General features: G+C 70.1%; 115 protein-coding genes and 1 tRNA gene (2 of these 116 only partly in view). 46 read left to right on the top strand and 70 right to left on the bottom strand.

The window, feature by feature from the left end; genetic code table 11:
• The 3 genes in view from ACK41C_RS10955 to ACK41C_RS10945 are tightly spaced (each overlapping or abutting the next) and all read left to right on the top strand, a layout consistent with a single transcriptional unit that may run on beyond the window.
• On the top strand, window positions 1-420 hold the 3' portion of the coding sequence (locus ACK41C_RS10955) for a DUF2269 family protein (RefSeq protein ID WP_409653740.1). The gene continues 57 nt to the left of window position 1, outside the view; 420 of the gene's 477 nt are visible here — the last part of the coding sequence; its start codon lies off the left edge, out of view; the stop codon is at window positions 418-420.
• The gene (locus tag ACK41C_RS10950; protein ID WP_409653737.1) at window positions 417-962 is read left to right on the top strand and encodes a hypothetical protein; all 546 of its coding nucleotides are present in this window, start codon (window positions 417-419) and stop codon (window positions 960-962) included. Before ACK41C_RS10955 ends, ACK41C_RS10950 begins: the two co-directional genes overlap by 4 nt.
• Complete coding sequence (locus tag ACK41C_RS10945) at window positions 929-1,234, top strand: hypothetical protein (protein WP_409653734.1); 306 nt, start codon at window positions 929-931, stop codon at window positions 1,232-1,234. The genes ACK41C_RS10950 and ACK41C_RS10945 overlap by 34 nt, the downstream gene beginning before the upstream one ends.
• 14 nt (window positions 1,235-1,248) lie before the next feature.
• On the opposite strand, the gene ACK41C_RS10940 is transcribed toward ACK41C_RS10945, so the two are convergent.
• From ACK41C_RS10940 to cobA, 6 genes are all read right to left on the bottom strand, one after another.
• Entirely contained in the window at window positions 1,249-2,061 is an 813-nt protein-coding gene (locus ACK41C_RS10940) for a ferredoxin--NADP reductase (protein ID WP_409653731.1), read from the bottom strand.
• Between the two features lie 83 nt (window positions 2,062-2,144).
• Window positions 2,145-2,882, bottom strand: a complete 738-nt coding sequence (locus tag ACK41C_RS10935) for a phosphoadenylyl-sulfate reductase (protein WP_409653728.1) — start codon at window positions 2,880-2,882, stop codon at window positions 2,145-2,147.
• A 5-nt stretch (window positions 2,883-2,887) separates the two neighbouring features.
• Window positions 2,888-3,385, bottom strand: coding sequence for a DUF934 domain-containing protein (locus ACK41C_RS10930; RefSeq protein WP_409653725.1), 498 nt, complete (start codon window positions 3,383-3,385; stop codon window positions 2,888-2,890).
• On the bottom strand, window positions 3,369-5,024 hold the full coding sequence (locus ACK41C_RS10925) for a nitrite/sulfite reductase (protein ID WP_409653723.1): 1,656 nt from the start codon (window positions 5,022-5,024) through the stop codon (window positions 3,369-3,371). Before ACK41C_RS10925 ends, ACK41C_RS10930 begins: the two co-directional genes overlap by 17 nt.
• Before the next feature lie 12 nt (window positions 5,025-5,036).
• Window positions 5,037-5,396, bottom strand: a complete 360-nt coding sequence (locus ACK41C_RS10920; RefSeq protein ID WP_409653720.1) for a DUF2849 domain-containing protein — start codon at window positions 5,394-5,396, stop codon at window positions 5,037-5,039.
• Window positions 5,393-6,250 (bottom strand): uroporphyrinogen-III C-methyltransferase, encoded by an 858-nt coding sequence (gene cobA / locus ACK41C_RS10915; protein ID WP_409653717.1) that lies wholly within the window; start codon window positions 6,248-6,250, stop codon window positions 5,393-5,395. Before cobA ends, ACK41C_RS10920 begins: the two co-directional genes overlap by 4 nt.
• Window positions 6,251-6,427: 177 nt before the next feature.
• Between cobA and gcvA the strand changes: the two genes are divergently transcribed.
• A complete protein-coding gene (gene gcvA / locus ACK41C_RS10910) occupies window positions 6,428-7,384 on the top strand; it encodes a transcriptional regulator GcvA (protein WP_409653715.1) in 957 nt (318 codons plus the stop codon).
• 12 nt (window positions 7,385-7,396) lie between these two features.
• Complete coding sequence (locus tag ACK41C_RS10905) at window positions 7,397-7,729, top strand: chorismate mutase (RefSeq protein WP_409653712.1); 333 nt, start codon at window positions 7,397-7,399, stop codon at window positions 7,727-7,729.
• On the opposite strand, the gene ACK41C_RS10900 is transcribed toward ACK41C_RS10905, so the two are convergent.
• Entirely contained in the window at window positions 7,702-8,052 is a 351-nt protein-coding gene (locus ACK41C_RS10900) for an Hpt domain-containing protein (protein WP_409653710.1), read from the bottom strand. The two genes, ACK41C_RS10905 and ACK41C_RS10900, sit on opposite strands and share 28 nt — an antisense overlap.
• A 93-nt stretch (window positions 8,053-8,145) precedes the next feature.
• Between ACK41C_RS10900 and ACK41C_RS10895 the strand changes: the two genes are divergently transcribed.
• Window positions 8,146-8,221: transfer RNA gene (locus ACK41C_RS10895), tRNA-Lys, on the top strand.
• 40 nt (window positions 8,222-8,261) lie between these two features.
• Here ACK41C_RS10895 and ACK41C_RS10890 read toward each other — a convergent pair.
• Complete coding sequence (locus ACK41C_RS10890; protein ID WP_409653707.1) at window positions 8,262-8,678, bottom strand: hypothetical protein; 417 nt, start codon at window positions 8,676-8,678, stop codon at window positions 8,262-8,264.
• Between the two features lie 347 nt (window positions 8,679-9,025).
• Here ACK41C_RS10890 and ACK41C_RS10885 point away from each other — a divergent pair, with 347 nt between their 5' ends.
• A complete protein-coding gene (locus ACK41C_RS10885; protein WP_409653705.1) occupies window positions 9,026-10,531 on the top strand; it encodes a spinster family MFS transporter in 1,506 nt (501 codons plus the stop codon).
• Between the two features lie 7 nt (window positions 10,532-10,538).
• Here ACK41C_RS10885 and ACK41C_RS10880 read toward each other — a convergent pair whose 3' ends face one another.
• Window positions 10,539-10,718, bottom strand: coding sequence for a hypothetical protein (locus ACK41C_RS10880; protein WP_409653702.1), 180 nt, complete (start codon window positions 10,716-10,718; stop codon window positions 10,539-10,541).
• Between the two features lie 283 nt (window positions 10,719-11,001).
• Between ACK41C_RS10880 and greA the strand changes: the two genes are divergently transcribed.
• From greA to ACK41C_RS10850, 6 genes are all read left to right on the top strand, one after another.
• The gene (greA, locus tag ACK41C_RS10875) at window positions 11,002-11,475 is read left to right on the top strand and encodes a transcription elongation factor GreA (protein ID WP_409653700.1); all 474 of its coding nucleotides are present in this window, start codon (window positions 11,002-11,004) and stop codon (window positions 11,473-11,475) included.
• Window positions 11,466-12,479: a mitochondrial fission ELM1 family protein gene (locus tag ACK41C_RS10870; protein WP_409653697.1), complete on the top strand. Its 1,014-nt coding sequence runs from the start codon at window positions 11,466-11,468 to the stop codon at window positions 12,477-12,479. The genes greA and ACK41C_RS10870 overlap by 10 nt, the downstream gene beginning before the upstream one ends.
• 44 nt (window positions 12,480-12,523) lie before the next feature.
• Window positions 12,524-13,582: a UDP-2,4-diacetamido-2,4,6-trideoxy-beta-L-altropyranose hydrolase gene (gene pseG, locus ACK41C_RS10865; protein ID WP_409653695.1), complete on the top strand. Its 1,059-nt coding sequence runs from the start codon at window positions 12,524-12,526 to the stop codon at window positions 13,580-13,582.
• Window positions 13,583-13,660: 78 nt separating this feature from the next.
• Window positions 13,661-14,305 (top strand): class I SAM-dependent methyltransferase, encoded by a 645-nt coding sequence (locus ACK41C_RS10860; protein WP_409653692.1) that lies wholly within the window; start codon window positions 13,661-13,663, stop codon window positions 14,303-14,305.
• On the top strand, window positions 14,302-15,561 hold the full coding sequence (locus tag ACK41C_RS10855; protein ID WP_409653689.1) for an NAD(P)-binding protein: 1,260 nt from the start codon (window positions 14,302-14,304) through the stop codon (window positions 15,559-15,561). The genes ACK41C_RS10860 and ACK41C_RS10855 overlap by 4 nt, the downstream gene beginning before the upstream one ends.
• A gap of 32 nt (window positions 15,562-15,593) precedes the next feature.
• Window positions 15,594-16,277 (top strand): WbqC family protein, encoded by a 684-nt coding sequence (locus tag ACK41C_RS10850; protein WP_409653687.1) that lies wholly within the window; start codon window positions 15,594-15,596, stop codon window positions 16,275-16,277.
• Here ACK41C_RS10850 and ACK41C_RS10845 read toward each other — a convergent pair.
• Window positions 16,274-16,708: a hypothetical protein gene (locus tag ACK41C_RS10845; RefSeq protein ID WP_409653685.1), complete on the bottom strand. Its 435-nt coding sequence runs from the start codon at window positions 16,706-16,708 to the stop codon at window positions 16,274-16,276. The genes ACK41C_RS10850 and ACK41C_RS10845 overlap by 4 nt on opposite strands.
• Before the next feature lie 109 nt (window positions 16,709-16,817).
• On the opposite strand from ACK41C_RS10845, the gene ACK41C_RS10840 reads away from it, so the two are divergent.
• Together ACK41C_RS10840 and ACK41C_RS10835 are read left to right on the top strand one after the other, a co-directional pair.
• Window positions 16,818-17,684, top strand: coding sequence for a 50S ribosomal protein L11 methyltransferase (locus tag ACK41C_RS10840; RefSeq protein WP_409653684.1), 867 nt, complete (start codon window positions 16,818-16,820; stop codon window positions 17,682-17,684).
• Window positions 17,685-17,771: 87 nt separating this feature from the next.
• Window positions 17,772-18,212 carry a hypothetical protein gene (locus ACK41C_RS10835; RefSeq protein WP_409653681.1) on the top strand — a complete coding sequence of 147 codons (441 nt, stop codon included), beginning with the start codon at window positions 17,772-17,774 and terminating at the stop codon, window positions 18,210-18,212.
• On the opposite strand, the gene ACK41C_RS10830 is transcribed toward ACK41C_RS10835, so the two are convergent.
• A complete protein-coding gene (locus ACK41C_RS10830) occupies window positions 18,199-18,789 on the bottom strand; it encodes a GNAT family N-acetyltransferase (protein WP_409653678.1) in 591 nt (196 codons plus the stop codon). The genes ACK41C_RS10835 and ACK41C_RS10830 overlap by 14 nt on opposite strands.
• A 229-nt stretch (window positions 18,790-19,018) precedes the next feature.
• Here ACK41C_RS10830 and ACK41C_RS10825 point away from each other — a divergent pair, with 229 nt between their 5' ends.
• Window positions 19,019-20,176, top strand: coding sequence for an MFS transporter (locus ACK41C_RS10825; protein WP_409653676.1), 1,158 nt, complete (start codon window positions 19,019-19,021; stop codon window positions 20,174-20,176).
• A gap of 17 nt (window positions 20,177-20,193) precedes the next feature.
• Here the strand turns inward: ACK41C_RS10825 and ACK41C_RS10820 are convergent, their stop codons facing one another.
• Window positions 20,194-20,943 carry a sulfotransferase family protein gene (locus ACK41C_RS10820; RefSeq protein WP_409653674.1) on the bottom strand — a complete coding sequence of 250 codons (750 nt, stop codon included), beginning with the start codon at window positions 20,941-20,943 and terminating at the stop codon, window positions 20,194-20,196.
• A gap of 177 nt (window positions 20,944-21,120) precedes the next feature.
• On the opposite strand from ACK41C_RS10820, the gene ACK41C_RS10815 reads away from it, so the two are divergent.
• From ACK41C_RS10815 to coaD, 4 genes are all read left to right on the top strand, one after another.
• Window positions 21,121-22,935 carry an aminopeptidase P family protein gene (locus ACK41C_RS10815; protein ID WP_409653671.1) on the top strand — a complete coding sequence of 605 codons (1,815 nt, stop codon included), beginning with the start codon at window positions 21,121-21,123 and terminating at the stop codon, window positions 22,933-22,935.
• Window positions 22,936-23,046: 111 nt separating this feature from the next.
• Window positions 23,047-24,024, top strand: coding sequence for an MDR/zinc-dependent alcohol dehydrogenase-like family protein (locus ACK41C_RS10810; RefSeq protein ID WP_409653668.1), 978 nt, complete (start codon window positions 23,047-23,049; stop codon window positions 24,022-24,024).
• A complete protein-coding gene (locus ACK41C_RS10805) occupies window positions 24,021-25,052 on the top strand; it encodes a Gfo/Idh/MocA family protein (RefSeq protein WP_409653665.1) in 1,032 nt (343 codons plus the stop codon). The genes ACK41C_RS10810 and ACK41C_RS10805 overlap by 4 nt, the downstream gene beginning before the upstream one ends.
• A 53-nt stretch (window positions 25,053-25,105) precedes the next feature.
• Window positions 25,106-25,633 (top strand): pantetheine-phosphate adenylyltransferase, encoded by a 528-nt coding sequence (coaD, locus tag ACK41C_RS10800; protein ID WP_409653662.1) that lies wholly within the window; start codon window positions 25,106-25,108, stop codon window positions 25,631-25,633.
• A 22-nt stretch (window positions 25,634-25,655) separates the two neighbouring features.
• On the opposite strand, the gene ACK41C_RS10795 is transcribed toward coaD, so the two are convergent.
• From ACK41C_RS10795 to ACK41C_RS10780, 4 genes are all read right to left on the bottom strand, one after another.
• Window positions 25,656-27,416 (bottom strand): pyridoxal phosphate-dependent decarboxylase family protein, encoded by a 1,761-nt coding sequence (locus ACK41C_RS10795; RefSeq protein WP_409653659.1) that lies wholly within the window; start codon window positions 27,414-27,416, stop codon window positions 25,656-25,658.
• Window positions 27,417-27,488: 72 nt separating this feature from the next.
• Window positions 27,489-28,538 (bottom strand): pseudaminic acid synthase, encoded by a 1,050-nt coding sequence (gene pseI / locus ACK41C_RS10790; RefSeq protein ID WP_409653656.1) that lies wholly within the window; start codon window positions 28,536-28,538, stop codon window positions 27,489-27,491.
• Window positions 28,539-28,638: 100 nt separating this feature from the next.
• The gene (locus ACK41C_RS10785) at window positions 28,639-29,412 is read right to left on the bottom strand and encodes a M48 family metallopeptidase (RefSeq protein ID WP_409653653.1); all 774 of its coding nucleotides are present in this window, start codon (window positions 29,410-29,412) and stop codon (window positions 28,639-28,641) included.
• Between the two features lie 96 nt (window positions 29,413-29,508).
• Window positions 29,509-29,862: a VOC family protein gene (locus tag ACK41C_RS10780; protein WP_409653650.1), complete on the bottom strand. Its 354-nt coding sequence runs from the start codon at window positions 29,860-29,862 to the stop codon at window positions 29,509-29,511.
• 113 nt (window positions 29,863-29,975) lie between these two features.
• On the opposite strand from ACK41C_RS10780, the gene trxB reads away from it, so the two are divergent.
• Window positions 29,976-30,983: a thioredoxin-disulfide reductase gene (gene trxB / locus ACK41C_RS10775; protein ID WP_409653647.1), complete on the top strand. Its 1,008-nt coding sequence runs from the start codon at window positions 29,976-29,978 to the stop codon at window positions 30,981-30,983.
• Between the two features lie 92 nt (window positions 30,984-31,075).
• The gene (locus ACK41C_RS10770; RefSeq protein ID WP_409653644.1) at window positions 31,076-32,374 is read left to right on the top strand and encodes a UDP-N-acetylglucosamine 1-carboxyvinyltransferase; all 1,299 of its coding nucleotides are present in this window, start codon (window positions 31,076-31,078) and stop codon (window positions 32,372-32,374) included.
• A gap of 4 nt (window positions 32,375-32,378) precedes the next feature.
• Here the strand turns inward: ACK41C_RS10770 and ACK41C_RS10765 are convergent, their stop codons facing one another.
• Window positions 32,379-33,311: a 2-hydroxyacid dehydrogenase gene (locus ACK41C_RS10765; RefSeq protein WP_409653641.1), complete on the bottom strand. Its 933-nt coding sequence runs from the start codon at window positions 33,309-33,311 to the stop codon at window positions 32,379-32,381.
• A 587-nt stretch (window positions 33,312-33,898) separates the two neighbouring features.
• Between ACK41C_RS10765 and ACK41C_RS10760 the strand changes: the two genes are divergently transcribed.
• The 6 genes from ACK41C_RS10760 (at window position 33,899) to ACK41C_RS10735 (ending at window position 40,353) form a co-directional block, all read left to right on the top strand.
• Window positions 33,899-35,935 (top strand): ATP-binding protein, encoded by a 2,037-nt coding sequence (locus tag ACK41C_RS10760; RefSeq protein WP_409653639.1) that lies wholly within the window; start codon window positions 33,899-33,901, stop codon window positions 35,933-35,935.
• Between the two features lie 71 nt (window positions 35,936-36,006).
• Window positions 36,007-37,014, top strand: a complete 1,008-nt coding sequence (locus tag ACK41C_RS10755) for an ABC transporter substrate-binding protein (RefSeq protein ID WP_409653636.1) — start codon at window positions 36,007-36,009, stop codon at window positions 37,012-37,014.
• 60 nt (window positions 37,015-37,074) lie between these two features.
• On the top strand, window positions 37,075-37,821 hold the full coding sequence (locus ACK41C_RS10750) for an ABC transporter ATP-binding protein (protein WP_409653634.1): 747 nt from the start codon (window positions 37,075-37,077) through the stop codon (window positions 37,819-37,821).
• On the top strand, window positions 37,818-38,585 hold the full coding sequence (locus ACK41C_RS10745) for an ABC transporter permease (RefSeq protein ID WP_409653631.1): 768 nt from the start codon (window positions 37,818-37,820) through the stop codon (window positions 38,583-38,585). The genes ACK41C_RS10750 and ACK41C_RS10745 overlap by 4 nt, the downstream gene beginning before the upstream one ends.
• A gap of 59 nt (window positions 38,586-38,644) precedes the next feature.
• The gene (locus ACK41C_RS10740) at window positions 38,645-39,241 is read left to right on the top strand and encodes a hypothetical protein (RefSeq protein ID WP_409653628.1); all 597 of its coding nucleotides are present in this window, start codon (window positions 38,645-38,647) and stop codon (window positions 39,239-39,241) included.
• Between the two features lie 14 nt (window positions 39,242-39,255).
• Entirely contained in the window at window positions 39,256-40,353 is a 1,098-nt protein-coding gene (locus ACK41C_RS10735; RefSeq protein ID WP_409653626.1) for a DUF2336 domain-containing protein, read from the top strand.
• Between the two features lie 10 nt (window positions 40,354-40,363).
• Here ACK41C_RS10735 and ACK41C_RS10730 read toward each other — a convergent pair whose 3' ends face one another.
• From ACK41C_RS10730 to ACK41C_RS10715, 4 genes are all read right to left on the bottom strand, one after another.
• Complete coding sequence (locus ACK41C_RS10730) at window positions 40,364-41,431, bottom strand: energy transducer TonB (RefSeq protein ID WP_409653623.1); 1,068 nt, start codon at window positions 41,429-41,431, stop codon at window positions 40,364-40,366.
• Window positions 41,418-42,443, bottom strand: coding sequence for a TonB family protein (locus tag ACK41C_RS10725; protein WP_409653620.1), 1,026 nt, complete (start codon window positions 42,441-42,443; stop codon window positions 41,418-41,420). The genes ACK41C_RS10730 and ACK41C_RS10725 overlap by 14 nt, the downstream gene beginning before the upstream one ends.
• Window positions 42,444-42,528: 85 nt before the next feature.
• Window positions 42,529-43,905 (bottom strand): hypothetical protein, encoded by a 1,377-nt coding sequence (locus ACK41C_RS10720; protein WP_409653616.1) that lies wholly within the window; start codon window positions 43,903-43,905, stop codon window positions 42,529-42,531.
• Window positions 43,906-44,090: 185 nt separating this feature from the next.
• Window positions 44,091-45,689, bottom strand: a complete 1,599-nt coding sequence (locus ACK41C_RS10715; RefSeq protein ID WP_409653613.1) for a peptide chain release factor 3 — start codon at window positions 45,687-45,689, stop codon at window positions 44,091-44,093.
• 292 nt (window positions 45,690-45,981) lie between these two features.
• Between ACK41C_RS10715 and ACK41C_RS10710 the strand changes: the two genes are divergently transcribed.
• Genes ACK41C_RS10710 through ACK41C_RS10695 form a run of 4 tightly spaced genes read left to right on the top strand, consistent with a single transcriptional unit; the run spans window position 45,982 to window position 49,551 of the window.
• A complete protein-coding gene (locus ACK41C_RS10710; RefSeq protein ID WP_409653611.1) occupies window positions 45,982-46,530 on the top strand; it encodes an SCP2 sterol-binding domain-containing protein in 549 nt (182 codons plus the stop codon).
• A 4-nt stretch (window positions 46,531-46,534) separates the two neighbouring features.
• Window positions 46,535-47,527 (top strand): peptidase U32 family protein, encoded by a 993-nt coding sequence (locus tag ACK41C_RS10705; protein WP_409653608.1) that lies wholly within the window; start codon window positions 46,535-46,537, stop codon window positions 47,525-47,527.
• Window positions 47,528-47,535: 8 nt separating this feature from the next.
• On the top strand, window positions 47,536-48,423 hold the full coding sequence (locus tag ACK41C_RS10700) for a U32 family peptidase (protein ID WP_409653606.1): 888 nt from the start codon (window positions 47,536-47,538) through the stop codon (window positions 48,421-48,423).
• A 3-nt stretch (window positions 48,424-48,426) separates the two neighbouring features.
• On the top strand, window positions 48,427-49,551 hold the full coding sequence (locus ACK41C_RS10695; protein WP_409653604.1) for an NAD(P)/FAD-dependent oxidoreductase: 1,125 nt from the start codon (window positions 48,427-48,429) through the stop codon (window positions 49,549-49,551).
• On the opposite strand, the gene ACK41C_RS10690 is transcribed toward ACK41C_RS10695, so the two are convergent.
• The 7 genes from ACK41C_RS10690 to ACK41C_RS10660 all read right to left on the bottom strand — a co-directional run bounded on the left by ACK41C_RS10690 (window position 49,548) and on the right by ACK41C_RS10660 (window position 57,805).
• Entirely contained in the window at window positions 49,548-50,771 is a 1,224-nt protein-coding gene (locus ACK41C_RS10690; RefSeq protein WP_409653601.1) for an acyl-CoA dehydrogenase family protein, read from the bottom strand. The genes ACK41C_RS10695 and ACK41C_RS10690 overlap by 4 nt on opposite strands.
• A gap of 6 nt (window positions 50,772-50,777) precedes the next feature.
• Window positions 50,778-51,068, bottom strand: a complete 291-nt coding sequence (locus tag ACK41C_RS10685) for a putative quinol monooxygenase (protein ID WP_409653598.1) — start codon at window positions 51,066-51,068, stop codon at window positions 50,778-50,780.
• A gap of 73 nt (window positions 51,069-51,141) precedes the next feature.
• A complete protein-coding gene (gene metH, locus ACK41C_RS10680) occupies window positions 51,142-53,793 on the bottom strand; it encodes a methionine synthase (protein WP_409653596.1) in 2,652 nt (883 codons plus the stop codon).
• Window positions 53,790-54,785 (bottom strand): ATP-grasp domain-containing protein, encoded by a 996-nt coding sequence (locus ACK41C_RS10675; RefSeq protein WP_409653592.1) that lies wholly within the window; start codon window positions 54,783-54,785, stop codon window positions 53,790-53,792. The genes metH and ACK41C_RS10675 overlap by 4 nt, the downstream gene beginning before the upstream one ends.
• Entirely contained in the window at window positions 54,785-55,846 is a 1,062-nt protein-coding gene (locus ACK41C_RS10670) for a homocysteine S-methyltransferase family protein (protein ID WP_409653589.1), read from the bottom strand. The genes ACK41C_RS10675 and ACK41C_RS10670 overlap by 1 nt, the downstream gene beginning before the upstream one ends.
• A gap of 64 nt (window positions 55,847-55,910) precedes the next feature.
• A complete protein-coding gene (metF, locus tag ACK41C_RS10665; protein WP_409653587.1) occupies window positions 55,911-56,834 on the bottom strand; it encodes a methylenetetrahydrofolate reductase [NAD(P)H] in 924 nt (307 codons plus the stop codon).
• Window positions 56,831-57,805, bottom strand: a complete 975-nt coding sequence (locus ACK41C_RS10660) for an ArsR/SmtB family transcription factor (protein WP_409653585.1) — start codon at window positions 57,803-57,805, stop codon at window positions 56,831-56,833. Before ACK41C_RS10660 ends, metF begins: the two co-directional genes overlap by 4 nt.
• 144 nt (window positions 57,806-57,949) lie before the next feature.
• Between ACK41C_RS10660 and ACK41C_RS10655 the strand changes: the two genes are divergently transcribed.
• Window positions 57,950-59,539 (top strand): amidase, encoded by a 1,590-nt coding sequence (locus ACK41C_RS10655; protein ID WP_409653583.1) that lies wholly within the window; start codon window positions 57,950-57,952, stop codon window positions 59,537-59,539.
• A gap of 4 nt (window positions 59,540-59,543) precedes the next feature.
• Here the strand turns inward: ACK41C_RS10655 and ACK41C_RS10650 are convergent, their stop codons facing one another.
• Both ACK41C_RS10650 and ACK41C_RS10645 read right to left on the bottom strand, forming a co-directional pair.
• On the bottom strand, window positions 59,544-59,963 hold the full coding sequence (locus tag ACK41C_RS10650) for a VOC family protein (RefSeq protein ID WP_409653580.1): 420 nt from the start codon (window positions 59,961-59,963) through the stop codon (window positions 59,544-59,546).
• 50 nt (window positions 59,964-60,013) lie between these two features.
• On the bottom strand, window positions 60,014-61,690 hold the full coding sequence (locus ACK41C_RS10645; RefSeq protein ID WP_409653577.1) for a DEAD/DEAH box helicase: 1,677 nt from the start codon (window positions 61,688-61,690) through the stop codon (window positions 60,014-60,016).
• Between the two features lie 183 nt (window positions 61,691-61,873).
• On the opposite strand from ACK41C_RS10645, the gene ACK41C_RS10640 reads away from it, so the two are divergent.
• Window positions 61,874-62,398, top strand: a complete 525-nt coding sequence (locus ACK41C_RS10640; protein WP_409653574.1) for an FxDxF family PEP-CTERM protein — start codon at window positions 61,874-61,876, stop codon at window positions 62,396-62,398.
• 160 nt (window positions 62,399-62,558) lie between these two features.
• Window positions 62,559-62,978 carry a YciI family protein gene (locus ACK41C_RS10635; protein ID WP_409653571.1) on the top strand — a complete coding sequence of 140 codons (420 nt, stop codon included), beginning with the start codon at window positions 62,559-62,561 and terminating at the stop codon, window positions 62,976-62,978.
• 4 nt (window positions 62,979-62,982) lie between these two features.
• Here ACK41C_RS10635 and ACK41C_RS10630 read toward each other — a convergent pair whose 3' ends face one another.
• Together ACK41C_RS10630 and ACK41C_RS10625 are read right to left on the bottom strand one after the other, a co-directional pair.
• Window positions 62,983-64,005 carry a DJ-1/PfpI family protein gene (locus tag ACK41C_RS10630; RefSeq protein ID WP_409653568.1) on the bottom strand — a complete coding sequence of 341 codons (1,023 nt, stop codon included), beginning with the start codon at window positions 64,003-64,005 and terminating at the stop codon, window positions 62,983-62,985.
• Window positions 64,006-64,123: 118 nt separating this feature from the next.
• Window positions 64,124-64,873, bottom strand: coding sequence for a carbon-nitrogen hydrolase family protein (locus ACK41C_RS10625; protein ID WP_409653566.1), 750 nt, complete (start codon window positions 64,871-64,873; stop codon window positions 64,124-64,126).
• A gap of 91 nt (window positions 64,874-64,964) precedes the next feature.
• Here ACK41C_RS10625 and ACK41C_RS10620 point away from each other — a divergent pair, with 91 nt between their 5' ends.
• Window positions 64,965-65,495, top strand: coding sequence for a VOC family protein (locus ACK41C_RS10620; protein WP_409653563.1), 531 nt, complete (start codon window positions 64,965-64,967; stop codon window positions 65,493-65,495).
• A gap of 77 nt (window positions 65,496-65,572) precedes the next feature.
• Here ACK41C_RS10620 and ACK41C_RS10615 read toward each other — a convergent pair whose 3' ends face one another.
• Together ACK41C_RS10615 and ACK41C_RS10610 are read right to left on the bottom strand one after the other, a co-directional pair.
• Entirely contained in the window at window positions 65,573-66,034 is a 462-nt protein-coding gene (locus ACK41C_RS10615; protein ID WP_409653560.1) for an N-acetyltransferase family protein, read from the bottom strand.
• 83 nt (window positions 66,035-66,117) lie between these two features.
• Window positions 66,118-66,711, bottom strand: coding sequence for a TetR/AcrR family transcriptional regulator (locus ACK41C_RS10610; RefSeq protein WP_409653557.1), 594 nt, complete (start codon window positions 66,709-66,711; stop codon window positions 66,118-66,120).
• A 101-nt stretch (window positions 66,712-66,812) separates the two neighbouring features.
• On the opposite strand from ACK41C_RS10610, the gene ACK41C_RS10605 reads away from it, so the two are divergent.
• On the top strand, window positions 66,813-67,571 hold the full coding sequence (locus ACK41C_RS10605; RefSeq protein WP_409653555.1) for an MBL fold metallo-hydrolase: 759 nt from the start codon (window positions 66,813-66,815) through the stop codon (window positions 67,569-67,571).
• A gap of 23 nt (window positions 67,572-67,594) precedes the next feature.
• On the top strand, window positions 67,595-68,023 hold the full coding sequence (locus tag ACK41C_RS10600; RefSeq protein ID WP_409653552.1) for an ester cyclase: 429 nt from the start codon (window positions 67,595-67,597) through the stop codon (window positions 68,021-68,023).
• 15 nt (window positions 68,024-68,038) lie between these two features.
• Here the strand turns inward: ACK41C_RS10600 and ACK41C_RS10595 are convergent, their stop codons facing one another.
• Window positions 68,039-68,485, bottom strand: coding sequence for a cupin domain-containing protein (locus ACK41C_RS10595; RefSeq protein ID WP_409653549.1), 447 nt, complete (start codon window positions 68,483-68,485; stop codon window positions 68,039-68,041).
• Between the two features lie 220 nt (window positions 68,486-68,705).
• Here ACK41C_RS10595 and ACK41C_RS10590 point away from each other — a divergent pair, with 220 nt between their 5' ends.
• Window positions 68,706-69,539 (top strand): flagellin, encoded by an 834-nt coding sequence (locus ACK41C_RS10590; RefSeq protein WP_409653547.1) that lies wholly within the window; start codon window positions 68,706-68,708, stop codon window positions 69,537-69,539.
• A gap of 22 nt (window positions 69,540-69,561) precedes the next feature.
• Here the strand turns inward: ACK41C_RS10590 and ACK41C_RS10585 are convergent, their stop codons facing one another.
• The 3 genes from ACK41C_RS10585 to ACK41C_RS10575 form a co-directional block, all read right to left on the bottom strand.
• Window positions 69,562-71,019 carry a serine hydrolase domain-containing protein gene (locus tag ACK41C_RS10585; protein ID WP_409653545.1) on the bottom strand — a complete coding sequence of 486 codons (1,458 nt, stop codon included), beginning with the start codon at window positions 71,017-71,019 and terminating at the stop codon, window positions 69,562-69,564.
• Between the two features lie 119 nt (window positions 71,020-71,138).
• Window positions 71,139-71,600: a chemotaxis protein CheW gene (locus ACK41C_RS10580; RefSeq protein ID WP_409653542.1), complete on the bottom strand. Its 462-nt coding sequence runs from the start codon at window positions 71,598-71,600 to the stop codon at window positions 71,139-71,141.
• A gap of 2 nt (window positions 71,601-71,602) precedes the next feature.
• Window positions 71,603-73,090 carry a methyl-accepting chemotaxis protein gene (locus tag ACK41C_RS10575; protein ID WP_409653539.1) on the bottom strand — a complete coding sequence of 496 codons (1,488 nt, stop codon included), beginning with the start codon at window positions 73,088-73,090 and terminating at the stop codon, window positions 71,603-71,605.
• A gap of 341 nt (window positions 73,091-73,431) precedes the next feature.
• Here ACK41C_RS10575 and ACK41C_RS10570 point away from each other — a divergent pair, with 341 nt between their 5' ends.
• The 4 genes from ACK41C_RS10570 (at window position 73,432) to ACK41C_RS10555 (ending at window position 76,085) form a co-directional block, all read left to right on the top strand.
• Complete coding sequence (locus ACK41C_RS10570) at window positions 73,432-74,292, top strand: hypothetical protein (RefSeq protein WP_409653536.1); 861 nt, start codon at window positions 73,432-73,434, stop codon at window positions 74,290-74,292.
• Between the two features lie 65 nt (window positions 74,293-74,357).
• Window positions 74,358-75,032 (top strand): nitroreductase, encoded by a 675-nt coding sequence (locus ACK41C_RS10565; protein ID WP_409653534.1) that lies wholly within the window; start codon window positions 74,358-74,360, stop codon window positions 75,030-75,032.
• 64 nt (window positions 75,033-75,096) lie between these two features.
• Window positions 75,097-75,669, top strand: coding sequence for a TetR/AcrR family transcriptional regulator (locus tag ACK41C_RS10560; RefSeq protein ID WP_409653531.1), 573 nt, complete (start codon window positions 75,097-75,099; stop codon window positions 75,667-75,669).
• A 29-nt stretch (window positions 75,670-75,698) separates the two neighbouring features.
• Window positions 75,699-76,085: a VOC family protein gene (locus ACK41C_RS10555; protein WP_409653529.1), complete on the top strand. Its 387-nt coding sequence runs from the start codon at window positions 75,699-75,701 to the stop codon at window positions 76,083-76,085.
• 19 nt (window positions 76,086-76,104) lie between these two features.
• Here the strand turns inward: ACK41C_RS10555 and ACK41C_RS10550 are convergent, their stop codons facing one another.
• Window positions 76,105-76,650, bottom strand: a complete 546-nt coding sequence (locus ACK41C_RS10550; protein WP_409653526.1) for a cytochrome b — start codon at window positions 76,648-76,650, stop codon at window positions 76,105-76,107.
• A gap of 332 nt (window positions 76,651-76,982) precedes the next feature.
• Between ACK41C_RS10550 and arr the strand changes: the two genes are divergently transcribed.
• On the top strand, window positions 76,983-77,399 hold the full coding sequence (gene arr / locus ACK41C_RS10545) for an NAD(+)--rifampin ADP-ribosyltransferase (RefSeq protein WP_409653523.1): 417 nt from the start codon (window positions 76,983-76,985) through the stop codon (window positions 77,397-77,399).
• Between the two features lie 10 nt (window positions 77,400-77,409).
• Here the strand turns inward: arr and ACK41C_RS10540 are convergent, their stop codons facing one another.
• The gene (locus ACK41C_RS10540; protein WP_409653520.1) at window positions 77,410-77,922 is read right to left on the bottom strand and encodes a 6-pyruvoyl trahydropterin synthase family protein; all 513 of its coding nucleotides are present in this window, start codon (window positions 77,920-77,922) and stop codon (window positions 77,410-77,412) included.
• Between the two features lie 674 nt (window positions 77,923-78,596).
• A complete protein-coding gene (locus ACK41C_RS10535; RefSeq protein WP_409653517.1) occupies window positions 78,597-79,403 on the bottom strand; it encodes a DNA adenine methylase in 807 nt (268 codons plus the stop codon).
• A 236-nt stretch (window positions 79,404-79,639) separates the two neighbouring features.
• Here ACK41C_RS10535 and ACK41C_RS10530 point away from each other — a divergent pair, with 236 nt between their 5' ends.
• A complete protein-coding gene (locus ACK41C_RS10530; protein WP_409653515.1) occupies window positions 79,640-80,230 on the top strand; it encodes a PEPxxWA-CTERM sorting domain-containing protein in 591 nt (196 codons plus the stop codon).
• Here ACK41C_RS10530 and ACK41C_RS10525 read toward each other — a convergent pair.
• The 21 genes from ACK41C_RS10525 to ACK41C_RS10425 form a co-directional block, all read right to left on the bottom strand.
• The gene (locus tag ACK41C_RS10525; protein ID WP_409653513.1) at window positions 80,209-83,268 is read right to left on the bottom strand and encodes a hypothetical protein; all 3,060 of its coding nucleotides are present in this window, start codon (window positions 83,266-83,268) and stop codon (window positions 80,209-80,211) included. The two genes, ACK41C_RS10530 and ACK41C_RS10525, sit on opposite strands and share 22 nt — an antisense overlap.
• Window position 83,269: 1 nt before the next feature.
• Window positions 83,270-83,512 carry a hypothetical protein gene (locus ACK41C_RS10520; RefSeq protein WP_409653510.1) on the bottom strand — a complete coding sequence of 81 codons (243 nt, stop codon included), beginning with the start codon at window positions 83,510-83,512 and terminating at the stop codon, window positions 83,270-83,272.
• A gap of 1 nt (window position 83,513) precedes the next feature.
• Window positions 83,514-84,422 carry a hypothetical protein gene (locus tag ACK41C_RS10515; RefSeq protein WP_409653508.1) on the bottom strand — a complete coding sequence of 303 codons (909 nt, stop codon included), beginning with the start codon at window positions 84,420-84,422 and terminating at the stop codon, window positions 83,514-83,516.
• 5 nt (window positions 84,423-84,427) lie between these two features.
• Window positions 84,428-85,042 carry a DUF4376 domain-containing protein gene (locus tag ACK41C_RS10510; RefSeq protein ID WP_409653505.1) on the bottom strand — a complete coding sequence of 205 codons (615 nt, stop codon included), beginning with the start codon at window positions 85,040-85,042 and terminating at the stop codon, window positions 84,428-84,430.
• Window positions 85,042-85,644 carry a hypothetical protein gene (locus ACK41C_RS10505; RefSeq protein ID WP_409653503.1) on the bottom strand — a complete coding sequence of 201 codons (603 nt, stop codon included), beginning with the start codon at window positions 85,642-85,644 and terminating at the stop codon, window positions 85,042-85,044. The genes ACK41C_RS10510 and ACK41C_RS10505 overlap by 1 nt, the downstream gene beginning before the upstream one ends.
• Entirely contained in the window at window positions 85,644-86,300 is a 657-nt protein-coding gene (locus ACK41C_RS10500) for a hypothetical protein (protein WP_409653500.1), read from the bottom strand. The genes ACK41C_RS10505 and ACK41C_RS10500 overlap by 1 nt, the downstream gene beginning before the upstream one ends.
• On the bottom strand, window positions 86,297-87,169 hold the full coding sequence (locus tag ACK41C_RS10495; RefSeq protein ID WP_409653497.1) for a hypothetical protein: 873 nt from the start codon (window positions 87,167-87,169) through the stop codon (window positions 86,297-86,299). The genes ACK41C_RS10500 and ACK41C_RS10495 overlap by 4 nt, the downstream gene beginning before the upstream one ends.
• Window positions 87,170-87,171: 2 nt before the next feature.
• Window positions 87,172-88,716: a hypothetical protein gene (locus ACK41C_RS10490; RefSeq protein ID WP_409653495.1), complete on the bottom strand. Its 1,545-nt coding sequence runs from the start codon at window positions 88,714-88,716 to the stop codon at window positions 87,172-87,174.
• Window positions 88,713-93,521 carry a tape measure protein gene (locus tag ACK41C_RS10485; protein WP_409653492.1) on the bottom strand — a complete coding sequence of 1,603 codons (4,809 nt, stop codon included), beginning with the start codon at window positions 93,519-93,521 and terminating at the stop codon, window positions 88,713-88,715. Before ACK41C_RS10485 ends, ACK41C_RS10490 begins: the two co-directional genes overlap by 4 nt.
• Complete coding sequence (locus ACK41C_RS10480; protein WP_409653989.1) at window positions 93,518-93,844, bottom strand: DUF1799 domain-containing protein; 327 nt, start codon at window positions 93,842-93,844, stop codon at window positions 93,518-93,520. The genes ACK41C_RS10485 and ACK41C_RS10480 overlap by 4 nt, the downstream gene beginning before the upstream one ends.
• An 83-nt stretch (window positions 93,845-93,927) precedes the next feature.
• On the bottom strand, window positions 93,928-94,260 hold the full coding sequence (locus tag ACK41C_RS10475) for a hypothetical protein (protein WP_409653997.1): 333 nt from the start codon (window positions 94,258-94,260) through the stop codon (window positions 93,928-93,930).
• 92 nt (window positions 94,261-94,352) lie between these two features.
• Window positions 94,353-95,291 (bottom strand): hypothetical protein, encoded by a 939-nt coding sequence (locus ACK41C_RS10470; protein ID WP_409653489.1) that lies wholly within the window; start codon window positions 95,289-95,291, stop codon window positions 94,353-94,355.
• Between the two features lie 3 nt (window positions 95,292-95,294).
• The gene (locus tag ACK41C_RS10465; RefSeq protein ID WP_409653486.1) at window positions 95,295-95,516 is read right to left on the bottom strand and encodes a hypothetical protein; all 222 of its coding nucleotides are present in this window, start codon (window positions 95,514-95,516) and stop codon (window positions 95,295-95,297) included.
• Window positions 95,513-95,950: a hypothetical protein gene (locus ACK41C_RS10460; protein ID WP_409653483.1), complete on the bottom strand. Its 438-nt coding sequence runs from the start codon at window positions 95,948-95,950 to the stop codon at window positions 95,513-95,515. Before ACK41C_RS10460 ends, ACK41C_RS10465 begins: the two co-directional genes overlap by 4 nt.
• Window positions 95,950-96,468, bottom strand: a complete 519-nt coding sequence (locus ACK41C_RS10455) for a phage virion morphogenesis protein (RefSeq protein ID WP_409653480.1) — start codon at window positions 96,466-96,468, stop codon at window positions 95,950-95,952. The genes ACK41C_RS10460 and ACK41C_RS10455 overlap by 1 nt, the downstream gene beginning before the upstream one ends.
• On the bottom strand, window positions 96,465-96,899 hold the full coding sequence (locus ACK41C_RS10450) for a phage protein Gp36 family protein (RefSeq protein WP_409653477.1): 435 nt from the start codon (window positions 96,897-96,899) through the stop codon (window positions 96,465-96,467). The genes ACK41C_RS10455 and ACK41C_RS10450 overlap by 4 nt, the downstream gene beginning before the upstream one ends.
• 3 nt (window positions 96,900-96,902) lie before the next feature.
• Entirely contained in the window at window positions 96,903-97,103 is a 201-nt protein-coding gene (locus ACK41C_RS10445) for a hypothetical protein (RefSeq protein ID WP_409653474.1), read from the bottom strand.
• Complete coding sequence (locus ACK41C_RS10440; protein ID WP_409653471.1) at window positions 97,100-97,738, bottom strand: hypothetical protein; 639 nt, start codon at window positions 97,736-97,738, stop codon at window positions 97,100-97,102. The genes ACK41C_RS10445 and ACK41C_RS10440 overlap by 4 nt, the downstream gene beginning before the upstream one ends.
• 9 nt (window positions 97,739-97,747) lie before the next feature.
• Complete coding sequence (locus ACK41C_RS10435) at window positions 97,748-98,677, bottom strand: hypothetical protein (protein WP_409653468.1); 930 nt, start codon at window positions 98,675-98,677, stop codon at window positions 97,748-97,750.
• Between the two features lie 42 nt (window positions 98,678-98,719).
• Window positions 98,720-99,100, bottom strand: coding sequence for a capsid cement protein (locus tag ACK41C_RS10430; protein ID WP_409653465.1), 381 nt, complete (start codon window positions 99,098-99,100; stop codon window positions 98,720-98,722).
• 21 nt (window positions 99,101-99,121) lie between these two features.
• Window positions 99,122-100,237 (bottom strand): hypothetical protein, encoded by a 1,116-nt coding sequence (locus ACK41C_RS10425; RefSeq protein ID WP_409653462.1) that lies wholly within the window; start codon window positions 100,235-100,237, stop codon window positions 99,122-99,124.
• 128 nt (window positions 100,238-100,365) lie between these two features.
• On the opposite strand from ACK41C_RS10425, the gene ACK41C_RS10420 reads away from it, so the two are divergent.
• Window positions 100,366-100,554, top strand: coding sequence for a hypothetical protein (locus ACK41C_RS10420; protein WP_409653460.1), 189 nt, complete (start codon window positions 100,366-100,368; stop codon window positions 100,552-100,554).
• A 220-nt stretch (window positions 100,555-100,774) separates the two neighbouring features.
• On the opposite strand, the gene ACK41C_RS10415 is transcribed toward ACK41C_RS10420, so the two are convergent.
• The 8 genes in view from ACK41C_RS10415 to ACK41C_RS10380 are tightly spaced (at most 4 nt apart) and all read right to left on the bottom strand, a layout consistent with a single transcriptional unit that may run on beyond the window.
• Window positions 100,775-102,091 (bottom strand): phage minor head protein, encoded by a 1,317-nt coding sequence (locus tag ACK41C_RS10415; RefSeq protein WP_409653458.1) that lies wholly within the window; start codon window positions 102,089-102,091, stop codon window positions 100,775-100,777.
• Between the two features lie 4 nt (window positions 102,092-102,095).
• On the bottom strand, window positions 102,096-103,640 hold the full coding sequence (locus ACK41C_RS10410) for a DUF935 domain-containing protein (protein ID WP_409653455.1): 1,545 nt from the start codon (window positions 103,638-103,640) through the stop codon (window positions 102,096-102,098).
• A gap of 2 nt (window positions 103,641-103,642) precedes the next feature.
• Complete coding sequence (locus ACK41C_RS10405; RefSeq protein ID WP_409653453.1) at window positions 103,643-105,259, bottom strand: hypothetical protein; 1,617 nt, start codon at window positions 105,257-105,259, stop codon at window positions 103,643-103,645.
• On the bottom strand, window positions 105,256-105,822 hold the full coding sequence (locus ACK41C_RS10400) for a phage protein Gp27 family protein (RefSeq protein WP_409653450.1): 567 nt from the start codon (window positions 105,820-105,822) through the stop codon (window positions 105,256-105,258). The genes ACK41C_RS10405 and ACK41C_RS10400 overlap by 4 nt, the downstream gene beginning before the upstream one ends.
• Before the next feature lie 4 nt (window positions 105,823-105,826).
• Entirely contained in the window at window positions 105,827-106,126 is a 300-nt protein-coding gene (locus tag ACK41C_RS10395; protein WP_409653447.1) for a hypothetical protein, read from the bottom strand.
• Window positions 106,123-106,497, bottom strand: coding sequence for a hypothetical protein (locus ACK41C_RS10390; RefSeq protein WP_409653444.1), 375 nt, complete (start codon window positions 106,495-106,497; stop codon window positions 106,123-106,125). Before ACK41C_RS10390 ends, ACK41C_RS10395 begins: the two co-directional genes overlap by 4 nt.
• Window positions 106,494-106,733 carry a TraR/DksA C4-type zinc finger protein gene (locus tag ACK41C_RS10385; protein ID WP_409653441.1) on the bottom strand — a complete coding sequence of 80 codons (240 nt, stop codon included), beginning with the start codon at window positions 106,731-106,733 and terminating at the stop codon, window positions 106,494-106,496. Before ACK41C_RS10385 ends, ACK41C_RS10390 begins: the two co-directional genes overlap by 4 nt.
• On the bottom strand, window positions 106,730-106,986 hold the 3' portion of the coding sequence (locus ACK41C_RS10380; protein WP_409653438.1) for a DUF1353 domain-containing protein. The gene runs 229 nt beyond the window's last position; the window shows 257 of its 486 coding nt (coding positions 230-486); its start codon lies beyond the right edge, outside the window; it ends in the stop codon at window positions 106,730-106,732. The genes ACK41C_RS10385 and ACK41C_RS10380 overlap by 4 nt, the downstream gene beginning before the upstream one ends.

Raw genomic sequence — 106,986 nt, 5'->3', positions numbered from 1 at the left:
GGCACGGGGGCGGGCATCGCCTTCTTCATGCTGATGGCCCACCGCACGGGCGAGACGGCGACGATCGCGGCCACCGCCCGCATCGTGGTGATCGCCGATGTCCTGTTCACCGCCACGGCCGTCGTCGCCCAACCGATCACGGGCGTGCTGCTCGCCCGCACCGTCGGTTACTCGCTGACCGAGGGCTGGATCCTGGCCTCCGTCGCCCTTTATCTCCTGACGGGCGCCTTCTGGCTTCCCGTGGTCTGGATCCAAACGAAGCTGCGCGACCTCGCCCACGCCGCGGCGATGGAAGGCGCGCCCCTGCCCGCGCGCTATCATCGCCTGTTCGCCGTCTGGTTCTGGTTCGGCTTCCCTGCCTTCGCCGCTGTCCTCGCCATATTCTGGCTGATGATCGTCCGACCGGAGATCGCCCTATGACCCATTCCGCATCCAGCCGACTGCTGCTCGGCGCCATCGCCGGGTTCGTCGCCACCTCGGCCATGACCGCGGCCATGCGGCGCCTGCACGAGCGCCTGCCAGCCTCGGAACGCTATCCGCTGCCGCCGCGCGAGGTGGTGGTTGGGTCGGGCCTCAAGCGCTCAGACGTCGCCGTGCCCGTGGCCGATGCGACGCTGGCCGCTCACTTCGGGTTCGGCGCGGCCATGGGCGCCCTGCTGTCGGTCCTGCGACCGCGCTTCAGTCCGCTGGAAGGCGCTGCCGCCGGGCTCACGATCTGGGCGGGCAGCTATTTCATAGCCTTCCCGGCGACCGGCGTCTTGCCTTCGGCGACCCGTCACCCGCTGCGGCGCAACGCGTTGATGGCGGCGGCCCACCTGGTCTGGGGCGCCGTAGCGGCCCTCACCCTTCGCGAACTGACGCTCAGCCGGGACGTTCTCTTCTCCGCCGGGCCGATGAAGGATCGGCGCAGAACCGAAAGACCCAGCCCATGGCCGAGACCGATCGCAACGCTGCTCAGCTGAAGGACGACATCGACCGCGGTCGCACCGGCGACAAGGTCGGCGGTTTCGACCCGGCCGCCGCGCCGTTGGGTACGGACGACGAGGCGGGCGGGGCGGCGCCGGATATCCATTCACACCAGATCAGGCCGGGAGCGTCGTCCGCCCGGGCCAACGCCGCTCAGCCGGAACTGGCGCCCGACGCCCGCGGCGCGCCGAAGCCCGTGATGACGCCGCTCGTCATCGGCGTGGGGGCGGCGGTGGTGCTAGGAGGCCTGCTGCTGATCGCGCTCTGACGCCCGCGCGGGCGTCAGGTCTCGACGAAAGCGCGTTCGAGGACGTAGTCGCCGGGGCTGGCGAGAGAGCCCTCCACATAGCCGCGGCTTTCGAGCAGGGTCTTCAGGTCCGCCAGCACCGAGGGGCCGCCGCAGAGCATCAGCCGGTCCACCGCCGGATCGATGGGCGGCAGGCCCAGGTCCTCGAAGATCTTGCCCGATGCGATCAGGTCGGTGATGCGGCCCTGGGTCTTGAACGGCTCGCGCGTGACGGTGGGGTAGTAGATCAGCTTGTCGCCGATCACCTCGCTCAGGATCTCATCCTGGGCCAGCTCCTGCTCGAAGAGCTCCCGATAGTTCAGGTCGGCCACGTTGCGCACGGTGTGGGTGACGATCACCTGCTCGAAGCGCTCATAGACCTCCGGGTCGCGGGCCAGGGACAGCCAGGGGGCGAGCCCCGTGCCGGTGCCGAGCATGTAGAGCCGCTTGCCGGGCTTCAGCCCGTCCAGCACCAGGGTGCCCGTCGGCTTGCGCCCGATCAGCACCTGATCGCCCACCTGGATCCTCTGCAGGCGCGAGGTCAGCGGGCCGTCCTGGACCTTGATGGAGTAGAACTCCAGCTCGTCATGCCAGGCCGGCGAGGCGATGGAATAGGCGCGCACCAGCGGCTTGCCGTCCACCTCCAGGCCCACCATCACGAACTGGCCGCTGGTGAAGCGGAAGCTCGGATCGCGTGTCGTGCGGAACGAGAACAGCTCGTCGGTCCAATGCTGAACCCAGGTGACGGTCTCGTAGAAGAAGGCGCCGGCCTTCTTGGCCGGTGCGGCCACGGTGATCGCTTCGGTCATGATGCGTCTTTAGCTGATATGGGCGTCCGGTGTCGCCGCGTCATTCCGTATGGCGCAGCAGCGGTTCGTTTCCCTGTCGAATGTCAAATATCCCCGCCGACGCTGGGGACGGCGCCGGGGGCGCGGGCGACATGGATGCCGCACTCGGTCTTGTCCTGGCCCGCCCAGCGGCCGGCGCGAACGTCCTCGCCTTCCTCCACCGGCTTCGTGCAGGGCCAGCAGCCGATGGACGGAAAGCCCTGGGCCACCAGCGGATGGGCCGGCAGGTCGTGCTCGGCCATGTAGGCGTCGAGGTCGGCCTTGCCCCAGTTGGCCATCGGATTGAACTTCACATGGCGTTCGGCGTGCTCCACCACCGGCAGGCTCAGCCGGTCGCCGCCATGGAAGCGCTTGCGGCCGGTGATCCAGGCGTCGAACTCGGAAAGGGCGCGATCCAGCGGCAGCACCTTGCGCACGTGGCAGCAGGCGTCGGTGTCGGTCTGCCAGAGCTTGGCCTGGGGATCGGCCACCGCCAGGTCGTTATAGGCCGGCCGAAGGTCGCGGACGTCGGTCAGGCCGAGCTGCGCCGCCAGGTTCTTCCGGTAGTCGAGGGTCTGGCCAAACAGCATGCCGGTGTCGAGGAACAGCACCGGGATGTCCGGCTTGATCTGGGCGGCCAGGTGCAGAAGCACCGCCGACTCCGCGCCGAACGAGGAAACGAGGGCGAGCTTGTCGCCGAAAGCCTCGACGGCGCATTCCAGGACCGTGCGCGGATGGGCGTGGCGGAGCTCGGCGTCCAGGCGTGCGGCGAGCGAGGGGCGTTCGATCTGGTCGAAGGCCATGGCGCTTACTCCCGTTCCTCGAAGGCCGGCCGGCGCGCATCGGCGGCGCGCTGGTAGACATGGCGGTGACGGCCGGCGGCGGCGGCCCACTGCTCCGGCGTCGACCCGTCGGCGGGCTCGAAGGCGTCGAAGCCGACCCGGACCATGAAGGGCGCCTGCATCCGCAGCACGTCGCCCACGGCGCGGATCTCGCCCTTGAACCCATAGCGTTCGCGCAGCAGGCGCGCGGCGGTGTAGCCGCGGCCGTCGCTGAACTTCGGGAAGGCGACGGCCACCACGGAGAGGCGCGGCAGGTCGTAGGCCAGCGCCTCGACCTCCTCGTCCGGCTCCAACCGCACCCCGACCGAACGCCCCTCGGAGAGCAGGCGCTCGCCGTCGGTCTGGAAGCGGTTGAGCGAGATGATCAGGTCGCCGCGCACCAGGTCCTCGTCGTCGCCGACGTGGGTGAACGGATCCTCGGCCAGGACGAACCGGCCTTCGGAGAGCTTAATGCGCGTCGGCATAGACGGCCTCCTTGAACGGAGCGGCGCCGGTGCGGCGGAAGGTGTCGAGGAAGCGCTCCCCGCCCTGGCGTTCCCGCAGATAGACGTCCACCAGGGTGTCGATGGCGCCGGCCACGCGGTTGGCCGGCAGGGCGGGGCCGAGGATCGAACCCACCGCCGCATCCTCCGCGCCGGAGCCGCCCAGGGTGAGCTGGTAGAACTCCTCGCCCTTCTTATCGACGCCCAGGATGCCGATGTGGCCGACGTGGTGATGGCCGCAGGCGTTGATGCAGCCGGAGATCTTGATCTTCAGCTCGCCGATCTCCTCGGCGCGGTCCTGGTCCTCGAACTTGCGGGCGATGTCCTGGGCGATGGGGATCGCCCGGGCGTTGGCGAGCGCGCAGTAGTCCAGACCGGGGCAGGCGATGATGTCTGAGATCAGGTTGACGTTCGGGGTCGCCAGCCCTGCCGCCTTCAGCCCGGCATAGACCGCCGGCAGGTCGTCCAGCTTCACGTGCGGCAGGACGAGGTTCTGTTCGTGGGTGACGCGGATGTCGTCCTGGCCGTAGCGCTCGGCAAGGTCGGCCACCGCCTCCATCTGCTCGGAGGTGGCGTCGCCCGGGGTCTCGCCGATGGCCTTCAGGGAGATCTCGACGATCGAATAGCCGGCGCGCTTGTGCTCGCGCAGATTGTTGCGCGCCCAGCGGGCGAAGGCCGGATCGGCGGCCTTGGCCTCCTCGAAGATCTCCGAGCGGTTGACCAGGGTGTCGAAGGCCTTGGGCGCGAAGGCGCCGCGGATGCGGGCGATCTCGGTGTCGGGCACGTCGGCCGCGGTCCCGATCTTCTCCCACTCAGCCTCGACCTGGCGGGCGAACTCCTCGGCGCCGAGCGCGGCCACCAGGATCTTGATCCGCGCCTTGAACTTGTTGTCCCGCCGGCCGTGGCGGTTATAGACCCGCAGGATCGCCTCCAGGTACGAGAACAGCCGGTTGGCCGGCAGGAACTCGCGGATGGTCGGGCCCACATAGGGCGTCCGGCCAAGGCCGCCGCCGACGATCACCTCGAAGCCCAGCTGCCCGTCGCGGGCGCGGCGCATCATCAGGCCGATGTCGTGCACCTTGGCGGCCGTCCGGTCCTTGGCCGAGGCGGTGATGGCGATCTTGAACTTGCGCGGCAGGAACGAGAATTCCGGGTGCAGGCTGGACCACTGGCGGATCGCCTCGGACCACACCCGCGGATCGTCCACCTCCTCGGCGGTCGCGCCGGCGTAGGGATCGGCCGTGGTGTTGCGGATGCAGTTCCCGCTGGTCTGGATGGCGTGCATGTCCACGCTGGCCAGCTCGTCCAGGATCGCCGGCGCGTCGGCCAGCTTGATCCAGTGGAACTGTAGGTTGGTGCGCGTGGTGAAGTGGCCGTAGCCCTTGTCGTACTTGCGGCCGATCTCCGCCAGCTTGCGCATCTGGCGCGAGTCGAGCGAGCCGTAGGGAATGGCGATCCGCAGCATGTAGGCGTGCAGCTGCAGATAAAGCCCGTTCATCAGCCGCAGCGGCTTGAACTGGTCCTCGGTGATCTCGCCGGCCAGGCGCCGGGTCACCTGTTCGCGGAACTCGGCCGAACGGTCGGCGAGAAACGCCTTGTCGAGGGTGTCGTACCTGTACATCGCCCTCTTCCCTTACTTGCGCTTGATCAGATTGACGCGGCCGCTGGAGCGCGCCGCGCCGGAGGCGTGCTGCAGCGCCTCGATGTCGGCGCCGCCGGCGGCCTGCTTGCCGTGGTGCAGGTGGTTGGTCGGCCCCAGCGCCCGCAGCCGCTCGCGATAGCTGACCGGCGCCCAGAGACCGTCGCTTTCGGCCAGGTCGATCAGATAGGGGTCGACCACCACCGTCTGCTGGCTCTTGGCGTGGGCCTCGGCGGCCTCGCCGGTCGCTTGATCGACGAAGAACTCGGCCTCGGCGAAGCGTTCGACCCAGGCGCCCTGCTTCCAGAAGACGGCCTCGCCGTCCGCCAATCGGTTCGCCGTCAGAGCTTTCATCGCCGCTCGCCCCGGCGCAAGCCGGGTTCCTTGCTGGAGGTTGATCCGATTTCGGCGCTCACGCCCTGGCCGGTCGGCACGGCCAGCGCCATCGCTTCGCCCACCATCAGCAGGGCCGGACCCTTGAGCGCCGCGGCGGCCTCGGCAAGGCCGGAAAGGGTCGTGAGGATCCGGCGCTCGTCGGCGCGGCTGGCGTTCTCCACGATCAGGGCCGGCGTCGCGGCGGCGCGGCCGGCCTCCATCAGCCGCGCGGCGATCCCCGCCGCGGTGGAGAGGCCCATATAGATGACGACCGTCTGGTTGGGCCTGGCCAGGCTCGCCCAGTCCAGGCCCGGCTCGGCGCCGGCGGCCGCGTGGCCGGTGACGAAGGTGACCGCCTGGGCTGCGCCACGGTGCGTCAACGGCGCGCCCGCATTGGCGCCGGCCGCCAGCGCCGCCGTGACGCCCGGGACCACGATGCATTCGACGCCGGCCTCACGGCAGGCTTCCAGCTCCTCGCCGCCGCGGCCGAAGACGAAGGGGTCGCCGCCCTTCAGACGCACCACGTTCAGGCCTTCGCGCGCGAAAGCGACCAGCATCCGGTCGATCTCGCCCTGCGCGTAGGAATGGCGCGACTTGCGCTTGGCCACGGAGATCCGCCGCGCGCCGGCGGGCGCCAGGGCCAGGATCTCCTCGGACACCAGGCCGTCGTGCACCACCACCTCGGCGCCTTGCAGGGCCTTCAGAGCCTTGAGCGTCAGGAGGTCGGGGTCGCCGGGGCCCGCGCCCACCAGCCAGACCTTGCCCGGCGTCCGCGCCGGCCGGCCGCCCAGCGCCACCAGATGGTCCTTCGGTTTTCCGGGACGATGGGGCATGGGCTTTAGGTTCTCTAAACGCTAAACTTCAAAATCGGAGCGGGACGGGCTTTCGCCCGCCCCGCGGTTCATCCGCCGACGAAAAGGGCCGATACATCTGCGGACGCTTGCAAATTGGTCGGCCGGGCCCCAATTCGCAACCCAAGGACTTCTGCCGGGGGTGTCAGGAAAACTAGCATGGAGCGAACCGCCGAGCGCCGCAGGCTGCCGCCGCTGAACGCCCTGCGCGCCTTCGAGGCCGCCGCGCGGCACCTGAACTTCTCCCGCGCGGCCGACGAGCTGTCGGTGACGCCGGGCGCGGTCAGCCAGCAGATCCAGAACCTGGAGGACTATGTCGGCGCGGCCCTCTTCAAGCGCACGCCCAAGGGCCTGTTGCTGACCGACGCGGCCCAGACGGCGCTGCCGGCCCTGCGCGAGGCCTTCGACCGCCTGGCCGAGGCCGCCTCCATGCTGACGGCCGCCGTGGACGGCCGGCGCCTGACGCTGACCGCCGCCCCCTCCTTCGCCGCCAAGTGGCTGGTGCCCCGCCTGGGGCGGTTCGAGCAGGCCCATCCGCAGGTGGACGTCTGGCTCTCCGCCGGCCTGGAGCTGGTGGACCTGACCGCCGGCGAGGTGGACGTGGCCATCCGCTACGGCGCCGGGCGCTATCCGGGTCTGGAGGTCCGGCGCCTGATCGGCGAGACGGTGATCCCGGTGCTGAGCCCTGAGCTCCACGCGACCACCCCGCTCGACGACCCGGCGGACCTCGCCAACCACATCCTGCTGCACGACGGCTCGCCGGAGCCGGACGATTCATGCCCCGACTGGACCATGTGGCTGGCCGCCCGCGGCCTGCGCAACATCGACGGGGCGCGCGGCCCGCGGTTCAACCAGTCGAGCCTGGTGATCGAGGCCGCCGTCAACGGGCGCGGCGTGGCGCTGGCCAAGCGCACCCTGGCCCAGGCCGACCTGGAGGCCGGCCGGCTGATCGCGCCCCTGCAGATCGCGACCGCCGTCGACTTCGCCTATTACGTGGTCCACCCCAAGGCCAAGGGCCGCCTGCCGCAGGTCAAGGCCTTCATCAACTGGATCGCCGCCGAGGCGGAGGCGCACGAAGCGGCGCTGCTGGCCCTGGACAACGGCGCCGGGATTTAGTCCTAGAGGCGCATGAACCTCATCGTCGACGATCGGCCCCTCCCCGCCGACTGCGAGACCATGGCCGACGTCCGCAAGGGCGTGGACGCCCTGGACCGCGCCCTGGTCCAGCTGCTGGCCGAACGCCAGCGCTATATGGACGCCGCCGCCCGCATCAAGCAGGACCGCGCCACCGTGCTCGACCGCGCCCGCATCGAGGACGTGGTAGCCAAGGTGAAGGCTTCGGCCGTCCAGGCCGGCCTCTCCGAAGCCATAGCCGAGCCGGTCTGGCGCACCCTGATCGACCGCTGCATCGCCTATGAGTTCGGCGTCTGGGATCAGCTGCGCGGCGTGCGCAGCGACTGAAGCGCCCGCTCGTGCACATAGGCGGCGATGTCCGACAGCGCCGCGTCCAGCGCATCGCGCACGCCGTCGAGGGTGGGGTCGCCGCCGCCCTCGGCCCGCTCGCAGGCCTCGCCCAGCGAAAAGGCCCCGATGCCGCGGGCCGCGCCCTTGATGGTGTGGGCCGCATCGCGCCAGCCGTCGCGCCCCGGGTCCAGCAGGCCCGACCACAGCACCGCCTGTTCGCGGAACAGGCCCAGCACCTCGTCGATCACCTGGGCGTCGCCGGCGGCGAAGCGCTCCAGATAGGCAAAGTCGACCGCCCCCGTCAGATCCCGCCTCGCCACGAAAATATCGCCCCCTCGCCTATTGCCTTCGACGCCGCTTTGAGTATGTTCCGCGCCCTCGCCGCCAGACGCGCAAGCGCCCGGAGCCGGGACGGGTGTATAGCTCAGTTGGTAGAGCAGCTGACTCTTAATCAGCGGGTCCAAGGTTCGAATCCTTGTACACCCACCACGCTTTCCGAAAAGATGATCAGTAGGCGGAGCGGGCGCGGCTAACGCACGACGCCGTCCGAGTTCAACCGCTTTGGGCTCGCCCGGGGCGCAGCGACTGCCGCCCACACAAGTTCGCAGACCCAGGCCTTCTTGCCGCAGCCCCTGCATGGCTTGGTCAGCTTGCCGGCGATCTCGGTGTGGAGGGTGTCGCCATCTCCTGTTCCGGCGCTGCGCAATTTGGCAAGCACCGCCTGAACCGGCGCTTGCGTCGTCCTGCGGCAACCGGTGCAGCGAAACCTGAACGCCACACTGTCAGCCCACAGGATGCTCCTCAGGGGAATTCCGGAAGCCTCCCGCTCGTCGGTGAACACCATGGAGCAGGCTCGCGGGTGGTGGCAGGCCATCATCCTCTTGATAGCCGTCATGGGCACCCCACCCAATCCGTTCTTCACCAAGCCCTCAAGATCCAGGCTCATGCGCCGCCGGCACTCTCGCGTATGGCATAGACCACGAACGCCCTGCTGACGCGCGAAGTAGCCAGCGACACTGGAGTCGGGTTCGACGAGGCCGTGCATGAGCCGCCATCCAGGGGGCAAGGCGGCAGGAGCAGGACGCTGGACCATGTGGCTGGAACATAACGGGAACAATCATCATCTTGCGACTCCGCCCCGGTTGCAGGACGTAGAGTTGCAGCAAGCCGGTTTCAGACCTTGGCGCCCCAAGAAATTCAAGGACGACTAACCCCTTCCCCTCCGCCCCGCCGGCCCCTAACCTCGCCGCAACAACGACAAGACCGCCGCTCCAGGGGGAGGAACCCACCGTCATGGCCGCGACAGACGGCGCCGCTGCGCCGGGGGCTCGCACGCCCCTCTATTCGGAGAGCTACAAGCAGACGGTGCTGTGGCTGCTGGTGCTGGCCTACACCTTCAACTTCATCGACCGCACGATCATCTCCACTATCGGCCAGGCGATCAAAGTCGACCTGAAGCTGACCGATACGGAGCTGGGCCTGCTGGGCGGCCTGGCCTTCGCCCTGCTCTACACCACGCTCGGCATTCCCATCGCCCGGCTGGCGGAGCGGAAGAACCGGGTCAACATCATCTCCATCGCCATCGTGGTCTGGTCGGGCTTCACCGCGCTCTGCGGCCTGGCGCAGAACTTCCTGCAGCTGCTGCTGTTCCGGGTGGGCGTGGGCGTGGGCGAGGCGGGGCTGTCGCCGCCGGCCCACAGCCTGATCAGCGACTATTACGAGCCCAAGAGGCGGGCCAGCGCGCTCTCCATCTATTCCTTCGGCATCCCGCTCGGCACCATGTTCGGCGCCGTGGCCGGCGGCTGGATCGCCCAGAACATCGACTGGCGGGCGGCCTTCGTGCTGGTCGGCCTGCCGGGCATCATCGTCGCCATCCTGCTGAAGATATTCGTCAAGGAGCCGCCGCGCGGCTATTCCGACCGGCTGGCGGCCGAGACCGGGGGCCTGGCCGACGCCGCGGTGCTGGAGGGCGACGAGACCGCGCCGGCCGTGCACGATCCCCTGGCGGGCAAGCCGCCCTCCATCGCCGCGGTGGCCAAGCGGATCTTCGGGCGCTGGGGCTTCTTCCACATGGTGGCGGGCATCACGCTGGCCTCCTTCGCCGCCTATGGCACGGGCCAGTACCAGGCGCCCTACTTCATCCGCATGTTCGGGCTGGACCTGGCGACGGTCGGCCTGATCTTCGGCGTGGTGGGCGGCATTGCGGCGGGCGCCGGCACCCTGCTGGGCGGCTTCCTCACCGACTTCGCGGCCAAGCGCTCGGGCCGCTGGTACGCGCTGGTGCCGGCGATCGGCCTCCTGGTGGCCGCCCCGCTCTACATCCTCGTCTATACGCGCGAGAACTGGCAGCTGGCCGCGGGCCTGCTGCTGCTGCCCGGCATCTTCCACTACACCTATCTCGGCCCGACCTTCGGGGTGATCCAGAACGCGGTCTCCCTGCGCATGCGGGCCACGGCCACGGCGCTCCTGTTCTTCGTACTCAACCTGATCGCGCTGGGCTTCGGCCCGCCCTTCTGCGGCTGGTGCATCGACATGCTGAGCCAGGCGAAGTTCGCCGCGACGGGCCTGGGGAACTTCTTCGAGCTCTGCCCTGGCGGCATCGGCTTGGAAGGCGCCGGCGCCGCAGTGGACGCGGCCTGCAAGGCGGCCATGGCCGCGGGCACCCGCGAAGGCATCGTGCTGAACCTCCTGATCTACGCCTGGGCCGGCCTGCACTACCTGCTGGCCGCCATCACCCTGCCCAAGGACATGGCCGACGCCATCGCCCAGACCCAGGCGGAGGCGGCTGCGGGCGCCTAAAGCTCCTTTACGGCCCGCCAGCCACGGCGCCGACCACGGCCATGGTCAGCTCGTCCAGGTCCACCCGACCCTGGATGGTGACGCCGTCCTCGTCGTCGGGCTCGAAGCTCAGGGCCCGTTCGCCGAGTTCCGACTGCCGGCGAAGCTCCGCCAGGATCGCTTCGCGGACTTGTTCCTCCAGGTCCATTGCGGCTCCTCCCAGAGCGCGTTCCGCAAAAGTGGAATCCGGTTTTGCGATCAGAACGCGCTCAAAGTTTTTGAATTGAGAGCACGATGCGGTCAGACGGTTCCGTCTGACCGCATCGTGCTCTTGGGCGTGGAACACTGACGGCGCGAATTGGTTCGCTTGGAGGGCTTCGGCCGGCGCCCCTTGAGTTCCGGCCGGCTCGCTTCTATCCTCTACGCCCCCGGACGCCTGCGCCCGCGGCCGGTAAAGAACTCCTCAAGGGCGCCACGAGTCCTCACCTGCTATGGAAAAAGTCCCGATGACCGCCGAGGGCTATCAAGCCCTCGACGAAGAACTGAAGCGTTTGAAGACCGTGGAGCGGCCCGCCGTGATCGCCGCTATCGCGGAGGCGCGTTCGCACGGCGACCTCTCCGAAAACGCCGAGTACCACGCGGCCAAGGAACGCCAGGGCTGGATCGAAGGCCAGATCGCCGACATCGAAGACAAAATGGCCCGCGCCCAGGTGATCGACGTATCCAAGCTTTCGGGCTCGCAGGTGAAGTTCGGCGCCACCGTCTCCGTGGTCGACGAGGACACCGAGGAGGAGGCCCGCTACCAGATCGTCGGCGAGCACGAGGCCGACGTGAAGTCGGGCAAGATCTCCATCCAGTCGCCCCTGGCCCGCGCCATGATCGGCAAGGAGATCGGCGACGTCGTGGAGGTGAATACCCCCGGCGGCGGCAAGGCCTACGAAATCCTCAAGGTCGAGTGGGTCTGAGGACCCTGAAGCCACGCGGCCGACCGCTCGTCGTCTGGGCGGTGTCGGACGGCCGCGCCGGCATCGAGGCCCAGGCGCTGGGCCTGGCCGAGGCGGTCGCCCGCCGGCGCCCGGCCGAGGTCGTGGTCAAGCGCGTCGCCTGGAAGGGCCGCACCGGTCGCCTGCCCTGGTGGCTGAACCTCGCGCCTCGCCGCAGCCTGGCCCCCGAGAGCGGGATCGAACCGCCCTGGCCCGATCTGTGGATCGCCGCCGGCCGCGCCACCCTGCCGCTTTCCATGCGCATGCGCCGCTGGTCGAAGGGCCAGACCTTCGTGGTCCAGGCCCAGGATCCGCGCACGCCCGTGGGCTTCTACGACCTGGTCGTGCCGCCCAAGCACGACCGCCTGGCCGGCGACAACGTCTTTCCCATCGTCGGCTCGCCTGGCCGCGTGACGCGCGAGCGGCTCGAGCAGGACTTCGCCCGCTTCCGAGCGGCCATCGACCCCCTGCCCCGCCCGCGGGTTGCGGTGGTGATCGGCGGCAAGTCCAAGGCTCACGACCTCTCCTCCGAGCGCGCCGCGGCCATGGCCCGCGAGATCGAGGTTCCCGTGGTGCAGGAAGGCGGCTCGATCCTCGTCTCCTTCACCCGCCGCACGCCCGAACCCGCCCGGGCGCTGATGACCGCGCGTCTGCGCCACCTGCCGGGCCTGATCTGGGATGGTGAGGGCGAGAACCCCTATTTCGCCTTCCTGGCGGCCGCCGACTACATCCTGGTGACCGAGGACTCCACCAACCTCGCCACTGACGCAGCCTCTACCGGCAAGCCGGTCTTCGTCATGAAGATGGACGGCGAGTCCATGAAGCTGCGCCGCTTCCACGAGGATCTGGAAAGCCTGGGCGCGGCCCGCCCGTTCGGCGGCGCCTTCCACAGCTGGGCCTACGAACCCCTGGCCGAGACCGACCGCGCCGCGGAGGAGATCCTGCGCCGCTACGATGAGGTCTACGGCGGGGCGCCTGCGCGCTAGCGCCGCGGTTCCAAAAGCCGCGCTTTCGGCGTCCCATAGGTCAAATGATTCTCCGACCGCGGATTCTGTTCGTCGCAGACGCCGGCCCGGAGGTGGGCGGGGGGCACGTGATGCGGTCCCTGACGCTGGCCCGGGCGCTGGTGGCGCGCGGCGCCGACTGCGTGTTCCTGGCGAGCCCCGCGGTGGCCGCGGTGCTCGACGTCTTCGGGCCCGACATGCCGCGCGAGCCGGCCACGGCGCTCGATCCCGACCACATCGCCGACGCCGCCACTGGCGTGGATTTCGACGCGGTGGTCTTCGACCACTACGGACTTTCGCGCCCCGACCACGAGGAGATCGCCCACGGCCGCCCCACATTGGTGATCGACGACCTGGCCGATCGGCCGCTGGCCGCCGACCTGGTGCTCGACGCCGGCCCCGCCCGATCGGAGGCCGACTACGCGATGTTCGCGCAGGACGCGCGCCTGCTGCTGGGGCCGGCCTACGCCCCCGTCCGGCCGGAGTTCGCCGACCTGCGGGAGGAGGCGCTGGCCCGCCGCGGCGGCTCGGTCAATCGGGTGCTGGTGGCGCTTGGCCTCACAGATGTGGGCGGGATCACCGCCAGGGTGGTGGAACGGCTGCGCCGCCGCGACGGCCATCTGGTGCTGGACGTGGTGCTGGGATCGGCCGCGCCCAGCCTGCCCGCGCTGCGCCGCATCGCCGCCCACGACCCTCGCCTCGTCCTCCACGTCGACACCCAGGAGATGGCGCGCCTCACCCTCCAGGCCGACGCCGGCGTGGGCGCGGCCGGCTCGACCACCTGGGAGCGCTGCACCCTGGCCCTGCCGTCCCTGGTCCTGGTCCTGGCGGAGAACCAGCGTCCCGCCGCCCTTGCGCTCGCCGCCCGTGAGGCGGCTCTGGTGGTGGACGCCCAGGCCGACGACTTCGCCGCCGCCTTCGACCGGGCGGCCGTGCGCCTGCTCTCCGACGCCGCCTGCCGCGCCCGCCTTTCGGCCGCCTGCGCCGAGGTCTGTGACGGCCAGGGCGCTGGCCGCGCCGCCGAGGCGCTGCTGGAGACGCTCGCCCTGCGACAGGCTGGCGCACGCCCCGCCCCTCAACCTTAACGGACTGTTCGCACCCTTGGCCGAACTTCATTCTTCGGATTGGGGGGAGCGGCGATTCCACGCTCCCGATTGGGCGTGATGCGAGAGCTGCGCGAGATTCGCGGTCTGAAGTTCCCCGACGAATTCGTCGTGCGGCACTTCTTCAAGCGCGGGCTTCAGGATCGGGCGGGCCGGGTGCTGGAGCTCGGTTGCGGGACCGGCAACAACCTGGCGCTCTACGCCGCCTACGGCTGGTCGCTCACCGGCGTGGACTACGACGCCGGCGCGCTCTCCAACGCCCGCTGGAATCTTGGCGAGGCGGCCGAGCTGATCCAGGCCGACCTGTCCCAGGGCCTGCCGCCGCTCACAGGCCCCTTTCAGGCGCTGATCGTCCCGAACCTGCTCTGCTACCTGACCCGCGACCAGGCGACCGCCTGCCTGACCGCCTTGCGCGCGCACCTGGCGCCCGGCTGCGAGGTCTTCGTGCGAACCCGGCTGGTGGACGACTACCGCTACGGCCGCGGCCAGCCGATCGAGCCCGACGGCTTCCGCCTCGCCACGCCCGAGACCGGCGAGGCCGGGCTCTTCAACCGCTTCTACACCCAGGCCGGCCTCGTCGAGCTGCTCTCCGGGACCCTGGCGCTTTCCGACCGCTGCGAGCTCGCCGTGCGGTTCGACAATCTGCAGTCGGGCGTCCGCGTGCCCGGCAATTCCGATCTCGTGGTCTGGGGGACGACGCCATGAGCGCCGGCAAGGTGAGGATCGTCGGCGGCGGGCTGACCGGCGTGCTGGCGGCCTTCGAAGCCCACCGCCTGGGCTGCCGCGACATCGAGCTTCATGAGCGCTTCGACCGGCTGGGCGGCGTGGCCCTGCCGCGCGCCGCCCACGGGCTGGAGCTGCGCGAAGGCTGCATCTATTTCGGCCCGCCCGGGGATCCCATGCGGGTGCTGTTCGAAGGCCACGGCCTGGCCTTCGAGGACTTCGAGAACCGCTTCGGCTCGGTCAGCCCCGCCCCCGGCGACGACCTGACCTTCGTGCGCGACTTCGGCGGGCCGGCCCTGCCCACCCGCACGCTCGCCCTGGGCGAGGGGATCGGCGAGACCCTGACCGACCGCCTGCGCGCCTATCCGAAAGAGATCGCCGAGCCGCTGCGCCGCTACTGCCAGTGGCACCTGGGAACCTGGCTCGACGAGGTGCACGAGAGCGCCGCGATTCCCATGGCCATCAACCGCGTCTATCCGCTGGGGCCGCCGGCCGCCGAAATCGCCGCCCTCAAGCGCAGCGACCCGCTGCACGACGAGCTCTACGCCATCCCCCGCGCGCTCTGGGGCCGGCTCAACAATCTCACCGCCAGCCTGCCGCAGGACGGCTTCTCCGCCTTCTTCGAGCGCTGCCGCCGCAAGCTGGAGGGCCTGGGGGTCAAGGTGTTCGACACCGCACTCGTCTCGCCGCGCCAGGCGCTGGCGGCGCGGGAGCCGGGGGAGACCCTGGTCTGGGCCGCAAATCCGATGCCGCTCTTCAAGGCCGTCGGCCTGGAGGCCCCCAAGCTCGTCAAGAAGAGCTTCGCCACCTACGTCTTCAAGGCGCGTTACGGCGGCCATCTGCCGTTCTACGCCCAGAACTTCACCGCCCGCGGCTCGGTCTTCCGCGTCTATCTCTACGAGAGCCGGGGCGAGACCCTTCTGCTGGCCGAGTGCGTCGCCGAATGCGGCGACGCCGAGCTGCGCCGGGAAATCCACCGCCTGATGTCCGGCTTCGCCGGCGCCGGCCTCAGCATCGGCGAACAGGTGGGCCAGAACCTCGCGCCGCGCTGGATCTACCAGTCGGTGGAGGCCATGCGCGGCCTCAAGACCCTGCGCGCCTCTCTGGCGCGGTCCATGGGCGCGGCCTTCGTGCCCGGCGCCTGGGAGCCCTACGCCAAGGCCGAGAAGTTCGCCGAGGTGAACGCCGGCCTCGCCGCGGCCCTGCAGAGCGCGCCGGCCGCCGCCACGGCCGCCTGAAGGTGGGCGAGGCGCGCCGCACTGCGGCGATCATGCAGCCCACCTATCTGCCCTATCTGGGCTATTTCCACCTGATCGCCGCCAGCGACGTTTTCGTCTTCCTCGACGACGTGCAGTTCGCCCGCCGCTCCTGGCAGTCGCGCAACCGCATCCTGGGCGCCGGCGGCGAGGTGATGCTGACCGTCCCGGTCCAGAAGCACGAGCGCGACACGCCGATCTGCGAGATCCTGATCTCCGAGGCCGAACCCTGGCGCGACAAGCACCTGGCCTCGATCCGCCACGCCTACGCCCGGAGACCCTTCTTCGCCGAGGGGTTCACTTTCCTGGAAGAGGCTCTTGCGACCCGGGGCGAGCTCGCCGGCCTCAACCGCGGGATTGTGGAGGCCGCGGCGCGCCGACTTGGTCTCGCAGCCGAGTTCGTCAACGCCTCGGACCTCGCCTGCCCCGGCCATCGCTCCGAGCACCTGCTGGCCATCTGCCGAGCCGTGGGCGCCACCGACTATCTCTCGCCCATGGGGTCGCAGGACTACATGGTGGAAGACGGCGTCTTCACCGCCGCCGGCTTTCCCGTGCGGTTCCAGGGGTTCGTCCAGATCCCCTACCCGCAGGGGCGCGAGCCCTTCACGCCGTACATGGCCTTCGTCGACGCCCTGATGAACCTCGGTTGGGCGGGCCTCCGAGCTCTTCTCGGCGAAATGGCGGAGGCCGAGGCCTAACGCCGGCGCATCATCCGCGCGGCGAGCACCGCCACGCCCGCCGCAGCGGCGAGGGCACCGCCGACGAGCGCCGCCAAGCCGAGTTTGCGGGGGGGCTTGGCCTCGCCCTGCGGCCCGAAAGGCGCCGGCTCGACGACAATCGGCTCAGGCGCCGTCGGCTCCAGGCTGCCGGCGCTCAGGCCCACCGGCGCGCCACCGGCCGCGCGGCGGAAGGCGACGGCGCCGCCGGCGCGGTCGAATTCGCTGACCTCCCAGCCGCTGTCGAGCCAGGCCTTGTGGTGCGGCTTGCCGCCGCCGGTCCACCAGGCGCCCTGCTGGGCGGCCTTGGGCAGGGGAAAGCCCAGGACCTCCTCGATTTCGGCGAAGCTGGGGCGCCATTCGTCGGCGCTTTCCTGCGCCAGGCGTTCGGACAGGGGCCGGTACTTGCTCATGGATGTCTCCCGCGGGGCCACAACGCATGGGCGGGCCTGACGTTTCGAGCCGCGGCCGTCAAGGCTCAAGACCCTCGCATTCCGAGCCTGCGCCATCTAGAGGGGGGCCATGACCGACGACGCCGTCCAGATCATCGCCCGCGGGCCCCGCGCGCAGGCCGAAGCCGCAGCCCAGGCCATCGATTCCGATCCCCTGCTGGAAGAAGCCACCTATTCCATCCTCGAGGAAGACGAGGACCGTGACATCTGGCGCATCGACGCCTTCCCCACCTCCAAGGAAGAGGCCGACGGCCTTGTCGCCGCCCTGGCCCGGTTTCCCGCCCTGCGCACTACGGTGGAGAAATTGGCCGACGCCGACTGGCTGGCCATGGCGCTCTCCGGCCTGCCGCCGGTGCGGGCGGGCCGTTTCTTCGTCTACGGCGCGCACGACAGGGGGCTGGCGCCGCCCAACACCGTCAACCTTCGGATCGAGGCGGGGGCGGCGTTCGGCACCGGCCACCACGGCACGACGGTGGGCTGCCTGCTAGCGTACGACGCGCTGCGCAAGGCCCGCGCCTTCCCGCGGGTGCTGGACGTGGGCGCCGGCACCGGCGTGCTGGCCATCGCCGCGGCGCGCACTGGCTCCGAAGTGGCGCTGGGCACGGACATCGATGCGCCCTCGGTCCGCATCGCCCAGGAGAACGCCGCCCTCAATCGCGCGAAGGCGCGGTTCGTCCACGCCTCGGGCCTTTCCGACCGGCGGGTGCGGCGGGCCGCGCCCTACGACCTGGTCTTCGCCAACATCCTGGCCCCGCCGCTGGTGGCCCTGGCCCAGGACATCAAGGGCGCGCTGCGGCCCGGCGGGTTCGCGATCCTGTCGGGCCTGCTGCGCACCCAGGAGCGGCGGGTGCTCGCGGCCTATCTGTCGCGCGGCTTCCGCCTGCGCCGGCGGCTGCACCGCGACGCTTGGGCGACACTGGTGTTGCAGCGCGCCTGAGGCGGCCAAGCGGAACCGGCGCCGCAACGTCACGTTCACCTTCGGTCCCGGCGGCCACGGGAGAGGGCCGCCCCGAAGGAGAAACCGATGTCCAATCAAGACCCTTATGTCGAACGGACCACCGAGACGCCCGGTACCGTCCGCCGCGAGGAAGTGCGGGCCGGGGGCGGCCGCAGCGGTGGGTCCAACGCCGGCTGGTGGATCGCCGCCCTGGTCGCCGTCGTGGCGCTCGTCGGCCTGTTCTTCGCGTTCGGCGCGAACGGCACGCGCGACACAGACCTGCAGGCCGCCAGAGAAGCCGGTCGGGCCGAAGGCGTGATCGACAGCGCCACGGCCCAGGCCCAGCAGGCCGCCGCCGACGCTACGCGCGCCTCGTCCGACGCCGCCGCCAGCGTTTCGGACGCGGCCCGTTCGGCCGCCGACAGCGCCTCGACCGCGGCCGAACGCTCGGCCGAAGCCGCCCGCGACGCCACGGCCTCGGCCACCGACGCCACCCAGGACGCGGCCAGCGAGGTCAATCCGCGCTAACCGCGCCTGAATTAGCCTGGCGGGCCGCCCATTCCGACGCGAGGATCGCGTAGAGATGGGTGTCCCGCCAGCCGTCGCGGACCTGCTGGTTCCGCCGCAAGGTTCCCTCCCGGCGCATGCCGAGCTTTTCCATGATTGCGTAGGAGCCGGCGTTGCGCACGTCGCAGGTCGCCCAGACCCGGTGCAGGCCGAGTTCTTCGAACGCCACCCTGACGATCGCTTCCGCGGCTTCGTAGCCATAGCCCTTGCGCCAGTAGGCGCTGTGGTAGCTGTAGCCGAAGTCGGCGTTCCCCCGCTCCTGCAGGCTCAGGCGGATCGAACCGATCACCCGCGCCTCCTCCACCAGCTCGACGGCGAGGTTCACATGGCCTCGCGGCCAGGTCTGCTGCTCCTTCAGCCATCGGTCCAGCACCTCGCGCGTCACCTCCAGGGTGTTCGGGCCCCAGTCCATGTAGCGCACCACCTCGGGGTCGATGGCGTAGGCGTGGACGTCGTCGAAATCCGCCTCCCGCAGTTCGCGCAGCAGCAGGCGCTCGGTGCGGACGGGGAACCAGGGTCTTGCCGGCAGGTCGGTCATGTGAGCTCTCCGAAGGTTTGAGGCCGTCGGCAGGGCTCGTTCTCGTCTCCTCGACCCCTGGCCGTTCGGCGGGGTCGTGGATCTTTCGGTGCAGGCGTCAGCCCACGCGAAGACGCACGGCCCCGAAGGGACCGCAGGAATTCGACGGGGTGCGGGCGATAGCCATGCGGGGCTTATGGCGCCGGCGGCCGGGAAGGTCCAGCTTGGCGTGGGCGAGTCGGGGACGGCGATGGACGGAACATCGGCAGGCATCGGGGCGCGGCGGGCGGTTCTGACCCTCGGCGTCAGCCAGACGCTGGGCTACGGCTGCAGCTTCTACCTGCCCGCCATCCTGGCCGATCCCATGGCGCGCGACGTGGGTGCGCCCACCACCTTCGTCTTCTTAGCCTTTTCCGGCGCCCTCCTGCTGCACGCCTTCATCGGGCCGGCCGCCGGACGGATCGCCGACCGGCGCGGCGCGCGCGGATTGCTCGTAGCCTCCAATCTGCTGTTCGCCGGGGGCCTTGCAGGGCTCGCCCTGGCGCAGACGCCGCTGCACCTGATCCTGGCCTGGGCGGTCATGGGGCTGGCCATGGCGATCGGGCTCTACGACATCGCCTTCGCGGGCCTGGTGGGCTGGTTCGGGACGGACGCGCGCAAGTCGATCACCGGCGTCACCCTGATCGCCGGCTTCGCCAGCACCGTGGCCTGGCCGCTGAGCGCCTGGCTAGAAGCGGAGGTCGGCTGGCGCGGGGCCTGCCTGGCCTGGGCCGGGGCCAACCTGCTGATCGGGCTGCCGCTGCACCTCAGCCTGCCGCGCAGGGGCCAGGCCGCCGCCGCGCCCGCCCCGCCGAAGGGCCGCGCCGCCCTTTCCCGCGAGGTGGTGCTGATGGCGGCGGCCTTCGCGGTCATGTCGCTGATCGGCTCGACCATGGGCGCCCACCTGCCCGCCCTGCTGGTCGCGGTGGGCGCAACAACCGCGGCGGCTGTGGCGGCCGGAATGCTGGTGGGGCCGGCCCAGGTCGCCGCCCGGGTGCTGGAGTTCGTACTGGTCCGGCGGATACATCCCCTGGACTCCGGCCGGCTGTCGGTGGCGCTGTTTCCCCTGGGCGCGGCCCTGCTGCTGGCGCTGGGGCCGTCGGCGGGCGCGGCCTTCGCGATCCTGTACGGGGCGGGCAACGGCCTCTTCACCATCGTGCGGGGGACCTTGCCGCTCGCCCTCTTCGGGCCGGAGGGCTACGGCGCCCGCCTCGGCGCCCTGATGGCCCCCGGACGCGTGGCCGGCGCGCTGGCGCCGCTGGCCTTCGCCATGGTCATGGAGCGCTCGGCCGCCTGGGCGACAGCGGGGCTCGGAGCCCTTGGAGTCATCGCCCTGGCCTGCCTGGTCCTATTGCGGCGGCCGGACTAAACGGGCCTGCTTGCCCCTCAGTGCTGCAGCCGCTTCTCCAGCGTCTGGGCGACATAGTCCGGATCGTAAGGTTCGCCCAGGAACTCGAACAGCGGGCGCAGGCGTTCGGGATCGGCGACGAAGGCGTCGTAATGGACGAGCAGGCAATCCTGCGGATGGCGCGCCACATAGGCCTCGATGGTCCGGTTCCAGTCGGCGATCTGGGCCACCACCTCCTCGCGCGGCTTCTCCTTCCACCAGGAGGAGCCGGCCACCGCCTCGGGATTGCGGGTGTTGAACACGAACCGCGCCGGGGCGAAGAACTGGCGGATGAAGGCGATATAGGTCTCCAGTTCCTCAGGTTCGTGGAAGTAGCGGATCTCCTTGAAGCCGACGGCGCGGGCGTCGGGCGGCGGCATCAGGATCTGGCGCACGAACTGGTCGGCCAGGGTCTCGCCATAGCTCCTGGGATCGATGTCGTAGGCGCCGTACCAGGGCGTATCGGGCGGAGTCGGCTGCTTGCCGAACTCCTCCTTGGCCTTGAGCGCGGCCTGGTAGCTGCGGACCAGGCCCCGCAGGGCGTCGCTGTTCTCGCCGCGGATGTGATAGCCAGGCAGCCCGCCGATCAGCTTCTGCACCAGGGTCGAGCCCGAGCGGCCATAGGTGACGATGAAGACGAACTGCTGGACCGAATCCCAGTTGCGCCGTTCGCCTCCGGCCACCCCCAGCCTTCGCAGCGCCCGCCTGGCCCGGCGCAAGGGATAGGGGAAGATCGCAGGCAGATGCATCGGCGCGGCCTCTGGGCTTGTACAGGGGGCGGGCGCCGCGAGCCGCGACGCAAATGCGACGCTAACATCGCACCAATGTCGGGAAAATGTCGGAAGGCGCCTCGCGGGCGCCATTCCGCCGTCTCGCCCGTTTCAAGACCAGTGGCGCCGCCGCGCGCGGCTCTCTAAGTTCCAGCCATGCGCCAGACCTTCGACGAAAGCACCGATCCCTCCTTCGGGCCCAAGCATGTGCCCCTGATCCGCAAGGCCATGGAGGCCCAAGGCCTCGACGGCTTCCTCGTGCCGCACGAGGACGAGCACCAGAACGAGTACCTGCCCCAGGCCAACGACCGGCTGGGCTGGGCCACCGGCTTCACCGGCTCGGCCGGGGCCGCCGTGATCCTGAAGGACAAGGCCGCCATCTTCGTCGACGGCCGCTACACCCTGCAGGTCCGCGATCAGGTGGACCAGGGCCTGTTCGAGATCCGCGACCTCGTGGAGGGCGGCGTTCCGGCCTACCTGGAGAGCGCCGTCGCCGCTGGCCAGACCATCGGCTACGACCCGCGCCTGCACGCCCCCGACGCGCTGGAGCGCCTGAAGGCCGCGGCCGCCAAGGCCGGGGCGGCGCTGAAGCCGGTGGCGCAGAACCCTCTGGACCTGGCCTGGAGCGGCGAACGCCCGCCGCAGCCGACGGCGCCCGTCGTGCCCCATCCGCTCGAATACGCCGGCGAGGATTCCGGCTCCAAGCGCGCCCGCATCGCCAAGGTTCTGGCGGAGAAGAACGCCGAGGCGACCGTGCTGACCGCGCCGGCCTCCATCGCCTGGCTGTTCAATGTCCGCGGGGGGGACGTGATCCGCTCGCCCCTGCCGCTCGGCCAATCGATCCTGAACCGCGACGGGACGGCCCGCCTGTTCCTCGATCCTGTGAAGGTCTCGCCCGAACTGCGCGCCTGGCTCGGCAACGAGGTGCGGCTGGAGACGCCGGACGACCTGCCCGCCGCCCTGGCCGAGCTGAAGGGCAAGCGCGTGCTGGTCGATCCCGGCCAGTCCTCGGCCTGGTACTTCGACACCCTGGCCGCGGCCGGCGCCGAGGTGGTGCGCGGCGAGGATCCCTGCGCCCTGCCGCGCGCCTGCAAGAACCCCGTCGAGATCGCCGGCGCCCAGGCGGCCCACATCCGCGACGGCGCCGCGGTCGCCCGCTTCCTGCACTGGCTGGCCACCGAAGCCCAGGACCGTACGGTCGACGAGATCGAGGTGGTGACGCGCCTTGAGGGCTTCCGCCAGGAGACCGGGGCGCTGAAGGACCTGTCCTTCGACACCATCGCAGGCGCCGCCTCCAACGGCGCCATCGTCCATTACCGGCCGACCGTGAGGCTCAACAAGCAGACCGAGCGCGGCTCGCTGCTGCTGGTGGACTCCGGCGCCCAGTACCTCGACGGCACCACCGACATCACCCGCACCGTGGCCATCGGCGAGCCGAGCCAGGAGATGCGCGAGCGGTTCACACTGGTGCTGAAGGGGAATCTGGCGCTGGCCGCCGTGCGCTTCCCCGCCGGAACCACCGGCTCGGCGCTGGACGCCCTGGCCCGGGTTCCTCTGTGGGCGGCGGGCCTCGACTACGACCACGGAACCGGGCACGGCGTGGGGTCCTATCTCGGCGTCCACGAAGGCCCGCAACGGATCTCCAAGGTCCCGAACACCGTCGCCCTGCGGCCGGGCATGATCGTCTCCAACGAGCCCGGCTACTACAAGGAAGGCGCCTACGGGATCCGGATCGAGAACCTGCAGTACGTGACCGAGGCCGCCGAGGTCCCCGGCGGCGAGCGGCCGATGCACGGCTTCGAGACCCTGACGCTCGCCCCCATCGACCGGCGGCTGATCGTGGCGGAGATGCTGACGCCGGCCGAACGCGCCCAACTCGACGCCTATCACGCCCGTGTGCTGGCCGAGATCGGGCCGAAGGTCGACGGCGAGGTCCGGGCCTGGCTGACGGCGGCCTGCGCGCCGCTTTGAGCATCGCGCACCCTCGCCCTTCAACAGGAACCCCTCCTGCGCCTCGGCGTTGAGCCTCCCGCAAGCCGGGCCTTAAGGCGCCGGAGACTTCGCCGGACAGGAGGGGATTTCATGGCCGAAGGCGTCGGGCCGCGGATGCGCGCGGCCGTGGTCACAGGGCCCGGCCAGATCCGGATCGACGAAGTTCCCTTGCCCGAGCCTGGGCCCGGCCAGGTGCGGGTGCGGCTGGAGGGTTGCGGGGTCTGCGCCTCCAACCTCACGCCGTGGGCGGGTCCGCCCTGGATGAACTTTCCCACCGAGCCGGGCGGGCTGGGCCATGAAGGCTGGGGCGTGATCGACGCCCTGGGTCCTGGCGTGACGGGGCTTCTGGAGGGCGAGCGAGTGGCGGCCGTCTCCTACCACGCCTATGCCGAATACGACCTGGCGGCCGCCGATGCGGTGATCCGGCTGCCGCCGGCGCTGGCTAAGGCGCCCTTCCCGGGCGAGCCGCTGGGCTGCGCCATGAACATCTTCCGCCGCAGCGGCGTCGAGGCCGGCCAGAACGTGGCGATCATCGGCATCGGGTTCCTCGGCGCGATCCTGACCCGCCTGGCGACCGACGCCGGGGCGCGGGTGATCGCCATCTCGCGCCGCGCCTATTCCCTCGACCTCGCCCGCCAGATGGGGGCTGCCGAAACCCTTCCGCTGGAGGACCACGGGGCGGTGATCGAGCAGGTCAAGGCCCTGACCGGCGGCGCCTTCTGCGAGCGGGTCATCGAGGCCGTCGGCGCGCAGGGGCCGCTGGACCTGGCTGGCGAACTGACCGGAGAGCGCGGCCGCCTGATCATCGCCGGCTATCACCAGGACGGCCCGCGGCAGGTGAACCTCTGGCTCTGGAACTGGCGCGGCATCGACGTGATCAACGCCCACGAGCGGGACCCGCAGGCCTATGTGGATGGCATCGCCGAGGCCGCCGAGATGATCGCCCGGGGGAAGTTCGACCCCTCGCCGCTCTACACCCACACCTATCCGCTGGAGCGGCTGGACGAGGCGCTGAACGCCACTCGGGACCGCCCCGACGGCTTCCTGAAAGCCATCGTCGTCCCATGATCGCCGAAGACACCGCCCCGGCTCCGCGCGCGCTCACCCGCCCGCCGCGCCTGGGTTTCGCCGGCGTCGGCTGGATCGGCCGCCACCGAATGCAGGCCATGCTGGAGACCGGGCTGGTCGAAGCGGCCGCCGTGCTGGACCCCTCGCCGGACATGGCCGCCGAGGCGCTCAAGCTTGCGCCTGGGGCAGCGCGGGCTGACGACTTCGAGGGCCTGCTGGCGATGGATCTGGACGGGGTGGTCATCGCCACCCCAAGCGCCTTGCACGCCGATCAGGCTATCCAGGCGCTTCGCCGCGGCGCGGCGGTGTTCTGCCAGAAGCCGCTCGGCCGCGACGCCGCCGAGGCCGGCGCCGCCGTGGCGGCTGCGCGGACCACCGACCGGCTGCTGTGCGTCGATTTCTCCTACCGCTTCACCGAAGCGATGCGGGCGGTGCGCGGGCGGATCGGGGACGGCGAGCTCGGACGGGTGCATGCCGTCGATCTCGTCTTCCACAACGCCTACGGGCCGGACAAGCCGTGGTTCTACGATCCGGGGCTGTCCGGCGGCGGCTGCCTGATGGATCTGGGCGTCCACCTGGTGGACCTGGCGCTCTGGACCCTGGGTTTCCCGGAGGTGGAAAGGATCGACGCTGACCTCTTCGCCGGCGGACGGCCGCTTACCGCCGGCGCGGTGGAGGACTATGCGGCGGCCACCTTGCGCCTCTCGAGCGGGGCGGTGGTGCGGATCGCCTGCTCCTGGCGGCTGCCGGCGGGCTGCGAGGCGGTCATCTCGGCGGCCTTCTACGGGGAACGCGGCGGCGCCGCCATGCGCAACGTGGGCGGCTCCTTCTACGACTTCACGGCCGAACTCTATCGCGGCTGCGAGACGCAGGTCCTGACCTCGCCGCCCGACGCCTGGGGCGGCCGCGCCGCCGCCGACTGGGCGCAGCGCCTGGCCAGGGGCGCCCGGTTCGATCCCGAAGCCGAACGCTTCGTAGCAGTCTCGCAGGTGCTCGACAGGATCTACGCGACGGCCGGGCGGGCTTGACGGCTCCGCCGGTCCAAGGTCTCGTCCCGCAAGGCGATGCGGACGCGGAATCGATGAAGCCTGCCCAGACGAGGGCCCTCTATGCGGGCTCCTTCGATCCCATCACGCGCGGCCATCTCGACATCGTTCAGAAGGCGCTGACGACCTTCGACATCGTGCACGTGGCGGTGGGGACCCATCCGGACAAGCGTGGGCTGTTCGGCGTCGACGAGCGGCTCCATCTCATCGGCGAGTCGATCATGGACCTCGACCCGGCCGGCTCAAGGATCCGGAGCCTGCCCGAGCAGGTGGAGGTCGGCGCCTTCGCTGGGGAGAGCGTCATCAAATACGCGCGCCGGATCGGCGCCACCCATGTGGTGCGCGGCCTGCGCCAGTTCTCCGACTTCGACGACGAGTTCCGTTACCATGGCGTGTTCGGCCGCCTGGAGCCGTCGATCCCGATGATCCACATCATCTGCCGGGAAACCTTCCTGCACGTCAGCTCGAGCACGGCGCGGGAACTCGCCGGCCTGAAGGAAGACGTCTCCTGGCTGGTCACGCCCAGTGTCGAACAGGCGCTCGCGGAGAAATTCAGCGGCTAGGAGAAAGGGGCGTCGCGCCCCTCTAGGCGCCCGCGACCGCCGGGGTCGCCGCCACCGCCCGGGCCACTTCCGCCGTCAGTTCCGGCAGGAGATCCTGGCGCACCGCAGGATCGCCCCAGAAGGGGTTCATCGTCACGCAGCGGACCAGCACCAGGCGGTCGGCGTCACGCCGTCCGCCGAAGCGGGCGAGATGCGCGTCGATCAGATCTCCGCAGGTTTCCGCGCCGAGCACGGTCCGCGACATGGAGAAGCCGGGCGAGGCGGCGATCTGGGCATGGAGCGCGGCCGTGCGGGCGTTTGCGGCGCTCAAGGCCTCGCCCTCCTCGGCGACCGAGAAGCAGAGAATGTTGGTGTCGGCCGGCGAGAGCAGCCGCACCTGCGGAATCTGCGCCAGCGCCTCGGCGATGGCGCGGCGCCCCCGCAGCGTGGCGCGCAGCACCGCGCCCAGGCCTTCGGGCCCGAAACCCAGGGTCTTGCCGGCAAGCCAGACGGCGGCCGCGCCGGTGGCGGGGCGGGATCCTTCCAGGGTGCGCGTCCAGGGCGCCGCGCCCAGTTCGGCCCGTTCCACATAGGGCGCCGCGAAGGAGGACACCCGGTCGCGCGCCGCATCGCGGACCAGCAGGGCGCCGCAGGCATAGGGCGCATAACCCAGCTTGTGCGGGTCGACTGTCACCGTATCGGCGCGGGCGACGGCGCGCAGCGCCCGCCGCTGGGCCGCGCCAAGCAGCGGTTCGTCGGGCGAAAGCGCGCAGAAGAAGCCGCCATAGGCGGCGTCGACGTGGAACCAGATGTCGATCCCCTGGCGATCACGGAGCTCGGCGAGTTGGTCGGCGACGGCGTCCAGCGGGTCGAGTTCGCCAAGCTCCGTCGTCCCGGCCACGCCCACCACCGCCAGCACCGGCCGTCCGGCCGCGCGCGCCTCATCAATGCGGACCGCCAGGGCCGCTGGCGAAAGCCGCCCTTCGGCGTCGAGGGCGACCGGCCAGAACGCCTCCTCACCCAGGCCGAAGACGTTCGCCGCCTTGATCCAGGAATAATGCTTGTGCCCCGGCGCCAGCAGGACGGGACCGCGCCAGGGGCGGCCTGACGCCCGGCCGAGCCGTTCGGCGATCTCCAGCGGGTTGCCGAGAACCGCGCTGCGAGCGCGCATGTCTGCGTCCTCGATCCCGTAGCGCGCGGCGAGTTCGCGGGCGCGCGCCTCGGTCATGTGGGCGGCGGCGAACGGATCCAACGGAACTCCGTGTTCCTCGGCCAGGGCGAGCCCGAGGGCGAGGCGGTGGTCCAGGCGAAAGCGCGCGCGCCAGACAGCTTCCAGATTGGCTACCGTGCCGCCCGAGGTGAAGTGCCCGACCGCGGCCTGCGGATCGAACCCCACCATCTGGGCCAGCATGGCGATGGCTTCCGCCTCCAGCGGGACGCCGACCTTGGCGGCTTCCTTCGAGGTGATGTTGGGATTGTGCAGCAGGGCCGTGAAATGGCCGAGCAGGGCCGGCAGGGAGGTCTCGGAGACCATATGGCCGAGATAGCGCGGCGAATAGGTGGGCGCCTCGTCGCGCAGGAGGTCGGTGAGTTCGGCCAGACGCGTCTCCAGAGCCTTGCGCCCGGCCTGGAATTGCGCGCTCGCCCTGTCCTCCGGTCCGATGGCCGCGGCGTCGCCGGCGAAGAGTCCCTTTCGCCAGTCGAACAGGTGATCCAGCACGGCCTCGACTTGGCTGCGGAGCCAGACCTCGTTCTCAGACTTTGGACCCAGGAAGTGGGCGCAGAACCCCGCCGTCTCGGACATGGCAACCTCCGTCGGCGGACATGGCAGGCCCCCGGCGGCTACGCCATGACGGAGATCAAGTGGCTTCCGCCGCTACCCCACCATGTCCCAGACCAGCGGCTCGCCTCGGGCGAGATCCCGCACCGCCGGCTTGCCCAGCACGCGCTCCAGCTCCGCCGGCGGCATCCCGTTCCCCGGGCGGATGGAGCGCACATTGGCCCGGGTCAGCGGTTCGCCCGCCTTCACGTCGGCGATCACATAGAGCGAGCGGCGGAACAGCAGGGAGCCGCGCTCCGAGCCGAGCGTGTCGTAATGCGCTCGGCCCAGCGCCTTCCAGCCGTCCTTGCAGTCGCGCACCAGGGCGGCGAATTCCGCAGGCTCCAGCGAGAAGGCCGCGTCCGGCCCCCCATCGGCGCGGGCCAGGGTGAAGTGCTTCTCCACCGCGCAGGCGCCGAGCGCCACCGCCGCCACCGAGGCCGCCGTTCCTGGTGTATGGTCGGACAGGCCCACAGGGACCCCGAACCTGCGCATCATGTCGGGCACGGTGCGGACGTTGGCGTCCTCGAACACCGCCGGATAGCTGGAGACGCAGTGCAGCAGGATCACGCCGTCAGCGCCTGCCTGAAGCGCCGCATCGCGGGCGGCGGCGATCTCGGCTTCGTTGGCCATGCCCGTGGAGATGATCAGCGGCTTGCCCTTGGCCGCGGCGTAGCGGATCAGGGGCAGGTCCACGGCCTCGAACGAGGCGATCTTGTAGGCCGGCGCATCGAGGCCGGCGAGCAGGTCCACCGCCGTCTCGTCGAACGGGCTGGAGAAGATCGTCACGCCCCGCTTCTTCGCCCGCTCGAAGATCGCCGCATGCCACTCGAAGGGTGTGTGGGCCTCCTGGTAGAGCTCATAGAGGCTGCGCCCGTCCCAGAGGCCGCCGTGAATGCGGAACTCCGGCCGGTCCACGTCCATGGTGATGGTGTCGGCCGTATAGGTCTGGATCTTGATGGCGTCGCAGCCGGTGTTGGCGGCGGCGTCGACCATGGCCAACGCCCGATCCAGGCTGCCATTGTGGTTGCCCGAGAGCTCGCAGATCACATAGGGCTCGTGGTCAGGGCCGACCTTCCGGCCGGCGATCTCCACTTCCAGCGACATCGACCAGACTCCAGCGCGCCCCGCCGGCGCGGCGGGAAGGTTAACGCAAGACCGGAGCTTCGGGCGCGGCGATTAAGGATCGGTTCTCCGCGCCTTTAGGTCACAGCATCCCGCGGCTGGCCAGGTACTGTTCAAGGGCCGCGATCCGCGTCGCTTCCGAGGGATGGGTCGAGAGGAACTGCGGCGGACGCCCGCCGGCCTGCGCCCGGGCGGCCATGTTGCGCCAGAGCGCGATGGCCTCGGCCGGCCGGTAGCCGGCGCGCGCCATATAGTCCACGCCCAGGCGGTCGGCCTCCAACTCATGCTGGCGCGAGAAGGGCATCAGCACGCCGAGCTGCGCCCCGACGCCGCCGAGCGACGCCACCTGGCGCCCGAGGTCCGGGTTTGATCCGCCCAGCGCCCCTTGCGCGCCCGCGATGGCGAGCTGTGTGGCGGCGGCGTGCGAATAGCGCTCCGCCGCATGCTGGGCGACGGTATGAGCAATCTCGTGCCCCAGCACCGCCGCCAGCTGGTCGTCGTTCTCCACGATGGCCAGCAGGCCCGTGTTCACGCCGATCTTCCCGCCCGGCAGGACGAAGGCGTTCGCCTGCGGGTTCTCGAACAGCACGTACTCCCATGGCCGGTCGGACAGGCCCGCGGCCTCGACCAGGCGCGAACCCACGCGCCTGACGCGCTCGGCTCCGGCGCGATCTTGCGAGACGCGATTGCTGGCCAGCGTCTGGGCCCAAGCCTGCTGAGCCGACTGGGCGAGCGAAGCATCGTTCACCAGCAGCAGCTGATTGCGGCCGAGTTCCTCGTTGTAGGCGCAGGCTGCAAGCCCGCCGGCCGCGCCTAACGCCAGCGCCGCCGCAGCGGCGCGAAACCTGCCAACCATGGTCCACCTCCAGTTCGACAGCACAACGCCGTTCCGCCGTGCGGGCTCCGCAGGCCGCGCCTGCTACAGTCGAACACGCTCAGGGAGACGTCGGCTCTAACCCGCACCCTTCGGCGGCTGCCAGAGTTCGATGGGGTTGCCCTCGGGGTCGTGGATGCGGGCGAACCGGCCGGTCTCGGGCGTATCCCATTCGGCGCGCGTCTCAGCCGCGATGTCGGCGGCGGCGAGGCTTTCCAAAAGGCCGTCTAGGTCGTCCACCCGAAGATTGAGCATCCAGCGCTTGTCGGCGGCGAAATAGTCGCTCTCCTCGCGGAAAGGAGCAAAGACCGTCGGACCGGCCTCCTGAGCCCACCAGTCGGTCAGGCCGAGGTGCGTCTTGTACCAGGCCGCCAGCGCTCCATTATCGGCGGCGCGGAAGAAGAACCCGCCGATGCCCGTCACCTTCGCCATGCGATGCTCCCGTACCTGCGTTCGGCGAGGCTAGGCTGCGACATGGCGCGCGGCAACGGCGAAGGCGCGTTCCGCCCGTCGCAACGCGGCAGAATCTCACCTAAATAGAGGCGATGTCGCAGAACGCTCCCCGCTCCGTCCGCTGCCTGATCGTGGGCTCCGGCCCCGCCGGCTACACCGCCGCCATCTACGCCGCCCGCGCGCTGCTCAAACCGGTGCTGATCGCCGGAATCCAGCCAGGCGGCCAGCTGACCATCACTACGGACGTGGAGAACTATCCGGGCTTCGCCGACGTGATCCAGGGCCCCTGGCTGATGGAGCAGATGCAGGCCCAGGCCGCTCACGTCGGAACCGAGATCGTCAACGACATCGTGGTCAAGGCCGACCTCTCCCAGCGCCCGTTCCGCCTGGAATGCGACTCCGGCCAGGTCTGGCTGGCCGAGACCCTGATCATCGCCACCGGCGCCCAGGCCAAGTGGCTGGGCCTTGAGAGCGAGCAGACGTTTCAGGGCTTCGGCGTTTCGGCCTGCGCCACCTGCGACGGCTTCTTCTATCGCGGCAAGGAGGTCGTGGTGGTGGGCGGCGGCAACACCGCCGTGGAGGAGGCTCTGTTCCTCACCAACTTCGCCGCCAAGGTCGTCCTGGTCCATCGGCGCGACGAGCTGCGCGCCGAACGCATCCTGCAGGAGCGCCTCTTCGCCCACCCGAAGATCGAGGTGGTCTGGGACAGCGCCATCGACGAGGTGCTGGGGACCTCCGATCCGGTGGGCGTCACCGGGGTGCGGCTGAAGAACGTCAAGACCGGCCAGACGCGCGAGCTTTCCTGCGACGGCGTCTTCGTCGCCATCGGCCATGCACCGGCCTCCGAGCTGTTCAAGGGGCAGCTGGAAATGGACGCCTCGGGCTATCTGAAGGTGAAGCCCGGCACGGCCTCCACCGCTATCAAAGGCGTCTACGCCGCCGGCGACGTCACCGACGACGTCTACCGTCAGGCCGTGACCGCCGCCGGCATGGGCTGCATGGCCGCGCTGGAGGCCGTCCGCCTGCTGGCCGAGGAAGACCACGAAAAGGCGCACAAGCCGATCAGTCACGCGGAAGCCGAGAAGATCGGCGCCTGGTGATCTTTACCGGCCGCTAACCACGCCGCAGACTCCCATTCCTGGAGCGGAGCCCCCGCTCCTCCTGCTCGCAGAAGACGAGGCGCCGCGCCGCCATGACCAACCTGATCGTGCGGGGCGGACGCCCCTTGCGGGGCGAGATCACGCCCTCGGCCAACAAGAACGCCGTCCTGCCGGTGCTCTGCGCCACCCTGCTGACCGACGAGCCGGTGGTCCTGCATCGGGTTCCGGACATCACCGACGTGCGTAAGCTGCTGGATTTCTTCGGCAACCTCGGTTCGCGCGTCGAGATGGACTTCGAGACGGGAACCCTGCGCCTGCATCATGGGGCAGGCCTGGATCCGAAGGCCGCGCACCTGCCGCTCGGCATGCGCTCCTCGATCATGCTGATCCCGCCGCTGCTGCACCGGTTCGGCCGGGCGAGCCTGGAGGAGGACGTGACAGGCTGCACCCTCGGCTCGCGCGAGATCGACCCCCATATCGAGGTGTTCCGCGCCTTCGGGGCCGAGGTGACCAGCGAGCGGGCGGCGACCGTCATCTCGCTCGAGGGCGGGTTCTCGGCGACACGCCATTGGCTGGACTACGCCTCGGTGACCACGACCGAGAACTTCGTACTCTGCGCCGCGGCTGCGAAAGGCGCCTCGCGCCTGACCAACGCCGCCTGCGAGCCGCACGTGCAGGAGTTCTGCGACTTTCTCCGCCGCATGGGCGCGAGGATCGAAGGGGTCGGCGGCTCGCGTCTCGACGTTGAAGGCGTGAGCGGGCTGCGGGGCGTGGAATTCACCTTCGCCGACGACTTCCACGAGGTCGCCACCTTCCTGGCGATGGGCGCCATGACCGGGGGCGAGATCGCCGTGCGCAACGGCTCGGTGGAGCAGTTCCCCCTGCTCGATCGCACCTTCGCGAAGTTCGGCGTCGAGGTGATCCACGAGAACGGCTGGTCGCGCGCCCACATCGACGGCCGGCTGAAGGTGCGCGAGCCCTTCACTTCCAACATCCTGACCAAGGTGGAGGCGGCGCCCTGGCCCTATGTCCCGGCCGATCTCCTGCCGATCTTCATCGCGCTGGGCGTACGCGCCGAGGGCCAAGCCATGTTCTGGAACAAGGTCTATGACGGTGCGCTGGGCTGGCATGCCGAACTCGGCAAGTTCGGGGCGCACGCCCTGCTGTGCGACCCGCACCGGCTGATCGTCTTCGGCGGCAAGCCGCTCACGCCCGCCAAGGTCGAGAGCCCCTACATCATCCGGGTGGCGATCGCCCTTTTCATGATTGCAGCCAGCATCGACGGCGAAAGCACCATCCTCAACGCCGCCCCCATCCAGCGCGCCCATCCAAGGTTCGTGGAGAACCTCAACGCGCTGGGCGCCGACGTCTCCTGGGTCGCGGGCGACTGAGGGCTCAGGGCGCCGGACTGGCCACGGGCTCTCCGGCGAGGAACAGCCGCACGTTCTCGATGGCCTGGGCGACCATCCGGGGAATGGAATCCACCGTACCGCCGGCCGTGTGCGGGGTGAGCACGGTGTTGGGGACGTCGGCCCAGCGGTCCGCGGGCGTCGGCTCCTGCGCGAAGACGTCCAGCGCGGCCCGGCCAAGCCGGCCATCCTTGAGGGCCGCGATCAAGGCCTCCTCGTCCACCACCGAGCCGCGAGCGACATTGACGATCAGGCCCCGCGGTCCCACCGCCTCGATGACGCCTGCATCGATCAGCCCGCGGTTGGAGGCGTCCGCGCGGCAGGCCACCACCAGGATGTCGCTCGCCTGGGCCAGGGCGAGCAGGCTCTCGGCTCGCGGCCAGGCGGCGTCGGGCTTCGCGCGCGGTCCCCACCACGCGACCTCCAGCCCGAAGGCTTCCGCGCGCCGGGCGACGGCCTCGCCGATGGCGCCCAGCCCCACCACGCCCAGTCTGCGCCCGCGAAGGCCGGGTCGCGGTCCCATCCGGTCGTCGTCGCGCCAGCGGCCCTGGCGCACCACCTCATCGCCCAACACGATATTGCGCCAGGAGGCCAGGACCAGCCCCAGCGCGTGGTCGGCCACGTCCTCCGCGTTCAGCCCCCTGGCGTGGGTCACTTCGATCCCCCGGGCCCTGGCGGCCGGAACATCCACTCCGTCATAACCGACGCTGACGCAGGCGATCAGGCCAAGTTTGGGGAGGTTTTCCAGGAAGTCCGTCGGCAGCGGGACCTCGCCCGCATGCACGATGGCCCGCGCGGCCGCGGACGCCTCCGGCGTCATCGCCCACCGTTCGGCCACCGCCCATCCTTGCGCCTCCAAGGCCGGGCGCATGGGCGAGAGCATCGGATGCGACAGCAGGACGATCGGCGCGGCGGTCATGGAATCCTCCTCGGCGCGACCACAGCCGCCCGCCCGGTTTTCCCGGCTTTTCATGAAGGAGGAAGGCGGCTCCCGAGTCGCCCATCGCTTTCCTGTGGATAAGATAACTCGCGGATTTTCCTCGGCAATCGAGCCGCCACCCACAAGTTATCGACAGCTTATCCACCGACTCGAAGCCCTCGAATCACAGGCGGGCAAGTTCGGGCGCTTGCTTCATACGGACTTCGGTGGGAACGTCAAGGGGCCGAGAGGGACCGCGGCGCAGATGCGAAGGGAAACCGGATGCATCGGCAAGGCGGAAGGTTTTCGGAGACCGGAGGCCGGGGCGACCCGGAGACCGGATCTCAACGGGGCCACCGGCGCGACGGAAACCTGCGGGGAAGCCCGTGATCGAAGTCGCATCGACCTTACGGCGCAGATCCCCCAACGGATCTGGATGAGAGGGCGACGCCGCGGGAAACCGCAGCGCCGCCCTCTTGCTATGCGCGCCATGCGCGCGCCCTGCGACAGTATGTCAACCGCCGGTTTAAGGGTTTGGGCGCCACGCCGCGCGATCCTCGCTCCACATGCGCGAGCCCTCCTCCCCCTTGGGTCCCACGCGACTTCAGCTGGTCATCTGGAGCATCGGCTTTGCTCTGGCGGCGATGGCGTGCGTGGCCTTCAGCCTCGGCCTCACCCGGGGTCCGTCCGGCGTGGCCACCGTCTGGATGGCCGGCGGCGTGCTGGCCGCCGCCTTCCTCATACTGCCCTGGCGCTGGAGCGCGGGCGTAGCCGCGACGGTGGTCGCCTACAATTTCGCCCATGGCCTGTGGGTCGGAAATCCATTGGGGCCGGGTCTGGCGTTTCCGCTGCTCAACCTCACCGAAGCGGTCGCCACGGCCTGGCTCGCGCGCCGCGTCTGCGGGCCGCGAGTCCGCCTGGACAGCCTGCCGCAGGTCGGGCGCCTGATTCTCCTGGCGGCCGCCCCGGCGACCTCGGTCTGCGCGGTGCTGGCGGCGAATGTCCTGACCCTGATGGGTCGGAACTTCGACGACGTGATCCTCGCCTGGTTTGCAGCGCACGGCATGGGCATGGCCATCGTTCTGCCTTCGCTTCTGCTCCTGCTGCGGAGCGAGGGCCGTCGCAGCTTCGCCGCCTCGCCGGCGGAACAGGTCGCCCTCTACGGGGCCGCCGTCCTGGCGGGCGGCCTCGTTCTCGCGCCGCTCGACTTCCCAACACAGGCCCTGGTCTTTCCCGCCGTCTGCCTGGCCGCCTTGCGGCTCGGGCCTCGCGGCGCGGCCGCCTCGGCCCTGATCGTGCTGACCCTCGGCTCGGCGGCCCTTGTCGTGATTGGCGGAGCATACGGATCCGCCGGCGCCGAGAACCGCGCCCTGCAGGGGTTGGTGCTCCTCGCCCTCGTCATCGGCCTGGCTGTCGGTCAGGCGGCGGCGGAGCAGAAGCGCCTGGCGCGCAGGCTGCGCAAGCGGCGCCTCCACGCCGCGGTCCTCGCCCGCCGGGCGATCGAGGCCGAGCGCGCCAAAGCAGCCTTCCTCAGCCGCATGAGCCATGAGCTGCGCACCCCGCTCGCCTCCATCGTCGGTTTCGCCGAGGTGCTGCAGCGTCGCCCCGACCTGCCCGACGCCGCACGGCGCCAGGCCGTGCTGATCGACCGGGCGGGGGCGGCGCTGACCGCCGCCATCGGCGATATCCTGGAATACGCCCGCCTCGAGGCCAGCCAGGTCGAGCTCGACCTCCGCCCTGTCGTTCCCCGCGCCGCAGCCCAGGAGACCTTGGCGCTGGTCCAGGAAAGCGCCCGCGCCAAGGGGATCGACCTGCAGCTCGCCCTGATCGGGCCCGTGGAGGCCGCCGTAATGGCCGACGGCCTGCGGGTGCGGCAGGTGCTGCTGAACCTGCTCGCCAACGCCGTGAAGTTCACCGAACGGGGCCACGTGCGCCTGGAAGTCCGTGTCTCTCATGCCGAGACCGCGCGAACCCTGCGCTTCACCGTCGCCGACACCGGCTGCGGCCTGCCGCCGGACAGGGCTGCGCGCCTCTTCAAGCCCTTCGGCGGGCTGGAGGCGGCCACCGACCGGCTGCATGGCGGAACGGGCCTGGGCCTGGCGGTCGCCCGGCGGCTGGCCGAGCACATGGGCGGACGCATCGGCGTGGACTCCGCGCTCGGCGTCGGTTCGGCCTTCTGGTTCGAGACCCCCGCGCCGCTCGCCGGCCCGGCGGCGGCTCGGCCGGCGGTCTTGGGCGGGCGGGTGCTGATCGTGGACGATCATCCGGTCAATCGCGAGGTCGCCGCGACCCTGGTGGGGACCTTGAGCTGCGAGGCCGCCTGCGTCGACAGCGGTCAGGCCGCCGTCGAAGCCATCCGCAGCGGCCGCTTCGATCTGGTTCTGATGGACATCCACATGCCGGGCCTGGACGGTCTGGCCGCCGCGCGCCAGATCCGCGCCCTGGAGGGCGAGGCGGCCGCCATTCCCATCGTCGGGGTCAGCGCAGACACCACGCCGGCCACCGAAGCCGCGGGCCTGCGGGCCGGGATGAACGCCGTGATCGCCAAGCCGCTGGACGTGGCGGTCCTGGAGCGCGCCCTGGCCGCGCTCCTCCCGCCGCTTCCCGATACCCGCGCAGCCTGAACCGCCGCTTCCGTCTTGGAAGTCGCCGCCGGCCCTTCTACGGTCGGCGCCGGTTCACGTTGGGGGATTCCATGAAGGTCCTGCGTCTCGCCGCCCTCGCGCTCGCGGCCCTGGCCTGCGCCTGTTCGCCCGCCGAAAGGCAGGGCCCGGCCAAGGGCGAAGGCGAACTCACCACCATCCGCTTCGCCACCGACTGGCGCGCCCAGGCCGAGCACGGCGGCTTCTACCAGGCGCTGGCCTCCGGCGAGTACGAGCGCCGCGGCCTCGACGTGCGCATCGTCCAGGGCGGACCGGGCGTGAACGTGCCCCAGCTCCTCGCCTCCGGCGCGGTGGAGGCCGGCATGGGCTCCAACAGCTTCATCGTCCTGAACCTCGCCAAGGAAGGGGTGCCGGTGAAGGCCGTGGCGGCGATGATGCAGAAGGACCCCCAGGTCCTGATCGCCCACCCCGGCGTGGGCGTGGAGAAGATCGCCGACCTGAAGGGCAAGCCGATCCTGCTCTCGGACGCCTCCGTCACCGCATTCTGGGTGTGGCTGAAATCCAAGTACGGCTTCACCGACGATCAGGTGCGCAAGTACACCTTCAACTCCGCCCCGTTCCTGGCCGACAAGCGGGTGGCCCAGCAGGGTTATGTGACCAGCGAGCCCTACACCATCGAGAAGGAGGCGGGCGTCGCGCCCAAGGTCTTCCTGCTCGCCGACGAGGGCTATCCCGGCTACGCCACCATGATCCTGGTCCCTGAGCGGCTGATCGCGGAGAAGCCGGAGGCCGTACAGGCCTTCGTGGCGGCCACCGCCCAGGGCTGGCGCGACTATCTGAACGGCGACCCCAGCGCCGCCGACGCCCTGATCCGCAAGGACAATCCCGAGATGACCCAGGACGTGCTGGATCAGGCGCGGGCCAAGCTCAAGTCCTACGCCATCGTCGAAGGCGGCGACGCGCAGACCAGGGGGATCGGCGTCATGACCGACGAACGCTGGGCGGAGTTCTTCGAGGTCGCGGCGAGCCAGGGCGTCTATCCGAAGGATCTCGACTACCGCCGCGCCTACACCCTGCAGTTCGTCGGCGGCGGGAAGTAGGGCGGCGAAGTCTTCCTCCCCCGTTTACGGGGAAGAATAGGCGCGAGACCAGAAACCTGCATGACAGCCGTCGCCCTATCCGCAGTCGAGGTGGACTATCCCAAGCGCGGGCGTGCTCTGGGGCCGTTCGACCTGTCCGTGGGCGAGGGCGAGATCGTGGCCCTGGTGGGTCCATCGGGCTGCGGCAAGTCCACGGCCCTGCGGCTGCTGGCCGGCCTCGAAGCGCCCGCCCGCGGCGAGGCGCGGCGCAGCGTCGGCCGCGGCGAGACCTCTGTGGTCTTCCAGGCGCCGACCCTGGCCCCCTGGCTGGATGCGGCGTCCAATGTCGCCCTGCCGCTGGAGCTCTCCGGGGTTCCGCGCAGGGCCGCACGCGAGCGGGCGATCGAAGCCCTGGCGCGCGTGGGGCTGGCCGGCGCCGAGAAGGCCAGGCCCGCCCAGCTTTCCGGCGGCATGGCCATGCGGGTCTCCCTGGCCCGGGCGCTGGTCACCGAGCCCCGGCTTCTCCTGCTAGACGAACCATTCGCCGCCCTGGACGAGATCACCCGCCGAACCCTGGCGGACGACGTGCTGGCCCTCTGGGCGGCGCTGAAGCCGGCCATCGTCTTCGTCACCCACAATGTGGAGGAGGCCGCCTATATGGCCGGCCGCGTGGCGGTGATCACCCGCGGCCCCGGGCGGCTGGCCGGCGAGGTGCAGGTGGAAGGCGCTCTGCCCCGCCCGCCGCATTTCCGCGCCACGCCGCAGTTCCGGGAAGCGGCCGAGGCGGTCTCCGACCTGCTGGCCCAGGGCATGGAGGCTTCGGCGTGAGCCGCCTCGTCAACCTGCTCGCCCCACTGGCCCTGGTCGCAGCCCTGCTGGGCGGCTGGGAGGCGGCCTGCCGGATCGGCGAGATTCCGCCCTACCTGCTGCCGCCGCCTTCCGCTGTGGCCGGCGCCCTGATTTCCGACGCCCCGGCCCTGCTCGCTTCGGCCTGGAACACCCTATCCATGGCCCTGATGGCTCTGGTCGCCGCCAGCCTGTTCGCCAGCGCGCTCGCCCTCGCCGTCGCGCTCGGGCCGGTGGTGGAGCGGGCGGTGCGGCCCCTGGCCGTGGCGCTGCAGGTGACCCCGGTCGTGGCGGTCGCCCCCCTGGTGGTGATCTGGGCGGGCATCGATAATCCGGAGCGCGCCATCGTCGCCCTGGCCGCCGTCGTGGCCTTCTTCCCGATCTTCTCCGGCGCTGTCACGGGCCTGAAGTCGGCCGATCCGGACCTGGAGCGCCTGTTCGAGCTCTACGGCGCCGCCCGCAGCCAGCGCCTCTGGCGGCTGCGCCTGCCCTCGGCCGTCCCTTACCTGCTCGAAGGCCACCGGGTCGCCGCCGGCCAGGCGGTGATCGGGGCGGTGGTGGCCGAATTCGTGGCCGGGTCCGGCGGCGCCCAGGGCCTGGCCTGGCGGATCCTGGAGGCGGGCAACCGGCTGCAGACCGCGCGAATGTTCGCCGCCCTGGTGGCGCTGGGACTTTTGGGCGCCCTGCTGCACGCCCTGCTCGACCGCCTGGAGCGGGCGGCGCTTTCCTGGTGGCGGGGCCGTTAGGTCTTATTAGGCTTTGCTGTTAGGCGGGGGTTAAGCGGGCGCGGTTAACGCTGCGGGCCATGCGCGCCGTCCTCGCCCTTGCTGCGGCCTTCTCGATGACCGCCCTGCCCGCTGCGGCGGCCGGCGACCGTTACGGCCCCGCGCCGCTCGCCTGGGCCGGCAAGCGCGCGCCCGAGATCGCGGCGCCCGAGGCGTCCACACCCGCCCGCCCTCAGCCGCTCGCCCTGGCTGGGACGTTCACCCGCGGGGCGCCTGAAGCGCCGGAGCCGGCGCGCCTCCCGCCGCCGCCCGGTCGCTATCGCCAACCTCTGCCCGAACCTGCGCCGTTCACGCCGCAGGTACCGCTGCCGCTCCGCACCGCCGCCGCGCCGGCTCCGGCGTCGGCGCCGACCCGAGCGCCCAGCCTCTACGATCCGCCGGCCTCTGCACCTCGGCCCGAAGCCGCAGCGCCGCAGCGCCTGGCCGCTGCGCCCATCTCCGCGCCCGCCGGCGTCGGCGGAGCCCCTCGACTTTATTCCGTCCACCGCGGCTACGGCCTGGAACCGGACGCCATCCCCGAAGGGGGCCGCGGCGGCTATGTGCTGATCGGCCCCTCCGACCTGGAGGCGCGCGCGCCCCAGACCGACGACTCCGACGCCGGCGTCGGCGCCTTCTGAAGAGCGGGAACCGCATGTCGCGCAGCAAGCTCCACGACCTGATCGAAATGGCGCGTGAGCCCTCCAGCGAGCGGCGGCGCGAGCTGCTGCGCGGGGTGACCGACCTGTTCTTCACCAGTGAAGACGCTCGGGGCGCCGGCGAGATGGAGCTGTTCGACGACGTCATGAGCCAGCTGGCGGGCGAGATGGAGGATGCCGTCCGCATCGAGCTGGCCGAGCGCATGGCGCAGGCGGAAGCCCCGCCCCGCAGCCTGCTGCGCGACCTGGCCCGCGATTCCTCCATCGCGGTGGCGCGTCCGGTGCTGGAAGGCTCCAGCGCTCTCACGGACGAGGACCTGCTCTCGGTCGCCCGCACCCGCGGCCAGGACCACTTGCGCGCCATCAGCCAGCGCCCGGTGGTCTCCGAAGCCGTTTCCGAGGCGATCGTCGAGCGTGGCGACCACCATACGGTGGGTCTGCTGCTGCAGAACGAAGGCGCCCAGCTCTCGCGGGAGACCCACGAGCTGGTGGTCGATCGCGCCGCCGAGACGCCCGTCTTTCACGCCGCCCTGGTGAAGCGCAAGGACCTGCCGGTCGACCTGCTGAACGAGATGTATTTCGTGGTCGAGGCCAAGCTGCGCGGCGAAATCCTGGCCCGCAACAACGAGCTCGACCCCGCGGCGCTGGACGCGGCCCTGGCCGCCGGCCGCAAGCAGTTGGCCGCCCGCGACGGGACCCTGCCTTCCGACTACGCCGCCGCCGAGGCCGAGGTGCGCGCCCTACGCCAGCGCGGGGCCATCACCCCGCCGGTCCTGGCCGGTTTCCTGCGCTCGCGTGAGACCACCAAGTTCCTGGTCGCCCTGGCGGAGCTGGCCGACATCGATTTCCACACCGCCCGCCGCATCCTCGAGCGGCGCGAACTGGACGCGCTCTCGATCGTCTGCAAGGCCGCGGGTTTCGAACGCTCGCTCTATCTGACCTTCGCCGTGCTGATCCTCGACCGCGAGGCCAACGCCATGGGTCGCGCCCGCGAATACGGCGAACTCTACGAGGCCCTGCCCATGGAGGCGGCCCAGCGCACGATCCGTTTCTGGCGCATGCGCCGCCGCACCGGCGACGTCGCGGCCGCTTAGGACGGGTCGGCTAAGGAGCCGGAAGCCGGTCCCTTTCGCCGAAGTCGTAGCGGATCGGGATCCTGACCTCGCCGCCGATGGTGGGCAGGCCTTCGTCGCTCCATGCGGCAAGCAGGAAATAGCGAGATAGGGCCAAGGCGGCTTCCCCAAATCCGTACCCCGCAGGGTCTTCGCTCACCGGCCGGCAATCCCCAACATGCCCTCCGATCAGCACGGTGCATGCAAGAACAGTGCGGGCTTGCGAAATGAGCGCCTTGTCGGCTGCTTCCGGAAAGCTCGCCGACAGTTGCTCGCCGGTAGGCAGCCTCAGCCATTGTGGTTTGCCGGCAACTGGGCGGGAGACGGGATCGAGCATTTCCGGCGTAAAGGCGAATTTCAGATCGACCCGCGCGCCCTGGATCGACGTCCCATCGGGCCAATGCGTAGGGCCTTTGAATAAGGGCGTCAGCGACCGCGCCGCAGCCGAAAAGCCCAGCGCCTTGGGATGTTCGGCGATGGTCGTGCAGGCCTTAACTCCGCCGTCCTGGCCGAAGGAGCAGCGGAGCGCGACCTGACCGCCAAGACCCTTTGCGCGAGCCCGCGGAGGATCGACCGCAGCGACATCTTCGTAGGAAGGTCCCGCGCTCCATCGAACACCGGTGGCCACCAGCGCCTTGGGATCTTGCCGCTGCGCCTTGATGCTTCGCCGCGGCGGCGAACCGTTGAAGTTCACTGGAATTCTGACGCCGTCATACACGACGGGCTTACCGTCCTTGAGGGCGGGCTTGAACGTCATTTGCGGGGTCAACGCGATCGCCGCCGCGCCAAAGCCAAGGTTGGCCGGCGACTCCGCCAGGACTTTGCAATCGAAGAGCGCTCCCTGAGCGCTCAGCTTGCAGTGAATCGTGGCCTTCCCTCCCACCCCCTTCTCAATGGCCGCCATCGGCCAAACGATGGCGAGATCGCTCGAACTCGGCCGCTTTAACCAGTCTGGATAGACATCAGGATCCGACACTATCTGGGCGTAAGCGGGTGTGGCGAGGATCGCCGCCGCGACCACAAGGCAAGTCCGCACGAGCCTCAACCTAAGGCGCTCCATCCGCCGGCTCCTCCGTCGGCTGCTCGTAGCGGATGGGGACGTTCACCGAGCCGCCGATGGTGGGTAGCCCCTCGGGGGTCCAGGTGCGCAAGCGGAAGCTCTGGGCCAGGTCCAGGGCCGCCGGCCCGAAACCGAGATCGGCTGGCTGTTCGCCCTGAACCGCGCAGTTGGTCAGGCGCCCGCCGTCGCCGACAATGCAGCCCAGCACCGCCCGCCCCTGTCGCACCCCCACGCTGGCGGCCGCGCGGGGATAGTTGGCGGCCACGGCCTCGCCGCTGGGCAGGGCCGCCCACTGGGGCTTGCCGATGACGCGCCGTTCGGGATCGAGCATGTCGGGCGAGAAGACGAAGACGAGCTGGGTGCTCACGCCGACCGTACGGCGCCCGTTCGGCAGGGTTTCGGGCCCGCGGAAATAGGGCGTCAGGCGGCGGGCCGCCTGGGCCAAGCCTAGGCCCGTAGGCTCCTCCGAAAGAACCGTGCAGCCGCCCAGGGCGCCCGCCCCTTTGAAGTTGCAGCTCAAGGTGACGCGACCGCCGGCGCCCGCCGCGCGGGCCTTCTCCGGATAGGCGGCGACGACTTGGTCGTAGGTCGGGGCCGCGGACCAGTCCACATTGCTCAGGTTCAGCGACCGCAGGTCGATGTCGCGATCGCCCGGCAGGTGCGTGCCCGTGGCCTTGTCAGGCTTGGGGAAGTCGATCGGGATGCGCACCCGGGTCAACACCGGCTGCCCGTTCCTGATCGCCGGCTTCACCTGGAACTGCGGGGTCAGCGCAAGCGCGGCGCGGCCGAATCCCACGTCCGGCGGGGTTTCGCTGTCGATCACGCAGTCGTACAACGCGCCCTGCAGGCTCACCGTGCAGGCGATGATCGCTCGCCCGCCGACACCCCGGCGGAGAGCCTCTTGCGGCCAGACGCTCAGCAGGTCGTTCGCCGTCGGCCTTTTGACCCAGTCGGCCGGTCGATCCGCTTCCTGCGCGCCCGCGCTTCCGGCCACAAGCAAGGCGGCCGACATGACTGCCGCCAGTTTCCCCTTCGACATAAGCCCTCCCTGGAACCCCGCGCCATGCTGGCACGGACGCGCCTGGGTTGTGAAGGCTTCAGATCGCCGGGCGGGGGGCGGCCTCTCCGGTCAGGCGGGCCAAGGCGTCAGCGGCGACAATCGAGAGGGAGCGCAGGCCCTGTTCGGCGAAGACGTCCAGCGCCGCGTTGAGGGCCACGGCTGCGGCCGCCCGCTCGCCCGTATCGCGGCCGGTGATGTCCAGCCGGGCTTCATAGATCCGGGCCAGGTTCACCTGGATCACCGCCCAGGCTGAAGGATCGCGCCGCGCCGGCAGGGCCGACAGCTCGATCTTGAAGGCGGCTTCGGCCGCATCCAGCACCGCCAGGTCGCCGGAAAGCTCGGCAGAACGGGCGAGGCACAGCGCGCGGTTCGAGGCGGCGACGGCGCGCAGGGCAAGCGCCGGCGTCTCCTTCAGCACATGGGCGGCGCGATCGTAGCAGGTGACCGCCTGTTCGTAGGCCCGCTCGCTGGCGCCGGCCTCGCCCAACGCCTGCAGGGCCTGAGCCAGCGACGCCTGAACCCGCGCCCAGTCCAGCGGGCTCTGGTCGCGCGCGAGTTCGCCCAGCACCTTGGCCAGAACGTCCACCGCCTGGGCCACCACCTCGATCTCGCCCGTGGTCTCGCCGAGCAGCGCCAGGGCCTGGCCGCGCAGGGCCTCCGCCCGCGCCCAGGTCAGCGGCTCGAAAGCGCCGTCCAGTCCTCCGGCCGCGCGGGCGGCGATGTCGAGGGCCATGCCCAGGAGATCGCGGTCGCGCAGGCGGGCACCCCAGCCCAGCAGCAGGTCGGCCTGGACCAGGCGCGCCTCCACCGCCAGCAGGCGCGCCGCTCGGCAGCGGCGCGTCAGGGCCTCAAGCCCGGCGATGGGCTGGACGAAACGGGCGGCGGACACGCGGGCGGCTTGGGCGTCGCCACTCGCCATGCGCTCGCGCGCCTCGGCGGCGGCCAGGCCGATCTCAGCCAACGGCAGGGCAAGGCCCCCGCGCGCGGCGGATCGCGCGTCGCGGAAGGCGACCTCGGCGGCGGCGTTCAGGCCGTCCTCGCCGAACAGCTCGGCGCCGAGCATGGCGCAGAAGGCCTGTTCGCAGCGGGCGCGGGCCCAGCCGTCGGGCCGCCGGTCGCGCCCGAAGGCCTCGGCGGCGGCTTCCGCGGTGGCGGCGGCCTTGCGCAGGGCTGCGGCGTCGCCCGAGCGGCGGGCCACCTCACGCCAGACGATGGCGGCCTCGAGCCGCCGCTGGGCCTTGTCGCGGGCGCTGACGCGGCCCGCGGCCACGTCGGCGGCCCTGGCTTCCTGATGCAGCAGGCGAAGGTCGAGCAGCTCCAGCAGGGTTGCGTCCCCGCCGGTCAAGCCGTCTCGCGGCGCGCGCGCCACGTCCTGGCCGAACAGGCGCTTCAGCTCTCGACCGAACTCGAACATCCAACGGCTCCGCTCGCCCGGCGGCGTTCCAACACGGGACGCCCCTGCGGGGTTCGAACGGACCCGAGCAAAGCCGGAGCCGACTTCTTTAACAAGTGGTTAACGAGCCGATTATGGTTAACGAAAGCTGAATAAATCGTGTAGTCCGTTAACGGCGAACCGGCCCGCTTCTTGCTTAACGGCGCCTAGAGCCGCTCCTTGGAGCGCAGGAACGTCACCTTCGGATAGCGTTCGCCCACATAGCCGATCTCCCACGCAGTCTTGGCCAGGAAGACGGGCTGTTCGTCGATGTCCGTCGCCATCGCGCTCTTGTGCTTGTTGGAGAAGTCTTCGACGTCGGCCTTTTCGCCGGAGAGCCAGCGAGCCTCCGCATAGGGCGCCGGCTCGAACAGCACCTCCAGCTGGTATTCGTTGGCCAGGCGGTCGGCCATCACCTCGAACTGCAGCTGGCCGACGGCGCCGACGATGAAGTCGGCGCCGATCACCGGCCGGAACAGTTGGGTCACCCCCTCCTCGGCCAGGCCTTCCAGCGCCTTCTTCAGGTGCTTGGCCTTGAGCGGGTCCTTAACCCGCACGCGCTGCAGGATTTCGGGGGCGAAGTTCGGCAGGCCCGAGAAGCGCACGCTCCCGCTTTCCGACAGGCTGTCGCCCACCCGCAGCACCCCGTGGTTGGGGATGCCGATGACGTCGCCCGCGAAGGCCTCCTCCGCCAGTTCCCGGTCGGAGGCGAAGAACATGATCGGCGCGTTGACCGAGAGTTGGCGGCCGGTGTTCTGCACCTTCAGCTTCATGCCCCGCTGGAACTTGCCCGAGGTCAGCCGCAGGAAGGCGATGCGGTCGCGGTGGTTCGGGTCCATGTTCGCCTGGACCTTGAAGACGAACCCGCTCACCTCGGGGTCGCCGGGCGCCACGTGGGTGGGCTCGCCGTGCCTGATCGCCGAGACGATCTTCGGCGGCGGCGCATAGGCGCCCAGGCCCTCCAGCAGCTGGTCGACACCGAAGTGGCGCAGGGCCGAGCCGAAGAAGACCGGCGTCATGTGGCCCTCCAGGAAAGCCTGCGGATCGAAAGGCTTGGACGCCTCCTGGATCAGCATCGCGCCCTCTTCCAGTTCCGCCTGCTCCTCGGGATCCAGGTAGGAGACGACGGCGTTGCCGCGGAAGGCGACGGGCGCGGGATGCCCCTCGTCGCTGTCGGAGCCGCGCTTGGCGAACGGCACGAACTTCTCATGGCGCAGGTCCAACATGCCCTTGAACCGGCCGCCCGAGCCCGCCGGCCAGAACAGCGGGGCCGGGTCCAGCGCCAGCTTGCCGGCGATCTCGTCCAACAGCTCGATGGGATCCTGCGCCTCCCGGTCCATCTTGTTGATGAAGGTGACGATGGGGATGTCGCGCAGGCGGCAGACCTCGAACAGCTTCAGCGTCTGAGGCTCGATGCCCTTGGCCGCGTCCAGCACCATCACCGCGGCGTCGGCGGCGGTCAGGGTCCGGTAGGTGTCCTCCGAGAAGTCCTCGTGGCCCGGAGTGTCCAGCAGGTTGAACATCAGGCCGTCGTGGTCGAAGGTCATCACCGAGGCCGAGACCGAGATCCCGCGCTCGCGCTCGATCTTCATCCAGTCCGACCGCGTGCGGCGGTTCTCGCCCCGGGCGCGGACGGCCCCGGCCGCCCGGATCGCGCCGCCCGCCAGCAGCAGGTTCTCGGTCAAGGTGGTCTTGCCGGCGTCCGGGTGGGAAATGATCGCGAAGGTGCGCCGGCGTGCGGCCTCGGCGGCAGGGGAAGTGCTCATGCGCCGGCTGGTAGCGCAGCCCGCCCCGCCGCGCCAGGGCTGCGAGCGCGCCGGAACGGCGCCGGGACTTCCCCTCCCGGCGCCCGCCACCGGCCGACGATGGACGGCTCGGCGGCGCGGTGCACACGCGGGGAGGTCCGCCGCGCCGTCGAGCCCTATCACGCTAAGCCCTGGCAGGATGGCGTCACATGACCTTGGGCCGCCGCCGGCGCCTCGCGCGTCAACCGCCGAATTGATCCATGTCATTCTTCCCCTGCGGCGGAGCTTCCTAGGTTGTGCGCGCCAGGAGGTGATGATGCGCGTACGCCGGCCCCGGAGATCCGCCCCGCCGGATCTCGCCGCCTTGAGGACCCGCGCCCTGGCCGAGGCCCTGTTCCGCCTTCGGGCGCCGGCCGAGATCGTGCTGACCGCTGCCCTGCGCCGGATCGCCCGTCGCAACGGCGCGGTCTTCGAGCGACTGGGCCCTTATCGCAACTCCGGCTTCGTCATTGCGCCCAGCGACCTGCCGGTGGCCTTCCGCCTGACGCCGAGCGGCGCCGACGGTCGCATCGCCGTGGTGCGGCCCGCCGATCCCGGCCCCTTCGCGGCGCGCATCTGTGGCCCGCTGCTCGACCTGCTCGACCTGTTCGACGGCTCTCTGGACGCCGACGCCGCCTTCTTCAGCCGCACCCTGCTGGTCGAGGGCGACACCGCCGCCGTCGTCGCCCTGCACAACGCGCTGGAGGCGGCCGATCTCGGCCTCGTCGACCTTCTCGGCCTGCCAGTCGGCCGGGGCGCGGCGGAGGCAGCGCTCTCGCGCCTGGCCCGCGCCGCCCGCCGCCACGCCGCGGCGCGGGGCTGACGCCATGGGATCGGTCGAACTCGTCTGTCCCGCCGGATCGCCGGCCATGCTGAAGGCCGCCGTCGAGGCCGGCGCCGACAGCGTCTATTGCGGCCTGCGCGACGAGACCAATGCGCGGAACTTCCCCGGCCTGAATTTCGACGCCCGGGAACTCGCCGACGCGGTCGCCTGGGCGCACGGCCGCGGCGCCAAGGTGCTGACCGCGATCAACACCTTCGCCCGCGCCGGCGAGACCGACGCGTGGCGCCGCGCGGTCGACACGGCGGCGGAGGCCGGCGCCGACGCGGTGATCGCCGCCGACCTGGCGGTGCTGGCCTATGTCCGCGACAACCACCCCGGCCTTCGCCCGCACCTCTCGGTCCAGGCGGCCGCCAACTCGCCGGACTCCATCGCCTATTACGCACAGCGCTACGGCGTGCGGCGGGTGGTGCTGCCGCGCGTGCTTTCCGCGCCGGAGGTGGCGGCCCTGGCCAAGCAGGTTCCGGTGGAGATCGAGGCCTTCGTGTTCGGCGGGCTGTGCGTCATGGCCGAGGGGCGCTGCGCCCTCTCCTCCTACGTCACCGGCCGCTCGCCCAACCTGTCGGGGGTCTGCTCCCCGCCCGAGGCGGTCGCCTTCGACCGCACGGGCGAGGCCCTGGTCCCCCGGCTCGCCGGCTTCGCCATGGACCGGCTCGAGCCTGGCGAACCGGTCGGCTACCCCACCCTCTGCAAGGGCCGCTTCGCCGCCGACGGGACCGCCTCCTATCTGTTCGAGGAACCGGTCAGCCTCAACGCCATGAGCCTGCTGGCCGCCCTCCGCGACGCAGGCGTCAAGGCCGTGAAGATCGAGGGCCGTCAGCGGGGCAAGGCCTATGTGGCCCGGGTCGCCGCCGCCTTCCGCGAAGCCATCGACGCGCTCGATCGCGGCGAAGGGATCGAGGAGCTCGAAGGCCGCCTCTCCGATCTGGCCGAGGGAGGGCGCGAGACCTCCGGCGCCTATCGGAAGACCTGGCGATGAGCGGGCGCATGGAAGTCGTCCTCGGACCGCTGCTCTTCAACTGGCCGGCGGCCCGGGTCGCGGACTTCTACGCCCGCATCGCCGAAGAGACGCCGGTCGATCGCGTGCATCTGGGCGAAGTGGTCTGCGGCAAGCGCGCGCCGCTGCTCGAGCCGACGCTGGTCGAGGCCGCCGAGCGGCTGGCGCGGGCCGGAAAGGCGGTGGTCTGGTCCACGCCCGCCCTGCCCGCCACCCCGCGCGAGCGGAAGGCCGCGCGCGAGCTCGCAGCCGCCTTCGACCTGGTGGAGATCAACGACGTCTGCGCCCTGGTCGACCTGCCGGCCGAGACGCGTTTCGTCGCCGGGCCGCTCCTCAACGTCTACAACGAGGCCGCCGCCGGAGAACTGGTCGCCCAGGGCTGCGTGCGGCTCTGCGCCAATGTGGAGCTGCCGCTCTCGGCGGTCGCGGCCATCGCCCAAGCCCATCCGGCGCTGGAGATCGAGATCTTCGCCTTCGGCCGGCTGCCGCTCGCCCTCTCCGGCCGCTGCTATCACGCCCGCGCGCACGGCCTGCACAAGGATTCCTGCCGCTATGTCTGCGACCGCGACCCCGACGGCATGGCGGTGCAGACCCTGGAAGGCGCGCCCTTCCTGGCGGTGAACGGCATCCAGACCCTCTCGCACGGGGTCCAGGCCGCGGCCCGGCCCGTGACCGAACTGCGCGCGGCCGGCGTGCGCGCCCTGCGGCTCTCGCCGCACGCCTGCGACATGGGGCGGGTGATCGGCGCCTATCGCCGGTTCGCCGACGAGGCCATCGCGCCCACCGAACTGCTCGCCGAGATCCGCGCCGCCGGGCCGCCGGCCGAGCTGATCGACGGCTATCTGCGCGGCCAGCCCGGCCTTCTTCCGGCGGCCTGAGCCGTGGCGGGGACCTCCTTCGATGTCCTGATCCTCGGTGGCGGGATCGCCGGGGCGACGCTGGCCGCCTATCTGGCGCCGCGCCTGCGGGTGGCCGTGCTGGAGCGCGAGCCGGCGCTCGGCTACCACGCCACCGGGCGCTCGGCGGCCATGTTCCTGCCCTCCTACGCCGGACCGGCTGTCCGCCCGCTCACCGCCGCCAGCCGCCGGTTCCTGGCCTCGCCGCCGCGGGGGTTCGGCGGAAGCCTGCTGACGCCTCGGGCCGCGATCTGGACAAGCGCCGAGGCCGTGTCGCCCGACCTTTGCGACCGCCCGGGCTTGCGTCCCCTGGAGTCCGGCGAAGCCCGCCGCCGGGTCCCGATCCTTCGCGCGGAAGCGGCCCGCCAGGCATGGCTCGAGACCGACGCCGCCGACATCGACGCGGCGCGCCTGCATATGGGCCTGCTCCGCCTGGCGCGGGAGGCGGGCGGCGCGGTCCATGCCGGCCTGGATGAGCTCGCCGTCCGGCGAAAGGGACGCCTCTGGCGCGTCCGCGCCGCCGAAGCCGCTTTCGAGGCGCCGATCCTGGTCGACGCCGCCGGCGCCTGGGCCGACGAGGCGGCGCAGGCCGCGGGCGCCGCGCCGCTCGGCCTGCGCCCCCTCCAGCGCACGGTGGTGCTGGTCGATCCGCCGACCGCGCCCGACTTCCTGCGCTGGCCCACGGTGAAGGCGCTGGACGACAGCTTCTATTTCCGGCCGTTCGCCGGCCGGCTGCTGGCCACCCCCTGCGACGAGATCCCGGCGCAGCCCCACGATGCTCAGCCGAGCCTGCTGGACGTCGCCCGCGCCGTCCAGCGCCTGGCCCAGGCCGCCGACCACCCGGTCCGTCACGTCCGCCATCGCTGGGCTGGCCTGCGCACCTTCGCGCCGGACCGGGCGCCGGTCTTCGGCTGGGCGAATGACGCGGCGGGCTTCTTCTGGCTGGCGGGCCTTGGCGGATTCGGCATCCAGACCGCCCCGGCGGTGGGGCGCCTCGCGGCGGCCCTCCTGCTGGGCGATCCCCTGCCCTCTGAGCTTGCGGACTTCGGGATCGACCCCCAGGCCTATGCGCCATCGCGGTTCGCCCGCGCAGAGCGCGCCCGGCCCTAAAGCCCTAGGACCATCTTGGCCATGATGTTGTGCTGGATCTCGTTTGAGCCGGCGTAAATCGAGGTCTTGCGGTAGTTGAAGTAATGCGGCGCCACGGTGGCTGCGTAGTCGGGGCCGGCGCGCGGGGTGTTGGTGCGGCCCTCGATCTCGGCCCAGGTGTCCTGGACGAAGGGTTGGGCGTAGATTCCCGCCGCTTCGAGGGCGAGCTCCGTGACCGCCTGCTGGGCCTGGGAGCCCTCGAGCTTCAACATGGAGGAGGAAGCCCCCATGGCCTCGCCCGCCGTCCGCGCCGCAAACATCCGAAGCTCGGTGGCGTTCAGCGCCTCCACCTTGATCTGCAGTTCGGACAGCTTCTTGCGGAAGTCGGGATCGTCCATCATCCGCCGCCCGCCGTCGGAGGGCTCCACCGAGGCAATCTTCTTCACCTTGGCCAGCATGTTGGTGAGGCCCGGCGCATAGGCGTTGCCGCGTTCGAACTGCAGCAGGTACTTGGCGCAGGTCCAGCCCTCGCCTTCCTTGCCCACCAGGTTGGCCACCGGCACGCGGACGTTCTCGAAGAAGACCTGGTTGATCTCCTGCTCGCCCTCCGCGGGACCGTCCAGGGTCGGCAGGGGCACGATGGTGATCCCCGGCGTCTTCATGTCCAGCAGCAGGAAGCTGATGCCCTTCTGCCGGATCTCCTCATTGGAGGTGCGCACCAGGCAGAACATCCAGTCGGCCCACTGGGCGTAGGTGGTCCAGATCTTCGATCCGTTCAGCACGTAGTGGTCGCCGTCGCGCTCGGCCTTCAGAGAGAGCGAGGCGAGATCGGAGCCTGCGCCCGGCTCCGAATAGCCCTGGCACCACCAGATGTCGGTGGCGAGGATCTTCGGCAGGTGTTCCTTCTTCTGCGCGTCGGTGCCGAAGGCCATGATCACCGGCGCGCACATGCGCAGGCCCATGGTCTGGGTGGAGGGCGCGCCGGCCAGGGCCATCTCCATCTCGAAGATGTACTTCTGGGCCGGCGTCCAGCCTGTTCCGCCGTACTCCACGGGCCAGTCGGGGGCGATCCAGCCCTTCTCGTGCAGCCGCTTCAGCCAGCGGACCTGGCCTTGCTTGTTGATGTGGCCGTTCTTCGACTGGGCCATGTGGGCCCGCATGTCGTCGTCATAGGCCGTGGCGATGAAGGCGCGGACCTCGTCGCGGAAGGCGAGGTCTTCCTGGGAAAAGTCGAGGTCCATGGCCGCTCACCCCACCGCGTCGAGGTATTCGATCTCGGGCCGCCCGGCCATGCAAGGGCCCATCTTGGCGCCGGCGGCCTTGAAGTAGTCGGTCTGGCCGTGCGCGGAGAGCGCGTCCTGGTCCTTGTAGAGCTCCAACACCTTGTAGACGCCCGGCTCCGTGCGGCTCTTGGTGAGCTGGTACATCAGGTTGCCCGGCTCGTTGGCGCGGACCTTCTGGGCGAGATCGGTAAAGATCGCCTCGAACTCCGCCGCCTTGGCTTCCTGCACCTTCAAGGTCGCGACCACGCCGATCATGCCGTCCTCCCAACAACTGTTTGAAGGAACGGTAGAGGCCCAGGTTATCGTCGGCAAGTCGGGATGTGGGGCGCTAGGCCGGCTCGTAGTTCAGGATCGGGGCCAGCCAGCGTTCGGCGGTCTTGAGGTCCCAGCCCTTGCGCCGCGCATAGTCCTCCACCTGGTCGCGCTCGATGCGGCCGACGCCGAAATAGTGCGCCTCCGGATGGGCGAAGTAGAGGCCCGAGACGCTGGCCGGCGGGTTCATGGCGAAGCTCTCGGTCAGGGCCATCCCGGCCTGCCGCTCGGCGTCCAGCAGCTTGAAGAGCGTGGCTTTTTCCGTGTGGTCCGGCTGGGCCGGGTAGCCCGGCGCCGGGCGGATGCCGCGATACTTCTCCGCGATCAGGGCCTCGATGTCGAACGGCTCGTCGGGCGCATAGCCCCAGAGCTCGGTGCGCACCTTGCGGTGCATGGCCTCGGCGAAGGCTTCGGCGAGGCGGTCGGCCAGCGCCGTGGCCAGGATCGCCGAATAGTCGTCGCCGGCCTCCTTGAACTTCCGCGCGACCTCAAGTTCGCCATGGCCGGCCGTGACGGCGAAGCCGCCGATCCAGTCGAGGCGCGTTCCCTCGGGCGCGATGAAGTCGGCCAGGGCCACATTGGCCCGCCCGCCTTCAGTCTTCGGCATCTGCTGGCGCAGGGTGTGCAGGCGGGCGAGCTCCGTCTCGCGGGCCTCGTCCGCATAGAGCACGATGTCGTCGCCGACGCTCTGGGCCGGCCAGAAGCCGACCACTCCGCGCGCCTCGAACCACTTCTCGGCGATGATCTTTTCCAGCATCGCCTGGGCGTCGCGGTAGAGGTCGCGCGCCGCCTCTCCCACCACCTCATCCTCGAGGATCTGGGGGAAGCGCCCGACCAGCTCCCAGGAGGCGAAGAACGGCGACCAGTCGATGTGGCGCGCGAGTTCGGCGAGATCGTAGGCGACGAAGCTGCGGGTCCCGGTGAAGCTCGGCCGCGGCGGCTCGTAGGCGGTCCAGTCGGGGGTGAAGGCGTTGTCGCGCGCCTCCTTGAGGCTGGCCCGGGCGCGGGCGCCCTGGCCCCGCGCATACTGCTCGCGCACGCGGGCGTAGTCGGCGCGGGTCTCGGCCTGGATGCGCGTCCGCTCCTCCTTCGAAAGCAGGCCCGAGACCACGCCCACGGCGCGGCTGGCGTCCAGCACATAGGTGGTCGATCCCGCCTTGTAGGCCGGCTCGATCTTCACCGCCGTATGGGTCTTGGAGGTGGTGGCGCCGCCGATCAGCAGCGGGATGTCGAAGCCGCGCCGCTCCATCTCGCCCGCCACGAACACCATCTCGTCCAGGCTGGGCGTGATCAGGCCCGACAGGCCGACAATGTCGACCTTGTGCTTTTCCGCCTCGTCCAGGATGCGGTCAGCCGGGACCATGACGCCCAGGTCGATGACCTCGTAGTTGTTGCACTGCAGGACCACGCCGACGATGTTCTTGCCGATGTCGTGGACGTCGCCCTTGACCGTGGCCATCAGGATCTTGCCGGCGGCCTCCCGCGGCTGGCCTTCCTTCTCGGCCTCCATAAACGGCATCAGATAAGCCACGGCCTGCTTCATCACCCGGGCGGACTTCACCACCTGGGGCAGGAACATCTTGCCCGAACCGAACAGGTCGCCGACCACGTTCATCCCGTCCATCAGCGGGCCTTCGATCACGTGCAGCGGCCGCTCGGCGGCGGCCCTCGCCTCTTCCGTGTCGGCCTCGATGAAGTCGGTGATCCCATGAACCAGGGCATGTGCCAGCCGCTGGGCCACCGGCGCCTCGCGCCAGGCGAGGTCGACGACCTTGGCCTTGCCCTTCTCGCCCTTGTACTTGGGCGCAAGATCGACCAGCCGCTCGGTGTTCGAGACGTTTGTCCGCTGCGGCCGGTTGAGGATCACGTCCTCCACCGCTTCGCGCAGCTCGGCGTCGATCTCGTCATATACCGGCAGGTCGCCGGCGTTGACGATGCCCATGTCCATGCCCGCGGCGATGGCGTGATAGAGGAACACCGAGTGGATCGCCCGGCGCACGGGCTCGTTGCCGCGGAAGCTGAACGAGACGTTCGAGACACCGCCGGACACCCGGGCGTGCGGCAGCTTCGCCTTGATCCGCCGCGTCGCCTCGATGAAGTCGACGGCGTAGTTGTCGTGCTCCTCGATCCCCGTCGCCACGGCGAAGATGTTGGGGTCGAAGATGATATCCTCGGGCGGGAAGCCCACCTCGTCCACCAGTATCCGATAGGCGCGCTCGCAGATCTCCACCTTGCGGTCGGCGGTGTCGGCCTGGCCCACCTCGTCGAAAGCCATGACCACCACGGCCGCGCCGTAGCGCAGGCAGGCTTTCGCCTGCTCGACGAACTTCGCCTCGCCTTCCTTCAGGGAGATGGAATTGACGATCGCCTTGCCCTGCACGCACTGCAGGCCGGCCTCGATCACCTCCCACTTGGAGGAATCGATCATCACCGGGACCCGGGCGATGTCCGGCTCGGCGGCCATCAGGTTGAGGAAGGTCCGCATGGCCGCGACTGAATCCAGCAGACCCTCGTCCATGTTCACGTCGATGACCTGGGCGCCGGCCTCGACCTGCTGACGGGCGACGGACAGGGCTTCGGCGTAAGCGCCTTCGGCGATCAGCTTCCGGAATTTGGCCGAACCCGTGACATTGGTCCGCTCGCCGATATTGATGAAGACGGGTCTCATGGGGTCTCCGCCGCACGCGCTTGCGCCAGCGCGATCTGGCCTTCGAGGAAGTCGACGAACTCGATCCCTTGGGCGGCCAGCGCCTTGGGATAGAGCGAGGCCTTGGTCAGGCCCGGCAGGGTGTTGATCTCCAGGAACACCACGCCATCGCCCGTGACGATGAAGTCCGAACGGGAATAGCCCCGCGCGCCGACCGCGCGATGCGCCTTCAGGGCGGCGTCCTGCAGGGCGGCGTTGATCGGCGGCGCGAAGGTGGCCGGGCAGATCTCCTGGGTGGCGGCGGCCAGATACTTGCTCTTGTAGTCGAACGCGCCCTCCGCGGGGCGGATCTCCACCGGCGGCAAAGCGACCAGCGAGCCGTCCGCCCGCTCCAGCACGCCGCAGGTCGCCTCCGCCCCGGCGATGAAGGGTTCGACCAGATAGGCCTCGCGCTCGGCGGCCTTGGCCAGGGTCTCAAGATCCGCCGCCGAACTCACGAAGATCAGGCCGTAGCTGGAGCCTTCCGCCACGGGCTTGGCCACCAGTCGGCCGTAGCGGGCCAGCCCCTCGGCCGCCGTCTCGACGGAGACCGTGCCGGGCGCCTTCACCCCCGCCTCGGCAACCGCGGCTTTCGTCGCCGCCTTGTCGAAGGCCAGCCGGCTCGCGGCCGCGCCGGAGCCGGTGAAGGCGACGCCGCGCACCTCGCACAGAACGCCCAGGTCGCCGTTCTCCGCGGCGCCGCCGTGCAGGGCCAGCACCAGGACCCGCCGCTCGGCCGCGGCGCGGTCCAGAGCGGCCTCGATGGAGCCGATCGGCGCGCCCGTCGCCGGGAAATCGATCTCGAACGGCCGCTGGTGCGCCGCCAGGGCGGCCGCGTCGGCCGCATGCACCTGGCCGCCCGGCGCCCAGTACCAGAGCTCGGCCTCCGGCAGGGCGGCCGAGAGCGCCTGGGCGCTGGCGACGGAGACCAGACGCTCGCGGTTCACCCCGCCGAACAGGATTGTCCTACGCATCACGCCAGCTCGAACGGCTCCAGCCCGGCCAGCCGCATGGCGCGCGGCCGTTCCGGGATTTGACGGGGCCTCACGCCCTTCACCGCTTCAGCGACGTGCCGGATGTGGTCCGGAGTGGTGCCGCAGCAGCCGCCCAGGATGTTGACCAGGCCGTGTTCGGCCCATTCGTGCAGCTGATGGCCGGTCTCGTGCGGCTGCTCGTCGTACTCGCCCATGGCGTTGGGCAGGCCGGCGTTCGGGTAGGCCGAGACCAGCGTATCGGCCACGCGTGCGAGTTCGGCGATGTGCGGCCGCATCAGCTCTGCGCCCAGGGCGCAGTTCAGGCCGATGGCGAACGGCTTGGCGTGCTTCACCGAGTTCCAGAACGCCTCGACGGTCTGGCCCGACAGGGTGCGGCCCGACCGGTCGGTGATCGTGCCAGAAATCCAGATCGGCAAAGGCTCGTAGCCCTCATCCTCCAGGTCCAGGATCGCCTTGATCGCGGCCTTGCAGTTGAGCGTGTCGGTGATGGTCTCGATCAGGAACAGGTCCACGCCGCCCTCGTGCAGGGCGATCATCTGCTCGCGATAGGCCAGGTAGACTTCCTCGAAGGTGACCAGGCGCGCGCCGGGATCGTTCACGTCGGAAGACATGGACAGCATCTTGTTCAGCGGCCCGACCGAGCCGGCCACGAACCGCGGCTTGTGCGGCTCCTTCTCGGTCCAGCGGTCGGCCACCTCCCGGGCGATCCTGGCGCCCTGGAAGTTGATGTCACGGACGGCGTGACCGCACTCGTACTCGGCCTGGGCGATCGTGGTGGCCGAGAAGGTGTTGGTCTCGGAGATGTCGGCGCCCGCCGCATAATACTGGTCGTGCAGGTCGGCGATGATGTCGGGCCGCGTCACACAGAGCAGGTCGTTGTTGCCCTTCAGCTCGGCGCCCACGTCCTTGAAGGCTTCGCCGCGATAATCGGCTTCCGCCAAGCCCAGCTTCTGAATCATGACGCCCCAGGCGCCGTCCAGGATCAGGATGCGCTCCCTGGCCGCCGCCTTGAGGGCGGCGATGCGTTCTTGCCGGGTCATGACAGGAACTCCCTGCTGAACTCTGACGCCTCCCGGTTTGAGGGACGTCTGAAGAAGAGCTTGCTCACGCCGCCGCCTCCTGGGGCTCCGTCGGAACCTCCCGCACGCCGATCACGCGGCAGATCGCATAGACGAGATCGGCCCGGTTGAGCGTGTAGAAATGGAAGTCGGAATAGCCTTCCTCGGCCAGGCGCGCGCACATCTCGGTCGCGACCGAAGCGGCCACCAGGCGGCGGGTCTCCGGGTCTTTGTCCAGGCCTTCGAACAGGTTGCCCAGCCAGCTCGGCAGCGGAATGCCGCAGGGCGCGGCCATCTTCTTCAGGCCCTTGAAGTTCGAAACCGGCATGATCCCCGGCGAGATCGGAATGGTCACGCCCGCCTTACGCACCTTGTCCATGAAGAACAGGAAGGCGTCGATGTCGTAGAAGAACTGGGTGATCGCCCGGGTCGCGCCGGCGTCGATCTTGGCCTTCAGCACGTCGATGTCGTGATCGATGGACGGGCTCTCGGGATGCTTCTGCGGATACAGGCTGACGCTGACCTCGAAGGGCGCCACGGCCTTGATCCCGCGCGTGAGCTCCGTGGCGTTCTCGTAGCCGTCGGCGCGCGGCGTATAGACCCCGCCCAGCGAGCCCGGCGGATCGCCGCGCAGGGCCACGATGTGCCGGATGCCGGCGGCCCAGTATTCGCGCACCACCTCGTCCACCTCGCCGCGGGAGGCCTCGACGCAGGTCAGGTGCGCGGCGGGCTTCAGGCGGGTCTCCTTCAGCATACGCACCACCGTGCGGTGGGTGCGCTCGCGCGTCGAGCCGCCGGCGCCGTAGGTCACCGACACGAAGGCGGGGTTCAGCGGCTCCAGGCGGCGGATGGCCTCCCAAAGGCTCGCCTCGGCCTCCGGCGTCTTAGGCGGGGAGAACTCGAAGGAGACGGAGGGGCGCGGCCCAAGGCCGGCCCCCGCGCGGGCGACCGGTCCGAGTGCGGTGGTCATGCGGCGCTCCTTTGGCTTTCGCGGCCGCGCGCGGCGGCCCAGATCTTCACGGTCAGGCCTTCGGCGCCGTTCGGCGGCGGCAGGCCCGCGACCTCCACCTTCGAAAGCCCGGCCTCCTGGAGCCACCGCTCCATTTCGCCGTCGGCGAAGCCCAGACGACGGTGCTGATGCTGCTCGCGCAGGAACTCCAGCTTGTGCGGGGCGAAGTCGACGATCAGCAGTCGGCCGCCCTCGGCCACCAGGCGCGCGGCCTCGCGCACCGCCGCGGCCGGATCGGCCAGATAGTGCAGCACCTGATGCACCACCACGAGGTCGGCGCTCCGATCCGGCAGCCGCGTGCCGAAGATGTCTCCGTGCCGCAGCTCGCAGCGCTCCAGCCCCGCCTCGGCCACGTGGCTGCGGGCGATGTTCAGCATCTGCTGCGAGAGATCGAGCCCCAGGGCCTGGTCCGACTTCGGCCCCAGCAGGGTCAGCATCCGCCCGGTCCCGGAGCCCAGGTCCACCAGCCGCTTGAACGGCCCCGCTCCCGCCGCCTTCAGGATCGCCGCCTCCACCGCGGTTTCGGAGACATAGAGCGAGCGGATTTCGTCCCAGCGGGCGGCGTTGCGGGCGAAGTATTCTCCGGCCTCGGCCGAGCGCTCGGCGCGCACCGCCTCCAGCCGTTCGGCGTCACGGGTCAGCACCGGGTCGTCCGGCTCGATCAGGTCGAGAAGCTGGGCGATCAGGGCCTGGGTCTCGCCGCCGGCCGTCAGGCGATAGAACACCCAGGCCCCGTCGGGGAAGCGTTCGACCAGCCCGGCCTCGGCCAGAAGCTTCAGGTGACGGGAGACGCGCGGCTGGCTCTGGTCCAGCACCCGGCAGAGCTCCAGCACCGCCAGCTCCTCGCGCTCCAGCAGCGCCAGGATGCGCAGCCGCGTCGGCTCCCCCGCCGCGCGCAAGACATCCACCGCCTGTTCCATCGAGAGCGCCATTGGCACATAAAGATATCTTTATGTCTTTATGTCAAGTGAACGGCGACGCCTGTCAGCTCAGCATACCATGCCCGCCGGTCCGCCGCCTCTTGCCACAAATGCCAGGCTTGCCGCCAATAGCCGCGATGATCGAGGGGGGCGTCCATGCGTGTTGTTCTGGCCTGTCTCGCGACGCTCGGCCTGGCCGCGCCCGCCGCCGCGCAGGATGACCTGGCTTTCGCCGGCTTCGCCGACCAGCAGCAAGCCATGCGCGAAGGCCGCGCCAGCGCCGAGTCCCTGGCGCGCCTCTATCTGCAGCGTATCGAGACCCTCGACCGGGCCGGGCCGAAACTCAACAGCGTGCTGGCCCTCAACCCTCACGCCTTGGAGGACGCCCGCCGACTCGACGCCGAACGCGCCGCCGGCCGGGTGCGCGGGCCGCTGCACGGGGTGGCCGTCCTCATCAAGGACAATATCGACAGCGCCGACGGCACGGCCACCACCGCCGGCTCTCTGGCGCTGAAGGACAACGTCACTGGCCGCGATGCGCCGCTTGTCGCTCGGCTGAAGGACGCCGGCGTGGTGGTGCTGGGCAAGACCAACCTCTCCGAATGGGCCAATTACCGCTCAACCCGCTCGATCAGCGGCTGGAGCGCCCTGGGCGGCCTGGTGCGGAATCCCCATGCGCTCGACCGCTCGGCCTGCGGCTCCTCCTCGGGTTCCGGCGCCGCCGTGGCGGCGGCCCTGGCGGCGGGAGCCATCGGCACCGAGACCGACGGCTCCATCACCTGCCCGGCGGCCATGAACGGAATCGTCGGCCTCAAGCCGACCGTCGGGCTCGTCTCCCGCACCCATTTGGTCCCGATCTCGGCCAGCCAGGACACCGCCGGCCCGATGACCCGCTCGGTCGCCGACGCCGCGGCCCTGCTGACCGCGCTGGCGGGCTCCGATCCTGCCGATCCGGCGACGGCCGAGGCCGACGCCCGGAAGAGCGACTATCTCGCCGCCCTCGACGCCGGAGCCCTGCGCGGGGCGCGCCTGGGCGTGCTGCGCGGCCCCGCCGGCCGCAACCATCCCGTCGACGCCCTGTTCGAGAAGACCCTTGAGGTGCTGAAGGCCCAGGGCGCGATCCTGATCGACCTGCCGCCGCCCGATCTCGCCGCCGTCAGCGCCGCCGAGGACCTGGTCCTCAAGACCGAGTTCAAGGCCGGCGTGGCCGCCTATCTCGCCTCCACCGATCCGGCCCGGGTGAAGCCCCGGACGCTGGCGGACCTCATCGCCTTCAACCGCGCCGAGCCGCGGGAGACGCCCCTGTTCGGCCAGGAACTCTTCGAACAGTCGCAAGCTTCGGCCGGCCTCGACGATCCCGCCTATGTGAAGGCCCGGGCGGACGGGCCCCGGCTCGCCGGTCCCGAGGGGATCGACCGGATGCTGGCGCAGGCCGATGCGATCGCCATCGTCGCGCCGTCGGGCGGTCCGGCCTCAGTGGTCGACCCGGTGAACGGAAGCCGCTGGCTGGGCTCCCCCTCCACTTTGCCCGCGGTGTCCGGTTACCCGCATCTGACCGTGCCCATGGGCGAGGTGAGCGGACTTCCGGTGGGGATTTCCTTCATCGGCCCCGCCTGGTCGGAAGCGCGACTGCTGGCGCTCGGCTACGCCTTCGAACAGGCGACGAAGGCGCGGGTGGCGCCCGCCTTCGCCCCGACCGTCAACACCCGCCCCGACATCGCCGCGGCCTACGATCCGGCGCGGTGAAACCTCAGGCCTTGTCGTCGCCCCACCAGTCGAAACGTTCGTAGAAGGCGATCGGCGCGCCGTCCGGCCCCCGCGCCTTCAGCTCGTAGCGCACCGACTCGGCCCGCCAGACGGGGCCGGAGAGCACCTGCGCGCCCTTCGCCTTCAGCGTCGCCTCCAGGCGCGCAATGTCGTCGACTTCGAAGGCCGCAGGCTCGGTCGCCGCGCCCTGCACCAGCTCGAAGGCGTAGCCCTGGCGGGCCAGCCGCCCCTCGCCGCTCGCACGATAGCCCAGCACCTCGCCGTACCAGCGCCGGGCGTCCTCCAGATTGGCGGCCGCCATCACCGGCTGCTCGGGCCGCAACACCAGGCGCTCAGCCTCGCCGTCGTCGGGGCCTCCGGAGGACAACAGCGTGGAAAGGCAGACGGCGAGGGCGCGGAACATGAGGAAGCCTCCTTGGGCTCCTCTCCAGATAGGAGGCGATTGCGGCGAAGCTAGGCCCGCTTCGGCTTGCGACGCGGCGGCGGACCGCCTCGGCCGGGCTTGTGGCGTGGCGGCGCGCGATCGAAGTCGGGCGCGCCGGCCGGTTCGATGCGGATGTCGGCCTCGCCCGCTTCGCGCACCGCCGCGGCGAACCGGGCCTGCGCCTCCGGCGCGATCTCGAACCGTGTCTCGCGATCTCCAATCCGGATCTCGCCGATGTCCTTCTTGGTCACGTGGCCGCGACGGCAGATCAGCGGGATCAGCCATTTCGGATCGGCGTTGTTCTTGCGTCCCACCGGCATCCGAAACCAGACCCCGCCGCCCTCCCGCTTGGCGTAGGGCTCCCGCTTGGGGCGTTCGCGCGGCGAGGGCGCGGCCGCGCCGGGGTCGAACACCTCCTCCGGATCGGGGAGGCGCGAGCGGTAGAGCCGCACCAGGGCGGCGGCCACCACTTCGGGCGCATTGCCCTCCAGCAGCTTGCGACCCAGGGCCAGGTCCTCGTCGGTGGGCGCGTCCTGCAGGATCGGGCTCTCGACCAGCCGCTGCTGGTCGCGGGCGCGGATCTCGTCGGCCATGGGCGGCCCCGACCATTCGGCGGCGATCTGAGCCGAAGCCAGCAGCTGCTCGGCCTTGCGCTGACGGTTGTAGGGCGCGAGCAGCACCGACACCCCTTTGCGCCCTGCCCGGCCGGTCCGGCCGCTGCGGTGCAGGAGGGTCGCCTTGTTCTGCGGCAGGTCGGCGTGGATCACGAGGTCGAGCGCCGGCAGGTCGAGCCCCCGCGCCGCCACGTCCGTCGCCACGCAGGCCCGGGCGCGCCCGTCGCGCAGAGCCTGAAGCGCGTCCGACCGCTCCTTCTGGCTGAGCTCGCCCGACAGCGCCACGGCGCTGAATCCCCGCTCCCGCAGCGAACCGTAGAGGTGGCGCACCGCCTCGCGGGTGGCGCAGAAGACGAGCGCCGCCGGAGCGTCGAAATAGCGGAGCACATTGACCACCGCATGCTCGACCTCGGTCGGAGCGACGCGGATCGCGCGGTACTCGATGTCCCGATGCGGCTCGTCGCGCCGAACCGTATCGATCCGCACGGCGTCGCGCTGATACCGCCGCGCCAGGCTGGCGATCTCCCGGCTGATGGTGGCCGAGAACAGCAGGGTCCTCCGCTCAGCCGGCGTGGCGTCGAGGATCTCCTCCAGGTCTTCGCGGAAACCGAGGTCCAACATCTCGTCGGCCTCGTCCAGCACCACGGCCTTCAGAGCCGAGAGGTCGAGGTTCCCACGCTCAAGGTGATCGCGCAGGCGCCCGGGCGTTCCGACGACGATGTGCGAGCCGGCCGCCAACGCCCGCTGCTCGCGCCGCGCATCCATGCCGCCGACGCAGGTGACCACCCGGGCCTGAGCCTCGCCCAGCAGCCAGGCGAGTTCGCGGCTCACCTGCAGCGCCAGCTCCCGGGTCGGCGCCACGATCAGGGCCAGCGGGGCTTCCGCAGCGCCGAAGGCCGGCGCGTCGCCCAGCAACCCGGCGCCCAGGGCCAGGCCGAAGGCCACCGTCTTGCCCGAGCCCGTCTGGGCGGAGACCAGAAGGTCGGCGCCGGCCGACGCCTCCAGCACCGCGGCCTGGACTGGCGTCGGCTCGCCATAGCCTTGCGCGGCGAGCGCCCGCTCGAGCGCGGGATGGGTGCGGGAAAACGGCATGGGACTCCTCTTGGCCCAGGCGCATGGCGGCCTCGGACGGTGAGCGCGCAGCCCTTAGCAGGGTTTGGGCGCCTGCACAGGCCCCCCTTCGCAGAGACAAGAGGACCGCATGCTCGCCGGAACCGAATGGGGCGAAACTTTGTTCGCCTCCACACGAGGGACGTGTCCTGGGAGGTTGTTTTCATGAAGAAGTTGCTTATGGCGGCCGCCGCGGCCGTTGCGATGACGGCTGCGGCCCCGGCCGCCCATGCGGCGCACGTCATAAATTTCGCGAGCCCTGCTGCCGACGGCTCGATTTCCGGGGCGTTCAAGCATGAGGGCATCGCCGGCGGCGCCTTCAGCGACGTCTACAACTTTATGTGGCCCTCGAATGGGATCGCCGGGGGGACGATTTCCTCCTCCTTCCAGACCAGCATCTTCAACGATATCGACTTCACCTCGGTGACCCTGAACGGCGCCGAGTTCCAGATCGGGTCGACCGGACAGGTCGAATTCCGCTTCCTGAACGACCTCCTGGTCACGGGCGGCATGCAGCAGCTGATCGTCAGCGGGACCAGCGGCGGCAACGGCTCCTATGCCGGCACGCTCACCTTCTTCCCCTCCGCCGCGATTCCCGAACCCGCCACCTGGGCGATGATGATCGCGGGCTTCGGCCTCGCCGGCGCGGCCCTGCGTCGGCGCCGTTCCGAGCATCTCGCCTTCGCCTGAGGCCGGCGCACGGACGCCAAGACGCCGTCGGCCTGCGCCGGCGGCGTCTCCGCATTTCGGGTCTCCGGAAAAATTTCATAGGGCTGTCGGCTCGCCCCGCCTCGGTTCGTCCTAGGATCGAAGAGGCCGCTCCGGCCTCGTCCAGCAAGGAGATCGACCGATGCGTGTGATCGTTTTCGTGAAGGCCACCGCCGACAGCGAGGCGGGCGCCATGCCCTCGACCGAGCTGATCGAGGCCATGACCAAGTACAACGAGGAGCTGGCCGCCGCCGGGATCATGAAGGGCGGCGAGGGCCTGCATCCCTCTTCCCGCGGCAAGCGCATCGCCTTCGACGGCGCAGAGCGCAAGGTGATCGACGGCCCCTTCGGCCAGGTGGACGAACTGGTCGCCGGCTTCTGGATCTGGGAGGTGAAGGACATGGACGAGGCCGTGGCCTGGGCCAAGCGCTGCCCCAATCCGATGCCGGGACCCAGCGAACTCGAAATCCGGCCGGTGTTCGAGGCCGAGGACTTCGGCGAGGCCATGACTCCCGAACTCATCGAGCGCGAGGAGCGCCTGCGCCAGCAGCTCGAAGCCTGAAGCCCTACCAGGCGCTGACCGCGCCGTAGGGGTGCTCGAACTGCAGGGCCACGAACCGGGCGGTCGGCTCGCCATAGGCCGACCGCACCTGGGCGAAGGTCCGGGCCATGACGTCCGGCCCCGGCAGGGCGACCTCCCGATCGAACCGGTCCGGCAGGCCGCGGCTGCGATAGACGGCGAGGCCATGACGCGAGACCGTGCTGGGCGCCCCCGTCGCCCAGGCGGTGGATCGATAGGTCCGCGACCAGGCGTCGATGGCCGTGCCGAAGGCGATCTCGTCGAAGCCGGCCGAGAGCGGCACGGCCACGTCCTCGCGGCGCCAGAAGGCCGCCAGGTTGCCCACCACCAGCCCCATGCCCCGCAGGGTCAGGCGATAGTCCTCGCCCCGGTGGCGCGGATCGGGAAGCGGCAGGCCCAGGCGCTGGGCGGTCTCCCTCATGACCTCCTCGCCGGCAAGCTCGCGGAGAAGATTCAGTGTGGCCGGCTCCCCGGCGCTGATCCCGGCGGTCGTGACGATCGGCCCGTCGGCGATCCAGCGGACGTCAGTCCGCCAGGTCGTCGTCGGATGCTTCTTGGCCAACCGGCTGCGGCTGAACCAGTGGACGGTCGCCTGCCGCCCGTCCAGCAGTCCGGCCGCCGCCAACGTCCGGGCGCCGTTGCAGATCGACATGATCCTGACGCCTCGGCGCAACTGGTCGCGCAGCCAGGCCGCCCGGGCGGGATCGTCCTCCACCTCGAACGCCGGCACGATCACCACGTCCGGCCCCTGCGGCCGCAGGGGCTCTAGCTCGGCCAGGGTCATCTGCGGCGCCACCCAGGCATAGCCGGGCGTGAGGCGCACCGGCTCGGCGTCGGCGGAGACCACCTTCACCTCCACCGCCCCGCTCTCGGCGAGGATGGCGTAGGGCGCCAGAAGGTCGGTGGCGACCGTTCCCCGCCCGTCGGCGAGGATGGCCACGAAGGGTTTGGCCGCAGCCCCGCCCGTCAGGGCGAGCGCCAGGACGAAGCCTGCGATAAGGGCGCGCATCGTTCGATTCTCCCGGCCGCCCGGGGGCGGCGCTCCGTGGTGTCCGGCCTCGAAACTACCGCGGCGCGGGTCTGGCCGAAATGACGGACATCCCGCAAAAACCGACATGCTTCCGCGCCTAGGCGGCTTCGTCCTTCCCCGGCAGGTCGAACACCAGCAGCCCCGGCTCGCCCAGAGGCAGTTGCGTCCTCACCTTCCCCTGCGGATCGATCACCGCGGTCGGCCCCCATCCGACCCGGCCGTCCCGCTCGCCGGTCACGTCGGCGGAGATCAGCCACAGCCCCGCCTCCTTGCAGCGCTCGGCCCGCACGGCGTTGTGCCTGTGCTTCCAGGCTTCGGCCGTCGCATACCGCATCATATTGTTCGCCGGGCAGGCCAACAGCCGCGCGCCGGTGTCCGCCACCTTGCGCGCCGCCTGCGGGAAGTTGGTGTCGTTGCAGATGTTGATCCCGAAGCTCAGGCCGCCGGCCGCGAAGACCCCGGCCTCGGTTCCCGGCGTAAACGCCTGCTCGCCGGCCAGCAGGTGCGCCTTCCGGTAGCGCCCGGCCAGCCGGCCGCCGGCGATCACAGCAGCGGTGTTGAAGAGCCGCTCGCCCTCCGCCTCGATCAGGCCGAGCACCACCACAGGGCCGTCAGAGGGAAACCGGGCCGCCACCGCCGCGAACTCCTCCGAGGTCAGATCCAGCGCCCAGCGCCGGGCCGGTCCCTCCTCGGTCAGGTAGCCCTGCAGGAAGCCTTCCGGAAAGCACAGCAGCGCCGCACCACGCCCCCTCGCCTGCGCCGCCGCCCTGACGGCCCAGGCAAGCGCGCCTTCGACGTCCTCTCGAAATTCGGGCGTCTGGGCCGCGGCGATTTTGATCGGGTTCATCGGGAAAGCTTAGCCTTGCTCGATCGGTTCCTCGACGCCGATCGCGCGGATGGGATACCACCGTCCAGGGACGTCTCGCGGGAGAGGACAGATGAGCCGGATTTTCGGGCCGATCCGTCAGAACGGGTATGTGGTGCGCGACATCCAGGCGGGCATGCGCCACTGGATCGAGGCGGTGGGAGTCGGCCCCTGGTTCTATGTCGAGCGGGTCAAGACCGACTATTTCCGCCATCGGGGCGTCGACTCGCCCGTGGAGATGAGCATCGCTCTGGCCAATTCCGGCGACCTGCAGATCGAACTGATCCAGCCGCGCAACGACGCGCCGTCCATGTATCGCGAGTTCCTCGACGCCGGGCGCGAGGGACTTCAGCACGTGGCCTACTGGACCGAGGATTTCCAGACCGCCTACGACCGCGCGCTCGCCCTCGGCTACACGGTCGGCCACGAAGGGCGGATCGGCGGGGAGCAGGGCCGTTTCGCCTATTTCGACACCGAGGGTCCCCACCCCGGCGCTGTGGTTGAGCTCTCCGACATCAGCGGAAACAAGGGCCGGTTCTTCGCGCACATCCGCCGCGCCGCCACCGACTGGGACGGCTCCGACCCCATCCGCGAGGTGCGGTGACCTGGGCCCGCGCCCCGGCCCAGTCGGAACGGCTATAGGCATCGCACCGCGCGCCGGGGACAGCTGAGCGCGGCGCTTCAGTCCCCGAGCCGCTTGCGCTGGATCACCACCGGCGCGCCGCCCGGGTCGCTCTCGAAGCCCGCCACCTGGAAGCCGTGGCGCAGGTTCAGCACGATCATGGCGTTGTTGGCCGCCCGGGTGCGGGTCTCCACCCAGCGGTAGCCCAGCTTGGCGGCCTGATCGTGCTGGCGGACCATCAGTTCCGAGGCGACGCCGCGGCCGCGCATTCGCGGATGCACCCCGCCCAGCCAGGAATAGAGCAGGTCCGGCCCGCGCCGATAGCCGAGCTTGAAGCCGACCCAAGCCTCGCCTTCGCGCGCCAGCCACAGCATCGGGTCGATCGCCAGCGGCAGGCGGCCCAGGAGATAGGCGTCGTCGAAATCGGCGAACACGGCGCGAGCCAGCGCCAGCAACGGCTCGGCCGCCGCCGCCGCCCCGCCGGCCCAAAGCTCGTAGACGACGCCCGACTGTCCGCTCATCGGTTCCCCCGCTCCTGCGCCGCCCGACCTTTGCCCCGCTTCGCGCCGGCCGGCCAGCCGCGAGCCCGCCGCCTGACCGCTGACTACGAACTCGCCAGCACCCAGGTCGTAGCGAGATGCGCCATCGTAGGATCATCCAGGCCCTGTTCGGCCAGATCGGCCCAGGTCGAGAACATGACGACGTGGCCGAGCGCAGCCCGCCGCAGTCGGCTGGGCGCACCAAATGCGGCCTCCAATTCGTCGGCCAGCCCGGCGAGATAGGCGCGGAACTGCGCCATCGGCTCCTGCACGGCTGGAGTCACGGCCTCGTCGCGGAACGAGACAGTCCACATGCCGCGGGTTCGCCGAAAGTAGCCGTAGAGCGCCGTCAACAGCGCCTCGCATCGCGTCTCCGGCGCCTCCGCCGAATCCGCCGAATCCGCCGAATCCGCCGCGGGCGGGCTCGGGGGCGGATTGCGCTCCAGCCAGCAGGACGTGCAGGCCTGGAACAGCGCCGTCTCGTCCGGAAAGTGCCGGTAGACGGTCAGGCGCTGCACGCCGGCCCGTTCGGCGATGGCGCTGATCGTGGTGCGCCGCGGCCCAAGCTCTTCGTGTAGCGACATGGTCGCTTCGACGATCCGCGCCCTTGTGGCGGCTTCGGAGTCCGCGCGCTGACGCTTCGTGTAGGCCCTGGGCATTCAAAGAACATATCTGTTCAGTGGAATTTGACAAGAAGCGTGCGAGCGTCTACACGCCACATCAATGAACACATTTGTTCACTGAAAGTGGGATTTTTGAGATGCAACCACCGCAGATGCACGCGCCCTTCGAAGCCGCCGACGGCGTAGCCGTGCTTCCCGCCTGGCTGCCGGTTCCCGGAATGGGCGTGCTGCCCGCCAACGCCTTCCTGATAGAAGATCGCGAGCCGATCCTTGTGGACGCCGGCGTCGGCGTGCTTGCCGAGCCCTTCGTGGCGGCGCTGAGGACGCTTATCGCGCCGGAGCGCCTGCGCTGGATCTGGCTCACCCACATGGATCCGGACCACACCGGAGCGCTGGGCGAGCTCCTCTCCGCCGCGCCGGAGGCCCGGCTGGTCACGACCTTCCTGGGCGCCGGCAAGCTCGGCCTGTCCGGCGTCTCACCGGAGCGGATCCAGGTCGTAGAGGCCGGCGAGACGCTCGCCCTGGGCGCCAGGACGGTCACCGCCGTGCGACCGCCCTATTTCGACGCGCCGGAGACCATAGGGCTGGCCGACCGGGATAACGGCCTTCTGTTCTGCGCCGACGCGTTCGGCGCCGTGGCCGCCGCCCCAGCGGACAGCCTGGGCGAGGCCGCGCTGGCCCAGGGCATGGCGGTGTGGGCGCGGCTCGACACCCCATGGCTCGGCGATCTGGATCCGGCGCGCTTCGAACGCGCCTTGGCGCAGGTCGCCGAGCTATCCCCGCGGACGGTGTTGTCCGCCCACCTCCCCCCCGCCCGAGACATGACCGCCGCCCTGCTCGAAGCCGCCCGAACAGCGCAGCAAGCATCCCGCGCGCCGCGCGCCGCAGCCGCATGAACCCTCTGAAGGAGAAGACACTCATGAATCTGGCCATCGTCCGCCGCAACGAAGCCGCCGTCCGCCGCTTCCTGGCCGGGACCCACGGCGGCGACCTTTCCGTCATCGAACAGACCGTAAGTCCGACGATCGTCACCCACGGCTTTCCGGGTGGCGCCGATCCCGACAGCCTGGACAGCTATCGAGCGTTCTTCGAGACGTTCGGGCTCGCCTTCTCGAACATGGCCTTCGAGGTGCACAGCCTGGTGGCCGACGAGAGGCTCGTCGCGGTGAGGTTTGGCGTGGCGGTGGACCACACCGGTCCTTTCGCGGGGGCTCCTCCCACCGGCCGGCGGGTGAGCTTCGAGGGTATGGCGCTCTACCGCATGGCCGACGGCCTGATCGCGGAAACCTGGCTGCAGCTCGACGAACTCGCCCTACTCACCCAGGTGGGCCTGATGCAGGCGGCTTAGCCCGACCTCGGCCGCTCAGTCCAGCGATCCGGAGTGCGCCGTCGCGTCCACCGGCCCCTCGAACGCGATGAAGAGGACGCACGGCGCATCGCCTTCGCAGGCGGCGCGATGCGGCAGGCCGGCGGGGCCGTAGGCGTACATGCCCGGCGTCAGAACCGTTTCGGCGGCGCCCCGATACTTCACGCGCAGGCGGCCTGCGACCAGGACCATCCGCTCGGCGGAGGTGTGGGTATGGGCCGGCAGGGCCTGCCCGCCGCGGACGCGAAGGAATACGTCGGCGTTAGGTTGGGACGGATCACCGTGCAGCACGCCGATCTCGCACCCGGTGGGGAAGACGGGCGGACAGGCGCCCCAGGCCAGGGCGGGGTCCTCGACGCGGACGGCCAGCGGCGGCTCGGCGGCCGACGAGGCCCCGGCGGCCAGCAGGAGAAGGGCGGCGGCGGGTATCACTGTAGGCGACATGGGTGGCCTTCCTTTCGGATCGTGTCCGGCTTTCGGATCGTGTCCTGGGAGCCTAGGGCGACCTCGAAGGGCGTCCAGTTCAGGAACTGAACCGCCCCGGCGCCGAAGAGGCCGCCCTTGCTAACCGCCCGCTAACCCGAACCGCCTCATCCTCCGCCCGGGGCATAACGCCCTGCGGACGCCCCACCGGTCGACCGCCCCTGGAAGCGGACCGTTCGGGATGCCGATCAACAGCATCAATACGAACATCGGCGCCATGATCGCCCTGCAGGCCCTCAACGGGATCAACGGCGAGCTTGCGACCGTACGCGCCCGCATCGCCACCGGCCTGAAGGTGGCCGGCCCCAAGGACAATCCCGCCGTCTGGGCCATCGCCCAGAACATGCGCGCCGAATCCAAGTCCCTGGACTCGGTGAAGAACTCGCTTCAGCGCGGCCAGGCCGTGGTCGAGGTGGCGCTCAACGCCGGCGAGGCGATCTCCGACATCCTGATGCAGATGAAGGAAAAGGTTCTGGCCGCCACCGAGGCCGGCCTGACCTCCGCCTCCAGACAGGCGCTCAGCGACGAATATGTCGCCCTGCGGGCGCAGATCGACCGCATCGCCGGCTCGGCCACCTTCGACGGGGTCAACCTGGTGGCCGCCGGCGGCGGGGGCGGGGTGAAGGCCCTCGCCGACGCCCGCGGCGGCATGACCATTGACGTGGCTCACGTGGATCTCTCTACCGGCGGAGCCGCGGTCTCCGGCACGCGCACCAGCCTGACAGGCGCCGTCGGTTCGGCCGACATCGCGGCGATCGACGCGGCGATCCAGGCGGTCTCCGGCGCGCTTTCCAAGCTGGGCGTCGGCGGCAAGAGCCTGGACCGCCACCTGGGCTTCGTCGCGAAGCTGCAGGACACCATCGATTCCGGCGTCGGCAATCTGGTGGACGCCGACCTCGGCAAGGAAAGCGCCCGCCTGGTCGCCCTGCAGACCAAGCAGCAGCTCGCCATCGAAGCCCTGCGCATCGCCAACCAGGCGCCGTCGCTGCTGCTGGCCTTGTTCCGGCGGGGTTAGGGTTCGAGGCGAACCGCTCCGCTTACGGATCGGAAGCTGGCGGTGCGGCCAACAACTCGCCTTCGATGGCGTCCACGAGCGGCGGGGCCGCCCGATCAATATTGGCCAGCACCACCACGGTATAGCCCAGATCGGGATAGATGCGCATGCGCGTGCTGACTCCGCCGTAGAGGCCTGAGTGTCCCACGGCGGAGCCGACGCCGCCGCGGTTGACCTCGAACCCCGCCCCATAGTTGTAACCTTGGGGATCCGCCCAGAGCCGCTCGAGAGAGGCCTGGGAGACCAGCTTGCCGCCCTGAAGCGCCATAGCGAAGCGGTGCATGTCTCCGACGGTGGAATAGCCTCCGCCGGCCGGTATTCCGCGCAGGAAATTGCGCACCGTATTCTCCCGCCATCCATATGGCGCCGCTGGAGCCCGCATGTATCCGACGGCGACGTCCTCGACAGGATCGTCGGCCGCAATGCTGCCGGTTAAGCTCATCCCGGCGGGCGCCAGGACATGATCGCGGACATAGTCGTAGTAGTCCTCACCCGAGGCCGCCGCGATCACAGCGCCCAGAAGCAGAACGCCGGTGTTGCTGTACTCGAACCGGGTTCCCGGTGAGGAAGAAAGCCCCACGCGACGCGCCAGCGGTTTGTAATCGCCGAGTTCGCGGTATCGCGCCCGCGGCTGGTCTTCGGCGAGGCTGACGATGTCGGGCGAAAGGCCGCTCGTGTGGGTCATGAGCTGCCAGACCGTCACCTGGCGGGCGACGTCCGGCTCCAGCCAGGTCGCATCCAGATAACGGTCAAGGGTGGCCTCTGGCCTTAAGCGACCGGCTTCGATCAGCTGCATCGCCGCCACGGCGGTGAACATCTTGTCCATCGAACCGAGGTTGAAGCGCGTACTCACGGCATTGGGAACATGATAGCGGCGGGAGGCCTCGCCGCAGGCGCTCTGCACCAGCACCTCTTCGCCGGCCGCCACCAAGACCGCGCCGGAAAAACGCTCAGCCCGGCATCCGGTCTCGACCAGCTTGGCGATCCGCGCCGCAACTTCTTCGCGGCTGCGGCGTGAAGAGGGCCCGACCGCCCAGTCTGGCACGGGCGTCAGGTCGAGGTAGGTGACCTTGGGATCCGGCGTTCCCCCAAGCGTCAGCTCGACGCCTTGAAGGGCGCCGTAGAGTTTGGTGCGCAGCGCCACCTGCACAACGGCTGGATTTCCAAGAGCGAGCCTCGCCCCCACCAGTTCCGCTCCGCCGCCGATCCACCTCTGGTCCTGGAAGAAGCCCCTTATCGCCCGCTCCGGCGCGCCCTCCGCGTCGTGCTCGAGGAAAGCCTCGATCCCTTCGTCGCTGTTGATCGCTTCGACATAGAGGCGGGCGAAGGCCTGGGCTTGCGCATTGGTCGGGCGGGCGGGCGGAAGTTCCGCCGGCGCCTGAGCCCAGGCGACCTGACTAGCGAGCAGCGCCAGGGTCGCCGCCATCATCCATCGCCCCATCCGACATCTCCCGTTCGATTTTGAACGAGCTTAGGTGCAGATCGGACGCTCCAGTCAACCGATGCGTGCGTTCTGAAGTGCTTGGAAGCGCGGGCAGCGGGTTCTGCGGGACGCGTCCCTCACGCCGCCGCGCGGGTGTCTGCGGGCATTAGGCGCTCCACCACCAGCCGGCTCAGCATCCGGCCATCCAGGGGCAGGATGGAATCGACGAAATTGGCCTCGCCGGCGGCTTCCAGCTCCGGCGGGCGCTGCATGGAGGCCTCTTCGGCGACGAAGGTCTCCTGCACGGCGTCGACCAGCAGGCCCGCCGTCCGCTCGCCGTGGTTCACCACCACGATCACGTGCCGGCTGGAGGCTTCGGTTCGCCCCAGGCCCAGCCGGTCGCGCAGGTCGAGCACGGGCATCACGGCTCCGCGCAGGTTGATCACCCCCAGCACGTAGCTGGGGGTATGCGGCAGGGGCGTGGCCTGCGTCCAGCCGCGGATTTCGCGCACGGAACGAATGTCGATGCAGAATTCCTGACCGGCGATCTCAAAGGAGATCAGCTCCACCTGGGCGCCGGAATGCTGGGTTTCGTCCATGGTCAGAACTCCTGCCAGCCGTCGTCCACGGGCGCCGGAGCGGGCGCGCCCACCGCCCGTTTCAAGCGCGTCTGCATCTGAGCCACGGGATTGGGCGACGACCGTGCAGGCTGAGGAGCGGGAATGCGTCTCACGCCGGCTTCGAACCGGCCCACAAGGGCCGCCAGCTGCTCGGCCTCGGCCTTCAGCGTGGCCGAGGCGGCGGTCGCCTCCTCCACCATGGCGGCGTTCTGCTGGGTCACCTGGTCCATCTGATTGACGGCGGTGTTCACCTGATGGAGGCCGGTCGCCTGTTCCTGGGCGGACGCAGCGATTTCCGAGATCAGACCATCGATCTCCGTGACCTTGGCGACGATGCCCGACAGCGCTTGGCCTGTTTCGCCGACCAGCTTCACCCCGCGCTCCACCTGGGCGCTGGACGAGGAGATCAGCGTCTTGATCTCCTTGGCGGCCTCGGCCGAGCGTTGGGCCAGAGCCCGCACCTCCTGGGCGACGACCGCAAAGCCCTTACCCGCATCACCCGCCCGGGCGGCCTCGACGCCGGCGTTGAGGGCCAGCAGATTGGTCTGGAAGGCGATCTCGTCGATCACCCCGATGATCTGGCCGATCTGCTTCGACGAGCCCTCGATCTCGCCCATGGCGGCCACAGCCTCGCCGACCACGGCGCCGGAACGTTCGGCGTCGGATTTGGCCGCCGAGGCGGCGCCGGAGGCCTGCTTGGCCCCTTCGGCGCTCCGCTTGACGGTGGCGGTGATCTGATCGAGCGCCGCGGCGGTCTCCTCGAGGCTTGCAGCCTGCTGCTCGGTGCGGCGGGAGAGGTCGTCCGAGGCCGTGGCGATCTCCTGAGCGCCGCCGCGCAGGGCGCCGGTGCTGTCGGCCACCGAGGCCATGGCTTCGCACAAGGCGCCGAGAGCGGCGTTGAAGTCGTCCTTGATCCGCTGGTACTCGCCGGGGAAATCGGCGGCGATCTGGGCGGTCAGGTCGCCCTTCGACATCCGGTTCAGGCTCTCGCCCAGGGCCTGGACCACCGCGGCCAGCTCCGCCGCCGCCTTGCGGCGCTCGACCTCGCGGTTGGCGCGCTCGGTCTCCACCTCGGTCACGTCGGTGGCGAACTTGATCACCTTGTAGGGCTTGCCAGTTTTGTCTAGGACAGGATTGTATGAAGCCTGGATCCAGACCTCGCGCCCGCCCTTGCCGATCCGGCGGAACTTGGCGGCCACGAACTCCCCGCGGTTCAGCGTCGCCCAGAAGTCGCGATAGGCTTGGCCGCCCGCCTCCTCCGGCGGAACGAACAGGCTGTGGTGGCGCCCCTCCACCTCTACGGCGTCGTAACCCAGGGCGCTCAGGAAGTTCTGGTTGGCGCGGATCACCGTGCCGTCCAGCTTGAACTCGATGACAGCCTGCGACCGCTCCATGGCCGCGACCTGGGCGGCCAGTTCCTCCAGGCGCTCGGTCTCCGCGCCCGCCGCGCCGCGTTTGGCGAACAGCATTCCGATCTCTCCTCGCAAACCGCCGCCCGAGATTGATTATTTCGGACAGGCGAAATACTTGCCTCGCGGAGATGGTTGTGGAGAACGTTGTAAACTGGCCGTTAATTTGGGCCTCTACCGCGAATATGTCGCGCCCCAAAATGGGTATTTAAGCGCACCTAGCCAGAAGAATAGGTTCAAGTCTCCCAGATTGTCGGCCATTTTTCTACGATATACTCGGTGTTTTACCTACCATGGCTAGACGAATGGAAACCCCTCCACTCTCGGTAGAACAGCGTTATCGTGTCGCAGGCGGGGTCTCGCCGCCACGGCCACTGGGTCAGCCCTTCCGATAAATCGAGATGCTCGTCCTCCGCCGCACCATTGCATATGTGCTGGACCGCGCCGCCTTGATGCGATCGCTCTTCGACGAGGACCTCGTGGCGGCGCTGACGCTCGAGACCGTCAATCTCGCCAACCTCAGCCACCTCCGCGAGCAGAAAGCTTTTGGCGCGCGTTCCGGACCGGTTTCCCGTGAACTGCGGCGACCGATCACGGCCTACGCCCTGGCCGTGTCCATGGACATTCCGCGCGAAACAGTGCGACGGAAGGTCAAACGCCTGGTGGAACTCAACTTTCTGGAAGAAACGTCCGCAGGGCTGCTTGTCCGGCCCGAGCGTCTGGGCGAGCCGGACGTCCAGCACGCGATCCACCAAAATCTGCTGCTGACCGTCCAGCTATGTCGCGACCTGACGGAGCTCGGCGTCGCCGACGCCCAGGCGATCTCCACCCCGCGCGGTTTGCACGCGCATGCGACGACGCGGGTGACGAGCGCCTTCATGCTCCGTTTTCTCGAAGATGCACGCGCGCTCTCGCAGGGCGGGGTGCAGGCGGCGCTCATCTACTTGGCCCTGCTGCGGGGCAACCTGCGTCACCTCGATCCCTCGTCCGACCGCACGACGCTCGAAGGCGTGGTCCCAGACGCCTTGCGCCGCCCGGTTCCAGCCCTGACGCTCGCAGAGGAACTGGGCCTGCCGCGCGAGACGGTGCGCCGCAAGGCGGCCCGATTCGTAAGCAACGGCTACGCCCGTGCAGAGCCGGGCGGTCTCGTCGCGCAGCCCCTCGCCCTCCCGCCGGAACGGCTTCGCCGGCTGGTCGAGCGCAATCGCGGCGACCTTCGTCAGTTGCTCGTCAGCCTGAAAGCGACGCGAAAGGACGCTTGACGGGCGTCAACGCGGAGAGTCCGCAGCCACGCCAGCGTGCGCCTGCGCAATCGGGGGAGGCGCCTATGGACGTACGCGAGGCGGTGCAGACCCGATTTACCTGCCGCGCCTTCCGGCCCACGCCCGTGCCGCTGGGAAAGGTCGCCGACATCCTGCGCCTGGCCGGCCGCGCCCCCTCTGGCGGCAACCTTCAGCCCTGGCATGTCTGGGCGCTCGCCGGCGAGGCGCTGGAATCCTTGAAGGCCGCGGTCCGAGCCCATACAGCCGCCGGCCAGTTCTTCGAGGGCGAGATCGAGTACGCCATCTATCCGCCCGACCTGAAGGAGCCCTACGCCGGACGCCGCTTCCGCAACGGCGAAGCCTTCTATACCGCCCTGGGTGTCGCCCGCGACGACCATGAAGGCCGCATGCGTCAGGTCGCCGCCAACTTCGAATTGTTCGGCGCGCCGGTGGGCCTGTTCCTCGCCGTCGACCGCAGCATGGGTCCGCCCCAATGGGCGGATCTCGGCATTTTCCTCCAGACCCTGATGCTCGCCGCCCGGGCCGAGGGACTGGACACCGCCCCTCTGGAGGCCTGGTCCCTGTGGCCCAAGACCGTGCGCGCCCATCTCGGCATGCCTGAGGAGCTGATGCTGTTCTGCGCCGTGGCCCTGGGTCACGCCGACCTGGAGGCGCCGGTCAACCAGGTTCGCGCCGAGCGCGCGCCGCTGGAAGAGTTCGCGACCTTCCGGGGATTCTGACCGCCGCCGCTTGACACTGACCAGAGGTCAGTAACTAATGACCTTAGGTCATTAGGATTGTGCCATGGGCAAGCCGCGACGGCGTCGCCTACATCCCGAAGCGCGGAAGCTGGAGATCATCCAGGCCGCCGAGCGCCTGTTGCAGGCTGACGGCGCCCGGGTTCGCGTGGAGGACGTTGCCCGCGAGGCGGGCGTCGCCAAGGGCACCTTCTTCCTCTACTTCCCGACCTGGGACGATCTGCTCGAGGCGGTCCGCGACCGGCTGGTGGCCGAGTTCGACGCCGCTCATCCCCTGCCGACGGAAATCGAAGGGCCGATCGACTGGCCGGGTCTTGTCGAGGCCCAGGCCGCCGCCTTCATCGACTTCACCCTCTCGCGCCGCGGGGTCGGCGAGGCGGTGTTCCATTCCGACTTCGCCGAGCGCCGGCCGCTGGCCGACAACGCGATCCTGCGGCTGTCGGCGGTGATCCGCGCTGGCCAGGAAGCTGCGGCCTTCGGAGCGGTCGATCCGGAGCCCACGGCGCGCCTCCTGTTCGCCGCCATCCACGAAGCCGCCGACGCGATCGCTTTCGGCGCCGAGCGCACAGCCATGCTGGCCGCCCTGCAGAACCTGCTTCGGCGCACCCTCGCCCCCTGAAGCGCCCGACCTGAGAGAAGGAGCCCCCGATGAGCGAGACCCCGATCAATGTCAGGTACATGGTCGGCGACGTGCAGGCCTGCGTGGACTGGTATGTCCGCCACTTCGGCTTCCGACCCCTGCCCAACGCCTCCCCGGCCTTCGCGGCGGTGGAGCGCGGCCCCCTTCGTCTGCTGTTGAGCGGCCGGGGCAGTTCCGCCGGCCGCCCGATGCCCGACGGCCGCCAGCCCGAACCGGGCGGCTGGAACCGCTTCCAGGTGATCGTCGAGAACCTGCCCACGGAGGTCGAACGCCTTCGGGCCGACGGCGTCCACTTCCGCAACGACATCGTCGTCGGCCCCGGCGGCTCCCAGATCCTGGCCGAAGACCCCGCCGGCAATCTCGTGGAACTGTTCCAGCCGGCGGCCCGGGCTTAGAGCGCGTTCCGCGAGAGGATCAGCCGCGCGCCCGGAGCATGCGCATCAGCGTGCGATCGCGGTCGACGACCAGATGTTTCAGAGCCCCCGCAACGTGCAGGGCGATGAGAGGCCAGAAGAGCTTGGAGGCGGCCTTGTGGACCACCTCTCCGGCTTCATGAAGCCAGTCGACGCGCCCGGTGGGGCTCGGGATTGTAAACCAGTCGAAAACCGCCAGGTCGCGACCGGCCGACCAGACGGTCAGCGGCCCGCTGACGATGAGCAACAGGATCATCAGCAGGAAGAGCAGGTGAACCCCAAGGGCGGCGCGGCGCAGCCATGGGTTCCGCTCCAGGGATTCCGGATGCGGCTGCGAGAAGCTCCAGATCAGGCGCGCAGCCAGGAAGGTGAAGAGAAGCAGGCCGACCGAAACGTGCGTGTCCAGCGCGGCGAGCCGTTCGGCCCGATCCGAGGCCTCCTCCATTCGCTCTCCGAGGAGATAGAGGGCGATCACGCCCCCCGCCGAAATCCAGTGCAAGGCGATGGCGACCCAGCCGTAGGCTTGGCGAGTATTGGCGAAAGGCATCGGCTGTTCCCGCAGATTTCCGCCAAGTTCCGCCTCGCGCGATTCACCGCCTTGATCTTTGTCACGGAGCCGGTCGGGAGGGTGACCGCACGAAACACAGCGGCCCGCGGGGAACTCGCTCTCTCGCGCGTATATAACCCTGAGGCTCACCTATGCGGTGCGAGAAGCCAAGTTCGCTGAGCGCGGAAATTCGCCTCACCTTCCCGCCGCAAACGGGATTTGGCCATGAAAGACTTCAGTTCAAGAATTGGCCGCCGGCGAATTATGCGCAGTTTGTAGCGCCCTCGGTCTAGGGGACCCCCGTCCCCGGCTTTAGGGAGGGCCGCTCGTTCATGACACTCAAAGCTACCGCCGATGCCGGGCCGTTCTACCACGGTACGAAGGCGGATCTGAAAGCCGGCGACCTGATCGGCCCGGGTTACGCCTCAAACTACGGACGGCGAAAGGCGGCCGCCTATGTCTATCTGACCGCCACCCTGGATGCCGCGATCTGGGGCGCGGAACTCGCTCGAGGCGAGGGAGGCGGCCGGATCTACATGGTCGAACCCACAGGCCCGCTCGAAGACGATCCCAACCTCACCGATCAGCGATTTCCCGGCAATCCGACGCGCTCGTACCGCACCCGCGATCCGCTCCGCGTCGTCGGCGAAGTGGCGGACTGGCCAGGCCATTCGCCCGAACACCTCAAGGCCATGAAAGACCATCTGGCGGACCTGGAACGGCTGGGCGTCGAGGCTATCGAGGACTGAGCCCAGGCGCCTACTCCAACGCCGCCGCCATGCGGTGCAGGGTCTCGGCGGTCACCTCCCGGAGCAGCGAATGGGGATTGCGATAGATGGCGCTGTTGGCGCCGTGCTCGGCGCACTCCACCGACTCGATCCAGCAGCGCCCCCCCGTCGCCTCGGCCACCATCGGCTGGGCCGCCTCGAAGACGAACTGGGCCAGGCGTTCGCAGCTCGTGCCGGGAACCAGGCTCACGCGGGCCAGGCCGAGCTCGCCCAGGGCGAGGAACCGGTCCCGCTCGGGATCGTCTTCCGCCACCAGCAGGACGTGGTCGAAGGTCTCATGCAGCCACTCGCGGATGCGGCCGAAGCCGCCAGCGCCGAAGTCCACCACCCAGCCGCGGGCGTCCAGCTGCTCGGCCGCGAAGGTGAAGCGGAAGCCGAAGGAATAGCCGTGCAGTAGCGCGCAGTGGCTCTGCGCCGCCCACTGCCGTAGGGCGCAGGAAAGACCCCGCTCGCCGCCATAGGTCTTGGTCGAAAGCCACGCCATGCCCAACTCCGCATCCGGCGGGCATCATGCACGAGACGGCGGCGCCCAGGCTTGAACGATGTCAAGGCGGCCCGTTCGCCGGCGCAGGCTCGGCCAGCGGGGGTTCGGCCGAAGGGGGTTCGGGCGCGGCGGGATCGACCGGCGGAACCTCCAGCGGCTCCGTCTCCAACAGCTCTGCGTCCTCCCCCTCCCCCTCCGGCTCGGGCGGCGCCGGGCGTCGCGGCTGTAGCGCGACACTTGGTTTTGGAGCGTGGGACACTTGGTTTTGGAGCGCATCCGAAATTCCCCGCCCCGTAGCACCGTCCGCCTAAGGTCGCCACGCCACCCTTCCTCTATCCCAGCCGCTCACCCAGGCCTCGCCCTGTGAACCGCACTTCCGGCACCTGAACCGCATGGCCCTGACCGGCTGGCCTGGACGCGCCCGGGCCAGAGCTGCTGTGCCGGCGAACCCTCGGATCACGCGGCAGGGCTCGCAGTGGATGGCCAGCGTGCGGTCGTGAGCGACGACCTGGTCGATGGTCATGTCGCCGAGGGGCCGATACTCGACGTCGATGTGAGAGCCAGCGGGCATGCTGGCCGGAGCCTTTCTCCCAACCCGATGAGCGGTCGTCACCCCGTGTAGGCCGCCCGCACGGCCCAGGAGGTCGGCATCTAGACTCCGGCCGGGCGGGCGATCAAGGCCCGGAAATGATCACCTCCCGCGCCTCCTCGGCGCCGCGACCAGCGACGCCGTAGTGAGTTCCCACGCCCTCGATGTCGAAGGCGGCGAAGATCTGGCGAACCTCCGGAAGGTCGTTCAACGACAGTATGAACCGCCCCCGAAGGCGCTTCAGAGCCGCCGCCAGATTTTCGAACTCACCCCGCGAAAATAGCCCAGGGCCGTAGTCGCCTTCGCAGCCGTAATAGGGCGGGTCGAGATAGAAGAGCGTCTCCGGCGTGTCGTAGCGCGCCAGGAAGGCCGACCAGTCCAGCCGCTCGACGATCACGCCCGCCAGGCGCTCGTGGATGTCCTCCAGCACCACGCCGAGGCGGGTCACGTCGAACCGGCCCGAGCGGTGGTGGCTGACGCCGAAGTTCCGGCCATGCACCTTCCCGCCGAAGGCCAGGCGCTGGAGATAGAGGAAGCGGGCGGCGCGCTGCAGGTCGGTGAGCGTGGCGGGATCCACGGCCAGGAGGCGCTCGAACTCCGCCCGGCTGGTGAGCCGGAACTGCAGCTCGGCCCGGAAGTAGGCGTAGTGCTCCTGGACCACGCGATAGAAGGTCCAGACGTCGCCGGACAGGTCGTTGATCACCTCGGCCGCCGGCCGGGTGCGCCGGCGGAAGAACACCCCGCCCATCCCCACGAAGGGCTCGGCGTAGGTGCGGTGCGGCGTCGCCTCGATCCGCTCGACCAGGCGGCGGGCCAAATAGCGTTTGCCCCCGATGTAAGGGGCCGCCGGCGCCACGGGGCGGACCGGCGTAAGCGTGAGACTCGACTCCATGCTTTGTCACTGCTCAAAGAGCCCCGCCGGTGGCACCGGTGGCGGGACTGAAGGGGGCGTGCACCCCCCGGACGTGCGGGTTCGCCCCCCGCGGCTCTGGGCGTTGGCGCGCCCAGGCCCCCGCCGATTTGCCGGCCCCGGCCGCCGAGCGGGCCGGGTTCGCGCAAATCACGAGTTGCATTGACAGACTCTCACGCCCGGCGAAGGGATGACAGCTCCAACGTGGGAGGAAGATCATGGGCTGGATCTCTCGCGCCTGCATGGCGCTCGCCGCAGCTGCGGCACTATCAATGGCCGCGCCGGCGAGCGCGGCGACGGTCATCACCGGAACCTGGATGGCCGATGCGAGCGGGGACGTGGGGTTCGGGCTCAACGACCTGGGCATCGGGGAGCCAGGTAATTGGCGCATCGACTTCGAATTCTCCCGTAAAGGCGACGGCGTCCTCATGCTCGGCGGCGAAATTCGCTGGGCCTACTATTCCCTCGACCCCCTGACGATCATCGATGCGAACGAAGAGCCGTGGTGGCGCCTGCACGAGATCGCCTCGCCCCGCACGACAGGCCAGTTCCACTTCCGGCTCAACCCACCCCTCGTGAAGCAACTGGGCAAGAACCTCTACTACAGCGAGCTTGAAGGCCTCGATTACGGGATCGGCCTCAACCTCAACTTCGGGTCGGCCGGCCCCGTGGACTACAGGATCGCCGTCTACCGCGTCGGCCCCGTCCCAGAGCCCGCGACTTGGGCGCTCCTGATCGTCGGCTTCGGCCTGGCCGGCGCGAGGCTGCGCGCGCGCCGGGAGGGGGCCTACGCCACCACGTTGGCGTAGACCTCCAGCTCTTCGGTGTCCCCGGCCTCACCGGGGCCGTCCTTCCAGCTGAACGTCGCCCCCGGGCGCTGGCCGACTTCCTGATCTGTTCCTTCGAATTCTTCCTTCCTGGCCTCGGCCGCCGTGAAGGCGGCCGACTGCCCGGGCTCCACGATGGTCCAGGCCTCGGCGACGCTGATCACCAGCGGGTCGCCGGAGGCGTAGGTGGCGTGTGAGATGGTGATCTCGTGCTCGCCCGCGATCTCCGGCGTGTACTCGACGACCACGCCGTTGGTGCCTTCCGGCAGCACTACGGGATCGGCATCGAAGACGCCGGTGTTGTTGCTGGACAGGTCGGCCGTGGTGCCGGACGGCGCATAGCCGCTGACGTCGACCCGGAACAGGACCGGCTGGCCCACCAGGAGCGGCCCTTCGCTCAGCAGCTCCAGGCTCAGCGTGTGAACCGGCGGCCAGACGTTGCTGTCGACCGGGGTGAGCGCCGTGGAGCCGACCTTCTTGAACTTCGGGCCTCGGCCCCGGTTGATGCCGTCCACGTGGTTGTAGTCGCTGTCGCGGCCGAGGAAGACGATCAGCGGCGGATCTTCGCCCGGGAAGATCCCCTCGCCATTGTCGCCGATGAGGTCCGGAGAGAAGCGGCCGCGGATTTCGGGGTCGAGGACGTCCAGGAAACGCCTGTTGTCCACCACGTAGGCGAATAGCGTGCCCTGGAAGAAGTTCGATCCGTCGCCCCCGAACTGGTAGCCCGAGCCCGTCTGATTGTAGGTCCATTGCGCCCGGCCGCCGGCGGTCCAGGTCGAGTGCGAGAACTGCTGGAAAGTCCCCAGTTCGTCGAGCATGGCGCCGCGAGAGCCATTGGCCGGGTCGGGTTCTCCGAGACCGTTCACGGCGTCCAGATCCGCCGACATCCAAATCTGATAGCGGCGGCCGTTCGTCAGCTCCGGCGTCGACATCTGGAAGACGATGGCCCCTGAGGAGTTCGCCAGCACCGCCCGGATCACTTTGGTGTTCACCAGCTGCAGGCGTAGGGCGCGCTGTTGTGCGCCGCGGCTGACCGGGATCGTCGTAGGGATCGTCGCCGGGTCGAACCTGAAGTTGAGGTACATGACCAGCTTCCCCGTGTCCTCGCTGTCGAGGACGGTGGGGCCGGCGGTGTTCAGGGAGTCGGTCCCGTCGAACTGCACGCCTGGGAAGTCGTTCGCCGACCTGGTGGTGATCCGGAAAGTAAGCGGCGTTCCGGCCAGGTCGGCCGTGCCCTGGACGGTGGTGCTGTGGGCAGCGGCCGACAGGCGACGCGGCCGGATGTAGTGCTCGACGGGGACCGTGATGTCCTCGCTGGTCCAGGGCGTGACGATGGTGACCCCGTCCTCGGCGACGACCTCGATCTCCATGTCGGTGATGTCCGTCAGCGGCAGGACCGCGCCTTGCGGCCCGCGAACGCGGCTGAGCTTGCCAACGACCATCTGCCCTAGCTCGGCCCCGTTCACCTCGCGCCAGCCGGCGAAGGGTCGCAGGTTGCTGGTGATCAGCGGGCCGGTGAGGAAGGTCTCCAGATCCATGTCCGGAGGCCCCCAGGCCTGGAAAGCCGGCTTGCGGCGATAGGCGTTCCAGACCGCCTCCGGCGAGTTCAGGGGGCCGGGCGCGTTGATCACGTCGCCGCCCTGGACCAATGAGGCGTAAGGGATCTTGGAGCCGCGCGGGCCAATGTAGAGGCAGGTGTCAACCCGGTAAGGCGCTGGCGCGCCGGGCTCGGCCGTAATGGAGCCCTCGATGATGCCTCGCTCGAAGAGCGCAACCCCGCCCTTACGCTCGCTGGTCACGTCATAGGAGGTGATGACGGTTGGGGTGGTGCCCGCTGTCCGGCCGGGATTGGTCCCCAGGAAGGGCGCGACGATGTATGCGTCTTCGAGATAGGCCGCCTTGATCCCGTAGGGGCTGTCATCGGACAGCAGTACAGGGTTCAGCAGATCGAACCGGCGAAAGATGATCCCGCCGGAGGCGGAGTCCTTGCCGGCCCTGTAATGCACAGCCTGCGCGGTCTTGCCGCGGGTGACCGGGCGGCGGGCCATGAAGGGCTGGATGAACGCCACGCGCCCGTGGTGAACGTAAGCACTTGGGGCGGCGTCAGCCGTCACGCGGGCGCCTTGCCAGAAGTCTTGGTGGGGATCACCGCTATCGCGCGGATCCGCGAAGGCTTCCCAGAACAGCGGCTGCTCGACGACGACCTTCTGGCCCGGATAAGCGCTCCGATAGAGACTGATGAAGGCGTCCTTGTAGAGCCGGTTCAAGACAGGGCGACGGTGTAGGATGTCGCCGAAGCGATCCTTGGAGAAAGCGCCGCGAACGTCGCTCAGCAGCAGATCGATCGTCGTCAGCTTGCCAGTTCGCAGGCCCCCGTCGCCCTGCATGAACTGCGGCCCGTTGCCGATGCGATTGTAGGCGCAGAAGGCCGACCCATGGCCCGGGCGCGGGTTGCCGCCGTTGCTGGCGTCGGGATAGGAGAAGCCGGTCGTCGTCACCCATTGCGGGTCGGTCGAGGAGAAGTCGTCCTCGTAGAACCTCGTCGTGTCGTAGGGTTCATGGTCCGGCCCATACCCATGGACGCCCATGACCCCGTCGAGGATGAGGTCGCCAGAGCCCGAATTATAAGGGTGGATCATGGCCAGAATGACGCTAGCTGGCTGCAGGAACTCGGGGTTCGCCACCCGCCATTCCGGCCACGTCTGCCCCAGGGTCGGCCAGCCGGGAAAGCGGATCGCCAGGTTGCGAAGATGGAGGCTCCGCGAACCGTCGATCCGGAGCTGAGAAATGTGCGCCGTGCGGTTGAAGTTGGCCGGATGCCAGGCCGGTAGATCGGCATAGAAGGCGCCCGCGCCGACCGTCTGAGCCTCGATCACCAGCTCGTTCACTGACGAGGCGGAGAGGTTCAGGATCCCGTAAGACGTGGCCGAGGGCGCGAGCTGGATCGTGTCGCCGGCGGAGGCGTCGCCGGCGACGAGGCCGGCCAGCTCGGCGGCGGAGTTCGCAATATAGGTCGGCACGTCAGCCCCCCGTGAAGACCCGCACGGGCACGCCGCCGGCGGGAACAGAGATCGTCACCTGGTTGCCGCTGGGCACGTCGCCGAGCGGCGCATTGATCGCGGCGAAGCCCCCGGCCGGGACGTTCACCACGAACAGGTCCGGATCGCCGGGGTCGCCCGGATCCTCCGGCTCGCGGGGGCCGTTCGGCTGGCCCGGCGCGAGCGGCCAGCCCCGGGCGATGCCGTATGCCTTGCCCAGCCGCATCTCAGGTCAGGCTCGCGAAAATGTTGGCGGGCGCCCCGCCGACCAGGGCGACGCGCAGGGTGGCGTCCATGCCCACCACCACACCCGTGCGCCCCTCGGCGTTCAGTGTGGCCACGTCGAGCCAGGCCGCACCGTCCGGCCCCAGGGCCTGCAGCTTCGCCGTTGTCCCCCCGAAGGTCCCGGAGACCGACCAGATGTAGCTGTCCGGCTTCACGCCAATCACCGCTTCCCCAGTGGCGTTGGCGTCGGCCAGTAGGGCGTAGGTGGCCGGCGTCACCGCCTTCACCAGCTCATCGAGCAGCGCATAGTCCTCATTGGCCATGCCGACCGAGAAGCTGCCGGCTGCCGGCTTGCGGCCCAGCGACGCCGGCAGGCGCGTCAGGAGAGCCGTCCAGCGCTGGAGCCCACGCTTCACCAGGGAGAACAGGCTCGCATCGGACTCGTCCTCCTCGGCCGCGGGATCGGCCTTGGTCCCGATGCGGCCGAGCAGCAGGGTCTGGTTGGCCGCGCTGGCGTCGCCGCCGCCACCTCCGCCGCCGCCGGAGACCGGCAGGCCGGAAGGCGGATCGGCGGCCTGGATGAAGGCCATCTTCTGGCCGGTCTCGATGGGATGCAGGATCGGCCGCTGGCCTTGCTCCAGGCGCACGCCGCCGGCTTCGGTGGCGGTGGGGTTCACGGCTGCAGCGGTGGCGACGACGGCGCCGCTCAGGCAGGAGATCCGCGCGAACACGCCGCCCAAGGCGCCGCGGGCGTCGGGCGGGAACGCCGGCGCGGCCTCCGATTGGATGCTCGCCTCGCCCACCTCCAGCGTCTGAGCCGGGGCGACCACCTCCTGGATGGTGTCGGAGCTGATGCCGTAGGCGTCGCCGCCGCGGCGAGGCCGGACATAGTCGATGCGGATCTTCGCCATGGCGATCACTCGGCGGCCGTCGCCGGCCACCCCTCCTCGATGTCGATGCTGGAAAGGGCCTGGGCGTCGGCAGCGGCGGCGACGGCCGCGCAGAGGGCCATGGAGCGGTCGAAGCAGGCCTGGACGTGGTTGCCGACCTCGACCCCCAGATAGGTGGCGGTCGCCAGGTCGAGTTCGACGAAGACGCCGGGGGCGGACTCCCAGTTCAGCGCCGGTCGGCCGGGCTGCTTGTCGAACAGCAGCACAGCGCCGGTGATCTTGCCCTGGCCCTTCTCGTCGGTGGCGATCCGGACGCCGTTGCGCACGATGCCGGCGGTCTCCACCGCCCAGCGCTTGGCGCGGATGTCCTCGACCTTCGCCGCCTTCAGCTCGGCGAGAGGGATCGGCTCCAGCTCCAGCACCTCGGTCACGACGTCGGCGACCAGGGCGAGGTGCGATCCCACCTGGCGGGAGCCATAGGGGACTTCGAAGGGCTCGTGGATCTCCACCACGCCGATCTCGGCGAGCTGCTCATCGGTCCAGGTGGCCAGCACGCTGGGCGGGTGCTGGATCTCATTGGCGACGAAGGCTCCGGAGATCTCGACCGGGCCGGTGGGTGTTAGGAGCGCACGGCGTTTCATCAGTAGAGCATCTCGATCAGGAAGCCGGTGGTGGAGCCGTTGGACGAGCCGCCCATGGGGATGGGCGTTCCGTTGACGTAGGCGTCGGGGTCCAGGAGGTCGGCGATCATCCAGAAGGGTCCGAATGCGCCGGAGGACGTGGTGTGGCGAGTGGTGAACGGCGCGCCCACGGATGGAGGCGCGGTGGTCGAGGCGTTGCCGAGGCCCACGAGGATCAGTCCGCCGCAGTTGCTGGCCTTGGTGATGCCGGGCAGCAGCGGCCCAGCTCCGCTGGCCGTCGCGGTCTGACGGAACGCCAAGGCGAAGGGCCCTCGGTAGAGCGCCCAGACGCTGGGGGCGGTCGAAAGGACGAGCGACCCGATGATGTCGGCGTGCTGGATCGGCCGGGCGTGACCGGGCGACACGCTCTGGAACGGCTCTCCGGCTCCGCCGGACACAGTCGCCCCTGCCACGAACAGGATATCGAACGGCGAGGCTTCCGGCGGCAGCGGGATCGCGCCGGCGCCGGCGCCGGTGTCCCGCTTGCCGGACCCGACATGGACGGCCGCGCCGCCGATCAGGAAGCCGCCGGCGCCGTGGTTGGCGTGGGGAAAGGGCAGCATCAGGCGAAGCCCCTCAGGAGCGCCGCCTCGATGAACGTACTCGAGTGGACGAAGTAGCTGACCGTCGTGATGGCGTTGGGGGCCAGCGCGATGTCCTTCACCCCGAGCGGGAAGTAGTAGAACGAGCCGAAGGAGAGCGTGCGGCCGCCAGTGGCGTCCTGCTGGAAGCGAAACCTGCCTGAATGGCCAGGCTTATGGTTCGTCGGGTTCGCCAGCACCGCATGGGCCGTCAGAGCGTTCACATGCCGATTGAACCCGGCGTCCAGATCCGGGGTCATGGTGGTGGCGAAGGGCATGTTGACCGACGCCGCCGACTGGATGAGGCCAAGCGCCGAGAGGAACTTCGTGTTGTCCAAGAAGGCGCGGATCTCGGCGACGGTCAGAGGCAGGAACTGCGCAGCGGCGGCCAAGGCCGCGTTAGCGGACTGCAGGGCGTCGTCGGCAGAGAGTTGGGCCGCCGCGGCGTGTTCCGAGCCCATCAGGATCTGCTCGGCCGCCGTGCTGATGTAGGCGAGCACCGTCCCGAGGTCGACCAGGGCGGCAGGGAAGTTCTGGACGTGGCCGTCGCCGTTCAGGCCGCCAGGGTTGGCGACGCTCTGGATGCCGGAGTTGTAGTAGCCGCTGAGCAGGCGATCTCGCGCCTCCTGATAGCTCATGCGAGGGTCTCCTTCAGGACGGCCACCACCTGGTGGGCGCGCTCGTAGGTGAAGCGGGCGTCCGGCAGACGCTCGAAGGTCGCCGGGAAGGCCTGGCGGATCAGGCTGGGCTGGTGGTCGAGGTTCGGGACGAAGATCACCGGCCGGGTGACGCCCACCCGAACTCCGGCGTCGAAGAACCGGTGGGCTTCGTCGGTGGTCAACGAGGAATAGGGCACGGTCAGGCTGCGCCGCGCCCGCCGGCGCTCTCCGATGATCCGGCCGGAGGGCGCTTCGTCGACCAGGTCGCGCGCCTGCAGGCCCAGCGAGTGGCCGCGGTCGAAGTTGATCGCCGGCGAAAAGCCCGAGGCGATCCAGAGGCCGCCCAGGTCGAAGAAGCCGTGCTCGTTGAACTCGTCGTTGAACTCCAGGCGCATCGCCCCGGTGAGCTGGGCCGGATACGGGATCCAGAGATGCCGCGGCAGGAGGTCGATCTCCTCCAGGCTGATCTGGCCGCTCCACCAGTTGGTGGTCTCCCACGGCAGCATCCGCGAGGGGTTCATGCGGCCGTAGACCGGCGTCCAGTCTGTCTGGAAGACCGGGTCGTCGAGGTCCCGCTCGATGCCGGCGATGGTCAGGCGATAGCGCGCGTCGATGCTGAGCGTGTGGAACAGCACGGCGATCAGGCTGGTCACCCGGGCCGTGGGAAGGTCGAGCGCCAGCCGGCTGGCGTCCGGATCGTCGACCGCCAGGCATCGGGCCGGCGCGGCCACGTAGCGGTCGTCGGTCTTCAGGTTGTCGAGCGGCAGCTCGGGCGCCCAGTCGCCCTCCTCGCGGAAGATCGCCGTGCGGGTCAGGTTGATGTCGGAGAAGCGCCCCACCGCCGCCATGGCTAACCCCACAGCGTCCAGACCGCCTGGTCGCGGCGCTGCGGCCGGAACAGGTCGCGCGCCACCAGGAGGAAGTTTTCCGCCACGCCGAGCGGCGGATAGTCGACGGCGACGGTCGCGCCGAGGTGGACGGCCAGCGCCGCGTCGTCGTTGACGATGGGCGCCTTCCACATGCGCCGCGGCGCGCCGTCCGGACGCAGACCGACGATGCCCCTGAGGGCTTCGGCCAGTGCCTCGGCGGCCGCCTCGGTGCGCAGGGCCGTGTCGATGGTCACCGTCGCCCAGGCCTTGGGGAAGCGGGCCTTCACACCCTCGTCGGCGACGACGGCGTAGCGATACTCGGCCGCCAGGCGCTCCTCGTCGTCGGTGTCCCGCACGCTGGCCTTCAGTTCGGTGCGGGAGAAGGTGGTGTAGATCCGGCCCCAGCCGACGCGGATCTCTCCGACCGGCGCTGGCGCGGGCTCCGGACGGAAGTCGACGATCTGGTCGAAGGCCAGGGCGAAGTCCGCCGTCTCGGCCGGCGGCGCGAAAGGGATCGCCTGCCACACGCCCTCACGGTCCGGCAGGACGGCGGCGAGCGCGCTGCGGCCGACGAAGGCCGCCAGGTCCATGGCGTTCACCGGCTCGGACGCGAAGACGCCGACGACGGAGGCCGAGGCGAGCCCGGGCACGGATGCGCCGATCCGTTCGGCCGGAACCCCGCCCTTGGCCAGCAGCCGCGCCAGAACCGGTCCGGGCGTCTCCACATAGGTCCCGCCCGCCTTGTCGCCCTTGCAGCCGAAGGTGAGGCCCAGAACGGGCGCGCCGTTGATCTTGACCAGGCCCCGGCCGATGTCGGTGCGGTAGCTGGCGGCCGCCGGCGTCGCCCCGTCGAAGGCCGCGCCCGACAGGTCGCCCTGGGCGGCGTAGCCGGCGTCGACCCCGCCGTCGAAGATCTGCACGTTCCCCTGGATCGGTCCGTCGTGGAGCTGGTGGACGCGCTGGCCGGCGTTCACCTGCGGTCCCGGTATATGCGCTCCGGTGAGGTCGCCGAGAGCCAGCGGCTTGGGCCGGCCCTTCAGCCCGCCGGCGACGCCCTCATAGAGTACGCCGCCCACGCCGTTGCCGCCGGCGTAGAGCGTCTCCTGGATCGCCTTCTCCAGCTCGGCCCGATAGTCGTAGAGCGGCACGCGAACGGTCGCATCCACCTCGGCCAGGCCGCAGAGGCCCTTGAGCATCGACACGGCGGCCGAGAAGGGCGTGCCCTCGGTCCAGCGCCAGATGCGGATCTCGCCCCAGGCGAAGGCCTGATAGGCGTCGAGGGCATGGTCGGTGTTCACCAGCTGCAGGGTTCCCGCGCCGAGGCTGGGCGTCAGGGTGGTGACATCCTCGAACAGCGCCTCGCGGAACGCCGGCGGCTCCTTCAGCCGGTCGTCCCAGACCAGGTTGGCCTTACCCGCCGCCGTGGGCGGGAACGGCCGGATCGCGCGGTCGGCGAAGCGAAGGGTCGAGGTCTCGCCGGCCGGCGAGGTCACGTCGATCTCCACCAGGATCACGGTCCCGTTCATGCGGCGATCCCCCGCTTTCGCAGGAAGGCCTGGGTGGCGGACGTGGCGTGGGCCAGCTCGGCGGTCGCCAGGGCGCCCAGGGCCGCCTCTTGGGCCAGCTGGGCGAGCCGCTCGTCGAGGGCGCGCTGACCGCCGGCGATGGCCTCGCCGACCGACTTCAGCTCAGCGACCGTCGCGCTCTGAAGCGCGTTCAACCGGGCTTCGAGCGAGGCTTGAAGGGCCGTCAGGGCGTTCACCTGGCGGTCGGTCTGCGGGGTGATGACGTCGGCGTACATCGCTCGGAACTGGCCGAGATCGATGGCCAGCTTCGCGGCCAGGCCGCCCTCGCCGTTGTCGTTAGCCGCCAGCAGGCCGGTTTCGGGATCCAGGAAAATCTGCTGCAGCGCCTTGGCCAGGTCGGCCATGACGGTCTCGGTCGTCTGGGGCTGGAGGCCCATGGCGGCGATGCCGGCGACGTCGGCCCGGATCTGGTTGGCCAGCGCCAGGCGGGCCTGCGCGCTGTCCGTGGCCTGGCGGTCAAGGGCGAGCAGGCGGTCGGCGTAGGCGGTCAGGTTCTGGGCAGCGGTCGCATCGCCGGACTGAGCTTCACCGAGGACGCGGAGATACTGCGCCAGCGCTTCGTCCCGGGCGGCCTTGGGCGACAGCTCCGCGTACTCGGAAACGCCCATGGCATCGAGCCACTGCAGGAGGCGGGGCCGCAGCTGGGCGAAGGCGTTGCCGGCCTCGTCCACTTCCTTGGTCAGCTCGGCCAGGCGCAGGTCCCGCAGGAGTTCGATCTGATCCAGGATCTCCGGCGGCAGCTGACCCGCGGCGACCAGGGCGTCGGCCTGGCTGCGCATGCCGGCGATCTCTTCCTCGATCTCACGCGAACCGCGGGCGAGCTGGTAAGCGCGCGGGTCCAGGATCTTCAGCAGACCTTCCTGGACGTTGGTTTTCAGCTTGTCGGCGGTCGACATCGCCGCAGCGCCGAGGCGCGCCAGGGCGTCAGCTGTCTGCAGGGTCTTCAGGTCGTCCAGCTTCTGCAGGGCGTCGGCCGAGATCAGGCCCGCGGCGATCAGCTCCTCGGCCTGGGTCTTCAAGGCCTGATAGCTGGCCTCGATAGCCTCCAGGGCCTTCTTGCGCTCGAAGGCCGCCGGGTCGGTCAGCTGCAGGATCGCGTCCTCGATGGACTGCATGATCGAGCGGCCGGCGGCGATCTTGGTGGCGGCCTCTTCCAGGCTGGCCGCCTGGCGCACCACGTTCTTCTCGGCCTCCGACAGGTCGGACGCGCCGGCCTCGATGGCCTTGAGGATGGTGGCGCGAACCACCTCGGCCGCCAGCTTCTCGGGATCCTGGAAGCCGGTGAACTGCGCGCCGGAGAAGCCGCCGCCGTCGCCGCCGAACCAACCCTGGCCGAGGTTGCCGGTGTTCTTGCCCTGGACGTAGCCGAAGGACCCTAGGTTGCCGGAGAGCTTCGACAGATCGAGTTTGAAGAGGTCAGCCGCAGCGTTGAGGCTGGCCACGATCTGCTGGGCGGCCTGGTTGGTCTTGTCCAGGGGGCCGTTGTCGAGCGACTGGCCGCCGGTGATCGCGAACTGGCCGTTCTGGACGCCGATGTCGGTGCGGGCGTAGGGCCGCTGATCGTCCTTGAACAGGCTCCCAATGGCCAGGGCGGCGATGGCGGCGATAGGGCCAAGCACGGCGGCGCTGGACAGGGCAGCGCCCAGGCCGCCTGCGATGGCCGTGCTGGCGCCCATGCTGAGCGCCGTGTTCGCGATCCCCGCCCCGAGCCAGCCCGCGCCCATAGTGCCGGCGAACGCCGTGCCGAGGGCGGAGCCGCCGAGGCTGAGCGCCAGGTCAGTGCCTTGCCGGCCTGTCCCAAGGCCCATGGCCTGGCCCAGGGCCATGCCCGCGCCGGCCGAACCGAGCAGGGAGCCGAGACCCGTACCGAGGATCGAACCGAGGAGGCCGCCACCGCCGTTGCCCCCGATCAGGCCGTTGATGCCACCGACCGTGGCGTTGATGATGATATCGATCGGCTGCTTCAGCAGCGCCTCGTAGACGGCCTCTCGAAGGCGGCGCTTGGCGTACTCGGCGACCTGGTCGAAGCCGAGTTCTCCCCCTTCGACATAGGCGCGGCGGAGATCCTCGCGCAGATCCCCGATGGCGCGGGCGTGGGCCTCGTTGTCGGCGTCGCGGGTGGCCAGGATCCGCGAGCGGAGCTTCAGCTCGTCTTCGGAGAGCTGGTTGTTCTCTCTCGCCAGGCGGATCGCCCACTCCCGGGCGCGGATCTCGATCTCACGCTCGCGGTTGGTCATGCGGAGAAGCTCCAGCTCCTCCTGCTGCATGCGCACGAAGTCGGCGTTGTCGTTGGCGGCCTGCAGCTGCAGGAGCAGTTCCACCTTCTCGCGGATCTGCTCGATCTGTTCGGCGGTGAGCGTCTTGCCCGCGCGCTCCACCTCCAGCCGCACGGCTTCGGCCTTGGCGAAGTCCGCCATGGCCCGGGCGCCGCCCTGGATGGCGGCCGTGCGGGCGCGCTCGCTGGCGATCTGACGGTCGATGTCGCGCACGGTGTTGGCGACCCGCTCGGCCTTCTCGGTCGCGATGGCCTGGCGCTCGCGGGCCTCGGCCGCGGCGATGGCGGCCTCCGCTTCGGCCCGGTCCGCGCCGGTGAGCTGTTCGAGCGTCTCGATGCCGATCTCGCGCTGGGCGGCGAGGCCGGCCTCCGTGACGCGCAGGTTCTCCAGCGCCTGTTCGCCGGCGACGGCGGCCGCCGTGCGACGCTGGAGCGCCTCGCGATCCAGCTCGGCGGTGCGTTGCAGGCCGATTGCCCTGGCGACGCGCTCGTTCGCCAGGTTGAGGCGCTCGCTCTCCTCGGCCGCCTGGCGGATCCGTCCGGCCAGCGCGCCCTCGGCGGCGGTGAGCTTGTCCTTGTGGGCCAGGCCCGCCTTCTCGACGGCCTGGCGGCCGGCGTCCTTCACCCGCCACTCGTCCAGGGCGACGCCGCCGGCGCGCAGGGCTTCGCGATAGGCCTTGAGGGCCACTACGTCGGCTTCCAGATCGGAAGCCAGCCGCCCGGCGCGCTTCGACTTCCCCTTGCCGTCGTCGGGCAAGGCGTTCGCCGGGATCTCCTCCTTGAACTGTTCGAGCGGCGCGGCCATGGCGTTCTGCGCCGCAGCGAGGAGGCGGTCGCGCTGCTCGCGGCGCTTAGCGAGGAGGGCCTCGGTCTCCTTCGCCGCCGCGTCCTGCGCCAGGTTGCGCTGCGCCTCGGCCCGGAGATCGGCCGGCATGCCCGCTTCACCGACCCCTGCGGCGAGCATCGAGAGCGCGGTGGAGCGGCGGCGGGTCTCGCGCCGCTCGATCTCGTCGATGTCCGTGGTGGCCGTGGCTGCGGCGGCCAGCAGGTGGTTCACCGCCGCGGCCTTCCGGGCCGCCGCCAGGCGGAAGGTCTGATCGGCGAGCTTGCCCACCGAGCCGGCCAGGGTGTCGGTGGGATCGACGGCGTTCCGCGACTCCGAGCCCATGCCCCCGATGGCCGACCCGGCGGCCAGGCCCAGCCGCTCGGCCTCGGCGAGCGCCTCGTCCAGGGCGAGGGTGTTGGCGTCGAGCCGGCGGGCCTCCTCGGCCGCCTCCGAGGCGCTGAAGGCGTAGGCCGCCAGGCCCGCCACCGCGACGCCGCCGGCGAGCGCCGCCACGATGCCGAGCGGACCGCCCAGGGCGGTGGTCGCAGCGGCCAGCAGCCCGACGCCCTGCGCGGCCGCTACGGCCTGCGTCGCCGCACTGGCCAGCATGGCGCCCACGCGGACGCCGGCCAGGGCGCCGAGGACGATGGTGGCCGTCTCGGCGTTGCTCGCCAGGAAGCCCAGCGCCTGGGCGCCAAACCCGGCCAGCTCGCCGAGCTGGCGGCCGAGATCCGCCAGCGCCTCAATCGTCTCTTCCTCGGTAAGGGCGCGGTTGAGGTCGGAGATGCCTTCCACGACGCCGCCCAGGAAGGCCTCGCCGCCCCGGGCCGACAGGTCGAAGAGAGCAGTCTGCAGCTTACCGAGTTCGACGCGGGCGCGGCCGATGTCGCTGGTCAGGTGGCGCTCGATGGCCGGGCCGAACTCGGTGCGCAGCTGCTGGGCGAACTTGGGCAGGAACTCGGTCGAGAGCAGCTTGCCCTGCTCGATCATCTTGTTGAGTTCGGCGGTGCTGACGCCCATCGCCCGGGCGGCGATGTTCACAGCGCCGGGGATCGCCTCGGCCAGCTGTTGGCGGATCTCTTCCATGGAGACCACGCCCTTGGAGGCGATCTGCTGGATGGCCATCAGGCCGCGGGAGACCTGTTCGTTGGAGCGGCCCATGGCCAGCCCGGCCTCGGCGACGCCCAGCCAGACCTCCCGCGTGTCCTGGCCGGCCATGGCCGTGCCGTTGGTGGCGCCGGCGAGGCCCAGGAACTCCTGCGTCGCCTTCCGCACGTCGAGACCGAGCCTTGCGGCCTCGGCCCGGACGAAGCCCATCTCCGCCTTCGATCCGGATAGCCCGCCGGCGACCGCGCCCAGGCCGATCTCGAAGCCCTTGGCGGCGGTGGCGGCCTCAGTGAGGTTCGACGCAAGCTGGCGCGCGCCCACAAAGCCGAGGGCGGCGGCAAGCGCGGCGACGGCGGCGGAAGCGCGCTGGGTCTTCTGTTCGAACGACTGGGTGGCGGCCTCGGCTTGGCGGAGATCTCCGCCGGCCTTCCGCGCGCGCTGCCCCAGGCGCTCGACGGCGCCCGCCCCCTGATCGACGGTTCCCACCCATTGCTTGGCATCGGCGTCGAGCCGCAGGCGGACGACAAGTTCGCTCACGCGCGGGCCTGCCTTTCCTGCGACCAGGCCACCAGGGCCTCGCTCTCCAGGATCCGGAGGCGGGAGAAGACGTCAGGCGTCACATCGATGCCGGCCATGCGGGCGGCAGGCTCGATAGCGGCGTAGTTGAGGCCCGTCCGGACGACTGACGCCGACGAGAGGGTGGCGAGGCTCAGCATGTGCCACTGCGTCTGGGTGGCCAGCAGGAGGCTCACCGCCGCAACGTTCTCCGGAAAGACGTCGAAGCTCTCGTCCTCGACCGCGCCCTTGAAGCGGGCGACGGCCGCGGCGACGTCGGCCTCGGCGGCGCCGAACTCGCGCAGATCCGCGACCAGGCGGTCCAGCTCATCGGTCGACCAGGTCGCGTCGTCGAGGCGGCCTACGGCGAAGAGCCGCGCCGCCTGGGTCAGTTTTTTACGGCCACCCCGTGGGTGAAGTTGCGGTAGGCGGCTTGGATGGCCTCGCGCACGTAGGGCGTGCCCATCATCTTGACGAACAGGTCCTCGGTCAGCGTCGTCTCCTCGCCCTTGCCAAAGCCCACGAAGAAGCGACGCGCCAGCTCGTAGGCGTCCTTCGCCTCGGCGATGGCCGCCTCGATCTCGGCCTGCTGCAGGAGCTTGAAGCGCGCCGTGAAGGTCTGGACCTCCACCTTGCCCCCATCGGTGGGCACGTTGACGGACACGGGCCAGTCCGCCTCGACCGCCTGGTCGAGGCTCTGGAAGTTGAATTTGACGGCCATGGTTCATGGGTTCCTTGTCGTTCGAAGGCCATGTGAAGGGCGCGCGAACCGTGCGGCCGCGCGCCCCAGCAGGGTTGAGGCGCGAAGGCCGGTCAGGTCAGGACGATGGAGAGATCGTCGTCGGTGGTGAGGGAGGACGGCACCAGCTCCAGGCCGCAACCGAGCACATCGTGATCGTCGTCACGGCTGTACTCAGGCGCCAGCACCTGGGTGCGGCCGTTGATGGTGGCGATCAGGCCGGCCACCGAGCCATGCGTCATCGCCCAGGTCACCACGTCGCCGGCCACCCACTTGTTTTCGAAGTTGATGGTCGAGGCGAGCGGACAGGTGATGCGCTGCTGGCCGGTGAAGCGACGGGCGCCGACCAGCTCCACGTTCTCCTGCTCGGGCACGTCGGTGAACTTCACGTTGTCCGACTGCTCGAAGGAGAGCGCGCGCAGGCCGAGGCCGGAGATCCCGTCGAAGGTGAACTGCGTGGTCCCGCTGGCCACCGGCTTGGCGTCGTTCCAGCCGGCGAAGCTGGCGTCGGCATGCGCCAGCTCGGCGGCGGCCGTGGCCACCGGCACGTGCAGGCCCCGGCCGTTGATCACCAGCATCGGGCGCTGGCCCGCGGTCAGCTCCAGCCCGACGCGGCCGCGCCAGCCCAGCACCTTGTGCAGGCGGCGATTGCCGTCCCGCCAGACCAGGGTCATCGAGTCCGCGCCGATGGGGTTCTCCATCAGGGCGTAGGTGACGGACGTGTCGGCGACGACGGTCTCGTTCCAGCCGCAGGCCTTCATGATCGGCCCCCACTTGGGCGCCACGCCGGCATCGCCGGATCCGGCGAGCGGGATCTTGAAGCCCAGCTCGGCGTGCTGGCCGTAGACGTGGCTGGCCACCGGGCCGACGCCCGGCTTGGCGGGGTTCGGCTGGACGCGGGTGTCGAGCAGCCGGAACTGGACCTCCTCGGCCAGGACCGTGTTCGCCGCAACCGCGGCGGCGTCCGTGCCGTAGGTGACTTCCTTCTTCGCGAGCAGCAGCTGGCGGTCCATGGATCAGGACTCCTCGGTCGCGGCGCTGGAGGGCGCCGGGGTTTCAGGGGCGGCCAGGGCGTCCTGGACGTGCTTGGCGACGGGGAAGCCCGCGGCCAGGGAAGCTTCGGCGATGGCCTCGGCGGCCGAGCGCGGCAGCTCCGGCGCGCCTCGGCCGGCGGCGATGCGGGCGGGGATGGTGCGGGCCTCGTCCGACGCGGCAGGGCGCGGCTTGGGGTTCTTCATGACTGGTGCTCGTAGGTTTCCTGAGAGGGGACGCTGAAGCGCAGGAGGTGCAGCCACCGGCCGCCGTCGCGCTCGGCCGTGTAGGCGAGCAGGTTCCCGCCCCGGTACTGGACCGGCATGGAGGCGCCCGCCGGCGCCCAGCCGCGCAGGGCCGCCTTCACTTCGTGGCAGGCGGGCTCGAACTCGGGGAAGCCGGCCGGGAAGACGAGGGCCAGGGTGACGCCGAAGGTCCAGGTGACCCGCTGGGAGACGAACATCGACGCCTCCTTCACCGGGTCGGCGACATCGGAGAGCGGGCTCACCAGGGCCGACACGTCTTCGCCCAGGGCCATCTGCTCGACCGTCTCCATGGCGTTCATGGCGGTGGTCACCTGCAGGATCAGAGGGCAGCGCTCGCGGATCCGCTCGGCGACGGCTTCGTAGAGGCCCTGCATCAGTGAGCCCCCCCGGCCGCGCGCGCCCAGTGGTCGCCGACGATGTCCACGATGGCGCGGGCGTCCTGGTCGGAGACGCCGAGATAGGGGCGCGCCGGGATGGTCACGCTCTTGACCGTGGCGAAGCCGCCGGTGGCCAGGCTGAAACGCAGCGCGCCGCCCTTGGCCGTGATGGTCGCGCCCAGCTGGTGGACGGCGGCATAGTCGGCGGCGACGCCGCCGGCGCCGATCTCGACGGCCGTAGTCCCGTCCAGGCGGTAGTTCACGCTGTCGCGCAGGAAGCCTTCGCCGACCAGCGTGGGCTTGCCGGTGACCTGACTGGCCAGCGACGGCCGCCAGGGCGTTCCGTCCGGCGCCAGGTTGGTTTGGAAGCGCTCGAGCGTCGAGCTTTCCAACTCCGCCCCGCTGTCCTCGAGGACGGGCGTCAGATCCCGGCCGAGGTCGATCATGGCCGAGAGCGCCTTGCGCACGCCGGCGTCTTCCAGGTCGAGACGTAAGGTGATGGCGACGCCGCTCATCCGCGGCGTCCCAGATAGGCGGCCAGGCCTCGGTCATCGAAGACCCTGGCCGGCCCGGCGAACTTCGCGCCGCCGGCGGCCGGATCGGCGGGAACGTCTTCGCCCGGCTCGCCGCCGCCGAGGGTGGCGAGACCCTTGGCCACGTCCTTCGCCCAGCTGCGGATCCGCGCGGCCGCCGAGGTGACGTGGTCGCGGCCCTGCCGGTCCAGCGCCTCGCGGGCGAGGATCAGCTCGGCGTTCTTGACCGTCCTGGGGACGGGCTCCAGCGGCGTGGGGTAGCGGGCCGCAAAGTAGCTGTCGAGTTCGGCCCCGGCGTCGGCCAGCGCCTCGGTGATCTTGGCCGCATCATAGGTTCCCGCGGCCGGCGCGAGGGCGCGGGCTTCGGTCTCACCGACAAAGGCGACGAACTCTGCGACGGCGGCGTAGGACATGGGTCAGCCCGTCATCCCCTTCACGGCCCACATCACCGCTTCCTCGACCTTGGTCTTCGCCAGGGCGATTTCGCGGGAGGGCTTGCCCTGCGTCACGGCGTCGAGCGCCTTCAACAGGCATTCGCCCATGGCCTTGATGTCGGCCACGTTGGCCTGCTCCTGGGCGGTCAGCTCCCGATGGATCTTGCGCGTGGGGTCGCTCATCGGCTGGCCGCCTTCCCCCGGCGCGCCTTCGGCGGGGGCGCCGGCTCAGCGGCGGAAGCCGGAGCCTCCGCCGCCTCGCCAGCGCCCCCCGTTTGGGCTTCGCTGGGGTTATCGGTGGACGCGGGGTCGTCCCCGCTGGAAGCGTCCGACGCCGCCAGGCCGTCACCAGCAGCGCCGTCCGAGGCCGAGGTACTGGTCTCGGCCTGACCGAAGGAGACCGAATTGGGCTCGTTCCTGCCTTCGGTGGAAAGGGTGTCCTCCGCCATCGCGGCGAGCTCGCGGACCACGTCGATCCGCGGGGCCAGGTCCGCCACCACCGGATCCTGCATCCAGGCGTGATGCGCCTCGACGAAGGCCCGGGCAGCCGCGGGGCCGTCGCGCTCGACCAGGCCGACGACGATGGCCAGCTGCTCGGCGGCGAGGCGTTGGGCGGTCACCCAGTGCCGCATGGACTGGACCACGTCGAAGGCCACGGCCTGGCCGTCGTCCTCGACCGGTTCGGCCCGACCCGCGTCCAGGCGCGCCTGCGCCAGGTCGGCGGGGATGTCGCCGGCCTCGCCCACGGTCACGACCGCACCTTCCGGGAAGGTGCGGCCGCCGTAGGAGAGGTCGATCTGCGTGAGGCGGATCTTCATGGCGCGGGCTCAGGCGACCGCGTCTTCGAAGAAGTAGCCGCAGTTGGAGGCGACGATCAGCTCCTTCAGCTGCTCCTCGACCTGGACCTTCTGCGAGCCGCCGATGCCGATCTTCGGCTCCGGGATGACGCGTACGGCGCGAGAGCCCTTGGGGACCGTCATGCCGAAGGTCATGCCGCGCTCGTTGTTGGCGAGCGGGTTGATGAAGAGGGCCGCAGCGTGCTTGCCCCAGGCGCGCGCCAGATTGGGGGCCTGGCCCTTCTTGGCGGTGTTCACCCGGGCCTTGCCGACGATGATGCCGTTCTTCAGCTCCAACGCCTCGGCGAGATCCGCCGCGCGCGCCTTGCCGACCGTCGAGGCCGAGCCGTAGAGCTTGGCGATCAGCTTCGGGTGCGTGGCGATCTTGGTCCACACCGGCTGACCCAGCACCAGGAGGTTGGGCCGCATCATCGGGATGTCGAGCTTGTCCCAGATCGCCTGGAACGGGTCGGCGTCGGCGTGCGACCACTGGTCGGAGCCGGCGAGCTGCACCTTGTGGCCCGCCGGATAGGTGGCGGCGTTGAAGACCAGGTTCGAGACCCGCAGCTCGCGACCCAGCACGAGCAAATCGGTGACGGTCTCGGTGGCGTGGCCCAGCGGGTCGTAGCCCTGGGGCGCGTTGGCGACGTCCTCGTTCGGCACCAGGTCGGAGAGCGCGAAGTCCTCGGTCTTCGCGGTCTTCTCCTCGGCAGTCACCTCGATGACGTTGGCCTCGGAGCGCCGGCCGATCCGGGTGTCCGGCACGGTCAGGCCCTGCGCCACCGGGATCTCGAAGTAGGTGAACTCCTTCTTCGAGACCGGGGTGGCCATCGGCAGCACCTGGTCGGCGATCATCTCCTCGTTTTTGTAGGCGACGGAGATGCCCGTGTAGGTGGGGTGGATCGGGAAAGGGGCGTCCATGGAGAGCGGGTCCTAGAAGCTGCTGAAGGGGTGGGCGGCGCCTTAGGCGCCCTGCATCACGCTGGGGGCCAGGTGGAACTCGCCGATGTCGCCGGCCACGTAGGAGGCGTTGGCGAAGCCGACGATCTGGACGTTGGCGCCCTGGGCCGGGGCGGCGGCGACGGCCTTGCCGTTGGCGTCCGCCACGATCTTCTGGCCGCGGGTGATGTTGCCGCCGACGTCGATCTCCACCCCCTGGCCGGAAGTGTAGACCTCGCACCCGTCGCCGGCCGCGGCCGCGCCCAGGCTGTCGGAGACGCCGATGGACAGGTCGGTGGCGGCCGCCGACTGGACGACGACGCCGTCGGCGGCGCCGAACTTGACGATCCGCCGGGGCGCCACGGCGGCGCCGGCGGTGTAGGGCATTGCGGGGTTGGTGCGCATGGCGGTTCCTTCAGGGGTGGATCAGCGGCCGATCTGAGCGGCGGCCTGCGAGTAGGAGAGCGTCTCGCCGCGGGCGCGGGCCTCCGCGACCAGGCGGGAGATCGCCGCTGAGATCTGCGGCACGGCGCCGGCGCTGGTTGGGTCGAAGCCGTCGCCAGCGGAGAACTCGGCGAACTGGATGGACGTGCCCAGGCCGTCGAGCAGGCTGCGCAGCTCGGCGCGCGGATCGGCGTCGGCCTCGGCGAAGGCGACGGTCTGATCGCCGCCCAGACGGGCGAAGATGGCGGCCACGCGCTCGCGCTGCGCCGGCGGCAGGCGGCCGGCCTCGACCAGGCCGTCGAGGAACTCGGCGTCTTCCTGGCGCTGCTCGGAGCGGACGCTCTCGGCGAAGGCGGCCTCGCGCTCGGCGATCTGGGCCTCGCGGGCGGCGAGCTGCGCCTCGCGCTCGGCCAGCGGATCCTCACCACCCGGCAGGCTGTCGGCGCCGGGATCGCCTTCAGGCCCGCCGGGCGGATCTTCCGGGGAGGAAGCGGTTTCGGATCCGGCGGCCGTCTCCTCGCCCTCGGCGAAGTGCGGCGCGTCGGCCCGGTCGATGTTGTCGACGGCCCAGGAGGGAACGATGCGGTCGGCCAGCTCCAGGCCTTCCTTCTCGATGAGCCAGTCGCGGAGGGAGCGGAGGATGTCCTTCACCCAGAAGCCGTCCGCGGCGGCGAAGGCCACCACGTCGGGATCCTCTTCGGCGAAGGCCGGCTCCAGGCCCTTCACGGCCGGCGGCTGGGCGCCCAGGAAGCCCAGGTGGCGGAGATACCAGGAGCCGGGCTTGGGGTTGCGAGTGTCGGTCGGCGCGTAGAGGGCGGCCGAGACGTAGCGGTAGCGGCCGGCCTCGACGCCCTCGGCGAAGGCGGCGTCCACCTTCTCGGTCGCGGCGACCAGGCGGCCGTCCTCGACCGTGAGGCCCTTCACCCAGCCCCAGGCCGGATCGTCGGTCTTCGGATGGCCGAGCACGATGGGGGCGGCCTGGACGGCCGGGTCGTAGCTGGCGGCGATGGCCGAGACGTCGGCCTCGGAGAACTCATACTCGCGGCCGTCGATGGCGCGATGCTTCCCCGCTTTGAACGTCTGGATGGTTTCGAGCATTTAGGTGACGACCCTGGACGCTGGTGCGGCCGTCGCGCTGGACGACCGTCGAAGAGAGCGTCACCATGCCGGGCGTCGGGAGAGGCGTAGCCCCTGACAGCTGTCAGCCCCAGCAGAGGAGATCAGGGATGGCGAAGTTCGTCAGGTTCGAGGGCCTCCAGGGCGAGCCCCTCATGGTTAACATGGACCAGGTGCTGTTCATCGAGAACAACGAGCGGGACTACAGCCAACTCGTCTTCGCGCTGGATCAGGATGGACGGCGGCGGCTCATCGTCGTCAAGGGCGCACCGGAGGAGATCTACGCGAGAGTCGCCTGACCGCCTGCCTCTTCGAAGGCTTTCAAAGGGGGCAGGACGGCCGAAGGGGGTCGGCCGGCTATCAGCGTGGCGTTCCGGCCGTCCTGGGGCTCCCTGAGCCGCTTTCCTGAGGCTTGAGATCTGGGGCGGCCGGCGCCACATTAGGCGGGCGCTGCCGCCCCCGGCGATGGGATCCAGAACAGCGCCGCAAGGCCCGGAGGTCGCCCCTCGCGGGCCTTTTTCATGGGCGGCGGTAGACGAGAGTTCCGACCCGGTGCCCGGAGCTTGTGCGCAGCGCCTGGTCGCGGGGCTCGCCGCGCTTGCCGGGGCCATAGGCCGTCGTCCCCATCCACACACCGCGGGCCGACCCCTCATGAAACGTCACCACAAACAGCTGGCGGCCGATCTCGCCGGCGTCGAACGCGCCGACGAAGTTGCGCACCAGGATCGATGAGCCGTCCGCCCGGCTCTGAAGCGAGTGCCAGATCTCGTCGGGATCGCGCAGGACGGCGGCGAAGATCTCCGCCAGCTCGGCGCGCGAGGCGAGCCCGGGCTTCGCCGCCACGGAGGCGCCGGCGGCGTCGTGGCGCTCGAACATGCGGCGGCCGACCAGCAGCGGGACCTGAGCGACGTCGGTGAAGATCTCGCCCTCGCCCCTTCCAAGCACCTTCGAAAAGGCCTCGAACACCGCTTGAGGGTCGCCCGGAAGGTCGCGCCGGATCCGCACGTCGTCCGGCAGCGGCCGCGCGGCGCGCAGCGGCGGGAGGCGGGCCGGCTGGCGGCCGCCGACCACGACCGCCCTCTGCGCTTCCGGCATCGCCGGCGGGACGAGGCCTTCCATCCGGGCCATGCCGACGTTGTAGCCGAAGCCGCGATCGATCCCCTTGGGTACGAGGGCGGTCTCGCCGGTGCGCTTGTTCGTCCAGACCTGCTGGTCGTAGCCGCCGCGGGCGCGCAGATCCTCCTCCGATGTCACCTCCTCGGCCGTGCGGTGGGAGGTGATGAAACACTTACAGCCCCAGCCGTTCGGGGTGTAGTGCGTCTTCCAGAAGACGTGGCCGATATGCAGGGTGATCCCGTGCCAGGCCTCGTGATGCTCCCGCGGGTGTTCCTGAGGCGTGTGGTGGTAGCGCAGGAAGGGCCGCGTCGAGGCCGAGCGCATGAAGCGCTCCCACCGGCCGGCGCCGTGCGCCATCCTCATGTTCGTGTCGTAGATCACCCGCAGGCGGCGCGGCGTGCCCAGGGTGACCAGGCGCTCGGACCCGGTCTTCGGATCGACCTGGCGCTTCTTGCCCCACCAGCCCTTCGCCTGGAGCGTCGGCCGCAGCTCCTCGACGTAGCGCTCCTTCGTCCAGCCCTCCTTCAGGCCCGCCATCAAGCCGGCGTGCATGTCGGCGAGCAGATCGGCCGACATGGCCTTGGCGACCACGAAGGTGTTGAGGTGCTCCTCCTGCCAGACGTCGCGCCAGTCGAAGGAGAACCGCCCCCCGACCGCCTTGCGTTCGAGGTAATCGACCGCCTCCGCCGGCGCGCGCTGATCGAAGACCAGGTTCGGCACGGGATCAGCCCGCCGCGGCCTGGGCGCGGTCCTCGCGGTCGGAGAGGCCGAGGCCCGCCTCGCCGGCCATCCGGGCCTGGAAGACGGCTTCGGCCAGGCGCTCGGTGAACTCGGCGAAGACCGGCGAGCCGTAGAGCCCCACCAGGCGTTCGCCGGCGGCCTCCAGTGTCGGCGACGTGCGCACGATCTCCTCGGCCGCGGCCACCACCGGCTCGATCAGCGGCTCCCAGTCCAGTTCGTCGACGAACGCCTCGATGGCGTCTGGCGGCGCCGCCTCGGCGAACATCGCCCGCAGCTGCTCCTTCATCCCGCCGATAGCGGCCTCGGCGAAGGCCGGGCGGGCCTCAGGCGCGGGGGCCGCCACGAGCTGGGGCGGCGCGCGGCGGCGCCAGCCGGGGAAGTCCTCGGCGAGCCTGGCGTCCTCCGGCTCGAACCCGGCCTCGCGCATGGTCTTGTACGTCTCGGCCTTTTCCTTGGTCAGCTTGGACGCCCGCTCGGCGTCCTCAGGGCTGGGGCGGCGGAGCTTGGGGGTCGCGGCGCCGGGGTAGTTCCATTCGGTGAGCCAGCGGGCCGGCCCTTGCTCGAAGCTCTCGCACAGCTCCTCGACGTCGGCGTCGGTCAGCTCCTCGCGGACGTCCATATGGACTTCGCTCTGGGAGAGCGAGGCGCCGTCGTCGGTGGTCATGGTCTGGCCGAGCACCACCTTGGAGATGTCGCTGTTGCAGAACCGATAGAAGGTCGCCTGGTCGACGGTGCCGCGCTTGGCCTCCAGCATCTCCAGGACGGTGCCTTCGGGCTTGATCACCGCGCCGTCGAGCCGGATCGCCATGGCCGCGGCCAGCAGCTTCGCCTGGTCGGCGGCCGAGGTGCCGGCGGGATAGGTGCCGACCGTGGTAGGCGCCCCGAACTTCTCCAGGGCGCGGAGCCAGAAGGAGAGCCCCATCTTCTTGAAGTAGACGGGCCAGTACAGGTGAAAGGCGAGGCCCAGGCCGTAGGGATCGTCGTCGTTGTCGGCGCCCGACGACATCACCCAGAACTTCCGGTCCGGCAGCTGCTCGCCACGGAAGGCGTCCTTCCGGGTGAGCAGGCGCAGCTGGCCGTCCGGCGTGAAGCGGAACCGCCAGGGGGTGCGCACCTTCACCGTCTTGAGCCAGACCTTGTTGTCGCGCACCTCCCACATGCACTCGCCGACGCTGAAGCCATAGAAGAGGCCCCAGCTCATGCCCTTGGTGGCGCGGTTGAAGGCGATGGCGTCCAGGTTCTCCTGCAGCTGCTGGGCGGCGGCCTTGCTGGCCGCATCGTCCGCGCCGGGCTCGACGATCAGGGGCCGGGCGACGATGGCCAGGCGGCGCTGCTGGAAGGTCGAGTGGACCTGGCCGTCGCGGCGGATCTCGCGATAGGCCTCCCAGCGCCCGCCCAGGCCTCGCAGCACCGTGTCCTCGGGTTCGAGGAGCGGCCCGAAGTAGGGCTTGGTGATGTCGCGCCCGTCCGCGGACGTGGCGATCTCCTGCATCTCCGGCTTGGCGGGAACGGCCTCGGTCTCGGCCATGGTCAGAACCTTTCGATCTGCAGCTCGGACGACATGACGCCGAAGCCGCGGTCGTCATGCCGACTGCCGGCGGCGGGCAGAGCCGAGCCGGCGGATTGGAAGTCGATGGCCTCGGCCGGGCCGAGCCGCAGCGCGAAGCCGCTCATCACCAGGCCCACGGCGGCGTCGGCGTGGCGCTTGGCGCCGCCCTTCTGGCCGCCGGCGTCGCCCTTCTCGCGGGCTCGGGCCTTGGGGATGGTGGGCACGCCCTTCTCGACCTTCACGGCCCGGAGATCGGCGGCCTGGTCGCGGTCGCGGCAGATGGTGATGCGGCCGTCCTCGAACCTGGACTTCACCGGCGGGCCGTTCTCAAGCCACCAGGCCGAGTTGGTCAGCACGGCCGCCACCCGGCTCTCGCCGTAGGCCTGGACGAGGCGCTCGGCCAGGTAGCCGCCATTGCCGGCCGCGTCGATGGCCGCCTTCCAGCGCCGCAGCCGCGAGAGCAAGTACTTCCAGACGAACTCCTGCTCCGTGTAGGGCACGTTGCGCATCTCGACCGTGAAGGGGGTGCGCCAGCTGCGGTCCTGCTGCTCGGCCAGCGGCCAGATCACCGACAGGTCCGAGGAACGGGCAAAGTCCCCCCCGACGCCGTAGCCGATGTGGAGGTCCAGCTGCTCGATGAGCGGCAGGAGGCTCCCCTCGCACCATTCCTGGATGAAGGCGCGGCGCAGGTGGTCCGGCTGGCGGGCGAAGGCGTCCTCCAGCGCCAGGCGCAGGACCGGCGCGCCAGGATCCTCCGCCCGCTCGATCTGATCGAAGGAGAGCCAGGCGCCCGATCCGCGGGCCGGGATGCAGTCCAGCTCCTCCTCGGCGTCGTCGCCATAGGTCTCCCGGATGTCGGCGATCCACGCCTCCTTGGGCAGGATCTTGCGGCCCTTGACCTGGAAGGTGAGCGCGATCCGCTCGTACAGGCCCGCCGCGATGGCGTCGTCGAACGTGATCGTCAACGTCTCGCCCTTGCGCTTGCCGGCGCGCACCTCGTTGAGCAGGCCGTTGAAGGGGTTGTCCACGCCGTCGTGGGTGGAGACGACCACCACCTGGCCGCCCCACATGAGCAGCGCGATGGCCGCCTTCAGCACCTCGGCGAGATCCTTGTGGAAGGCCGCCTCGTCGATGATGACCAGGCCCTGCTTGCCGCGCAGGGCGCGGGGCACCGATGGCAGGGCGACGATCTTGAAGCCGGAGGCGAGCCGGATCCGGAAGGCGTTGATGTCGCCCTGTTCGTCCTCGATCAGCTCCTCGTCGGCCGCCTCGGCCGCGATCCCGAACGCCTTGGCCCAGAGGGTGCAGGTGTCAATGAACTCCCGCGCCATCTCCATGTCGTAGCCCATGTACCAGACGTTCATGCCGCCGGCGCCGGCGGCTGCGCCCGCGGTCGCCACGGCGTAGGCCGCCAGGCCCCAGGTCAGGCCGATCCGGCGGCTCTTCTCGATGACCAGCAGCGAGACGCCGGCGAACAGGCGGTCGAGGGTCGCCGCCTGGTACTTGAGCAGCAGATCGCCCTTCGGCAGCTGCGCGAACGCCGCCTCGGCGGCGGCGCGTTCCTGGGCGTTCTGTTCGGGGGGCGGCCTGAGCTTCATCCGTCCGCCGTCCCCAGCACCGCCTTGCGGATCACGTCGATTGTGTCGGCGCTCATGCCGCGGGACTTCATGACCTTCTCGGCCTGGGCGGCGGCCGTCTTCCGCGCCTCCTGTTGGATCTTCATGACGCGGTCGGCGTCGGTCTTCTGGGCGCTGGCCACCGACTGCAGTGACCGCGCGAAGAACATCAGGTTCTCAGGATCCAGCGCCTGGTCTTCCTCCAGGTTGCCGATCATCTCGAAGGCCAGGCTCTGAAAGGCTTGGATCAGGACCTGAAAGCCTTGGCCGTCCGCCACGTGGGGGCCGACCTCCTTCGCCAGGGCCGCGGCAAAGTGCTCGCTCCGTTTGATCCGTTCGCCGATGGCCTGGAACTTCTGGGCGTGGCGGTGCACGGCTGAGCGGCTGGGAGCCTTGGCCTTCAGGTCGTTGAAGTCGAGCAGCGCCTCAAGGCGGCTCATGACCTCGTCCAGCGAGATCTGGCCGGCGTTGAACTCCACCAACCATTCTTCGAGCGCCTTGCGGGCGCCCTCCGGCAGACGTTCGACGGTCGAGCGAGGGGCCACGGCGTCAGCCCCGCGGGCTGGGGCGCTGGACGCCGGGAACCGTGGTGCGCCCCTCGGCGACGTCCATGCCGCGCTCGGTGAGCGTCGCGACCACCAGGCCACCCATGTCCGACGTCGCGACCAGGCGCTGTTCCGCCAGCCAGGCGAGCTCGGTGCGGATCTGATCGCGGGTAGCGGTCAGGCCCAGCTCGTCGGTCGCCGAGTGGAGGATCGAGGAGTTCGCCTTCCACGCCGGCGCGGCGGCCAGCACGCGCAGGATCGCGATGCGCACATGCTTCGAGAAGTGTTCGCCGTAGGAGTTCACCGGATCGTCTCCTGCACGCCGCGGGCGAGGAAGAAGCCCTCCAGCCGCTGGATGCCGGCGTTGGCGGCGTCGACGCCCTTGGATACGCCGCGCACCTCGCCGCTCACCCGCTCCAGATCGGCCTTGGTCGGCAGATCCTGGATGTCGGAGCGGATCTCCTGGATCTGGCTCTCGGCGATGGTCAGGCGGTTCTGGTGGCCGTCGACCCGCTCATCGAGGGCGGTGTCCGTCTGGCTGAGCTGGGAGACCGCCGCCTTGACGATCCGCTCGACCTCGGACTTGGCGAGCGCCCGCAGCGACCAGCACGCCCAGACGGCGACCAGGTTGAAGACGAACGCCGCGACCGGCCAATACTGAAGCAGCCCTTTCACCGCGCCCCCCTGGGATACAGACGTTGAACTCGCTCGGCCGCCTCCTGGCAGACCAGGCACCGGACGGCGCCGGGGCACACGACCCGGCGTTCGGCTTCGATGGGCTCGGCGCAGTCGACGCACAGGAAGACGCCCGCGGGCGCGTCCAGCCGGCCGGCGGCGGCGAGCACGGGGCGCAGGGCGATCTGCCGGCGCATCTCCGCGAACTCCTGGGCCTGGTCGATGGTGTCCGTCATCGGCAGGGCCGCCCCTGGATGGAGTCTGGCCGGCCCGCGGCCTCCCAGACCGCCAGAGCCTTCATCGCCTGCTCGTGCTCGTCTGGAAGCCCATAGCCGCCAGCGCCGCCGATCCTGACGCCTCCGTAGAGCATGGCCCGCTTCGCGGCGGGCACGCCCAGCACGGCCAGGGCTTCGGAGAAGATGGCGTCCGCCTCGGCGCGGGGGCGGTGCATCGAGGCGTAGAGCCAGTCGTGAACCACGGCCGCCTTCA

The sequence above is a fragment of the Phenylobacterium sp. genome, from assembly GCF_046290725.1.
Classification (GTDB): Bacteria; Pseudomonadota; Alphaproteobacteria; order Caulobacterales; family Caulobacteraceae; genus Phenylobacterium.
The sequence above is the reverse complement of the archived record's forward strand: the minus strand, read 5'-3'. Positions and strand labels throughout refer to the sequence as shown.

Excerpts from the sequence above, each read along its gene's own strand:
- ACK41C_RS10950 (WP_409653737.1), top strand. The coding sequence starts at position 417 with ATGACCCATTCCGCATCCAGCCGACTGCTGCTCGGCGCCATCGCCGGG.
- ACK41C_RS10945 (WP_409653734.1), top strand. The coding sequence starts at position 929 with ATGGCCGAGACCGATCGCAACGCTGCTCAGCTGAAGGACGACATCGAC.
- ACK41C_RS10940 (WP_409653731.1), bottom strand. The coding sequence starts at position 2,061 with ATGACCGAAGCGATCACCGTGGCCGCACCGGCCAAGAAGGCCGGCGCC.
- ACK41C_RS10935 (WP_409653728.1), bottom strand. The coding sequence starts at position 2,882 with ATGGCCTTCGACCAGATCGAACGCCCCTCGCTCGCCGCACGCCTGGAC.
- ACK41C_RS10930 (WP_409653725.1), bottom strand. The coding sequence starts at position 3,385 with ATGCCGACGCGCATTAAGCTCTCCGAAGGCCGGTTCGTCCTGGCCGAG.
- ACK41C_RS10925 (WP_409653723.1), bottom strand. The coding sequence starts at position 5,024 with ATGTACAGGTACGACACCCTCGACAAGGCGTTTCTCGCCGACCGTTCG.
- ACK41C_RS10920 (WP_409653720.1), bottom strand. The coding sequence starts at position 5,396 with ATGAAAGCTCTGACGGCGAACCGATTGGCGGACGGCGAGGCCGTCTTC.
- cobA (WP_409653717.1), bottom strand. The coding sequence starts at position 6,250 with ATGCCCCATCGTCCCGGAAAACCGAAGGACCATCTGGTGGCGCTGGGC.
- gcvA (WP_409653715.1), top strand. The coding sequence starts at position 6,428 with ATGGAGCGAACCGCCGAGCGCCGCAGGCTGCCGCCGCTGAACGCCCTG.
- ACK41C_RS10905 (WP_409653712.1), top strand. The coding sequence starts at position 7,397 with ATGAACCTCATCGTCGACGATCGGCCCCTCCCCGCCGACTGCGAGACC.
- ACK41C_RS10890 (WP_409653707.1), bottom strand. The coding sequence starts at position 8,678 with ATGAGCCTGGATCTTGAGGGCTTGGTGAAGAACGGATTGGGTGGGGTG.
- ACK41C_RS10885 (WP_409653705.1), top strand. The coding sequence starts at position 9,026 with ATGGCCGCGACAGACGGCGCCGCTGCGCCGGGGGCTCGCACGCCCCTC.
- ACK41C_RS10880 (WP_409653702.1), bottom strand. The coding sequence starts at position 10,718 with ATGGACCTGGAGGAACAAGTCCGCGAAGCGATCCTGGCGGAGCTTCGC.
- greA (WP_409653700.1), top strand. The coding sequence starts at position 11,002 with ATGGAAAAAGTCCCGATGACCGCCGAGGGCTATCAAGCCCTCGACGAA.
- pseG (WP_409653695.1), top strand. The coding sequence starts at position 12,524 with ATGATTCTCCGACCGCGGATTCTGTTCGTCGCAGACGCCGGCCCGGAG.
- ACK41C_RS10860 (WP_409653692.1), top strand. The coding sequence starts at position 13,661 with ATGCGAGAGCTGCGCGAGATTCGCGGTCTGAAGTTCCCCGACGAATTC.
- ACK41C_RS10855 (WP_409653689.1), top strand. The coding sequence starts at position 14,302 with ATGAGCGCCGGCAAGGTGAGGATCGTCGGCGGCGGGCTGACCGGCGTG.
- ACK41C_RS10850 (WP_409653687.1), top strand. The coding sequence starts at position 15,594 with ATGCAGCCCACCTATCTGCCCTATCTGGGCTATTTCCACCTGATCGCC.
- ACK41C_RS10845 (WP_409653685.1), bottom strand. The coding sequence starts at position 16,708 with ATGAGCAAGTACCGGCCCCTGTCCGAACGCCTGGCGCAGGAAAGCGCC.
- ACK41C_RS10840 (WP_409653684.1), top strand. The coding sequence starts at position 16,818 with ATGACCGACGACGCCGTCCAGATCATCGCCCGCGGGCCCCGCGCGCAG.
- ACK41C_RS10835 (WP_409653681.1), top strand. The coding sequence starts at position 17,772 with ATGTCCAATCAAGACCCTTATGTCGAACGGACCACCGAGACGCCCGGT.
- ACK41C_RS10830 (WP_409653678.1), bottom strand. The coding sequence starts at position 18,789 with ATGACCGACCTGCCGGCAAGACCCTGGTTCCCCGTCCGCACCGAGCGC.
- ACK41C_RS10825 (WP_409653676.1), top strand. The coding sequence starts at position 19,019 with ATGGACGGAACATCGGCAGGCATCGGGGCGCGGCGGGCGGTTCTGACC.
- ACK41C_RS10820 (WP_409653674.1), bottom strand. The coding sequence starts at position 20,943 with ATGCATCTGCCTGCGATCTTCCCCTATCCCTTGCGCCGGGCCAGGCGG.
- ACK41C_RS10815 (WP_409653671.1), top strand. The coding sequence starts at position 21,121 with ATGCGCCAGACCTTCGACGAAAGCACCGATCCCTCCTTCGGGCCCAAG.
- ACK41C_RS10810 (WP_409653668.1), top strand. The coding sequence starts at position 23,047 with ATGGCCGAAGGCGTCGGGCCGCGGATGCGCGCGGCCGTGGTCACAGGG.
- ACK41C_RS10805 (WP_409653665.1), top strand. The coding sequence starts at position 24,021 with ATGATCGCCGAAGACACCGCCCCGGCTCCGCGCGCGCTCACCCGCCCG.
- coaD (WP_409653662.1), top strand. The coding sequence starts at position 25,106 with ATGAAGCCTGCCCAGACGAGGGCCCTCTATGCGGGCTCCTTCGATCCC.
- ACK41C_RS10795 (WP_409653659.1), bottom strand. The coding sequence starts at position 27,416 with ATGTCCGAGACGGCGGGGTTCTGCGCCCACTTCCTGGGTCCAAAGTCT.
- pseI (WP_409653656.1), bottom strand. The coding sequence starts at position 28,538 with ATGTCGCTGGAAGTGGAGATCGCCGGCCGGAAGGTCGGCCCTGACCAC.
- ACK41C_RS10785 (WP_409653653.1), bottom strand. The coding sequence starts at position 29,412 with ATGGTTGGCAGGTTTCGCGCCGCTGCGGCGGCGCTGGCGTTAGGCGCG.
- ACK41C_RS10780 (WP_409653650.1), bottom strand. The coding sequence starts at position 29,862 with ATGGCGAAGGTGACGGGCATCGGCGGGTTCTTCTTCCGCGCCGCCGAT.
- trxB (WP_409653647.1), top strand. The coding sequence starts at position 29,976 with ATGTCGCAGAACGCTCCCCGCTCCGTCCGCTGCCTGATCGTGGGCTCC.
- ACK41C_RS10770 (WP_409653644.1), top strand. The coding sequence starts at position 31,076 with ATGACCAACCTGATCGTGCGGGGCGGACGCCCCTTGCGGGGCGAGATC.
- ACK41C_RS10765 (WP_409653641.1), bottom strand. The coding sequence starts at position 33,311 with ATGACCGCCGCGCCGATCGTCCTGCTGTCGCATCCGATGCTCTCGCCC.
- ACK41C_RS10755 (WP_409653636.1), top strand. The coding sequence starts at position 36,007 with ATGAAGGTCCTGCGTCTCGCCGCCCTCGCGCTCGCGGCCCTGGCCTGC.
- ACK41C_RS10750 (WP_409653634.1), top strand. The coding sequence starts at position 37,075 with ATGACAGCCGTCGCCCTATCCGCAGTCGAGGTGGACTATCCCAAGCGC.
- ACK41C_RS10740 (WP_409653628.1), top strand. The coding sequence starts at position 38,645 with ATGCGCGCCGTCCTCGCCCTTGCTGCGGCCTTCTCGATGACCGCCCTG.
- ACK41C_RS10735 (WP_409653626.1), top strand. The coding sequence starts at position 39,256 with ATGTCGCGCAGCAAGCTCCACGACCTGATCGAAATGGCGCGTGAGCCC.
- ACK41C_RS10730 (WP_409653623.1), bottom strand. The coding sequence starts at position 41,431 with ATGGAGCGCCTTAGGTTGAGGCTCGTGCGGACTTGCCTTGTGGTCGCG.
- ACK41C_RS10725 (WP_409653620.1), bottom strand. The coding sequence starts at position 42,443 with ATGTCGGCCGCCTTGCTTGTGGCCGGAAGCGCGGGCGCGCAGGAAGCG.
- ACK41C_RS10720 (WP_409653616.1), bottom strand. The coding sequence starts at position 43,905 with ATGTTCGAGTTCGGTCGAGAGCTGAAGCGCCTGTTCGGCCAGGACGTG.
- ACK41C_RS10715 (WP_409653613.1), bottom strand. The coding sequence starts at position 45,689 with ATGAGCACTTCCCCTGCCGCCGAGGCCGCACGCCGGCGCACCTTCGCG.
- ACK41C_RS10710 (WP_409653611.1), top strand. The coding sequence starts at position 45,982 with ATGATGCGCGTACGCCGGCCCCGGAGATCCGCCCCGCCGGATCTCGCC.
- ACK41C_RS10705 (WP_409653608.1), top strand. The coding sequence starts at position 46,535 with ATGGGATCGGTCGAACTCGTCTGTCCCGCCGGATCGCCGGCCATGCTG.
- ACK41C_RS10700 (WP_409653606.1), top strand. The coding sequence starts at position 47,536 with ATGGAAGTCGTCCTCGGACCGCTGCTCTTCAACTGGCCGGCGGCCCGG.
- ACK41C_RS10690 (WP_409653601.1), bottom strand. The coding sequence starts at position 50,771 with ATGGACCTCGACTTTTCCCAGGAAGACCTCGCCTTCCGCGACGAGGTC.
- ACK41C_RS10685 (WP_409653598.1), bottom strand. The coding sequence starts at position 51,068 with ATGATCGGCGTGGTCGCGACCTTGAAGGTGCAGGAAGCCAAGGCGGCG.
- metH (WP_409653596.1), bottom strand. The coding sequence starts at position 53,793 with ATGAGACCCGTCTTCATCAATATCGGCGAGCGGACCAATGTCACGGGT.
- ACK41C_RS10675 (WP_409653592.1), bottom strand. The coding sequence starts at position 54,785 with ATGCGTAGGACAATCCTGTTCGGCGGGGTGAACCGCGAGCGTCTGGTC.
- ACK41C_RS10670 (WP_409653589.1), bottom strand. The coding sequence starts at position 55,846 with ATGACCCGGCAAGAACGCATCGCCGCCCTCAAGGCGGCGGCCAGGGAG.
- metF (WP_409653587.1), bottom strand. The coding sequence starts at position 56,834 with ATGACCACCGCACTCGGACCGGTCGCCCGCGCGGGGGCCGGCCTTGGG.
- ACK41C_RS10660 (WP_409653585.1), bottom strand. The coding sequence starts at position 57,805 with ATGGCGCTCTCGATGGAACAGGCGGTGGATGTCTTGCGCGCGGCGGGG.
- ACK41C_RS10655 (WP_409653583.1), top strand. The coding sequence starts at position 57,950 with ATGCGTGTTGTTCTGGCCTGTCTCGCGACGCTCGGCCTGGCCGCGCCC.
- ACK41C_RS10650 (WP_409653580.1), bottom strand. The coding sequence starts at position 59,963 with ATGTTCCGCGCCCTCGCCGTCTGCCTTTCCACGCTGTTGTCCTCCGGA.
- ACK41C_RS10645 (WP_409653577.1), bottom strand. The coding sequence starts at position 61,690 with ATGCCGTTTTCCCGCACCCATCCCGCGCTCGAGCGGGCGCTCGCCGCG.
- ACK41C_RS10640 (WP_409653574.1), top strand. The coding sequence starts at position 61,874 with ATGAAGAAGTTGCTTATGGCGGCCGCCGCGGCCGTTGCGATGACGGCT.
- ACK41C_RS10635 (WP_409653571.1), top strand. The coding sequence starts at position 62,559 with ATGCGTGTGATCGTTTTCGTGAAGGCCACCGCCGACAGCGAGGCGGGC.
- ACK41C_RS10630 (WP_409653568.1), bottom strand. The coding sequence starts at position 64,005 with ATGCGCGCCCTTATCGCAGGCTTCGTCCTGGCGCTCGCCCTGACGGGC.
- ACK41C_RS10625 (WP_409653566.1), bottom strand. The coding sequence starts at position 64,873 with ATGAACCCGATCAAAATCGCCGCGGCCCAGACGCCCGAATTTCGAGAG.
- ACK41C_RS10620 (WP_409653563.1), top strand. The coding sequence starts at position 64,965 with ATGAGCCGGATTTTCGGGCCGATCCGTCAGAACGGGTATGTGGTGCGC.
- ACK41C_RS10615 (WP_409653560.1), bottom strand. The coding sequence starts at position 66,034 with ATGAGCGGACAGTCGGGCGTCGTCTACGAGCTTTGGGCCGGCGGGGCG.
- ACK41C_RS10610 (WP_409653557.1), bottom strand. The coding sequence starts at position 66,711 with ATGCCCAGGGCCTACACGAAGCGTCAGCGCGCGGACTCCGAAGCCGCC.
- ACK41C_RS10605 (WP_409653555.1), top strand. The coding sequence starts at position 66,813 with ATGCAACCACCGCAGATGCACGCGCCCTTCGAAGCCGCCGACGGCGTA.
- ACK41C_RS10600 (WP_409653552.1), top strand. The coding sequence starts at position 67,595 with ATGAATCTGGCCATCGTCCGCCGCAACGAAGCCGCCGTCCGCCGCTTC.
- ACK41C_RS10595 (WP_409653549.1), bottom strand. The coding sequence starts at position 68,485 with ATGTCGCCTACAGTGATACCCGCCGCCGCCCTTCTCCTGCTGGCCGCC.
- ACK41C_RS10590 (WP_409653547.1), top strand. The coding sequence starts at position 68,706 with ATGCCGATCAACAGCATCAATACGAACATCGGCGCCATGATCGCCCTG.
- ACK41C_RS10585 (WP_409653545.1), bottom strand. The coding sequence starts at position 71,019 with ATGGGGCGATGGATGATGGCGGCGACCCTGGCGCTGCTCGCTAGTCAG.
- ACK41C_RS10580 (WP_409653542.1), bottom strand. The coding sequence starts at position 71,600 with ATGGACGAAACCCAGCATTCCGGCGCCCAGGTGGAGCTGATCTCCTTT.
- ACK41C_RS10575 (WP_409653539.1), bottom strand. The coding sequence starts at position 73,090 with ATGCTGTTCGCCAAACGCGGCGCGGCGGGCGCGGAGACCGAGCGCCTG.
- ACK41C_RS10570 (WP_409653536.1), top strand. The coding sequence starts at position 73,432 with ATGCTCGTCCTCCGCCGCACCATTGCATATGTGCTGGACCGCGCCGCC.
- ACK41C_RS10565 (WP_409653534.1), top strand. The coding sequence starts at position 74,358 with ATGGACGTACGCGAGGCGGTGCAGACCCGATTTACCTGCCGCGCCTTC.
- ACK41C_RS10560 (WP_409653531.1), top strand. The coding sequence starts at position 75,097 with ATGGGCAAGCCGCGACGGCGTCGCCTACATCCCGAAGCGCGGAAGCTG.
- ACK41C_RS10555 (WP_409653529.1), top strand. The coding sequence starts at position 75,699 with ATGAGCGAGACCCCGATCAATGTCAGGTACATGGTCGGCGACGTGCAG.
- ACK41C_RS10550 (WP_409653526.1), bottom strand. The coding sequence starts at position 76,650 with ATGCCTTTCGCCAATACTCGCCAAGCCTACGGCTGGGTCGCCATCGCC.
- arr (WP_409653523.1), top strand. The coding sequence starts at position 76,983 with ATGACACTCAAAGCTACCGCCGATGCCGGGCCGTTCTACCACGGTACG.
- ACK41C_RS10540 (WP_409653520.1), bottom strand. The coding sequence starts at position 77,922 with ATGGCGTGGCTTTCGACCAAGACCTATGGCGGCGAGCGGGGTCTTTCC.
- ACK41C_RS10535 (WP_409653517.1), bottom strand. The coding sequence starts at position 79,403 with ATGGAGTCGAGTCTCACGCTTACGCCGGTCCGCCCCGTGGCGCCGGCG.
- ACK41C_RS10530 (WP_409653515.1), top strand. The coding sequence starts at position 79,640 with ATGGGCTGGATCTCTCGCGCCTGCATGGCGCTCGCCGCAGCTGCGGCA.
- ACK41C_RS10520 (WP_409653510.1), bottom strand. The coding sequence starts at position 83,512 with ATGCGGCTGGGCAAGGCATACGGCATCGCCCGGGGCTGGCCGCTCGCG.
- ACK41C_RS10515 (WP_409653508.1), bottom strand. The coding sequence starts at position 84,422 with ATGGCGAAGATCCGCATCGACTATGTCCGGCCTCGCCGCGGCGGCGAC.
- ACK41C_RS10510 (WP_409653505.1), bottom strand. The coding sequence starts at position 85,042 with ATGAAACGCCGTGCGCTCCTAACACCCACCGGCCCGGTCGAGATCTCC.
- ACK41C_RS10505 (WP_409653503.1), bottom strand. The coding sequence starts at position 85,644 with ATGCTGCCCTTTCCCCACGCCAACCACGGCGCCGGCGGCTTCCTGATC.
- ACK41C_RS10500 (WP_409653500.1), bottom strand. The coding sequence starts at position 86,300 with ATGAGCTATCAGGAGGCGCGAGATCGCCTGCTCAGCGGCTACTACAAC.
- ACK41C_RS10495 (WP_409653497.1), bottom strand. The coding sequence starts at position 87,169 with ATGGCGGCGGTGGGGCGCTTCTCCGACATCAACCTGACCCGCACGGCG.
- ACK41C_RS10490 (WP_409653495.1), bottom strand. The coding sequence starts at position 88,716 with ATGAACGGGACCGTGATCCTGGTGGAGATCGACGTGACCTCGCCGGCC.
- ACK41C_RS10475 (WP_409653997.1), bottom strand. The coding sequence starts at position 94,260 with ATGGCCGTCAAATTCAACTTCCAGAGCCTCGACCAGGCGGTCGAGGCG.
- ACK41C_RS10470 (WP_409653489.1), bottom strand. The coding sequence starts at position 95,291 with ATGGACCGCCAGCTGCTGCTCGCGAAGAAGGAAGTCACCTACGGCACG.
- ACK41C_RS10465 (WP_409653486.1), bottom strand. The coding sequence starts at position 95,516 with ATGAAGAACCCCAAGCCGCGCCCTGCCGCGTCGGACGAGGCCCGCACC.
- ACK41C_RS10460 (WP_409653483.1), bottom strand. The coding sequence starts at position 95,950 with ATGCAGGGCCTCTACGAAGCCGTCGCCGAGCGGATCCGCGAGCGCTGC.
- ACK41C_RS10455 (WP_409653480.1), bottom strand. The coding sequence starts at position 96,468 with ATGAGCGGCGTCGCCATCACCTTACGTCTCGACCTGGAAGACGCCGGC.
- ACK41C_RS10450 (WP_409653477.1), bottom strand. The coding sequence starts at position 96,899 with ATGTCCTACGCCGCCGTCGCAGAGTTCGTCGCCTTTGTCGGTGAGACC.
- ACK41C_RS10445 (WP_409653474.1), bottom strand. The coding sequence starts at position 97,103 with ATGAGCGACCCCACGCGCAAGATCCATCGGGAGCTGACCGCCCAGGAG.
- ACK41C_RS10440 (WP_409653471.1), bottom strand. The coding sequence starts at position 97,738 with ATGAAGATCCGCCTCACGCAGATCGACCTCTCCTACGGCGGCCGCACC.
- ACK41C_RS10435 (WP_409653468.1), bottom strand. The coding sequence starts at position 98,677 with ATGGACGCCCCTTTCCCGATCCACCCCACCTACACGGGCATCTCCGTC.
- ACK41C_RS10430 (WP_409653465.1), bottom strand. The coding sequence starts at position 99,100 with ATGCGCACCAACCCCGCAATGCCCTACACCGCCGGCGCCGCCGTGGCG.
- ACK41C_RS10425 (WP_409653462.1), bottom strand. The coding sequence starts at position 100,237 with ATGCTCGAAACCATCCAGACGTTCAAAGCGGGGAAGCATCGCGCCATC.
- ACK41C_RS10420 (WP_409653460.1), top strand. The coding sequence starts at position 100,366 with ATGGCGAAGTTCGTCAGGTTCGAGGGCCTCCAGGGCGAGCCCCTCATG.
- ACK41C_RS10410 (WP_409653455.1), bottom strand. The coding sequence starts at position 103,640 with ATGGCCGAGACCGAGGCCGTTCCCGCCAAGCCGGAGATGCAGGAGATC.
- ACK41C_RS10405 (WP_409653453.1), bottom strand. The coding sequence starts at position 105,259 with ATGAAGCTCAGGCCGCCCCCCGAACAGAACGCCCAGGAACGCGCCGCC.
- ACK41C_RS10385 (WP_409653441.1), bottom strand. The coding sequence starts at position 106,733 with ATGACGGACACCATCGACCAGGCCCAGGAGTTCGCGGAGATGCGCCGG.